Here is a 115,343-nt window from a genome sequence, read left to right on the forward strand (position 1 = left end):
AATAAGTGAAATCGAAAGTGTAATTAATTTTTCAGAATCAGAACGTACTTTGGTCAGTTTGCTTAAAGTTTCACCGCTTCGCTGATCTTCAAATTCGGCATAAGGCAAATCAAGTGATTTTTTAATTCCATCAGTATACATTTGTGCACCGGTTCGCTGAATTACAACATTGGTAAAATAATCCTGAAAATTTTTGGTAATTCTTGAAATCATTGCCGCGCCAAGTGAGAGTCCCAACCAAAAAGACAATGATTTCATAAAACCATTTACATTTCCGTCATATTTATGCAGACCAACACCGCAGTCCTGCATTAATTTACCTGTAATAATAGAGTCTGATAAACTGAAACAAATGTTTATAGTGGCCATAATCAAAGCAAAAAACAAGAGCATTTTGTGTTTGATTATATAGGAGTATAATAATTTCATGATTGATTGTAATTTATGAAGCTGTAAAAATAGTGAATGCTTTTTTGTAAAATAAAAAGGGAGATAAAAAATAAAATTAAAGTTGATAATTTATTTTTTAGTTGTTGATTATTAAAGATTAAAATCTAGAAAATTCAAAAAAATGATTTATTCAGAATTGACCTGCGTAATTATACGGTATTTTAAGATTTAATTAATTTAGAAAGAGGTATTATGTTTTGTATATTTTTGAAATTTAGATAGTTAAAAAAAGGATTGTATGTTGGTTTAGGTTAATGAATATTTTCTGGTTAAAACAGCTAGGATTATGTTGTTAATTATAGTTTATTTGTAGGAAATATTAATAAATCTAATTTATCAAAAATGAAAAAAATTTTATGCTTATTTAGTGCTTTTTCTGTAGTACTTCTTTCTTCATGTTCTAATGATGATAACAATTCAGATGGAGGGTCATCATCAACAGCATTGCCAACAAAAATTACTTTGACAACTGTAGAAGATGGTGATAAAGGGACACTTGATTATACATTTACTTATGATGGGAACAAATTAAAACAAATTTCACTTTCTGATGCTTCCAGATATGCCTATACTTATACTGATAATCTTATTACTAAAGTAGAATTATATAAATCCGGCATTTTGTTCTCAACTGATGTTTATGCATATGATAATAGTGGTAAATTAACTTCCAGAATAACTACCAGAGCTTTTAGTTCTTACAGCAAGGACAAATTAACTTTTTTATATAATGCAAATGGGACTGTAACTGTTAGTGCATCACAAATAGTAGATGGAGAAGAAGGCGAGTACTACGAATCAACAATCTATACTTTTGCAAATGGAAATATTAGTTCGACAGAAGTTATAGGTGATGATGGATATACTGAGAAAATAACAAGTACTTATGATAATAAGAAAACTCCTTTTGTTAATGTAACAGGATTAAAACAGTTGTTAGATTTAGCTTTAGATACTGATCTTAGTTTTGATTTTTATTCTGTTAATAACACATTAACTAGTAAAACAGTTTATACTGGTGAAGAAGTTGAAACTGTAAATACTACTTTTACGAATAAATATAATTCTGATAATTTTTTAACTGAAACATTTTCAGGAGATAATACTGATTCTTTTAAAGTTCAAATTACTTATTAATAATTTAGAATGCTCAAATCTTATTAGCTTTAATAAGTTATTAAGTGTTTAAATAAATAATTTTATTAAGCCAGATACTTTACGTATTTGGCTTTTTTGTTTATAAGAAATAGGCGAAATTTGTTCTTTAAAATAAATGTCATGCAATTCAGAACCCAAATCCCAATTTCAAAAAGGGACAGCCTAATCGATTATAATTCGAGAATACTTTCTGTTGGTTCTTGTTTTGCAGAAAATATGGCGTCGAAATTTGACTATTTTAAATTTCAAAATCAGACCAATCCATTCGGGATTATTTTTAATCCTGTTTCGATTGAAAAATTATTCAGAAGAATTTGTGAACAGAAATTATTTGAAGAAAAAGATGTTTTTTTTCACAACGAACGCTGGCATTGTTTTGACGTACATTCAGATTTAAGCAATTCGGATAGGGAAGAATTACTGGAAACATTAAATAAAACGATTACCGAAACTCATAAATGGTTAAAAGAAACAACACACCTTATTATTACCTACGGAACTTCCTGGGTTTATAAATACATACAAAGTGATCAAATTGTAGCCAATTGCCATAAAGTTCCGCAAAAGCAATTCACAAAAGAATTATTGGATATAGAAATAATTAAAAAGAGCATTCAAAGTACAATAGTACTAATTCAGAATTTAAATCCGGATATAAATTTCATTTTTACCGTTTCTCCGGTGCGCCACATCAAAGATGGTTTTGTAGAAAATCAGTTGAGCAAATCACATTTATTTACAGCTCTTCATAAAACCATCAACTATCAACGATCAGCCATCAGCTATTTTCCTTCTTATGAAATCATGATGGATGAACTTCGTGATTATCGCTTTTATGCCGAAGATATGCTGCATCCTAACCAAATTGCTATTGATTATATCTGGAAGCTTTTCAGCGAAAGCTATATTTCAGAAACCAGTTTTTCTATTATGAAAGAAGTCGATGAAATTCAAAAAAGCCTTCGCCACAGAAGCTTTAATCCAGAGTCAGAGCAACACAAAAAGTTTCTGGAAAAGTTACAACAGAAGATAAAATTGCTGAATAAAAAATCACCGAATATAAGGTTCTAAAATTTCAAAAATTTTAGGTGTCTAATAAAACCATTTCATTGCTGAATCTTTTTTAGGTAAGAAAATTAACTAATTTACAGTGTAATTTTAGAATAATTGACTGTAATTATGTAAATTGTTAAGATTTAAAAATTACAATTTTGTAAACTGTAAAAATACAGTCTTACAATAGTGCAACTTCAATCTTAATGTGTTTTATTGACATATGAATAAAAAAAACATTCATTATTTAAAAAAAACACTACGTATTCTCTTATGGTGCGTGGGTTCTATAGTTGCCCTTTTATTACTTCTTATCATTTTAATCCAGGTTCCGTCAGTCCAGAATTTTGTTAAGGATAAGGCAATTACTTACCTCCATAGTAAAATTAAAACCAAAGTTTCGTTAGATCACATTTCCATAAAATTTCCAAAAGATGTAGTGCTGGAGGGTTTTTATTTTGAAGACCAGAACAAGGATACTTTATTGGCAGGAAAACGTCTGGAAGTTGACGTTGATTTGTTCAAACTGGTGAGCAATGAACTCGAAATCAATTCGGTTTCACTTGAAAATGTAAAAGCCAATATTTCCAGAAATAAGGATGGTGTTTTTAACTTCGATTACATCATTAAAGCTTTTGAATCAAAAGAGCCAAAAGTGGATGATCCGAATGCCAAACCTTTTCAGATATCTGTTGTAAAAGTCAATCTGGATCATGTAAAATTCAACTTTAAAGATGATTTTTCAAAAAATGATATTGCAGTAAACCTTTCACATTTTGACACAAAATTCAATGCCTTCGATTTAGATAAAATGAATTTTGATATTCCCAAAATTAATCTCAATGGATTAAAATTGGTTTTAAATCAGGAAGCGGTTGAAAAAGCGGCTGAAGTTTCGGTGAAGACGGCTGAAACCATTTCCAAACGAAAAGATTTCAAATTAAAATTAGATAAAATCAGTTTGTCCAAAATTGATATTTTATACGATAATAAAGATTCCAGATTAAATTCCGGAATCCGATTAGGAACCTTAAATTTAACAGTTAATGAAATCGATCTTAATAAACAGCTTTTGGATTTTAATACTTTTGAAATTAAAAATCTTAAAGGAAATTTACGACTGGGTGCAAAAGATAAGCAGATTCAGGCACCAAGCCTCGACACAACCGCAATAAAACAAGCAGGGTGGAAAGTAAAACTGGCCGATGTTGATATACAGAATATAGATTTTAAATTTGATGATATGCAGTCAAAACCTGTTCAAAAAGGGATTGATTACAGTCATTTGGATTTGGATAAATTCAATTTGAAAGCTGATGAATTATATTATGCAAACGATACGATTTCAGGAAATATCAAAGCATTGGCCGTTACCGAAAAAAGTGGCTTAACTATTCAGTCTTTAAAAACAGACTTTTTCTACGGTCCAAAAAATGCATCCCTGAATAATTTATACGTAAGAACGCCTCAAACGCTGGTTAAAGATAAAATCAAGGTGACTTATAAATCTATTGCTTCGCTAAAAAAAGACCTTGGAGATCTGTCTGTTGATGCTAATTTAAATCAGTCCAAAATCGGATTTAAGGATATTTTGCTTTTTGCCCCTGATTTGCAGAAGCAAAATCCGTTTAAAAGTAATCCAAATGCAATCTTGTATCTAAACACACGTATAAACGGAAAAATAAAAGACCTGAACATTCCAAAGTTGGAAATGAGCGGAATCGGAACTACTAGAGTTTCTCTTTCGGGGAAAATAAAAGGACTTCCGGATGCTAAGAAATCGTATTATGATCTGGATATTAAAAATCTTTCAAGTACATCAAAAGATATCAATACGTTTGTACCAGCCGGAACAATTCCGAAAAACATTCAGCTGCCATCACAAATTAATTTAAAAGGGAAATTTAAAGGTTCAGTTCAGAATTTTAAAACCAATCTGGCTTTAAACAGCAGTTTCGGTAATGTAAAAGTTGACGGTATATTTGATCAGCGTGTAAAAAACCGAGAGCGATACGATGCTTCTGTAAGCCTTGAAGAATTTGATTTAGGAAGATTAATCAAAAATGATTCAATTGGAAAAATTACGTTTAAAGCGAAAGTAAAAGGAACCGGTTTAGATCCAAAAACAGCAAATGCAGCGATTGATGGTTTAGTACAGAAAGCCGTTTTTAATAGATATACTTACAGGGATTTAAATTTAAAAGGAAATATAGAAAATGGATCTTTTGCTGTGAAATCTGGCATGAAAGATCCAAATCTGAATTTTGATTTAACAGCAAGCGGTGATACAAAACAAAAATACCCAACCATAAAACTAAAACTTAATCTCGATATTGCCGATCTGGAAAAACTGAATCTTCATGCCGGACCAATGAAACTCCGTGGAAATGTGGATGCTGATATTGCCAATAGCAATCCGGATTATCTAAACGGAAAAGTGTTTCTTTCCAATATTCAGATCTTGCAAAAAGAAGAACCAATTGTTCTGGATTCCATCAGAGTTTTGGCTTTTGCCGATAAAGACAGTAATTCGATAAAAATAGCATCCCAGTTTTTAAAAGCCGAAGTAGTAGGGAAATATAAACTGACAACCCTGACCACGGCAATTAAAAAGTCAATTTCTAAATACATTGATCTTAAAAATCCGAAAGTAAATGCAGAATCTGACGAACAACGTCTTGCTTTTACCTTAAAAGTAGATAATGATCCTGTATTATTTAAACTAATTCCGAAACTTACAGGTTTAGAGCCTTTAACGATTACTGGAAACTACAATAACCAAACAGATTCACTTCAGGTTAAAGGGACTATACCGAGAATTGTTTATGCAGAGAATACTATTTCTGGCGGAAAAATAAATATTCAAGCAAAAGAAAATGCTTTAGAATATTCGGTCTCTGTAGCTACGATAGAAAGCGGATCGTTAAAAATTCCGTTTACGAGTTTATCAGGAAAAGTAGAAGAGAATATTCTGGATTATGCACTTGAAGTAAAAGATGCAAAAGACAAACAGCAATATTTTGTTGGAGGTGAATTTAAGGTCGAAAATTCTAAAAACATCTTTAAAATAGATGCTGAAAATTTTGTATTGAATTATGATAAATGGAATATTGATCCGGAAAATGCAATTGAATTTGGAAAAGATCAATTGTATGTTAATAAATTTTTTCTGGAAAATGCCGGAAATGAATTGAAGATTCAATCAGAGGGAACTCAAAATAATGCTCCAATTGAAGTTGATTTTGTGAATTTCAAAATCGAAACCATCATGAATATTGTTAAAAAGGACAAATTACTGATGCAGGGTCTTATTAACGGAAACGCTATTGTCGAAAATGTTATGACAAATCCAATTTTTACTTCTGATCTAAAAATTGATGATTTTACTTTTAAAGGGCAAAAAGTAGGCGATTTAGAAATAAAAGTAAACAATAAAACAGCTAATGTCCTTGCTGCAAATCTACAGTTAAGTGATGAAGACAATGATGTAAATCTTACAGGTGATTATGCCATTAAAGGAGGGACTTTTGATTTTGATGTAGCAATAAACAAACTTAATATAGAGAGTATTCAGGGATTCAGCATGGATAATATTTCTGAAGGGAAAGGATATTTGTCAGGAAATTTTAAGGTTCAGGGTACTACGGCTGCTCCTAAAATTAACGGAGAACTTAGTTTTAACGACGCTGCTTTCCGTGTAACACAGTTGAATTCTTATTTTAAAACCGATCAGGAAAAAATCACTTTTGATAACGGTACCATCACTTTTGATAAATTTACATTTCAGGACGAAAATGATAATGAATTATCGCTGGACGGAACTATCCAATCACCTGATTTCAGGAAATATAATTTTGCATTAAATATTACGGCTAATGATTTCAGAGCTATAAATTCTAAAGCTGCTGACAATAATTTATTTTACGGGGATTTGTTCCTTGATACAAAACTGAATGTAAAAGGGACACTTGAAAACCCTGTAATTGGCGGTACAATCAAAGTAAATAAAGACACGAAGTTTACGGTGGTTTTGCCACAATCAGATCCGTCTATTGCGGATAGAGAAGGTATTGTGGAGTTTGTTGATGAAGACAATCAATATTTGAGACAAACTGCTGAAATGGAACAAAAACTAAATCAGTCAGAATTGCTAGGAATGGATGTTAGTGTTGATATTTCGATTGATAAAGAAGCTGAACTTACCCTTGTTATTGATAAAGGAAACGGTGATTATCTGAATTTAAAAGGCGAAGCGCAATTGACAGGCGGAATTGACCCTTCCGGAAAAACAACTTTAACAGGGAAATATGAATTTACGGATGGTGCGTACGAAATGAATTTCAATATGATCCGTAGAAAATTTAATATTCAAAAAGGAAGTTCTATTATTTGGAACGGTGAGCCTACAATGGCAACTTTAAATATTACGGCAATCTATAAAGTAAATACAGCGCCAATTGATTTGCTCGAAAATCAGTTAGGAGGAGCAAACCAAACCGTTAAAAATACCTACAAACAAAAAATTCCGTTTCAGACTTTATTGAAAATGAAGGGCGAATTATTGAAACCGGAAATCACATTTGACATTATTCTTCCGGATGGGAATTATGATGTGTCAGCTGATATTGTTACAGCTTCGCAGGCAAAACTGGAGCAATTGCGACAAGAACCGGCCGAGTTAAATAAGCAGGTTTTTGCACTCTTATTACTAAATAGATTTATTGGTGAAAATCCGTTTGCAAGTGAAAGTGGTGGTACAAATGCAGAATCATTAGCCAGACAGAGTGTGAGTAAAATCCTTTCGCAGCAATTAAATGATTTTGCCGGAGAATTAATCAGTGGTGTGCAATTGGATTTTGATTTGGAATCTACAGAAGATTACACAACGGGAAGTATGGAAAACAGAACTGACCTGAATGTTGGAGTTTCTAAAAAACTATTAGATGACCGATTGAAAGTTACCGTTGGCAGTAGTTTTGCAGTTGAAGGAAAGGAACGTGCCAACGAAGAAAGTACCAATATTGCCGGAGACGTTGCTTTGGATTATCAGCTTACTAAAGATGGCCGGTATATGCTCAGGGCTTATCGAAAAAACGAATATCAGGTAGCGGTTGAAGGTCAGGTGGTTGAAACGGGAATTGCTTTTATCATTACGATGAGCTACAATAAATTCCGTGAACTTTTTCACAGAAGTGCGAAGGAAAAGGAAATAATCCAGGAAGAAAGAATTCGTAAAGAAAGAAAAAAGCAAAAAGACCAAGAAGCAAAAGAAAAAGAGAATCTGGACGAAGAAAATAAAATTGAAGGGAATGAAATTAAAACATAAAAATGTGCGGAACAGGTATGCGGAATATTTTGTTGTATTGTCCCTGTTTTTTGTTTTTGGATGCAGCAACACCAAATATCTGCCGGAAGGCGAATTGCTGTACACAGGCGGTTCTGTGAAAGTAAAAGATTCTGTTATTAAAAAGAAAGACAGAAAAGCATTAGAAAAGGAATTAGAAGGATTGCTTCGTCCAAAACCCAACAAACAATTGCTGGGCCTTCGACCTAAATTATGGTTCTACAATATTGCAGGAGAACCTAAAAAAGAGAAAGGGTTTAGATATTGGCTTCGAACAAAAGTCGGGGAAGAACCTGTACTTTTTAGTAAAGTAGATTTGGATTACAATGCTTCAGTTTTAAGAAATTTTGCTGAAAATAAAGGCTATTTCAAAACCCGGGTAAGTGCAGATTCTACAGTTCGAAATAAAAGAGCTACTGCAGAATATATTGTAGTCCCCAAAAAAAGATATATAATTAAAAGTGTTACTTTTCCTGATGATTCTTTGCCAATGTCAAGAATCATCGGCAGATCAAGCCGAAGAAGTTTATTGAAAGTTGGGAATCCATATGATCTGGATGTTATAAAAGCAGAAAGAGAAAGAATTGATGCAAGGCTTAAAGAACGAGGATATTATTATTTTAATCCGGATTATATCCTGGCTAAAGTAGACAGCAGTAAAGGAGATCACGAAGTAAAAATTAGATTAGTGATAAAAGATGATGCGCCGCCAAAGGCACTTACTTCTTATAAAATCGATAAGATTTTTGTTTATCCTAATTTTTCTATCTCCAAAGACAGTGTCAAATATAAGTCTGAAGATATCGTGCAGTACAAAGATTTTACAATTATTGATACAGCTCGTACTTTTGAACCGAGGGTTTTTGACCGGACGATATTATTTAAAAAGGGGGATTTGTACAATCGAAAAGATCATAATCTTACTTTAAACCGATTTGTAAATCTGGGAACTTTTAGTTTTGTAAAAAACGAATTTAAAGTTTCGGATAGTTTGCCAAAGACTCTGGACTCTTATTACTATTTAACGCTTTTACCAAAAAAATTCATTCGTGTTGAGGTATTAGGAAAAACAAACTCTGCAAGTTATACCGGAAGTGAAATTAATGTCAATTGGAATAACAGGAATTTATTCAGGGGCGCGGAATTATTGACTGTTTCTGTTTTTGGCGGAGCTGATTTTCAGCTTTCAGGAGCTAATAATGGTAAAAATATATACAGATTAGGAACAGAAACCAGTTTGACCTGGCCAAGATTTATTGTGCCATTCTTTCCTATTCAGGGTTCCAGTGAATATATCCCAAGAACAAAAGCTGCTTTAAGATATGAATATCAAAACAGGACGCAATTATATGCTTTGAATTCATTTAAAGCTTCATTTGGTTATTTATGGAAAGAAAACATCCGTAAAGAACATCAGCTAAATCTGCTTGATGTTACTTATGTAAGTCCAAATCATGTAACACAAGAATATCTGGATGATATCCTGAAAGATGAAGCATTAGGAAGGGTAATTGAAAAGCAATTGATTTTTGGGCCAACATATTCGTATACGTATACCAATACGATGCAAAAACGTAAAAAAAATACTTTTTACTTTAACGGAGAATTAGATTTAGCCGGAAATATAACAGGTTTGCTTTCAGGTGCAAATGCAAAAAAGAACGATACGAAAGAAATTTTTGATGTTCCGTTTAGCCAATATGCGAAGATCAAAACTGATTTCAGGCATTATTTAAAATTGAGTAAAGAAAGCGAATTGGCCAGCCGGGTTCTTGTAGGACTTGGATTGCCATACGGAAACTCAACTATTTTGCCAACCTCAAAACAGTTTGTGGTGGGAGGAACTAATAGTATCAGGGCTTTCAGGGCGAGATCGCTTGGGCCAGGAAGCTATTTGAATACAATAACAACAAATAATTATCTTCCGGACCAGTCAGGAGATTTGAAATTAGAGTTTAGCACAGAATATCGTGCTAAGCTTTTTAGTATTGTGCGAGGAGCCGCATTTGTTGATGCTGGAAATATTTGGCTTGTCAACGCAGATCCAAATAAACCAGGTGCAGAGTTTTCTAAAGATTTTATGAAAGAAATTGCGGTAGGAGCAGGTGTTGGTCTTCGATTTGACGTGTCATTTTTTATTTTAAGAACAGATTTGGCACTTCCATTAAGGAAGCCCTATTTGCCTGAAGGAGAGCGTTGGGTAATTAAAGATATTGATTTTGGAAGCGGCTCATGGAGAAAAGACAATCTAATTTTGAATATTGCTATTGGTTATCCTTTTTAATAAAAATATCGACTATGATCCTTTTACAATTATTTACATTGAAATTTATACAAAGGAATAAACTTTATTATAAAATCTAAAAACTTTTTCTAAAACCTGACTTAATGAAATAATTTTCTTTTAATAAATTTTAAAATTGTAATATTAGTACTATTTTTAGTATTTTTAGAGTATTGTAAACAATATTAAAGTCGAATAAAATGAAAGAAGATTTTCTTCATTATCTCTGGAGGTTTAAAAAATTTGATACCCTGAATTTAAAAACGGTAAACAAGGAAGAAGTTACAATTATCAATACAGGAAATTACTTAGAACTTGCAGGGCCTGATTTTTTTAATGCTCAAATAAAAATAGGAGATCAAAAATGGGCTGGAAATGTTGAAATACATTTAAAAGCTTCTGACTGGTATTTGCATCTTCATGAAAAGGACAAAGCTTATGAAAATGTAATATTGCATGTTGTCTGGGAATATGATGCTGATATTTACAGACAAAATAACGCAGAGATCCCAGTATTAGTTTTAAAGGATTATGTATCTCCGGAAACTATTTTAAATTACAACAAACTAAAATCTCCGAAATCATGGATTTATTGTGAAAAACAAATCGCCCATGTACCGGGATTTGTTTTTAAAAACTGGCAGGAACGCTTGTTTTTTGAACGTCTGGAAAGGAAATCACAAGCTATTTATGATTTGCTTAAAGAAACAAATCAGGATTGGGAAGCGGTATTGTTTTGTTTATTAGCGAAGAATTTTGGTTTGAATACCAATGGAAATGCATTTCTGCAATTAGCTAAATCAATTCCTTTTTCAATTATCCGAAAAGAAAGTTTTGAACTTGAAAATCTTGAAGCTTTATTTTTTGGTACAACTGGTTTGCTGGATATAGATAAAGAAGATGTTTATTTTAAGGATTTGAAATTCAGGTATTTTTATCTGTTGCATAAATATCAAATCGAAAAAGTGTATGTAGAACCGGTTCAGTTTTTTAAGCACAGGCCAGATAATTTCCCTACAATTCGTCTTTCGCAGTTAGCTGCTTTATACCATCAGTACCAAAACTTGTTCTCTAAAATAATAGAGTTGAAATCTATCAATAGTATTTATAAATTATTTGATGTCTCAACCAGTTTGTACTGGAAAAATCATTATCAATTTGATAAAGAAAGTCTGAAGAAAACAAAATCATTATCGAACTCATTTATAGATTTATTGGTCATAAATACCATTGTCCCTTTACAGTTTGCTTATGCTAAAACGTTGAATGAATCGGTAGCAGAAGATTTAATTTCTATTTTGGATGGCATATCTCCTGAGAAAAATTCCATCATCGAAAAATTTAATTCATTTGGCATCACATCTCAAAATGCCTTTGAAACACAATCTTTATTACAGCTAAAAAGTCAATATTGTGATGTTAACGGTTGTATGAAATGTGCTGTCGGTATGGAATTGTTAAAAAGCAATTAGAATTAGAAATATGTCAATTGTAAAATTTTGTATTTTTGCATAACTTATTACTTCAAAAATGTCATTGATTTTAAAACTGAAATTCTTTTTCGAAAAATACGGTTTTCATGTTTCTTCCAGATTAGCGGATAAACTTGGAATGCGTGTTACAAATGTCCGTCTGTTTTTTATTTATATCTCGTTTGTTACAGCTGGTTTGGGCTTTGGGGTTTATCTTACCCTTGCATTCTGGATTAAGCTGAAAGATTTAATTCGGGCAAAAAGAACATCGGTTTTTGATTTATAAACAATCAAATTTATGCTATAAAAAAAGGATTATAAAGCATCGCTTTATAATCCTTTTTTTTATCTGAATAATATTCTTATCCGGGATTATTCAATTTACTGTTTTTCTTACCATATATAAAGTAAACAAGAATTCCTAGTGCCATCCATATGACAAGCCTCGCCCAGCTTTCGTTTGGCAACGAATACATTAAGGCAAAACAAATAACAATACCAGCTATAGGTACAAAAGGAACCCACGGAGTTCTAAAAGCTCTGGGTGCATCAGGCATTTTTTTACGCATAACCATAACACCGATACAAACCAACACGAATGCTAATAAAGTTCCGATACTTACCATATGGCCCAAATCACTAACAGGAACAAGACCTGCAAATAAGCTAACAAATACTAAAAAGAAAAGATTTGTTTTCCATGGAGTACGAAATTTTGAATGGATTTCGCTAAAGAATGGAGGAAGTAAACCGTCTTTACTCATCGTGTAAAAAACACGGCTTTGTCCCATTAACATTACTAACATTACAGAAGTATAACCAGCTAGTATAGCGATAATTAAACCGGTCTGCAAAAAGTCATATCCAGTTACAGCAAAAGCAGTAGCTGCAGGTTTTGCATCACCCGCAAATTTATAATAAGGTACAAGTCCGGTCATAACATGAGAGAATAGTACATATAACAAGGTGCAGATTATTAATGAACCCAAAATACCAATCGGCATCCCTTTTTGAGGATCTTTAGCCTCTTGTGCAGCAGTTGAAACGGCATCAAAACCAATAAATGCAAAGAAAACTGTACCGGCTCCTGCTGCAATTCCTGACCATCCAAATTTTCCGAATACTCCTGTGTTTTCAGGAATGTAAGGAGTATAATTAGTTGTGTCAATAAATTTCCATCCTAAGACTATAAATATAATAACAACTGCAACTTTTACCACAACTAATATATTATTTAAAGTGGCTGATTCTTTTGTTCCTTTAATTAATAATAAAGAAAGTAATGAAACAATAAAAATGGCGGGTAAATTGACAATTCCTCCTTCAATCACTGTACCATTACTTAATGTAAGGGTTTCCCATGGTGAACAAATTAAGTCAGGGGGAAGATGAATGTTAAATTTTGCCAATAGTTCCAGCAGGTATCTCGACCAGCTAACGCCCACGGTTGCCGCTCCTAAAGCGTACTCTAAAACTAAGTCCCACCCAATTATCCAGGCCATAAATTCTCCCATCGTGGCATAAGAATAGGTATAGGCACTACCTGCAACCGGTATCATCGAAGCAAATTCAGCATAACACAATCCTGCAAATGCGCAGCCTATTGCAGCTAAAATAAATGATAATGTTACCGCCGGACCAGCATGGTCTGCAGCTGCAATTCCTGTTAGTGAAAATAGCCCTGCTCCAATAATTGCTCCAACTCCAAGTGCAACAAGCGAACGTGAAGATAAGGTTCTTTTTAATCCTTTTTCAGATTCGGATGCTTCACCAAGCAATACCGAAAGAGGTTTAGTTTTCCAAATTGACATATATAATATTGGTTTATTGTTATTAAGCTTCAAATGTATTGTTTTTTGTAAAAAATAAAAACAATTATGTTCTTTTAAGTTATAAAATATTTAATTTTTAGTTAGAAACTGTAAAAAAAGTTCCTATAAATCTTCAAAGCTTTATATTATTAGCAAATTGATTAATAAAATCTTTTATCACAAAATAAAATAATCGTATTTTTCTTATAAAATTATAAATTATATTTGTTTGATAAAATATTATAAAAAATGAACTTTAGAAGTATTATAAAAGAGTTAAGTTATACAAGCCAACAACGAAAAGGGATTTTTTTTCTTTTTATTTTGATTATTGTTTTACAATTGTTTTACTTTTTTTCTGATTTCAGTCAGCCTCAAAAAGTAAATGCAGAAGAACAGAATTGGCTGGCTTTGCAATCAGAAGTTGATTCATTAAAACAGCTTAAGCAAGGCTATAAACCTAAAATCTATCCTTTTAATCCAAATTTTATTTCAGATTATAAAGGATATAAACTTGGAATGTCATTAGAGGAAATTGACAGGCTTTTAGCTTTTAGAAAACAAAATAAATACGTCAGTTCTGCTGAAGAATTTCAGAAAGTGACTAAAGTTTCAGATTCTTTATTAGGTGCTATTTCGCCTTATTTTAAATTTCCGGATTGGGTGCAGAATAAAAAGACTTTTATAAATTACAGTAAAGAACCTGTATCACAAACATTCTCTAAAAAAGAAAAACTAACTGTTTTGGATATTAATCAGGCAAGTCAGGAAGATTTAATGAAAATTAAGGGAATTGGTGAAGGATTATCACTCCGAATTTTAAAACAAAAAGAAAGCCTGGAAGCTTTTGTTTCTATGGAACAGATAAATGATGTCTGGGGACTTTCTCCAGAAGTTATAACTGAATTAAAAAAGTATTTTAGGGTTTCTTCTTTCCCGCCAATTAAAAAAATCCCTGTAAACGATGCTTCTTTAAAAGAATTAGCTCAATTTCCATACTTTAGATATGCGTTGGCAAAACAGATTGTAACCTACAGGAGCATGAACGGAAATATTAAAAATATTGAGGATTTGATAAATATTAAAGGCTTTCCCATTGAAAAAGCAAATATAATTGGTTTATATTTGGAGTTCTAAAAACAGATCACAAATGAATTTTGATTATAATGAAACGCAATCCATGATTGCGCAGTCTATAAAAGATTTTGCCGAAAAAAACATAAGACCTTATATAATGGAGTGGGACGAAGCACAAGTTTTTCCAGTTCCATTGTTTAAGAAATTAGGAGAAATGGGATTTATGGGAGTTCTGGTTCCTGAAGAATACGGAGGATCTGGTTTAGGATATCATGAATATGTAACCATAGTCGAAGAAATTTCAAAAGTTGATCCTTCAATAGGATTGTCGGTAGCGGCACATAATTCGTTATGTACGAATCATATTTTGACTTTTGGTAATGAAGAGCAAAAGAAAAAATGGCTGCCAAAACTTGCAACAGCAGAACATATTGGTGCATGGGGACTGACAGAACATAATACAGGTTCTGATGCAGGCGGAATGAATACGACAGCTGTTAAAGATGGGGGTTTTTGGATTGTAAACGGAGCAAAAAACTTTATAACTCATGCGATTTCAGGCGATATTGCTGTTGTAGTGGTTCGTACGGGAGAAAAAGGCGATTCAAAAGGAATGACTGCTTTTGTATTTGAAAAAGGTATGCCGGGATTTACTTCAGGGAAAAAAGAAAATAAATTAGGAATGCGTGCCAGCGAAACAGCTGAACTGGTTTTTGATAATTGTAGGGTGCCAGATGCAAATAGATTAGGTGAAGTAGGGCAGGGATTTGTGCAGGCTATGAAAATATTGGACGGAGGAAGGATTTCAATTGGAGCTTTATCACTCGGAATTGCAAAAGGGGCTTACGAAGCCGCTCTTAAATATTCGAAAGAAAGATATCAGTTTGGACAGCCAATTAGTAGTTTTCAGGGAGTTTCATTCAAACTAGCTGATATGGCAACAGAAATTGAAGCTTCTGAACTGTTATTGCACAAAGCAGCTTTCTTAAAACAAGAGCATAAACCGGTTACAACATTAGGTGCAATGGCGAAAATGTATGCATCGGAAGCCTGTGTAAAAATCGCAAATGAAGCTGTTCAGATTCACGGAGGTTATGGTTATACAAAAGATTTTCCTGTAGAGAAGTTTTATCGGGATTCGAAGTTGTGTACCATTGGTGAAGGTACGACTGAGATTCAAAAATTAGTTATTTCCAGAAATTTGTTGAAAGGATAAAGATGATTTAAACTTTTGTCTTTAGCTTTGTTCTTTATTTCTTTTTAAAATAATTTATAATTTATAACTCATAATTAATAATTAATACATACTTTTGCAGCCTTAACGAAAGGAGGTGTCTATATTATGTTAATTATACCAATTAAAGACGGAGAAAATATCGATAGAGCATTAAAGCGCTATAAAAGAAAATTTGATAAAACAGGAACTGTTCGTCAACTAAGAGCACGTACTGCTTTTATTAAGCCTTCTGTTATCAAAAGAGCTCAGATTCAAAAAGCGGCTTACATTCAAAACTTGAAAGATAGTTTAGAGAGTTAGTATATAGCTTTTGTAAAATAATTACCGTTAGTCATCAAAATAAATTAACTTTGATGCTAACGGTTTTTTTTATGCTTAATTTTTTAAGTTATGTAATTGTTTGAAAAAGATATTCTGTTTCTTATGAAGTCAAATAAAGATGCTTTTCGTGATTATCTTCAGCTGGAGAAAAAATATTCGGCACATACTGTTAATGCTTATTTGAATGATATTTTATTTTTTGAGGTGTATAATAAAACTCACTTTGATCAGGATGGTATTGAAGATGTGAATTACAGTCAGATCAGGAGTTGGATTGTTTCTTTAGTGGATGAAGGGGTGTCAAATGTTTCTGTTAATAGAAAAATGGCTTCCTTAAAGTCTTTTTATAAGTTTCTCTTAAAAACAAAACAAATAGAGGTTAGTCCAATGCTGAAGCATAAAGCGCTGAAGACTCCTAAAATTATTCAGATTCCATTTTCTGAAAAAGAATTAACTGATTTGATGCAGGAAGTTGGGGTTCCGGTTGGTTTTGAAGAAGTGAGGGATAAGTTAATTGTGGATCTTTTCTATACAACAGGGATGCGAAGGGCGGAATTGATACATTTAATGATGGTTAATGTAGATTTGTCTTCAAATGTGGTTAAGGTTTTAGGTAAAAGAAATAAAGAGCGTATTATTCCGGTTTTGCCAATCATTGCTGAGCAGTTTAAAATGTACCTTCGTGAGCGTTCTGCTGTTGAGGGAATAGTAGATGGTGATTATTTTTTTATTTCTAAAAAAGGGTTAAAATTAAGCGAATCTTTTGTGTATCGTCTAATAAATTCATACTTTAGTAGGGTCTCTGAAAAGGTAAAAAAGAGTCCACATGTGCTTCGGCATACATTTGCGACTCATTTATTGAATAACGGGGCAGATTTAAATTCAGTTAAAGAATTATTAGGACATTCTAGTTTGGCGTCTACGCAGGTTTATACTCATAATAGTTTAGCAGAGCTTAAAAAAGTATATGCTGGCGCACATCCAAGAAGTAAATAATGGTTCTGAAATGTTTAACCCTAAAATTAGTATTATGAAGGTAGATGTTCATGCCGTTAACTTTACTGTTGACAGAAAGTTGGTAGATTTTATTCAGGAAAGAATGGATAAGTTAGAAAAATATTACGATCGGGTTGTCTCGGCAGACGTTTTTTTAAAAGTTGAAAGAACAAGTGACAAAGAGAATAAAGTTGTTGAGATTAAGATCAATGTTCCTGGAGATGAATTTTTGGTTAAAAAACAATGTAAGACTTTTGAGGAAGCGGTTGAACTTTCGGCAGAATCATTAGAGCGTTTATTGGTAAAAAGGAAAGAAAAGATAAGAGCGCATATATAATTGAAATTTTTTTTCGAAAAATGTTTTGATACAAAGATAAAATAGCTACATTTGCAGTCCGTTAGAAATAGCGGACTTTTTTATTGTATTCGCCGATGTAGCTCAGCTGGCTAGAGCAGCTGATTTGTAATCAGCAGGTCGTGGGTTCGAGTCCCTCTATCGGCTCAGAATATTTCAAATGCGATTTGAAATTAGTTCTTTAGAATAATGAGATTTTAAAAAATTAGGGGAGATACTCAAGCGGCCAACGAGGGCAGACTGTAAATCTGCTGTGTGAACTTCGCAGGTTCGAATCCTGCTCTCCCCACAAATGAATTTTAGATGGTTTTTCAGGTTTTGATTGTAATTAAACAAAATGCTGAAGTGAAACTTTTAAATCAAGGATTCTGCCGGTGTAGCTCAGGGGTAGAGTGCTTCCTTGGTAAGGAAGAGGTCTCGGGTTCAAATCCCGACATTGGCTCAAGTAAGTAGGAAATTGAAAATTAATATATAACTAAGATTAAAAATTAAGTAAAATGGCAAAGGAGAATTTTAATCGTTCCAAACCGCACTTAAACATAGGTACAATTGGACACGTGGATCACGGAAAAACTACATTAACTGCTGCAATTACAAAAGTATTGTCAGATGCTGGTTACTGTCAAGCAAAATCGTTTGATCAAATCGATAACGCTCCAGAGGAGAAAGAAAGAGGTATTACTATTAATACATCACACGTAGAGTATGAAACTGCTAACCGTCACTACGCTCACGTTGACTGTCCAGGTCACGCGGATTACGTAAAGAACATGGTTACTGGTGCTGCTCAGATGGACGGAGCTATCTTAGTAGTTGCTGCTACAGATGGTCCAATGCCACAAACTCGTGAGCACATCCTTTTAGGTCGTCAGGTTGGTATTCCAAGAATCGTTGTTTTCATGAACAAAGTGGATATGGTTGATGATGCTGAGTTATTAGAACTTGTTGAAATGGAAATTAGAGATTTATTATCTTTCTACGAATATGATGGAGATAATGGTCCTGTAGTTCAAGGTTCTGCTTTAGGAGGATTAAACAATGATCCAAACTGGGTACCTAAAATTATCGAATTAATGGAAGCTGTTGATGCTTGGATCGAAGAGCCAGTACGTGACGTTGCTAAACCATTCTTGATGCCAGTTGAGGACGTATTTACAATTACAGGTCGTGGAACTGTTGCTACAGGTCGTATTGAAACTGGAGTTGCTAACACTGGAGATCCTGTTGAAATCATTGGTATGGGAGCTGAAAAATTAACTTCTACAATTACAGGAGTTGAGATGTTCCGTAAAATCCTTGACAGAGGTGAAGCTGGAGATAACGTAGGTTTATTGTTAAGAGGTATTGATAAAGCTGATATCAAAAGAGGTATGGTTATTATTAAGCCAGGTTCAGTAAAACCACACGCTAAATTCAAAGCTGAGGTTTATATCTTGAAAAAAGAAGAAGGTGGACGTCATACTCCATTCCACAATAACTACCGTCCACAGTTTTACGTACGTACAACTGACGTAACAGGAGTTATTTCTTTACCAGCAGGTGTAGAGATGGTAATGCCAGGTGATAACTTAACTATTGAAGTTGCTTTATTAAGCCCAATCGCTATGAACGTAGGTTTACGTTTTGCTATCCGTGAAGGTGGTAGAACAGTTGGTGCTGGACAGGTTACTGAAATCGTAGAGTAATTCTATTAAAATAAAATAAAAAGCCAGTGATTATTTTTTAATCACTGGCTTTAATTACGGGCGTAGTTCAAGGGTAGAATAGCGGTCTCCAAAACCGTTGATGGGGGTTCGAATCCCTCCGCCCGTGCAATAAAAAATATATCAAATGACTAAAGTTACGAATTATTTATCAGAGGCTTTCGAAGAGTTGAAGTCAAATGTTACTTGGCCTGCCTGGGCTGAGGTTCAGAAATTGACAATTGTTGTGGCCGTTTTTTCGATCCTGTTCGCTTTGGCGACTTGGGGAGTAGACGAATTTTTTGCAAAAGCTTTGGCTGGATTTTTTAACTGGTTAAAAGGATAATTTTTTTGTGATGGCAGATAATAATGTGAAAAAATGGTACGTAGTTAGAGCGGTTAGTGGTCAAGAAAATAAAGTAAAAGCTTATATTGAGACTGAGATTGCGAGATTAGGTATGGAGGATTATGTTTCTCAGGTCTTAGTTCCTACTGAAAAAGTAGTTACTGTAAAAGATGGGAAAAAATCATCTAAGGATAAAGTATATTTTCCTGGATATGTTATGATCGAAGCTAACTTGGTTGGTGAGATTCCTCATATTATTAAGTCTATTACTAGTGTTATTGGATTTTTAGGAGAAATTAAAGGAGGAGAACCTGTTCCTTTAAGACTTTCTGAAGTAAACCGTATGTTAGGTAAAGTGGATGAACTGGCTGTAAATACAGATACAAGATCAATTCCATTCAGTTTAGGAGAAACAGTAAAAGTGATCGATGGTCCTTTTAATGGTTTCAATGGTATGGTTGAGAAAATCAATGAAGAAAAGCGTAAACTTGAAGTTATGGTTAAGATTTTCGGAAGAAAAACTCCATTAGAATTGAGCTTTATGCAAGTTGAAAAAGTATAATTTTGTTACATCTATAATATCCACTGTAATCGCTTCCAAATGATTATAGTGTTAAATTTTTAAAAAATGGCTAAAGAAATTAGTAAGGTAGTTAAACTACAAGTTAAGGGAGGTGCTGCGAACCCGTCGCCACCGGTTGGACCTGCTTTAGGAGCTGCTGGGGTTAATATCATGGAGTTTTGTAAGCAGTTTAATGCTAGAACTCAGGATAAACCTGGCAAAATTTGTCCAGTGCAAATCACTGTGTACAAAGACAAATCATTTGATTTTGTTGTTAAGACTCCTCCAGCTGCAGTACAGTTAATGGAAGCAGCAAAGCTAAAGTCTGGATCAGGTGAACCAAATCGTAAAAAAGTAGCTAGTGTTACTTGGGATGTTATCAAAGCAATTGCTGAAGATAAAATGGTAGATTTAAATGCATTCACAATCGAATCAGCAATGAGTATGATTGCAGGAACTGCTAGATCTATGGGTATAACTGTATCAGGAGAAGCTCCTTTTTAATTAAGAGAAAGAAATGGCAAAATTGACAAAAAAGCAAAAAGAGGCTGCTTCAAAAATTGAAAAGAACAAATTGTACTCTTTAAAAGATGCTGCTGCATTAATTAAAGTGGTTGCTTCTGCAAAATTTGATGAGTCTGTTGATATCGCAGTACGTTTGGGTGTAGATCCAAGAAAAGCGAATCAAATGGTAAGAGGTGTAGTTACTTTACCTCACGGTACTGGAAAAGATGTTAAAGTATTAGCATTGGTTACTCCGGATAAAGAAGCTGAGGCTAGAGAAGCTGGAGCGGATCATGTTGGTCTTGATGATTACTTACAAAAAATTAAAGACGGTTGGACAGATGTTGATGTAATCATCACTATGCCAGCTGTTATGGGTAAATTAGGTCCATTAGGTCGTATTTTAGGACCTAGAGGTTTAATGCCAAACCCTAAAACAGGTACTGTAACTATGGATGTTGCAAAAGCTGTTGCAGAGGTAAAAGCTGGTAAAATTGACTTTAAAGTTGATAAAACTGGTATCGTTCACGCAGGAATTGGTAAAGTTTCTTTTGGAGCTGAGCAGATTGTTGACAACGCACACGAAATTATTCAAACATTAATAAAACTTAAACCAACTGCTGCTAAAGGTACATACATTAAAGGTATCCACCTTACAAGCACTATGAGTCCTGCGATTGCATTAGACCCAAAAGCAGTATAATTGGTAGTTAAAAATTTTTAGTATGACTAGAGAAGAAAAATCAATCGCGATTGAAAATTTAACTGCGCAGTTAGCTGGTACAAATATCATTTATGTATCTGATATTTCTGGTTTAAACGCAGAAACAACTTCAAACTTACGTAGAGCTTGTTTTAAAGCAGGTATCAAATTAGAAGTTGTAAAGAACACTTTGCTTGCAAAAGCAATGGAAGCTTCTGCTAATGATTATGGTGATTTACCTACAGTATTGACAGGTAACAGTGCTATATTTATTTCTGATGTTGCTAACGCACCTGGAAAAATTATCAAAGATTTCCGTAAGAAATCTGATAAGCCAGTTTTAAAAGGAGCTTACATCAATTCTGAAATATACATTGGAGATAATCAATTAGATGCATTAGCTACAATTAAATCTAAAGAAGAGTTACTTGGAGAACTTATTGGATTATTACAATCTCCGGCTCAAAGAATTATTTCTGCTTTACAAAACAAATTCGCTGGTAGCGAAGAAGAAGCTGAAGCATAATAATACAAACAGAGAGAATTTAGTTTCTCTGTTGCCTAATTAGCGCACAATAAACAAAATATAATTTTACAAATCATTTTAAACGATAGAAAAAATGGCAGATTTGAAACAATTCGCAGAACAATTAGTTAACCTAACAGTTAAAGAAGTTAACGAATTAGCAACAATATTAAAAGACGAGTATGGTATCGAGCCTGCTGCTGCAGCTGTAGTAGTTGCTGCTGGTGGTGGAGAAGGTGCTGCTGAAGAAGCACAAACTGAATTTACAGTTGTATTGAAAGAAGCTGGTGCTTCTAAATTAGCAGTTGTAAAATTAGTTAAAGAACTTACAGGTTTAGGTCTTAAAGAAGCTAAAGATGTAGTTGATGGTGCTCCAAGTACTGTTAAAGAAGGTGTTTCTAAAGAAGAGGCTGAAGGTCTTAAAAAATCATTAGAAGAAGCTGGAGCTGTAGTTGAATTAAAATAATTCAACTCGGTTTTAAGAACTAGGTTTAGGTCCTGAGTTAACACTCAAAGGCCTAAACCATTTTTCGTATAATAAAATACATTAAATTTTATTATCAAAATAGTTTAATATACGAAAGAGTTTTTGATCAATACGAAGAAAAAAAATTGAACTGAAATTTCAGTTTATTTTTAAAGATGTATTGGTTTTAAAAAGAAAGTATAAACTAAGCAATGTGTTTTACACAAAAAAATTACTTTTTTTTAATCAAAATTTTGTCCATTGATGATAACAAATCAGACTGAAAGATTGAATTTTGCCTCTACAAAAAACATTCCTCAATATCCGGATTTTCTAGATGTTCAGGTAAAATCGTTTAAAGATTTCTTCCAATTGGAAACCAAATCTGACGAAAGAGGCGACGAAGGGTTGTACAATACCTTCATGGAAAATTTCCCAATTACAGATACCAGAAATAACTTTGTATTGGAGTTTCTTGATTATTTTGTAGATCCGCCACGTTATACTATTCAAGAATGTATAGAGAGAGGTCTTACTTATAGTGTGCCTTTAAAAGCTAGGTTGAAACTATATTGTACAGATCCGGAACACGAAGATTTTGAAACAATTGTGCAAGATGTTTATCTTGGAACAATTCCTTACATGACTCCAAGTGGTACTTTTGTAATCAATGGTGCCGAGCGTGTTGTAGTATCTCAATTACACCGTTCTCCAGGGGTTTTCTTTGGACAGTCATTCCACGCAAATGGAACTAAACTTTATTCTGCCAGAGTAATTCCTTTTAAAGGTTCCTGGATAGAATTCTCTACAGATATCAACAGCGTAATGTACGCGTATATCGATAGAAAGAAAAAATTACCTGTAACAACTTTATTCCGTGCAATCGGATTCGAAAGAGATAAAGACATCCTTGAGATCTTCGACTTAGCTGAAGAAATTAAAGTTTCTAAAACTGGTATTAAAAAATATATTGGAAGAAGACTTGCTGCGCGTGTTTTGAACACATGGCATGAGGATTTCGTTGACGAGGATACTGGAGAGGTAGTTTCTATCGAGCGTAACGAAATCATCCTTGATCGTGATACTATTATCGACAAAGATAATGTTGAAGAGATCATCGATTCTAACGTAAAATCTATTTTGTTACACAAAGAGGATAACAACCAAGCAGATTATGCTATTATCCACAATACGTTACAAAAAGATCCAACAAACTCTGAAAAAGAAGCTGTTGAGCACATTTACCGTCAGTTGCGTAACGCTGAACCGCCTGATGAGGAAACTGCTCGTGGTATTATAGATAAATTGTTCTTTTCTGACCAACGTTACAACTTAGGTGAAGTAGGTCGTTACAGAATGAACAAGAAATTGAATTTAGATATCCCTATGGATAAGCAAGTGCTTACCAAAGAAGATATCATTACAATTGTAAAATATTTGATCGAGTTGATCAACTCTAAAGCAGAGATTGATGATATTGATCACTTATCAAACCGTCGTGTTAGAACAGTTGGAGAACAATTGTCACAACAATTCGGTGTTGGTTTAGCACGTATGGCTAGAACTATTCGTGAGAGAATGAACGTTAGAGATAACGAGGTGTTTACACCAATCGATTTGATCAATGCTAAAACATTATCATCGGTTATCAACTCTTTCTTTGGTACTAACCAGTTGTCTCAATTTATGGATCAAACGAATCCATTAGCTGAGATTACACACAAAAGAAGATTATCTGCACTTGGACCAGGTGGACTTTCGAGAGAGAGAGCTGGTTTCGAGGTTCGTGACGTTCACTATACGCACTACGGACGTTTATGTCCGATTGAAACTCCAGAGGGACCAAACATTGGTTTGATTTCATCTCTTGGTGTTTACGCGAAAGTAAACGGAATGGGATTCATCGAAACACCTTACCGTAAAGTTACTAACGGTGTAGTTGATTTAGAAAGTACTCCGGTTTATTTGAGTGCTGAAGAAGAAGAAGGTAAAATGATTGCTCAGGCAAACATTGAAATGGATGAAAATGGTAAAATTACGGCTAGCAATGTTATTGCTCGTGAGGAAGGTGACTTCCCGGTTGTTGAGCCAAATGTAGTTCATTATACAGACGTTGCTCCTAACCAGATCGCTTCGATTTCTGCATCTTTAATTCCTTTCCTGGAGCATGATGATGCGAACCGTGCGTTGATGGGATCTAACATGATGCGTCAGGCGGTTCCTTTGATTCGTCCTGAAGCGCCGATTGTTGGTACAGGTTTAGAGCGTCAGGTAGCTTCAGATTCAAGAGTATTAATCAATGCTGAAGGGCATGGAACTGTTGAATACGTTGATGCTAACATTATTACTATTAAATACGATCGTACAGAAGACGAAAGAATGGTTAGTTTTGATGCTGATGAGAAAACATACAACTTAATTAAATTTAGAAAAACCAATCAGGGTACTAGTATTAACCTGAAACCAATCGTAAGAAAAGGTGACAGAGTTGTTCCTGGACAAGTATTGTCTGAAGGATATGCTACTCAAAATGGTGAATTAGCTTTAGGTAGAAACTTAAAAGTTGCGTTCATGCCATGGAAAGGGTACAACTTCGAGGATGCGATTGTAATTTCTGAAAAAGTAGTTCGTGATGATATTTTTACTTCTATCCACGTTGATGATTATTCATTAGAGGTTAGAGATACTAAGTTAGGAAACGAAGAGTTAACAAACGATATTCCTAACGTTTCTGAAGAAGCTACTAAAGATTTAGATGAAAACGGTATGATCAGAATTGGAGCAGAGGTTAAGCCTGGTGACATTTTGATCGGAAAAATTACACCAAAAGGAGAATCAGATCCAACTCCAGAGGAGAAATTGCTTCGTGCAATCTTCGGGGATAAAGCTGGTGATGTAAAAGATGCTTCATTAAAAGCTTCTCCATCTTTACATGGTGTAGTTCTTGACAAAAAATTATTTGCAAGAGCCGTTAAAGATAAACGTAAACGTACTCAGGATAAAGATGCTTTAGGAGCTCTTGAAATGGAGTTTGAAACTAAATTTGTTGAATTAAAAGACAGATTGGTTGAGAAATTATTCCTGATCGTGAACGGAAAAACATCTCAAGGTGTAATGAACGATTTGGGTGAAGAAGTTTTACCAAAAGGTAAAAAATACACTCAAAAAATGCTTTACGCAGTAGAAGATTTTGCTCACTTAAGCAAAGGTCAATGGGTTGCTGATGATGCTACTAATAAAATGGTTAATGATTTAATTCATAACTATAAAATTAAGCTGAACGACTTACAAGGAGCTTTAAGAAGAGAGAAATTCACTATTACAGTTGGAGATGAATTACCATCTGGTATCTTGAAATTAGCTAAGATTTATATTGCTAAGAAACGTAAGTTGAAAGTAGGGGATAAAATGGCGGGTCGTCACGGTAACAAAGGTATTGTTGCAAGAATCGTTCGTCATGAAGATATGCCTTTCTTAGAAGACGGAACACCAGTAGATATCGTATTGAATCCACTTGGGGTACCTTCACGTATGAATATTGGTCAGATTTATGAGACTGTTCTTGGATGGGCTGGTATGAACTTGGGTAGAAAATTTGCTACTCCAATTTTTGATGGTGCTTCTTTAGATCAAATCAATGCTTTGACAGATGAAGCGAACGTACCACGTTTCGGACATACTTATCTTTATGATGGTGGAACTGGGGAGCGTTTTGCACAAAAAGCAACTGTGGGTGTAATTTACATGCTTAAATTAGGACACATGGTTGATGATAAGATGCACGCACGTTCTATCGGACCATACTCATTGATTACGCAACAGCCACTTGGAGGTAAGGCTCAATTTGGAGGTCAGCGTTTTGGAGAGATGGAGGTTTGGGCACTTGAGGCTTATGGAGCTTCTAGTACACTACGTGAAATCTTAACTGTTAAGTCTGATGACGTTATTGGTAGAGCAAAAACTTACGAGGCTATCGTTAAGGGTGAAACTATGCCAGAACCAGGTTTACCAGAATCATTCAATGTATTAATGCACGAATTGAAAGGTCTTGGATTGGATCTTCGTTTGGAAGAATAAATAAAAGTTTTGTAGTCAGTCTCATTTATTAATGGGACTGATTACTCATTTATATCAGTTTTTAAAGATTTATACCCGTAACCCGTTCCGATTTTTTATAACAATGCAAGCCATTTTATAACTAGCACTTCAAATAACAGTTTGAGGTTTAGAGAAGTAACCCGAGGTAGTAGCGAATGATTAACTCTTTTCTTTTAAAGAGTAGATTATAAATCTAAAATCAATTTTTTAATTGCAATAAATCAATAGTAAAAACTATGATGAATAACAGAAACAATAAAGATAAGAATCCAGTAAAAAGATTTAACAAAATCTCTATTGGATTGGCTTCACCAGAATCTATCTTGAAAGAATCAAGAGGAGAGGTTTTAAAGCCAGAAACTATTAACTATAGAACGCACAAACCAGAGCGTGACGGACTTTTCTGCGAAAGAATCTTCGGACCAGTAAAAGATTTCGAATGTGCTTGTGGTAAGTATAAAAGAATTCGTTACAAAGGTATCATCTGTGACCGTTGTGGTGTTGAAGTTACTGAGAAAAAAGTACGTCGTGACAGAGTAGGACACATCAACCTTGTTGTGCCAATTGCTCACATCTGGTATTTCCGTTCTCTTCCAAACAAAATTGGGTATATCCTTGGTCTTCCATCTAAGAAATTAGATATGATTATTTACTACGAAAGATACGTAGTAATCCAGGCTGGTATTGCTAAAAATGCAGATGGAGAATCTTTACAAAGATTAGATTTCTTAACTGAAGAAGAATACTTAAACATTTTAGATACTCTTCCACAGGAAAACCAATATTTAGATGATTTAGATCCTAATAAATTTGTTGCCAAAATGGGAGCAGAGTGTATTATGGATTTATTAGCTCGTATTGACTTAGATGCTTTATCTTATGAATTAAGACATAGCGCTAACAATGAGACTTCTAAACAAAGAAAAACTGAAGCTTTAAAAAGATTACAAGTTGTGGAGTCTTTCCGTGAGTCTAACTTAAACCGCGAAAACCGTCCAGAATGGATGATTATGAAAGTGGTTCCAGTTATTCCACCAGAATTACGTCCACTTGTGCCACTTGATGGAGGTCGTTTTGCAACTTCAGATTTGAACGATTTATATCGTCGTGTAATCATCCGTAACAACCGTTTGAAAAGATTAATGGAGATTAAAGCTCCAGAAGTTATCTTAAGAAACGAAAAACGTATGCTACAGGAATCTGTAGATTCATTATTCGATAACACACGTAAAGCTTCTGCTGTTAAAACAGAATCAAACAGACCATTAAAATCATTATCTGACTCTTTAAAAGGTAAACAAGGACGTTTCCGTCAAAACCTTTTAGGAAAACGTGTGGATTATTCTGCTCGTTCGGTAATTGTCGTTGGTCCTGAGTTAAAATTATATGAGTGCGGATTGCCAAAAGATATGGCATCTGAGTTATATAAACCTTTCGTTATCCGTAAATTGATTGAAAGAGGTATTGTTAAAACAGTAAAATCTGCTAAGAAAATCATTGACAAAAAAGAGCCAGTAGTTTGGGATATCCTTGAAAACGTAATTAAAGGTCACCCGGTATTACTTAACCGTGCTCCTACTTTGCACAGACTTGGTATTCAGGCATTCCAGCCAAAATTAATTGAAGGAAAAGCGATCCAGTTACACCCATTAGTATGTACGGCTTTCAACGCCGATTTCGATGGTGACCAGATGGCTGTTCACTTACCATTAGGACCAGAGGCTATTTTAGAAGCACAATTATTAATGTTGGCTTCTCACAATATCCTGAACCCTGCAAATGGTGCTCCAATTACTGTACCTTCTCAGGACATGGTCTTGGGTCTATATTACATGACTAAAGAGCGTATTTCTACAGAAGATCACAAAATTTTAGGTCAGGATTTAACTTTCTATTCTGCTGAAGAAGTAAATATTGCATTAAACGAAGGAAGATTAGAATTAAATGCTCGTGTAAAAATCCGTGCAAAAGATTTTAATGAAAACGGAGAGCTAGTGTACAAAATCATCCAAACAACTGCAGGACGTGTATTATTTAACGAAGTAGTACCTGAAGCAGCTGGATATATCAACGACGTATTAACTAAGAAAAACCTTAGAGATATTATTGGACACATTTTAAGTGTGACTGATGTACCTACAACGGCAGCTTTCTTGGATAATATGAAAGATATGGGCTATAAATTCGCATTTAGAGGAGGTTTATCATTCTCTTTAGGTGATATTAGAATCCCAGAACAAAAAACTAAATTGATTGCAGATGCCAGAGAACAAGTTGAAGGTATCTCAACCAACTATAACATGGGTCTTATTACCAATAACGAGCGTTACAACCAGGTTATTGACGTATGGACTTCTGCGAATGCACAGCTTACTGAGTTAGCAATGAAAAATATTAGAGAAGACCAGCAAGGTTTCAACTCTGTATATATGATGCTTGACTCTGGAGCGAGGGGTTCTAAGGAGCAGATTCGTCAGTTAACAGGTATGCGTGGTTTGATGGCTAAGCCTAAAAAATCTACTGCCGGTGGTGGTGAGATTATTGAAAACCCGATTCTTTCTAACTTTAAGGAAGGTCTTTCAATCCTTGAGTACTTCATTTCTACTCACGGTGCTCGTAAAGGTCTTGCGGATACAGCTCTTAAAACAGCCGATGCTGGTTACTTGACAAGAAGACTTCATGACGTTTCTCAAGATGTTATTGTTAACATCGAGGATTGTGGAACTCTTAGAGGTGTTGAAGTATCTGCATTGAAGAAAAATGAGGAAATCGTTGAATCATTAGGAGAGAGAATTTTAGGACGTGTTGCATTACAAGACGTTATTAATCCTCTTACTAACGAAGTAATGGTTAAATCTGGAGAGCAAATCACTGAATCAATCATGAGAACAATAGAAGCTTCTCCAGTTGAAAAAGTAGAGGTTAGATCTCCATTAACTTGTGAAGCTACAAAAGGTATTTGTGCTAAATGTTACGGTAGAAACTTAGCTACTGGTAAGATGACACAAAGAGGTGAAGCTGTCGGAGTTATTGCAGCTCAGTCTATTGGTGAGCCAGGTACACAGTTAACACTTCGTACGTTCCACGTTGGAGGGGTTGCCGGAGGAATTTCTGAAGAATCTAGTATTGTTACAAGATTTAACGGTAGATTAGAAATTGAAGATTTAAAAACAGTAAAAGGAGAAGACAGCGAAGGAAACTCTGTTGATATCGTGGTTTCACGTTCAACTGAATTGAAATTGGTTGACGAGAAAACAGGAATTGTTTTAAATACGCATAACATTCCTTACGGATCTAGTATTTTTGTTAATGATGGAGATACTGTTGCAAAAGGAACTGTAATCTGTAAATGGGATCCATATAATGGTGTAATTGTTTCTGAATTTACTGGTAAGATTGCTTACGAAGATTTAGAGCAAGGACAAACATTCATGGTTGAAATTGATGAGCAGACAGGTTTCCAGGAAAAAGTAATTTCTGAAGCCAGAAACAAAAAATTAATCCCAACTTTATTGGTTTACGGTAAAGAAGGTGAATTGATTCGTTCATACAACTTACCGGTTGGAGCTCACTTGATGGTTGAGAATGGCGAGAAAATTAAGGCTGGTAAAGTCTTGGTTAAAATTCCGCGTCGTTCTTCAAAATCTGGGGATATTACAGGAGGTTTACCAAGAATTACAGAGCTGTTAGAAGCTCGTAATCCTTCTAACCCAGCTGTAGTTTCTGAGATAGATGGTGTTGTTTCTTTTGGAAAAATCAAAAGAGGTAATCGTGAGATCGTTATCGAATCTAAATTTGGTGATGTTAGAAAATATCTTGTAAAATTATCAAGTCAAATCCTTGTTCAGGAAAATGACTTTGTAAGAGCCGGTGTTCCATTGTCTGATGGTGCTATTACTCCGGATGATATCTTAAGAATTCAGGGACCTGCTGCTGTTCAACAGTACTTGGTAAATGAAATTCAGGAAGTTTACCGTTTACAAGGGGTAAAAATCAACGACAAGCACTTTGAAGTTGTTATTCGTCAGATGATGCGTAAAGTAAGGGTTCAGGATCCTGGAGATACTTTATTCTTAGAAGACCAATTGATTCATACTAAAGACTTTATTGTTCAAAATGATAAGTTATATGGAATGAAAGTGGTTGAAGATGCCGGAGATTCTTCTGTATTGAAACCAGGTCAGATTATTACACCTCGTGAATTGCGTGATGAAAATTCATTATTGAAACGAAATGATAGAAATCTTGTAGTAGCAAGAGACGTAATTACAGCAACTGCAACGCCAGTTTTACAAGGTATTACAAGAGCTTCGTTACAAACTAAATCATTTATTTCTGCGGCTTCATTCCAGGAGACAACGAAAGTACTTAACGAAGCTGCAGTAGCTGGTAAAGTAGATGACTTAGAAGGATTAAAAGAAAATGTAATTGTTGGTCACAGAATTCCTGCGGGAACTGGTATGAGAGAATACGATAATACTATTGTAGGATCTAAAGACGATTACAATGAAATGATGGCAAATAAAGAAGAGTATATTTATTAATTCTTATCAATTCCCTCTTTTTCAAAAGAGGGAAATTGAAAAAATATTCAAGTTATGAGTAATCCGAAACAACAAGAGCAAATTAATATTGAGTTAGACGAAACTATTGCAGAAGGAATTTATTCCAACCTTGCAATCATCAATCACTCATCATCTGAATTTGTTTTAGATTTTGTAAATATTATGCCGGGTACTCCTAAAGCAAAAGTAAAGTCAAGAATTGTACTGACGCCACAACATGCTAAAAGATTATTAAGAGCTATTGGTGAAAACATTCATCGCTTTGAAGCAGCTCATGGCGAAATCAAAGAAACTGAACAAGCGCCAATTCCGCTTAATTTTGGTCCGGCAGGACAAGCATAAAGTTTTAAAGCTCCAGAAATGGAGCTTTTTTTATTGATAAATTCATAAAAAGTGTATTTTGTCTGATTTAATTTACTTTCAACGAATATGTTTTAATACATTGTTTTTTAATTCTAATTTTGACTTAACATAAAATAAAGAAAATTAATTTTTCCAATAAAAAGTTAATTTAATACTATTAAAAAAGCGCCAACTTTGAAAAGTTGGCGCTTTTTGATTATATAAGACGATCACATATTTATTCAAATTCAGATGTAAAAAATAATTTTACATTTGGATATTTGCTTTGGGTCATTTGAATTGTAAAGTCAGAATCGGCTAAAAATACTAATTGTCCATATTTGTCATGAGCCAGAAATTTTTGTTTGATTCTTTTAAATTCTTTAAACTCTTCACTTTTAGGATCATTCGGTTTTACCCAACATGCTTTGTGAACAGGGAAATTTTCATAGGTACATTTAGCACCGTATTCATGCTCTAAACGGTATTGGATAACTTCATATTGTAGTGCGCCAACAGTACCGATAATCTTACGATTATTCATTTCTAATGTAAATAATTGCGCTACACCTTCATCCATTAACTGATCAATTCCTTTATCCAATTGTTTTGCTTTCATTGGATCTGCATTGTTGATATATCTAAAGTGTTCAGGAGAGAAGCTTGGAATTCCTTTGAAACTCATTAATTCTCCTTCAGTCAAAGTATCACCAATTTTAAAATTCCCTGTATCATGAAGACCAACAATATCTCCCGGATAAGAAATATCTACGATTTCTTTTTTCTCTGCAAAAAAAGCATTTGGGCTGGAAAATTTTAAATTTTTCTTCTGACGAACATGGTAATATGGTTTGTTTCTTTCGAATGTTCCGGAAACAATTTTAATAAAAGCTAATCGGTCACGGTGTTTTGGATCCATATTTGCATGGATTTTGAAAACAAAACCAGACATTTTTTCTTCAGCAGGATCAACCAAACGGGTTTCAGAATCCTTTGGTCTTGGTGATGGTGCGATTGTAACGAAACAATCCAACAACTCGCGAACTCCAAAATTGTTTAACGCAGAGCCAAAAAATACAGGCTGAATTTTTCCGTCTAAATAATCCTGGCGATCAAATTTTGGATAGACTTCATCAATTAATTCTAATTCTTCACGAAGTTTTTCTGCAGCTTTCTGACCAACAATTTTATCTAGTTCCGGATTGTTTTGTACATCAGAAAAAGCAATTGTTTCTTCAATATTTTTACGGCTGTCCCCACTAAAAAGATTGATGTTTTCTTCCCATAAATTATAAATTCCCTGAAAATCATATCCCATTCCGATAGGGAAACTTAGAGGTGTAACTTTTAATCCTAACTTTTGTTCTACTTCATCCATCAAATCAAAAGCATCTTTACCTTCACGGTCTAATTTGTTGATGAAAACAATCATTGGAATGTTTCTCATTCTACAAACTGCAACCAGTTTTTCAGTTTGTTCCTCGACCCCTTTTGCAACGTCAATTACAACAATGACACTGTCTACAGCTGTTAATGTTCTAAAAGTATCTTCGGCAAAATCCTTGTGTCCAGGCGTATCAAGAATGTTGATTTTTTTGTCTTTATAATTAAAAGCAAGAACAGATGTTGAAACCGAAATACCTCTTTGGCGTTCGATTTCCATGAAATCACTTGTGGCTCCTTTTTTAATTTTATTATTTTTTACGGCGCCTGCTTCCTGGATTGCACCTCCAAAAAGTAATAATTTTTCTGTCAATGTTGTTTTACCGGCATCAGGATGCGAGATAATTCCAAAAGTTCTTCTGCGTTGTATTTCTTTTAAAAAGCTCATATTTTATATAAATAGGTTGCAAAAGTACTATTAATTAATGCTATTTAAAAATAAATGCCATTCAGTTTGGTTTAGATGATTTCGTTTTTTTGTTATTTATATTACTCAAATTAATAAGTTGTTTTAATTTATCAGGGTTGTGTATAATTTTTTGTTAATAGTATAGCAGATAGTTGGATTGTGTAATTGAATTGTTATTTTTGTTCGTTATAAGTTGTGGAAACCAGATGCAGTTTTTTCTATTTCTATAATTTTGAAATATTTATTAATTATTTCAGTTTTAAAGAAAACACTAAATAAAGCCTTACATTCAAATTAAATTTAAAATAATGTTATTAAAAAAATTACAGCTAAAAACTATTGATTGCAGGTTAGTACTGACAATATGTTTTTTACTTTTTTTCAGCTCGATTATTTCTGCTCAGGAAGTTATTAAGGATGTTGTAGCTGAGAAACCGGCTGATAAAGCTTCAATCAACAAACAAAAGGTAGATGGTATTATTGCCACGGTTGGGGATTATATTGTTTTAGACTCAGATATTGATAAAGGGTATCTTGAAATTACTTCTCAGGGCGGTTCGGTAAAGGATATTACCAGATGTCAGATGTTAGGGAAGCTTTTGGAAGATAAATTGTATGCACATCAGGCAATTCAGGACAGTATTATTGTTAGTGATGCCGAAGTAAAAAGCATGATGGATGAAAGGCTTACTTACATGATGAGACAGACTGGTGGGGATATCAATAAAATTGTAGAATTTTACAAAAAGAGTTCAGTTGAGGAATTTAAAACATATTTTGCAGATATATTAAAAGAGCAAAAATTATCTTCTGAAATGCAGAAAAAGATTGTTGATGCAGTTGAAATAACGCCAGAAGAGGTTCGTAATTTCTTTAAAAAGATACCAAAAGATGAATTGCCTACTTTTGGAGCTGAAATGGAGGTAGCCCAAATAGTGGTAGAACCTAAAGTCTCAAAAGAAGACAAGCAAAAAGTGATTGACAGATTGAATTCTATTCGAAAAGATGTTTTAGAAGGTTCAAGTTTTGCTACAAAAGCTGTACTGTATTCTCAGGATCCGGGGTCTTCACCTAATGGAGGTTATTATAAAATGACCAGAAAAACACCTTTTGTCAAGGAATTTAAAGATGTCGCTTTTAGTTTAGCGGAAGGGGAAATTTCAGATCCTTTTGAAACACAATACGGATACCACATTATAATGGTTGATAAAATAAAAGGGCAAGAAGTAGAATTGCGTCATATTTTAATTTCGCCAACAGTTTCAGAAACAGCTTTAAAAGAAGCAAAAGAAAGAATTACAAACATCAGAAATAAGATTGTAAATAAGGAAATTTCTTTTGCAGATGCTGCCAGAACTGAATCTGATCAAAAAGAAACAAGAGCCAACGGAGGTACTTTAGTTAATCCAAATACTCAGGATACGCGTTTTGAACTTACAAAAATGGATGCAACGTTATACAGTCAGGTTTCAAATTTAAAAGACAATGAAGTATCTCAGCCACTTTTGGATACAGATGATAAAGGGAAAAAAACATATAAATTAATTACTGTAACAAACAGAATTGATTCTCACGTTGCAGATTATGCAAAAGATTACACTAAAATCAAAGAATTAGCATTAAAAGAAAAACAAATCAATGCCATTGCAAAATGGTTTGATACAAAAATCAAAGACACCTATATTAAGATTATTGGCGAATACAGAGATTGTACCTTTACTAATAATTGGTTGAAAAAATAATTTTTATTAAATAAAGAAAAGAGTTAGTTTTATGAATTCATAGAGCTAACTCTTTTTAATTTAAAATATATTCATAAATGTCTGACGTAGCAGCAATTCATAATTTAGTTCAAAAAAGAAACGAATTAAAAACCGAGATAGCAAAAATCATTGTAGGGCAGGATGCCGTTGTAGATCAAATTTTACTTTGCATATTTTCAGGAGGACACGCACTTTTAATTGGGGTTCCTGGTTTGGCGAAAACTTTAATGATTAATACTTTGTCTCAGGCTTTGGGGCTGGATTTTAAAAGAATTCAGTTTACACCGGATTTAATGCCTTCGGATATTTTAGGAAGTGAAATTCTGGATGAAAACCGACAGTTTAAGTTTATCAAAGGACCGATTTTTTCCAACATCATTCTAGCTGATGAGATCAACAGAACTCCACCAAAAACTCAGGCTGCATTATTAGAAGCAATGCAGGAACGGTCTGTAACAATTGCTGGGCATAACTATAAATTAGATTTACCTTATTTTGTATTGGCGACCCAAAACCCAATTGAGCAGGAAGGAACATATCCTTTACCGGAAGCTCAGTTAGACCGTTTTATGTTTGCTATAAAATTAGAATATCCAACATTCGAAGAAGAAGTTCAGGTTGTTAAACAAACTACTTCAGATGTGAAAACTAAAATAAATCCGTTGTTTACAGCTCAGGAGATAATAGACTTCCAGCATTTGATCCGTAGAATTCCAGTAGCAGATAATGTCATTGAATATGCAGTGACACTTGTTAGTAAAACACGTCCTGATAATAGCCTGACTAATGATTTTGTTAAAAATTATCTGGATTGGGGAGCAGGCCCAAGAGCTTCTCAAAATTTAATTTTAGCAGCCAAAGCACATGCTGCTTTTAACGGCAAATTTTCACCCGATATTGAAGATGTAAAAGCAGTGGCAACCGGAATCTTACGTCACAGGATTATCAAAAATTATAAAGCAGATGCAGAAGGAATTACAGAAGAAGTAATTATCCAGAAGTTGATGTAAGTAAGATTTAGATTGCATTACTAGCCATGCTGACCAAATCAGTTTGGCTTTTTTGTATGTGAAAATTTCGGATTTTAAATAAGTAGTTTTACTTATAAGAAGAAGCTGGTGATTAAAACTATAACGTTATAAATACTTATTTAGAAGATTTCTTCTTTAAAATAGAAGTGAAAACTGATTTTCTTTATAACATTAAATTTTTACTTTGTTAAAGAAAAGTTTTTAAATTATTGATAATTTATTTTTCGATCCGAAAAATGATTTTTTATCAGTTTTTAAGGCTGATAATTGTTTTTTTGCAATAATAATTTTTAAAAAAGCGCCATACATTATATTTTTTTTAATTCTCAGCTTTAATTCCTAAATTTGCGTGCAAAAAAAATAAAAATACCTATTTATAAAGACTTCTATTATGAATATTTACAAGGATTACATTCAAGAGATTGAAGAAAGAAAAGCCCAGGGTCTTCATCCGAAGCCTATTGATGGTGCGGAATTACTAAGCGAAATCATTGCGCAAATTAAAGATTTAAATAATGAACACAGAGAGGACTCTCTTAAGTTTTTTATTTACAACACTTTGCCTGGGACCACCAGTGCAGCAGGTGAGAAAGCTAAGTTTTTAAAAGAAATCATTCTTGGTGAATCTGAAGTAAAAGAAATTACACCTGCTTTTGCCTTCGAATTATTGTCACATATGAAAGGGGGACCTTCTATTGAAGTACTTCTTGATTTAGCTTTAGGTAGTGATACTGTAATTGCTAAACAAGCGGCTGAAGTTTTAAAAACTCAGGTTTATTTATATGATGCTGATACAGCTCGCTTAGCACAAGCTTACAGCGCTGGTAACACAATTGCAAAAGAAATTTTAGAAAGCTACGCAAAAGCTGAATTTTTTACAAAATTACCAGAAGTTGCTGAAGAAATTAAAGTGGTTACTTACATCGCTGCAGAAGGGGATATCTCTACTGATTTATTATCTCCAGGTAACCAGGCACACTCTCGTTCTGACCGTGAATTACATGGAAAATGTATGATCACTCCTGAAGCTCAGGCAGAAATTAAAGCATTGCAGGCACAGTATCCAGATGCTTCGGTTATGTTAATCGCTGAAAAAGGAACAATGGGAGTTGGATCTTCTCGTATGTCAGGTGTGAACAACGTGGCATTATGGACAGGTAAACAAGCATCTCCGTACATTCCTTTCGTGAACATTGCTCCAATCGTAGCAGGTACTAACGGAATTTCACCAATCTTCTTAACTACTGTTGACGTGACGGGTGGTATCGGTATCGACTTACAAAACTGGGTAAAGAAAACAGATGCAGAAGGAAACGTAGTTCGTAACGAAGCTGGTGATCCTGTTTTAGAAGAAGTTTATTCTGTAGCTACTGGAACTGTATTGACAATCAATACAAAAACTAAAAAATTATACAACGGTGAGAAAGAATTAAAAGATATTTCTAAATCTTTCACTCCTCAAAAATTAGAGTTTATCAAAGCGGGTGGATCTTATGCTATCGTTTTTGGTAAAAAAATCCAAACATTTGCTGCGCAAGCTTTAGGAGTTACTGCTCCAACAGTATTTGCACCAGCTAAAGAAGTTTCTATAGAAGGTCAGGGATTAACTGCTGTTGAAAAAATCTTCAACAAAAATGCAGTTGGTGTAACTCCAGGTAAAACATTACATGCAGGATCAGACGTACGTGTGAAAGTTAATATCGTAGGTTCCCAGGATACTACAGGTTTGATGACTGCTCAGGAATTAGAGTCGATGGCTGCTACAGTTATTTCTCCAATTGTTGATGGTGCTTACCAGTCAGGATGTCACACGGCTTCAGTTTGGGACAAAAAAGCGCAAGCTAATATTCCTAAATTAATGAAGTTCATGAATGATTTCGGTGTTATTACAGCTAGAGATCCTAAAGGGGAATATCATTCAATGACGGACGTTATTCATAAAGTGTTAAATGATATTACAATTGATGAGTGGGCAATTATCATCGGTGGAGATTCACATACACGTATGTCTAAAGGGGTTGCTTTCGGTGCCGATTCAGGAACTGTAGCTTTAGCTTTAGCAACAGGTGAAGCTTCTATGCCAATTCCGGAATCTGTAAAAGTTACTTTTAAAGGAGAGATGAAACAACACATGGATTTCCGTGATGTAGTTCATGCGACGCAATCTCAAATGTTGAAGCAATTTGATGGTGAGAACGTTTTCCAGGGACGTATTATTGAGGTTCATATCGGAACTTTATTAGCTGACCAGGCGTTTACATTTACAGACTGGACAGCAGAAATGAAAGCGAAAGCTTCTATCTGTATTTCTCAGGACCAAACATTAATTCAATCCTTAGAAATTGCTAAGTCTCGTATCCAAATCATGATTGATAAAGGTATGGACAACAAAAACCAGGTTTTACAAGGTTTAATTGATAAAGCAAACAAGCGTATCGAGGAAATTAAAACAGGTGCTAAACCAGCATTAACTCCGGATGATAATGCAAAATACTATGCTGAAGTTGTTATCGATTTAGATTTAATCGAAGAACCAATGATTGCTGACCCAGACGTTAACAATGTTGATGTTTCTAAACGTTATACACACGATACCATTCGCGAATTATCTTTCTATGGAACAGATAAAAAAGTAGATTTAGGTTTCGTAGGTTCTTGTATGGTTCATAAAGACGATTTAAAAATTGTTTCTCAAATGTTACGTAATGTAGAAAAACAAAATGGGGAAGTTAAATTCAACGCACCTTTAGTAGTTGCAGCTCCTACATATAACATCATCGACGAATTAAAAGCTGAAGGTGATTGGGAAATGTTACAAAAATATTCAGGTTTCGAATTCTCAGATGCCTTACCTAAATCTACAGCACGTACAGAATACGAAAACATTATGTATTTAGAGCGTCCTGGTTGTAACTTATGTATGGGTAACCAGGAAAAAGCTGAAAAAGGAGATACTGTATTAGCTACTTCAACTCGTTTGTTCCAGGGACGTGTAGTAGAGGATAGAGAGGGTAAAAAAGGAGAATCTTTATTAGCATCAACACCAGTAGTTGTACTTTCTGCAATTTTAGGAAGAATGCCATCTATCGGAGAGTATAAAGCTGCTGTTGAAGGTATCAACTTAACAAAATTCAAACCAATCTCTACTAAATTATAATAGTAGCAACTTCATAATTTTTAAACGAGGCAATCTAGTAATAGGTTGCCTTTTTTTTTGTTATATTTTGGACTGGTTATTTGCGTGTAATATTCATTCTTTCTTCACTGCGGGTTAAACGCTTGTTATCACTGCTTGATTACCGTTGGATTACTGTTGGATGATTTTTTAAATCAAATTTTTAAGTTGGAGGTGTCAATTATAATAGGTTATTCTAAAAGCTAAATAATTATATTAGATTGATTTTCAATTTATTCCCTTTCAATAAAAATAGAATAGTTTTAAATAATAGTATTAACAATTATTTTAGCATAAACCATAATAAAATCCTTAAATTTAAGCTGATTTACACTAACATAATTAATATATAACTATGGCTTTTGATATTGAAATGATTAAAAAAGTGTATGACAACATGCCTGCCCGTGTTGATGCAGCACGTCAGATTGTTGGTCGTCCACTTACTTTAACAGAGAAAATTTTGTATAACCACCTTTGGGATGGAAATCCAACCAAAGCTTTTGGAAGAGGAGTTGATTATGTTGACTTCGCACCGGATCGAGTAGCCTGTCAGGATGCAACGGCACAAATGGCCTTATTGCAGTTTATGCATGCTGGTAAATCAAAAGTTGCAGTTCCTACAACGGTTCACTGTGATCACCTGATTCAGGCAAAAGTAGATGCTGCTACCGATTTGGCCAGGGCAAAAACACAAAGTAATGAAGTTTTCGATTTCCTATCGTCAGTTTCTAATAAATACGGAATCGGTTTCTGGAAACCCGGAGCCGGAATCATTCATCAGGTAGTACTTGAAAATTATGCGTTCCCGGGCGGAATGATGATTGGTACCGATTCTCATACTGTAAATGCTGGAGGTTTAGGAATGGTAGCGATTGGTGTCGGCGGTGCTGATGCTGTAGATGTTATGTCTGGAATGGCGTGGGAATTGAAATTTCCTAAATTAATTGGAGTTAAACTAACCGGTAAGTTATCAGGCTGGACAGCTCCAAAAGATGTGATTCTTAAAGTTGCCGGTATTCTGACTGTAAAAGGAGGAACAGGTGCTATCGTAGAATATTTTGGCGAAGGCGCAACAGCTATGTCTTGCACCGGTAAAGGTACCATTTGTAACATGGGAGCTGAAATTGGAGCTACAACTTCAACTTTTGGTTACGATGATTCTATGAGCCGTTATCTGCGTTCTACAAACAGAGCAGATGTTGCTGATGCTGCAGATAAAATAGCTTCTTACTTAACAGGGGATCCGGAAGTTTACGCTAATCCTGAAAAATATTTTGATCAGGTTATCGAAATCAATTTATCAGAATTAGAGCCGCACTTAAACGGTCCTTTTACTCCTGATTTAGCGACTCCAATTTCTAAGATGAAAGAAGAGGCCATCAAAAATAATTGGCCATTGCAAATACAGGTTGGTTTAATTGGTTCTTGTACCAACTCATCCTATGAAGATATTTCCCGTGCAGCTTCTTTAGCCAGACAGGTTGCTGAGAAAAACTTAAAAACAAAAGCAGAATTTACAATCACTCCGGGGTCTGAAGTCGTCCGTTCTACAATCGAAAGAGACGGATTTATTGATACTTTTCATAAAATTGGAGCAACAGTTTTTGCCAACGCTTGTGGACCATGTATCGGTATGTGGGACAGGGAAGGAGCAGAGAAAGAAGAAAGAAATACAATCGTTCATTCTTTCAACCGTAACTTCTCAAAACGTGCAGACGGTAATCCGAATACTTTGGCTTTCGTAGGTTCTCCTGAATTGGTAACGGCTTTGGCTATTGCCGGTGATTTAGGTTTCAATCCATTAACAGATAAATTAATCAACGAAGAAGGTGAAGAAGTAATGCTTGATGAGCCAACTGGAGACGAATTGCCGGAAAAAGGTTTCTATGCCGAAGACCCAGGATTCCAGGCTCCGGCTGAAGACGGTTCTGCAGTTCAGGTTGTAGTGAGCCCTACTTCAGAACGTTTGCAATTGTTAGCTCCTTTTGATGCCTGGGATGGTCAAAATATTACTGGTGCTAAATTACTAATCAAAGCATTCGGAAAGTGTACAACAGACCACATTTCTATGGCCGGACCGTGGTTGCGTTTCCGTGGACACTTAGATAATATCTCAAACAACATGCTGATTGGTGCTGTAAATGCATTCAACCAAAAAACAAACTCAGTTAAAAATCAATTGACAGGGCAATATGATGCCGTTCCAGCGGTTGCCCGTGCCTACAAAGCAGCAGGAGTTCCGTCTATCGTTGTGGGAGATCACAATTATGGAGAAGGTTCTTCTCGTGAACATGCGGCAATGGAACCTCGTTTTTTAGGTGTCAAAGCGGTATTGGTGAAATCTTTTGCCCGTATCCACGAAACTAACCTTAAAAAACAAGGCCTTTTAGGATTAACTTTCGCTAACGAAGAAGATTACGATAAAATTCAGGAAAACGATACAATCAATTTTACTGATTTAACGGAATTCGCTCCGGGAAAACCATTAACATTGGAATTTGTTCATGCTGATGGTTCAAAAGATATAATTTTAGCAAACCATACGTACAATGAAGGTCAGATTGGGTGGTTCGTTGCTGGTTCTGCATTAAACTTAATTGCTGCCGGAAAAGCTTAATCTTAAAATTTGATATTAGTTAAGGACGCTCTGTGAACAGGGCGTTTTTTATTTGTAGCTATTCCGGCTGTACGTTTTATCTTTTGTCCCGATAGTTATCGGGACAAAAGGATGCTCCTTCCATCCGGGCTAGAGTTCCCATTTTCACTACAATTTTTATTTAAATTTTATGATTTTACTAAAAAGGGTAACTCACACAAAAACTTTGAATTAGATTCAAAAATATTTTCAGGTTTCTAATTTAAAATAAATTTGTTGTTAAAAAAGGTGTGTTTTTTACTTTAAAAAGTTAAATTCGCATTTTTGGTAATAAAACTTTCTTTTTTGAGTTTAAAATTAAGAAGGGATAGTAGTATAGAAAATTAAAATTCCCCAAATAATGATTTTCAGATTTGTCTTTATATTTTTGCTTTTTTCAGTAAGTGCTTTTTCTCAGGATAATTACATCAGGCATACCATTTCAAAAGGTGATAACCTTTACAATATTGCTAAAAAATACGGTGTTAAGCCAAAAGATATCGCAAACGCCAATCCCGATGCGCCGAAAATTTTAAAATTAAATTCGGTTTTAGTAATTCCCAATTCTAATTCATCTCAGGAAATAAAATCCAATCAAGACGTTGCTCAGACAAATCCCGGTACTCATGAGGTTTTGGCAAAAGAAACACTTTGGGGAATATCAAAAAAATATAAAGTCTCTGTTGAAGATCTGAAAAAAGCCAATCCTTCATTAGAAACGGAAGGGCTTAAAATTGGAAAACAGATTGTCATTCCTTCCAACGGGAATTCAGTAGTGCAGCAGCCGATTGAAAATGCTCCATCAGAATTGGTTGAAGTTTCAAGGGAAGTTATGCCAAAAGAAACAAAATACGCCATCGCGAGGGAATTCGGAATCACCGTAGCTGAATTAGAAAGGCAAAACCCTGAAATCAAAAATAAACTACCTATTGGTTATCAGCTAAAAATTCTTGCTTCCAAAGAAAAAGCAAATAACCTGCAGGCTTCAAAGACTAGTCAGGAAACAACAAACACTGTAAACTCTTCAGTTGTTGCAACAAATGATACATCTGTTAAGAAAGATTCCTCTACAGTAATAAAAGTTAGTAATTATCCAGAGTTAGTTGATCAGCTGATCGTAAGTGCTACTGAAAACATTGGTACGCGTTATCGCTCAGGAGGTACTACAAAAGCAGGTTTTGATTGCTCAGGACTAATGTATTGTACTTTTGGTAATTTTGATATTAAGCTGCCGAGAAGCTCTATAGAACAATCCAGAGTTGGTACAAAAGTCAATCCCGAAGAAGCCCAAAAAGGGGATTTAATTTTCTTTAAGACCAACGGAAGAAGCCGAATCAATCATGTTGGAATGGTTGTAGAAGTTGTTGATGAAGAAATTAAATTCGTTCATTCCTCAACTCATGGAGGGGTTATCATTTCTTCAACCAAAGAGCCTTATTACGAAAGAACTTTTTCGCAGGTAAACCGTGTTTTGGAATAAGTCTTTCAATTTTATAATTACAATAAGCCACTTCAAAATTTTTACCCTTCACAAAACTGGTTTTCGTCAAAACTTAAGCCTTAAATTGTCACTACTTAAAAAAAATATAAGCGAATTGCTTTTGTTTAATTCTTTTTATTCTCTTGTGAATTTAAATGTAATTTGTCCTTTGTTTTTTACCTTAACAATCTAAACTGTCTTATTAAAAGGTTTCTAAAAAAAGTATATCTTTAACCAACCAAAAACCAAAAAAATGCAGGAAAACAACCAGGAAAATTTTAAAAGAGAACTCGGATTATTAGACGGAACCATGCTTGTGGTAGGTTCTATGATCGGCTCCGGAATATTTATTGTGAGTGCTGACATTGCCAGACAAGTAGGTTCAGCAGGATGGCTGACATTAATCTGGTTAATTTCAGGATTAATTACCATTATTGCCGCTGTAAGTTATGGTGAGCTTAGTGCCATGTTCCCAAAAGCCGGAGGACAATATGTGTATCTGAAAGAAGCATATAATAAATTAATCGCCTTTTTGTACGGATGGAGCTTTTTTGCCGTGATTCAGACCGGTACAATTGCTGCTGTTGGTGTCGCTTTCTCAAAATTTGCGGCTTATCTTTATGAACCTCTAAGTGATGAAAATATATTATTTGAATTAGGCGATTTTAAACTCAATGCGGCGCAAATCGTATCTATTGTTACTATAGTTTTGCTAACATATATTAATAGTAGAGGTGTAAAAAACGGAAAAGTTCTTCAGACTGTTCTTACTATTATTAAGATACTATCCTTACTCGGTTTAATCGTTTTCGGATTAACGCTTGCCGCAAAAGCTTCTGTTTGGGATGCTAATTGGGCGGATGCCTGGACACCTCATACTTATGATGCAGAAAAAGGTTCATGGCTTCCTATTAGTGGAGAAGCTTTGATTACAGGTATTTCTGCAGCAATGGTAGGCTCGTTATTTTCAAGCGATGCCTGGGTGGGTGTAACTTTTATTGCAGGAGAAATTAAAAATCCGAAACGTAACGTAGGCTTGAGTTTGTTTCTGGGAACATTTATCGTTACTATTATTTACGTGTTGACAAACCTGATGTATCTTGCGGTAGTTCCGATGAATGAAATCGCAACAGCAAAATCAGACAGGGTAGCAGTAGTGGCTTCTCAGTATATTTTTGGTGATATTGGAACTTTAGTTATTGCCATTATGATTATGATTTCAACTTTTGCCTGTAACAACGGATTGATTATGGCGGGTGCCAGAGTGTATTATACGATGGCAAAGGATGGTTTGTTCTTTAAAAAAGCGGCTGTACTAAATGAATTTAGTGTTCCTTCATGGGCACTTTGGGCGCAGTGTATCTGGGCTTCTGCTTTATGTCTTACCGGAAAATACGGGGCTTTGCTGGACTTTGTAATTATTATCGTTTTGATTTTTTACATCCTGACAATCTACGGTATTTTTATATTACGCAAAAAAATGCCGGATGCTGACAGACCATACAAAGCATTTGGATATCCGTTTTTACCATTGCTTTACATCGTTTTGGCATCGGCGATCAGTGTTTCTTTACTGATTACAAAATTTTCAACTTGTGGTTGGGGAATTTTAATTATGCTGATTGGTATTCCTGTTTATTATTTGACAAAACCAAAAGAATAGAACTTTTCAAAATTCAAAAAAAATGCCTTGCTAAAAACAAGGCATTTTTTAAAGTATATATTTGAAGTTTAAAATACTTTAACGAAACCTAACCCATATTGCTGGCCATTATAAAAAGGCATGATTATCGATGTCGATTTGTTTTCAGAAGAGGATTTAAAAAGTTTTTTAGTGATATATGGATTAATCCAGTACGCAATTTTTGTACTCAGAATTCCAATTCCCGCTCCGGCAGCCACATCTGTCAGCCAATGGCGATTGTTGTAAATTCTAAAAAGGCCTGTTCCTGTTGCTACGGCATAACCTGCAATTCCGTACCAAATGGATTTGTCTTTGTATTCCTGCCATAAAAATTCAGCTCCGGCAAAAGCAGTAGCCGTATGCCCGGAAGGAAAAGAATTGTTCGAACTTCCGTCTGGTCTTTCTTCATGAACAATCGACTTTAAGCTTAAAACAGTTGTGGCCATGATTGCGTAGGACGTCACAAATATTACGGAACGATCCCGCATATTATTTTTTCCTTTTACGCCAAAAGCATTCAACGCGTAGACGGAAGCTGCAGGTGCGTATAGTGAGAAATCGTCAATAGTGATTTTCTCGTCAATATCTTCGGTCACTTCTTTTTTGATTTGCGAATTAAAACTCAAAAGCTGATCACTTTCTAAACCAATTACGCCATAACCAATTAACACAGATGGAATAATTAATTGCTTGTAATTGAATTTTAAATGTGAAGAAGTGCTGTCAATTTTTGTAATAGAATCATTTTGCTGTGCATTTGCAGAAAATAATCCGAATAGAAATACCAGAGAAATAGTTTTATAAAACATTTTCGTTGTCATTATATATTGCAAAGATAACGAGCGATTTACCAAACTATTTTTGACTTAATTCAACCTTAAGAGAATATTAATTGATTCAATATCAATATCAATAACAAAAATCAATATCAATTAAAAAAGACAGCAATTCTTGGTTATACTTTAAGCGTAAACCAAAACGTACTTCCTAATCCCAAATTACTCTCAACACCAACACTTCCATTCTGCGCTTCAATAAATTCTTTGCTAATCGCTAAACCCAATCCCGTTCCAGATTTTGGACTCCCCGGAATCTGAAAATATTTATCGAAAACTTTGTCTTTGTATCTGGCATCAATTCCTTTTCCGGTATCAATTACCTGAAAAACGATCTGATTGTTTTCTTCTTTTAATTTAATCAGAATAGTACTTTTTTCAGATGAATAACGAATTGCATTTGATAAATAATTAATCAAAACCCAGCCTGTTTTTTCATTGTCGGCTTTAACGTCTTTTAGGTTTTCATCAGCATCAATAATTAACTGAATCTGCTTTTGATCTGCCTGAACTTTTACGGCTTCAACGGCATAATTCACAATTGCATATGGATTACTTTTTTCAATATTCAGCTGAATATTTCCCGTTTCTAATTGTGATAAATTCAGTAATTCGCCCGTGATTTTCAGTAATCGCTGACTATCATCTTTAATACTTTCAACCAGTTGTTTTTGGTCGTCGTTCATTTCGCCCGTTTTAGTATTTTCAAGCAATTGCAGACTTAATTTTATAGAGGCTATAGGCGTTTTTAATTCGTGCGAAACTGTGGCGATAAAATTGGTTTTGGCAAAATCAAGTTCTTTAAAAAGCGTGATATTTCGCAGGATAATCACATCGCCAATGTTGATTTCTTTTTCTTCGCCTGTTGGAGTTATGGTGATACTGTGAATCTCCTTTTCGAAATAACTTTCTTTTCCGTGAGCAAAAATTTTGAGAGGCTGTTTTTTCGGGGTTTCATCTTCTTTTAGAATTAAAGAACGAATTAAATCATTCGAAACCGCCAATTCAGATGTTAGTTTTCCAATAATATCTTCTGATTTCAAACCGACAATTTTCAGCGCTTCATCATTCGCAAACAAAACAATTCCTTCGTTGTCCAAACCAATAATTGGATCGTTCATATTATTGATAAGCGTTTCCAAACGTTTTTTCTCAAAAAGAAGTTTATACACATTGCTGTCATGATATTCTTCCAGTTTTTGCGCCATGGTATTAAACGATTTGGCAAGATCCCCAAATTCACTGTGACTGGTAAAATGAACACGCTCTGAATAATTTTTATTAGCAATTTCCTTAATGCTAAAAGTTAATTCCTTAATCGGATTCGCAATGTTATTTGGAAGATTAACCAATAAATTAAAAGCAATCAAAAAGCACAAAGTCCCGACAATTGCAATAGAGAAATTGGATGTTTCTGCCGTTTTTTTAGCAATGTCACTTTTCTGTTTGATGGCATCCAGATTGATCTTCATAATCGAAAAAATGTCCTGACGAATCTGAGCCTTTGCGGTTTCATCAGTATTATTTTTAGCTAAAAGGGCAAAACTTTTTTTCAGTTTTTCGGTCGCTTGTTTTTCGCCTGGCTCCGTAATATTTTGAGTTTGCTTCTCTAGATTTTTTTCAAAATTCTGAATTGTCTGTTTCGAACCTAATTTAATTTCATCCAAAGCAGAAATCATATTTCGTGAATATTCCAGCGTATTGTAATTGGATTTCAGAATATTCTCGGTATCCTGCTTAATTAAGAAAACAGAATAAGCACTCAATAACGAGAGAATGATGATCATTAAAAATAATAATCCAACACCCAGATTCAATTTGGTTTTAATTCTCATTTTATAAAAACATTTAATTTTTTTTGAACCACATAAGTTATATAAGGAAATATTAGTTTTTTTAACCGCGAAGAGCGCAAAGGTTTACGCAAAGTTCGCTAGGTCGCAAAGTTTTTTAATCTTAGCGTGCTTTGCGAAATCTTAGCGTCTTTGCGGTTAAACTTCAAGATTCTAATTTAAATGAACTTATATAACTTATATGGTTTAAAACTTTTTAAGACAGTATGACAAGATCAACGTTTGATAAAGAAAGTTTGTTTAGCAGGCGCCTGAAAATTGTTGTAGACAAAATTACTTTAAATAAATTCAAATGCGGTTTTCCGATGCAGACAGTTGTAATTTTTTTTTCTTCTACAGTTGTCAGGATTGCATTAGCAATATTTTCGTTTTCTAATTTTATCACTTCGGCGCCCAATTGTACAGCGAGTTTAAAGTTATTAATTAAATGCCGTTGTTTGTCGAGTGCAATTCTAGTTGTGCTTTCTTTGGGCGTTTCCACATATAATACATACCAGATTCCGTTGTAATAACTCGCCAGACGCGCTGCTTTTCTGATTACAATTTTAGCCGTTTTATCATTACTACTAATACAGGCTAAAAGTTTTTCATGTCGTAAAACATGAAGCTGAGGTACTTCATTTTCTACTTTCCGCACCACCTGACTTGCAACTTCCTTCAATGCCAATTCCCGCAATTGTAGAATTTGTTCCGATTTAAAGAAATTTGCTAAAGCGGTCTGAATTTTATCGGCTGTATAAATTTTACCTTCCTTTAAACGTGCAATCAAATCTTCCGAAGTCAAATCGATATTCACGACTTCATCCGCCAGACGCAAAACATTATCCGGAATTCTTTCCTGAACATCAATTCCTGTAATTCGTTTTACATCTTCGTTTAAACTCTCAATATGTTGAATATTCACAGCCGAAATAACATTAATTCCAGCTTCGAGAATTTCCAGAACATCCTGCCAGCGCTTTTCGTTTTTGCTACCTTCAATATTGGTATGCGCCAGTTCATCGACAATAACCACTTCCGGACGCAGATTGATAATGGCCTGAACGTCGAGTTCTTCAAGTTCCTTGCCTTTATAAAAAATGGTTCGCCTCGGAATAATCGGCAGACCAGTTAATAATTCATGCGTTTCTTTCCGATTATGCGTTTCGATATAACCAATTTTCACATCGATTCCGTTTCGCAATAACGAATGCGCTTCCTGTAGCATACGGAAAGTTTTGCCCACACCGGCACTCATCCCAATGTAGATTTTAAATTTTCCCTTTCGTGATTTCTGAATCAAATCGAGAAAGTGCTGTGCGTTATTTTCGTTTTCCATGTTTTGAGGGTAAGAAGTTTTCTGTAAAATGTGAAATGTATTCGACCATTTTGCATTTTACAGAAATCATTTTACATATTAAAAACTAATCGCCAAAGAAGTCGTTACAAATGTATTCGAGTCTGTTGGCTGATTGTTTTTTGTGAAAATTTCATCTTTACTCGAAAGATTTCTGGCTTCGATTCTAAACATAACATTATCAGAAACTAAGTAATCAAAGTTAGCTGAAAATCCGTACGTTTTAAATCCGTTTGGAGTTTCTGTTGCGATGATAACATCTTTTTCGTCGCTGTAATATTCGCCACGCATAGCAAGCTGAATTTTATCTGTCGGCTTGTATTGCAAAATCACAATTGGCGAAAACCAAATATCGTATTTATTACTGTCTTTAGCCGATTGCTGTGAGCCAATATCAAAACCAGCCGTAATATTTGTTTTCTCGTTCAACTTAAATTGCCCGTAAAAATCATTAAAATAACGCCATTTTTTATCGATATCTGGTTGTTCGTTTCCAGCATACGTACTCCAGTTCAAAGTCACTTTATCCGAAGGTTTAAAAGTAACCTGCGTTCCAAAAGCCGGAGTCTGATTGCCTTCTACTTTCTGAATTCTCTGCCAGCCATTCAAATACATTCCGGCCAAATACCATTTTCCAGATTCAGAAGTGTAGCCAATTTTTACGCCCGCTTCATAATAAGGTGAATTTTCGGCAAGAATACTACGCGTAAGCGTTGCACAATCTTTTCCAATCGCACTTTCAAAACCAATATGCGAAGGCATAATTCCGGCGTCAATCCATAAATTATGATTTTTCGAAATCTTTACACCAACATTTGCTTCATAAATATTTTTCAATAAATCCTGTTCTGCCGACATATTATACTCGGCATAAGTTCCTGCCATCAAGGCAAAATTCCCGCGGATATTGTCTTTAGCATAATTCACTTTTGCCATTCCAAGGTTGAGGTTGACCTCATTACTTTTATTATAACTATACAAAAATCCCGGACGCGTATGATTTTCAGGTTTTGCAAAATCATAACTGTAATAAACATCAACATATCCCGAAAACGTAAATGGACTTTTAGATGCTGACTGTGCGTGTAAATTGCTAAAACCAAAAGCGATTAAAGCAGTAAGTATTATTTTTTTCATATGTCATTGCGAGGAACGAAGCAATCTCATCCTCTTAATTAAATTAATATTTAGTAGATTTTTTAGGAGCTAATCCCGCTATCCGTTTCAATCTTTTGGGCGGAACCCCCGCCCAAAAGGATTTCCACTACTATCGGGGCTAGGGCATTTGGGGTAAAAAGGCGTTCTAGTTCCCGCAAGGTTTCCAAAACCTTGTAGGTATTATTTTAAATTGCAGTTTCGATTCAATTTCGTTTTGTTTGTCATTTCGACGAAGGAGAAATCGCACTAGTCTGTCACTAAAGATTGTCAAGTTTCGAGTGCGATTTCTCCTTCGTCGAAATGACAAAAATGTGTGTAAAGCTTCGTCAAACCCGACAGGTTTTAGAAACCTGTCGGGTTTAAAAACGTATTACTTTAACTGATCCAAAGCAATATTCAACTCCAAAACATTAACAGTTTCAGGGCCAACAACCGCAGTATTAATTTTAGATTCTACCAAAGTTTTTACTTTAGCTTCATCCAATTTTCTTTCCTTAGCAATACGTTTTACCTGAATCAAAGCGCTTTGAGGAGAAATATTCGGATCCAATCCGCTTCCTGAAGCTGTTACCATATCAGCTGGAATTTCAGATTTCTTCAAATACGGATGAACGACTAAAAAAGTATCAATTCGTTTCTGAACCAAAGCCAGATATTCAGCGTTGCTCGGGCCTTTGTTGCTTCCGGCACTTCCCGCCGCATTGTAATCAACAGCCGAAGGTCTTCCCCAGAAATAATTAGATTTATCGAACTTCTGTCCGATTTTTTGATAACCAACGACTTTTCCGTTAACAGAAATCGTTTCGCCTTTTCCTTGATTTGGAGCCAATTGTGCAACTCCATAAATAGATAAGGGATAAATAACCGCAAACAGAATTAAAGTCACTACGGTAAGTTTTAGTATAGAAAATATATTTTTCATTTTTTGTTTATGTAAAATGTTAGAAGTGAAATGTTAGATGTAAAAAGTGATTTGTAAATTGTTGTCTGTGTTTTTTGATTTCGTCATTTTACATTTTACAAATCACATTTCACTAAATAAAAAGCGCTACAACTAAATCAATCAATTTAATTCCGATAAAAGGAACAATCAAACCGCCAAGTCCATAAATCAAAAGATTTCGTTTTAAAATCGCACTCGCTCCAATCGGACGATATTCGACACCTTTCAGCGCAAGCGGAATCAAAATCGGAATGATAATCGCATTAAAAATCACCGCCGATAAAATCGCACTTTCCGGACTATGTAAATGCATAATATTTAAACCTTGAAGTGCTGGAATTGCAGTGATGAAAAGTGCCGGAACAATCGCAAAATACTTAGCAACGTCATTCGCGATGGAGAAAGTAGTTAAGGTTCCGCGTGTCATTAAAAGCTGTTTTCCAATTTCGACAATCTCAATAAGTTTTGTTGGATCATTATCTAAATCGACCATGTTTCCGGCTTCTTTGGCCGCCTGCGTTCCGCTGTTCATGGCAACACCAACATTGGCTTGGGCAAGGGCAGGAGCGTCATTTGTTCCGTCACCCATCATAGCAACGAGACGTCCTTCAGCTTGTTCTTTGCGGATGTAATTCATTTTATCTTCCGGTTTTGCTTCGGCAATAAAATCATCAACACCAGCTTTCTCGGCAATAAATTTCGCAGTTAACGGATTATCTCCCGTAACCATAACCGTTTTGATTCCCATTCGGCGTAATCGCTCAAAACGCTCTTTCATTCCGGTTTTAATAATATCCTGCAATTCGATAACACCTTGAATTTGATTGTTTTTAAGAACAACCAATGGCGTTCCTCCGTTAGACGAAATGGTAATAACTTGTTGCGCTGTATCTTCAGGAAAATGATTTCCGGCTTGTTCTGCGATTTTCTTCGCAGCATCTTGCGCACCTTTACGAATGTTGGTTCCGTCTTTTAAAATCACACCCGAAGTTCTGGTTTCAGCAGTAAATTTTATAGTTTGTGAAATGTTTTCTGTAAATTGTGAAATGTCTGATTCCATTTTACTATTCACATCTAACATCTTACTTAGTTCCAAAATACTTTTTCCTTCCGGCGTATCATCAGCAAGTGAACTTAAAACAGCTGATTTCACAAAATCGTCAAAAGCAATTCCTTTTGTCGGATAAAAATTGGTTGCTTTTCTGTTTCCAATTGTGATAGTCCCGGTTTTATCCAAAAGCAAAACATCAATATCTCCGGCAGTTTCAACTGCTTTTCCTGATTTGGTAATTACGTTGGCACGCAAAGCTCTGTCCATTCCCGCAATTCCGATAGCAGAAAGTAATCCGCCGATTGTAGTCGGAATCAAACAAACGAAAAGAGAGATAAAAGCAGCAATTGTAATGGGCGCATTTGCATAATCAGCAAACGGTTTCAATGTCACGCAGACTATGATAAAGATTAACGTAAATGCCGCTAAAAGAATCGTTAGCGCAATTTCGTTTGGCGTTTTCTGACGGCTAGCACCTTCAACCAAAGCAATCATTTTATCCAAAAAACTTTCTCCAGGTTCTGAAGTTACTTTTACTTTGATTTTATCCGATAAGACTTTTGTTCCTCCTGTTACAGAAGATTTGTCTCCTCCTGCTTCACGAATTACAGGAGCACTTTCTCCTGTAATGGCACTTTCGTCAATCGTTGCCAAACCTTCTATAATTTCACCATCGGCAGCAATTAAATCACCCGCTTCGCAAATGAAAATATCGTCTTTTTTAAGTTGGGAAGAACTGATACTTTTGATTTCTCCGTTTGGCAGAATCTGTCTTGCCGGAGTTTCTTCACGTGTTTTTCTTAAACTGTCGGCTTGTGCTTTTCCGCGTGCTTCTGCAATGGCTTCTGCGAAATTGGCAAACAAAAGCGTTGCGAGTAAGATTAAGAAAACAATTAAATTGTAAATAAAACTGCCCTGATCGTTTGCGCCCATCAGGATGGAAACACAAACCGCAAACATAATCGCAGTCCCGATTTCTACGGTAAACATTACCGGATTTTTAATCATCATTTTTGGATTCAGTTTCACAAAAGACTGCAGTAAAGCTTCTTTTACCTGCTGACTTTCAAACAATGATGTGGATTTATTAGTTGTCATTTTTTTCTTTATGTAAAATGTTAGATGTAAAACGTGAAAATTCCTACTTTTGTAAATAATTATTTACTTGAAAATATGAAACCACACAAAAATTGAATTCATGGATTAAAAGTTTCGAATTCGTTAAAGAAATTTATTTAGCTACAAAACAATTTCCTGCGGAGGAAAAATTTGGAATCACATCCCAAATCAGAAGAGCTTCAGTTTCTGTACCTGTAAACATAGCTGAAGGAGCAGCAAGAAAAGGAACAAAAGAATTTATCCATTTTTTACATATTTCACTAGGTTCTCTATCAGAACTTGATACTTTAATCTTGTTAAGTAAAGAGTTAGATTTTCTTAATGAAAAAGAATCCGAGCAATTAATTGGAAAATTAGATGTCATAGGAAAACTTATTTATGGATTAATTAAAAGTCTTGAAAACCGCTTGTAACTTTAGTGTAAGATTTAAAATGTGAGATGTAAAATGTAGAATTTATTTTTTTTGGATTTTAGGTTACTTTTCACATCTCACATTTTACATTTTTCACAATGTGAAATACTCTGCCAATGGGCCTAATGCCAATGCGGGAAAGAATGATAAAGCAGCAATAATCGCGATCACAGCAAAAATCATAATTCCGAAAATGGATGTGTCGGTTTTTAAAGTTCCTGCACTTTCTGGAATGTATTTTTTATTGGCCAATAAACCTGCAATTGCCAAAGGTCCGATGATCGGAATGAAACGGCTTAACAATAAAACAATTCCCGTAGTAATATTCCAAAACGGATTATTATCGCCTAAACCTTCAAAACCAGAACCGTTGTTGGCAGCGCTCGAAGTATATTCATATAACATTTCAGAGAATCCGTGGTTTCCGGGATTGTTAAGCCAACCCGTTGCATTTCCACTAAACCAGTAACCCATTGCAGTATCATTCGCAGCAAAATAAGAAGCCAAAGCTGTTCCTGCTAAAATCAATAAAGGATGAAGGATGGCAATAAAAGCTGCAATTTTGACTTCCCGAGCTTCGATTTTCTTTCCTAAAAATTCAGGAGTTCGTCCTACCATTAATCCAGAAATAAAGACTGCCAAAATAATGAAAATGTAAAAGTTGAGGTAACCAACACCGCATCCGCCATAGAAAGCATTAACCATCATCGCCAATAATTGCATAGCTCCCGAAATTGGCATCGCGCTATCGTGCATACTGTTTACAGAACCTGTAGAAATTACCGTTGTTGCAATACTCCAGAAACCTGAAATTGCGGGACCAAAACGAACTTCTTTTCCTTCCATTGCTCCGGTTGTCTGAGCAATTCCCATTTTTGTAATGGCTGGGTTTCCGTTAAGTTCTGATGAAATTGTTGGAATTACCAAGAGTAAAAATCCAACAGTCATTACACCAAAAATGATGTAAGAGAATTTCTTTTTGTTTAAGAAAAATCCAAGCGCAAAAATCATTGCAAATGGTACAATAAGTTGTGCCCAAAGTTCAACCGCATTTGTAAAATAAGTTGGATTTTCTAACGGATGCGTTGAGTTGGCACCAAAGAAACCACCGCCGTTTGTACCAATATGTTTAATTCCGATGAAAGCAGCAGCAGGTCCGCGGGAAACTTCTATCTGGTCGCCTTGTAAAGTGGTAATTGTATCTTTACCTTCAAAAGTCATTGGCGTTCCGCTGAAAACCAAAACAATAGCTACGATTGCAGAAAGCGGTAATAAAATACGAGTACAGCTTTTTACAAAATAGTTATAGAAATTGCCTAGTTTTTCTGTGGCTCTTTCTCGCATAGCGGTAAAAACCATTGCCGCCGCTGCGATTCCGACTCCGGCTGAAACGAATTGTAAAAACATTAAAACCAGTTGTGACAAGTAAGAAAGTCCACTTTCACCTGAATAATGCTGGAGATTACAGTTCACTAAAAACGAAATGGCCGTATTAAAAGCCAAATCAGGCGACATATTAGGGTTATTATCCGGATTTAAGAATAATGATCCTTGAAATAGTAACACAAAAAAGCAAAGAAAAAACCAAAGCATATTGATGCTTAAGAGTGCTTTTAGATGTTGTTTCCAGTTCATTTCCTCAGCTGGATTGATTCCGCTTATTTTAAAAATAAATTTTTCAAGCGGATTGAAAATCGGGTCGAGAAGTGTTTTATTTCCCAAGAAAACTTTAGCGATATATTTCCCGAAAGGAATTGCTAAAACTATTGTCAGGATAAAAATTCCAATGACTCCTATTAATTCTGTATTCATAATTTTGAGATTATTTTTTAAGATGTGAATGGATTTGAGAATCTGAACTTCTCAAATCAGAATTTTTCAGGTTTGATTAGTACGTAAACCAAATACAAGAAAACGGCGATGGAAACAATAAAGAGTGCTGTCATGATTTAGATGTTTTCAAAAAGTTCAATTGATTTAAAACAAATCGCAAAGAGTAGAACTGCCAGTGCGAGTAAAAGAAATGTGACCATAATTATTTTAGAATTTAGATTTCAGATTGTTGCAGAAAACGATTAAACGATTAAACTTTTATACTCCTGAAGTATTAACTTGTTTGATGTATTCTGCTTTGAGTGTCTGCGGAAAAAGATGCGAAATATTGCAGTGGCGCATTTCCATAAAAGACGAAACTGAGAAAATGTACACGTTTGAAATCGCATTTTTTGTTTCGATACTTCCGCTAACAAATAGGCGTTCAGCAAGAGCTAAACATTTTTTAGCCCGAACGATATTACCAGATATAATAGATTTTTTGGTAATTTCTGCGAACCGCTCAGCTTGTTTGTAGATCTTATTAACTTGATTTTTCATGAGAAGGAATTTTTATGTTCTTCCTCCTTATGCCAAAAGATGTTCCGAAAAAGTCAAGAGTTGTCTAAAGTGTTGTAGAATAAGAGATTATTGTTTTGTGCCAAGAATGAAGTACAAAAAAAGCCTATCAAAATGATAAGCTTTTTATTAAAACGATAAGGTTTTTATTCCTGCAAGGTTTTCAAAACCTTGTAGGTATCTATGTAAAAATTTAAATATTTTGATATTAATTAAACCTACAAGGTTTTGGAAACCTTGCAGGATGTAATCTATAGGTTGTACTCTTCAATTTTTCGATACAACGTCGCAATACCAATTTCTAATAATCTAGCCGTCTCCGCTTTATTCCCTTTGGTGTAATTTAAAACCTTCTGAATATGCAGTTTTTCAATACTCTGTATAGAAAAAGCCGACATAGATTTATTACTTTTTTCTTGTTGATGTTGCATTTCATAAGGCAAAACATCAGAAGTCAGTGTTTCGCTGTTACTTAAAATAACCGATCTTTCAATAATATTTTTGAGTTCACGGATATTTCCCGGCCAGGAATAATTTTCTAATTTCTGAATAAAATCATCTGAAATAGATAAAGTCTTTTTGTTTGTCTTTTCAGAAAATTGTTTGACGAAAAAATGAACCAAAAGCGGAATATCTTTTACTCTTTCTTTTAATGAAGGCAATTTTATTTCGAAAATATTCAGACGAAAATACAAGTCAGAACGGAAACGATGCGCTTCGCTTTCTTCTTTTAAATCTCTGTTTGTTGCTGCAATTAACCGGAAATTCGATTTTTTTGAAGTCGTATCACCAACCGGAATGTATTCGCTGGTTTCTAAAACGCGTAATAATTTTGCCTGAAGATCAATTGGCATTTCTCCAATTTCATCTAAGAATAAAGTCCCGCCATTTGCTTCTTCAATAAAACCTTTTTTATCTTTTAAAGCTCCCGTAAAAGCTCCTTGTTTGTGACCAAAAAGTTCGCTTTCCAGAATTTCCTTGCTGAAAGTACTGCAATTTAAGGCCACAAAAGATTTTCCTGCGCGATTGCTGTTTTCATGAATCGCCTGCGCAAAAACTTCTTTTCCGGTCCCGGTTTCTCCGGTTAATAAAACAGTCGAATCAGTTTTAGCAACTTTTTTAGCTAAATCTATAACTTGTTCAATTCCTTTTGATTTTCCGATAATGGTATCAAAAGAATATTTGTCACTGATACGTTTTTCAAGCTGTTGTACTTTTTTCTGTAGCTGAACTTTATCAACGGCTTTGTACAAAAGCGGAATAATTTTATCATTATCGTCGCCTTTGACGATATAATCAAAAGCCCCGTTTTTCATCGCCTGTACACCGTCAGGAATATTTCCGAAAGCAGTCAATAAAATAACTTCCGTTAAAGGAAAACTTCCTTTTATATTTTGAAGAAAATCAACACCGTTTCCATCAGGCAATTTCACATCACACAAAACGACATCAATATCCGTTTGTTCCAATTTCTTAAAACCTGATTTTAAATCTTTGGCTTCAAAAACTTCAAATCCTTCCGATTTTATAATTCGTGCCAAAAGACTTCTCAGTTTTTCTTCGTCGTCTATAATTAATATTTTGTGTGTCATTTATGGAAGTTGCTAAAATCAAATATTATTTTAGAAGTACAAATTTAGTTTTTAAATCATTTGCCTTTAGAATTCAAAATATAAATTTGGTTTCAAACATTATAAATCTATTAACACCGAAGAATTTAGCATTCGTAACAAATAAATTAATTTTGCAAAAAGATATTTATTTTACATGAAAAATCCAATTTCACTCTCCATATTAGAACTTGCTATTATCAATAATAACAGTAATGCAGCTGAAACATTAAATAAAACAAAAGAAATTGCCCAACTAACAGATCGTTTAGGTTATAAAAGGTTCTGGCTTGCTGAACACCACAATATGGCACATGTCGCCAGTACGGCAACAGTTGTCTTAATCGGTTATGTTGCCAGTCAGACACAAAATATCCGTGTTGGTTCTGGTGGAATTATGCTGCCGAATCATTCGCCATTAATCGTTGCAGAGCAATTTGGAACACTGGAAACTTTATATCCAGGCAGAATCGACTTAGGCTTGGGGAGAGCGCCAGGAACGGATCAGCCAACTGCAGAAGCTATTCGAAAAGATTTCTTCGAACAGGCTCAGCGTTTTCCACAAAACGTTTCTAAACTTCAGGAGTATTTTTCAGAGGAAAATGCGACGGCAAAAGTTCGTGCTTTTCCTGCCGAAGGAACAAAAGTACCAATCTGGATTTTAGGTTCTAGTATGGAAAGTGCTTCCTTAGCGGCTTCTTACGGGTTTCCGTATGCTTTTGCAGGGCATTTTGCACCTCGTCAGATGCTACAGGCTTTTGAGTTTTATCGCGACAATTTTCAGCCTTCAAAATTTCTGGATAAACCCAAAACCATGGCCTGCGTGAATATTATTGCTGCCGATACAGATGAAGAAGCCGAAAAATTATCGACAAGTTTGTACCAGATGTTTCTGAATTTAATTCGAAATGACCGAAAAGGGCTTCAGCCACCTGTTGATTCCCTTGATGATATTATGAGCGAAGAAGAACGTTTTCATGTCAATCAGATGACGGCATGTTCATTCGTGGGAGGTAAAAAGCAACTGGCAATAGATTTGAAAAAATTCATCGATTATTCCCGAATTGACGAGCTGATGATTACCAGTCCAATTTTCGACCATCAGGCGAAATTGAAAAGTCTGCAACTGACTAAAGAAGTACTTGATGAATTGAATTCTAATAGATAATGCTAGATTTAAATGCATAAAAAAGTGACTCAATCGAGTCACTTTTTTTATAGCTTTAATTTTCCTTCAACACCTATATCTGTGGTGTTTCCAAACAATGCTGATCCTGCCATTTTAAGCAATGAAATAACTTTTCCGTCTTTTGTGTCCCAGTAATAAGCATCCGATGGAGTCACTTTTATAACTGTAACGTTTGGGTCATTTTTGCCTTCTTCAAACCAGGCTTTGGCAACAGGCGTCCATAATTCGTCAATTATAGCCTGATCTTTGTATATCGACGCTGCACCGTATATCGAAATATATTGTGAGCTTGCATTGTTAGCAAAAAACAATTGAACCTGATTGTCTTTTAAAATTTCAAAATTCTTATTACTGTTTGCAGAACTAATAAACCACAAATTTCCTTCATCATCAATATCCTGAATATTCATTGGTCGTGATTGAAGAGGTGTTTTTGTTAATTCAGTTACAAAAATTCCTGTTTTAATTTCTTTTACTAATGAAATTATTTTTTCTACTGCTTCTTTATTATCTAAATCTTTATGCATAATATCTTTATTTATAGTTTAATCCAAGTCAATTTTTTCTGATGTCCAGTCTACGGCCAGCATATAATCTTCTTTTTTAAATCCTTTGAATTCTCCCGGCATAATTGTATTGAAAACTTTAGTGAAATTAATCATTCTCTGACAGTCTGTTACAATAGCAGCTCTTGTCCATTTTGTAATGTTTTTAAAACTTAGCAAAGATTCATGAAGCCACGCACCCAAAGCAAAATCAGTTGGAGAGTTGTCAAAAAATAATAAATAGTTTAGTTTTTGTGCTTCATCGATTAAAAGACGTACTTCTGATTTCACAAAATCAACATCGCCTTTCACTACGTGACCAGCTGTTTTAAAACCAATCATATTTTCTGGTAATTCCTTAATTTTTTCAATCATAACATTTAAATTTTGCAGGTTAAATTCATTTTTACAAAAATACCTGACTAGTGGGTTTCTGGGTTTATGTAAAAAGCTGATTATCTTACATAATTTCAATGTGAGGCGAAATTGGTTTATCAAAAATCCCTTTTAAAATGATAAGGAATTCTACTTAAAAAAGTATTAAATTAGCTTTCATTATAAAATGTAAATTCAAGTTATGCTTAAGAGAATAGTAGTTGTTTCCGGAATTGTACTTGCCGTTATTTTGGCTTTCAGATATTGTGAATTCAAAAAAAATGATGATGACGGAATTGAGTATAATACAAATCTCATTCAGCAGCAAATCTTAAATGTTGGCAAATTAGTTGTTACTGAGGGGCATTTTTCTGAAGTCATCACTTATAAAAACCAGCAGAAATATTTCATGAATATGATTTCGTTTGAGAAGAAAGCACTTGTTGTCGTAAACGCAAATGTTACAGTTGCCTACGATTTACATAAAATGAAATATGATATTGATGAAAAAAATAAAACGATTACCATTCTTACTATTCCGAAAGAAGAAATTACCATCAATCCCGATATTCAGTTTTATGATGTGGAACAAAGTAAACTAAACCCTTTTACAGGAGATGATTACAATAAAATCAACAAGTCAGTGAAGGCGAATCTGGCTAAGAAAATCGATAAATCAACACTTAAAACAAACGCACAAAACCGATTAATAAGTGAATTATCCAAGATTTTGATTATGACCAATTCTATGGGATGGAAACTTCAGTATAATGGAAAAACGATTGAATCTGAGAGTGAGTTGAATCAGGATTTGAAGTTGTAAAGAAAAAATCTCGCAAAGTCGCAAAGTCGCAAAGTTTCTAAATGTATTTGCTTTGCGACTTTGAGAGATTAAAAAATCTTCGTGTAATATTTTAAACCGTTTCCTTATCAAAAATCAAATCCAAACCACCGGAAATTAAATGCGCCACTTCAGGACGTTTTATTTTCAATTGTTCTAAATGATTTAATACTTCCTGTAAAAGCTGTTTTTCATCAGAATCTTTCAAAAGTTCTGTAATTTCAACAGCAAGCAGCCAGTCGTTTGGATGATTATTTTTTAATTTTTCAAAAACCGATCGTAGTTCAGATTTAGAACCTTTATTATCGCGAATGTTCCGAACAGTCGAATATAAAAATTCCAAATCATCGCGTTCATCTGTATGTTTTGCTTTGATGGTTTTAGAAGCCGGAACAATATTAACCAGATCGAAGCTATTTACATCGGCCGGACCGGAAAATGCCGAAACTACTTTTTTGCCAATAGCCATATCATAATTGCCCCATTCCGGCTGGAACAGAATCGTTTCGCCATGTGTTACGGTACAATTTTTAAAACTAATTAAGATAATTTCTCCATGCAGATTTCTTGAACCTGTAATGATGTCGCCTTCTACAACAATATTACCTTCAAATTCCAATTTTACAGTTTCGCTTTCAACAATGCTGTACGCCTGTAAATCTTTCGGACTCATATCTTCAATAGCCAGATTAAAGCCTTTCAGTTTTCCAATTGGGCTTCCAAATCCTTGTGGGTGTGTCAAAGTTCCGTGACCGACTAATTCTTTCTCACGGTACGATAAGGCGGTTTTTCCGGTTGTCTGAATGTAAACCGGTTTTCCTTCTTCTTCGATAACATTAGTGAAAATACCTGAAATTTGTAAACCGGTACTCAGCTCAATCGTTCCCAAAGCATTTGATTGGATTAGCTTCTGAATTCCGGAAAGGCCTCCGGTTCGTAAAGCCATTTTATTAGCAAATTCTTCTAAAATCAGACTCAGGTGCGAAAATGTAGGCGTTACATACAACTGAGGCTGTAACTGTGTGATATCAAAATTCTGATTTGCAGCAGAAATGTCATAAGGGATTTTCTTCACATTATCGGTCATACAATGAGCACTTTCACCAATTGAAGAAAGCAGTCCAGCACCATAAATTTTAGGGTTTTCTATCGTTCCAATTAAGCCATATTCTACTGTCCACCAGTGTAGGTTTCGAATTTGGGCCATTTCAGACAATTCGCCCATGTTTTTTTGTAAATCGGCAACTGCTTTTTCAGCTTCCTCGATTTTTTCTTGTGATGTATCTTCGGCTTCTTTTAAAATCGAAAGCAGTCGGATCGCTTCATACATCTGATAATCTTTATAGGATGAGATTGCTTTACATCCAATTTCTCCAAAGCGTCTTAAATATTCAGCATATTCCGGATTCGCAATGATAGGGGCGTGACCGGCACCTTCATGAATAATATCCGGTGCAGGAGTATATTCAATATGCTCTAATTGTCTGATATCAGAAGCAATAACCAAAACATTATACGCCTGAAATTCCATGAAAGCATTGGGTGGAATAAACCCGTCAACAGCAACGGCAGCCCAGCCAATCTCGGTCAGGATTCGGTTCATGCCGTACATGCTCGGAATAGAATCAATTTCGATTCCGGTTTTTTTCAAACCATCCAGATAAGAATGATGTGCTACTTTTGATAAATAATCTACATTTTTACGCATTACGTAACGCCAAACCGCCTGATTAATGGGCGTATAATCGCTGTAATCCTGAGGTTTGATGAATTGCTTTAAATGTTTGGGCAATCTTTCTAATAACGGATTTGTTTCAATATTTGGATTCATTTGGAAAAACTGTAGGTTGAAATGTAAAATTACAAATTTGAGGTATTGAAAATGACTTTTATACTATTTAATTTAAATAAAAAGCGTCTTTTGTTAGTGAATTGTTAGTTTTTGTCACTCGCATGGTTTAGAATATTTCTTCAATACGTATTATTTTATGAGGGGTAAATTAGAACTGAAAAAATAACAATAAAATACTTAGTTTTACAAAAAGTATATTTAAGGTATTCATAAGTATGAAAGTTTTGTTGATCATTTTAATAATAGCTGTGTTCGCCTTTTTAGGTATAAGGTATTTTTTATTCCGAATAGGAGATCATGTAAATAATAAAGTCTCCGATTCGTATTTTTATCATTACAGAAAAAATTTGATTGTGCATTCTCCAATGGGCAATTGGTTTGAATTGGGATATTTTGAATCTGATGCTGATGTTGAATCTTTTCAGCCCATAAACAGGGATTTTGGAAAAGATAAAAAGGATGTTTTCTGGAAAGGAAGAAAGCAAGCTGTTGATTATGCAACTTTTCAGGTAGATGCTTCCGGAATTATTAAGGATAAAAACCATGTTTATACTACGAACGGAAAAGAATATAATTTTTTAGGAATTATAGAAGGAGCAGATCCTAAAAGTTATCAACTGCTGGATTCCTCACTTCCGGATTATAAGCGGATTAGCTGGTTCAGGGATGCTAATGCAATTTTCTACAGGGGTAAAAAAACAGAAGGAGATCCGTTAACTTTTAAACCTTTGAACGATGCAATTGCTATAGACGCAAATTACATTTATTCGATTATTCATCAAAGAGGAGACGGTTTGTATGCTTTTGAAGTTGATGAAGTAATCCGAAAACATAAAAGAGTTGAAGGTGAAATCAAGGTTGTTAACGAATCATACGTCCAAATCGGAAATGCTGTAGTTTCTGCTTTTACCAAAGATGAATTTACGCTGCATACTTTCGAAACTATTAAAACTACCAAAGCAATTGATTATTATACAATAGTGATTAACGATACCTTGATTTACAAAGGAATAGTATATCCAGAAATTGATATTCAATCTTTTGAGCCATTAGATTATGGCTACTGCAAAGACAGGAAAAATGTGTATTATTCAGGCAAAAAAATAACCGGTGCTGCTATTTCAGCTTTTGAAATCCTCTCGCCGGATTATGCCAAAGACAGTAAAAACGTATTTTACAAAAATAGTATTGTTGAAAAAGCAGATCCAAAAACATTTAAAAGGACTTCTGAAAATGATATTTGGGAGGACGGAACAAATAATTTCAGAAATGGAAAAATTCTTGATAGAAAATTGAAATAAATTTAGAGTTATGAAAATAACGACTGTTCTAACAATCGTTATTTTCATAATTTATTTTCTCCATTTTATCCTCGTAAGTTTCAGTTTCTTTTTTGGTCATACGCACTTCCTTCAAGGTTACTTTTAATTGTTTTTTACTGTCAGGACTGATCCATAATCCATTAAAATTTGTTCCTTCCTTCTTTAAAATCATAACTCCTGAAAATCCATGTTCGACTAATATAAGTTGGTTTTCATTCTTTTTATTTTGAGTAATGTCTAATTGTATCCAGCTGCCGGATTTGTCATAGCGGTACATTGATGTGTACATTAAATCTGCGGTACAAGGATTTTCTTCTTCTTTTATATAAAATGTTACGGCTATTTTTCCGTCAATAGTGCCTTTGTAAAGCATACTTTTGGCAGATTGTGCCTTTGTGGTGACAGCAAAGAAGATACAAAGAAGAAGAATTAGTTTTTTCATATTTTAAGTAAATTGTTATTTTAAAATTATTGCAATTTATTGATTTGCCTGATTTCTGAAATATTCAATTTTATAATTGAACATATAAGCCATATTGGCAGCACGCAATTTAGCTTCTTCTGCTAATTTTCCAAAAAATAAAGAATCAACAGTTTCGGTGAAAATTTCCATCCAGCGGTCAAAATGAGATTGATTTACAGGTAATTGTTTGTGTGGCGGAAAAGGGCTTCCGGAATAGGTATGCTCTTCTAAAAGTAATGTCTGCCAGAAGCGGTACATTTTCTCTAGATGCTCCGGCCATCTTCCTATCATTTTTTGATTAAAAATAGGTCCGATCAAATCGTCGTTTTGTACTTTTTCGTAAAATGTATTGACTAAAAGTTTTATGTCTTCTATGTTTGAAATATCCTGGAGTGCCATGTTTTTTAATTAAATTTTTGAGTTGCAAAAATACGATATAGCGCCTTTTTTATTTGCTGATATTTATCATAGCGGTATATTTTTTACTTCTCGCGCTAACAAGCAGTTTGGAACTAAATTAAGTACATCATTCGGGTTTGCCAAATCTTCCAAATGCAAAACCAACTTCAAATTAAGTATAAAACCCAAACTGCTTTTAGCGTGTTTTATGTGCAGTTGCTATATTCGTTTTGCTTCCCTTTTTGTATATGTAATCCAAGATTTATCAAATCCCAAAGCATTTAAAACTTCTTGCTTATTAAGAATTTCGGGTTTCTTTATCTTTATGATTAAGGCTTTCTCCGGAACATTTTCTGTAATTGTAAATTGAGAACCATGAGGTTGCCATGTGAAGGTTTGCTCATTAGTTTTTTTATTTATTCCAATTAAATTACCTCTTACATTCCATTCCCAATTATAAAGTTCATGGTCGTATCGAATAGTGTCAAATTCAAATACTACAACTTCTGATAAGTCATTTGACTTAATCAAGATGATTGTTCTTAAATGTTTGTATTTTTCTCGTATTGAAGAAACTCTTTCGTTCCAAATTTCGAGTACTAACTCGCCAATTAATTTTGGGTCAGCTTTTCTGTCACTTCTTTCTCCAAAAGAATAATTAGGAGAATTACGACCAGATATTAACCTGATTTTTTTGACTGAAGATGGATTGGTCGCCTTTACAGATTTTGCACCCCAAGCAGTATTTCCCATAACTACGTCGTCCAATCCAACGTTTGATGGTTTCCAATGAGCACCAATACATTCCGCAAACATACTTTCCCAATCTGAACCCTCAAGTTCAGGTTTTCCTTTTGATGCCAGTAAATAAATAATTTCTTTTCCAAGTAATAATGGAAAATCTTTTGGAAATTCATTAAGCGGAAACGCAGGCACAGATTTATTTACCGTTCTTAATTTTGGAGTTCTGTTATTTTCCATAGTTAACTTCTTCGTAGTCTCTTAAAACGGAGGTCATATCCATAGTTGTTGCAACATATGGAAGTAATTTTAAAATTACAGCTTTTACTAAATTGACAGGAACGGCATTCCCTGCTTGTCTTTTCGCTTGCCCATCAGAAACAACAATTTTGTAATTATCAGGAAATCCTTGTAAACGAAACATTTCTCTCGGTGTTAACCTTCTTTCCCCATTTACAAGTAAATAATTATGGGAAGCTCCAGAACGTAAAGCGCAGGAATACGGATAAGAGCAAATATTTCCCGATTTGTTTTCATGCCAAATAGAAAGATTATATGCTGACTTATGCTTATTTTTTCTTTTTTCTAATATCATTTCAGATGCATAATATTTGGCATCTACTTTTCTTTCTAAAATTTCACTTAATGGTTTGAAAGGTCTAATTGGTGAGGGAAAATTAAATAAAATAGGGTCTTTATGTCCTACTATTATTATTCTTTCTCTTTTTTGAGGAAGTCCAAAATCAAGTGCATTTAGCACAGCAAATCTAACGCTGTAACCTAACTCTTTTTCGAGAACATTTACAATAGTTTTTAATGTATTTCCACCATCATGCCCAAAGAGTTGTTTAACATTTTCCAAAACAAATGCTTTTGGTTTTTTGTGCTTTAAAATTCTAGCAATATCAAAAAACAAAGTTCCTCTAACATCGTCGAATCCTTTCATTTTGCCTATTATGCTAAATGATTGGCAAGGAAAACCCGCGAATAAAATATCATGGTCAGGTATATCTTTCTCGTCAATTTTTGTAATATCTCCAAACGGTCTTTCTCCAAAATTGGCTTCATAGCTATCTTGACAAAAACTATCAATATCGGATGAAAAAACGCACTCAGGAATTAAGTCGTTTTCAATACACGCTTGATTCATTGCAGTCCTAAATCCACCAATTCCACAAAATAAATCAATAAATTTTATTTTTTCCATTTTCCTAAACTTTAGTTCAAAAATAACATTTTAACTCTTAATAAAAATGTAAGACTTGTTTATTTGTTGACATCTTTTCAACCTAGTATTTTCTCGTTAAAGGCAATTTTACATAACTAACCAATTAACTGGGTAAATAAATTGGGATTATCATTCAGATATTGAAATTCAAATCCGTTTTGGATCATATTCAGTTTAATATTCAGTATGTCTTTTTTGTTTTTTAATTCTAGTCCAACGACAACAGAACCCATTTCACGACTCGTTTTCTTAGCAAACTGAAAATAAGTAATATCATCATCAGGGCCTAAAATGTTGTTCACGAATTCTTTTAAAGCACCTGGACGCTGTGGAAACTGAATCATAAAATAATGCATTAACCCTTCATAAAGCAAAGAACGTTCTTTTATTTCGGCTGTTCTTTCAATATCATTATTGCTTCCGCTCACGACGCAAACAACTGTTTTTCCTTTAATTTTGTCTTTGTAAAAATCTAAAGCAGCAATTGTCAAAGCACCTGCCGGCTCAACTACCATAGCTTCTTCATTGTACAATCGTAAAATAGTGGTACAGACTTTTCCTTCGGGAACCAGGATAATATCTTCCAGATTATAACGACAGATTTCAAAAGTTTTGTCTCCCACTTGTTTTACAGCGGCACCATCCACAAATTTATCGATTGTTTTTAAGGCTGTATTTTTATTTTCTTCAATCGAAGTTTTCATAGAAGGAGCGCCTTTTGGCTCAACACCAATTATTTTGGTATTCGGACTTAAATGTTTAAAAACCTCAGATAAACCAGAAGCCAGTCCGCCGCCGCCAATTGGAACAAAAACATAATCAATAGGCTCTTTGTGATTTTCGAGTATTTCTAAACCAACCGTTCCCTGACCTGCAATTACTTTTTCATCATCAAAAGGATGAATGAATATTTTATGATTTTTGATGGCATCTGCAGTGGCAGAAGCGTAAGCATCATCAAAAGTATCTCCTGTCAGTACAATTTCAACGAACGATTTCCCGAACAATTGTACTTGTTTAACTTTTTGTTTGGGAGTAGTTTTTGGCATATAAATTTTGCCTTTTATCTGCAGTAAATTACAGGAATAAGCAACACCCTGGGCATGATTTCCGGCACTGGCGCAAATCACTCCAATTTGTTTTTCAGCATCAGTCAACGAAGAAATTTTGTTGTAAGCCCCTCTGATTTTATACGAACGGACAATTTGCAGATCTTCTCTTTTTAATAAAATAGTTGCTTTAAATTCGTCTGAAAGATTTAGGTTTTGTGTCAGCGGTGTTGCAGCAACTACGTTTTCGAGCTGCTTTTTGGCATGTAATACTTCGTTGAATAGATCCATTTGTTTGTTTTTTTTGCCACGAATTACAGAAATTGCACTAATTTTTAATTGTAGTAAGGAAAAATAATTCTTGCAATTCGTATAATTTGTGGTTAACTTTTTTAATTGTTTAAATAAAAAAACCTCCCGGTTCTGGGAGGTTTCATAAATTGTATTGTTTACTTTTTAATATAACACCTCGCCATTACTGCTGAATTGCAATAATGCTGATAATAGTGATAATGATGTTATTAAAGTTTGTCATTTACTGTTGTCTGAAGAGCAAATGTATAATTATTTTTTTACCTGAGGAGGATACTGCGCTAAAATTTTATTTACAAATTCAGCAATTCTTTCATCTTTTTTATCGATGTTTCGGGTTAAAACCCCAATTCCTTCTCCCTGCCAGATCATTTCTTTCTTTTTGGCATCAATCAGATCGATGTATAAAGTACCTTCGGTAGAAGTTGATACGGTAGTTTGGTTTCCTCCATACATCATCCATGGATTCCATCCCCATCCCCATCCATAACCCCATCCGGCGTTAAATTGGTTTACATCAACCTGCTCTCTTGATTTTGTAAAAATGTTCACCAGCAAATCAGGTTTTTCACTTTTTGTGAAACCTTTAGACTGCATTTCTGTATCAATTGCATGAAGGATACGTCTTTTATCCAAATCAGAAATCTCGACTTTATCAATTCCGGGTTTGAAGAAGGCATAGGTTTTGTAAGGCGTAAAATCGACATTTTTATCGTAATCAGAATAAACAGTAATACTGCTGCATGAACTAAGGATCAATAACAGCAAAATCGGAACTAATTTGAATGTTTTCATAATTTTATAGAATTAAATGTTTTGTTTATAGTAAGCTTTCGTCAACCATGTTGGGTAAAGTTACTTTCAATAACGGCTGAACTTTCATGGCACGTTTTATTGCAAAAACGGCACCTTCGTTTCGGGCCCAGCTTCGTCTTGAAATGCCGTTGTTTACATCCCAGAATAGCATTGAAGCTAAACGTTTTGAAGCCTCTGTAGAACCATCAAGAACCATACCAAATCCGCCATTTATAACCTCTCCCCAGCCAACGCCGCCACCGTTATGAATCGATACCCATGTTGCTCCCCTGAAGCTGTCTCCAATTACATTATGAATCGCCATATCGGCCGTAAAACGGGATCCGTCATAAATATTTGAAGTCTCTCTGTATGGCGAATCGGTTCCCGAAACGTCATGATGATCACGGCCTAAAACCACTGCACCAATTTCACCTTTTGCAATTGCCTGATTAAAAGCTTCTGCAATTTTGATTCTACCTTCGGCATCAGCATATAAAATTCGTGCCTGAGAACCTACAACGAGTTTGTTTTCCTGTGCACCTTTGATCCATTTGATGTTATCCTGCATTTGCTGCTGAATTTCATCTGGAGCCGTTTTTGCCATTTCTTCTAAAACCTGCGAAGCGATTGCATCGGTTTTTAATAAATCTTCCCGTTTTCCAGAAGTACAAACCCAGCGGAAAGGTCCAAATCCGTAATCGAAACACATTGGTCCCATAATATCCTGAACATAACTTGGATATTTAAAATCGATATTGTTTTCTGCCATAACATCTGCACCAGCGCGGGAAGCTTCTAATAAAAAGGCATTTCCGTAATCGAAAAAGTACGTTCCTTTTGCTGTATGTTTGTTGATGGCATCCGCATGACGACGCAAACTTTCCTGAACTTTTTCTTTGAATAAATCCGGATTTTCAGCCATCATTTTGTTAGCATCTTCAAATGAAATTCCAACCGGATAATAACCGCCGGCCCATGGATTGTGAAGAGAAGTCTGGTCTGAACCTAAATCAATTTTGATATTTTCCTGATCGAATCGTTCCCAAACGTCAACCACATTTCCTAAATAGGCGATCGAAACTGTTTCTTTTTTGGCTTTCGCCGAAGCTACTCTGGCAACCAATTCTTCAGTTGAGGTCACAACTTCATTTATCCATCCCTGCTCGTGACGGATTTTAGTAATCTTCGGATTTACTTCGGCGCAGACCGTAATACAACCGGCAATATTTCCTGCTTTTGGCTGTGCGCCAGACATTCCGCCAAGACCCGAAGTTACGAATAAACTACCTTCAGGATTTTGTTTTATTTTTCTAAAACCATTCAGAACCGTAATCGTGGTTCCGTGTACAATCCCTTGCGGGCCAATATACATATAACTTCCAGCCGTCATTTGTCCGTATTGCGAAACTCCAAGAGCATTCATTTTTTCCCAATCATCAGGTTTAGAATAATTCGGGATTACCATTCCATTTGTCACAACAACTCTTGGCGCTTCTTTATGCGAAGGAAATAATCCCATTGGATGACCGGAATACATTGTTAAAGTCTGCTCATCTGTCATTTCAGACAAATACTGCATCGTCAGTAAATATTGTGCCCAGTTTTGAAAAACGGCTCCGTTTCCGCCATACGTTATCAATTCATGCGGATGTTGTGCAACAGCATAATCCAAATTGTTCTGAATCATGTGCATAATCGCTTTTGCCTGTAATGATTTTCCCGGATATTCATCAATTGGTCTTGCGTACATTTTATATTCCGGACGAAGACGATACATATAAATACGACCGTAAGTTTCTAATTCTTCTGAAAATTCCGGAAGTAATTCGGTGTGATGTTTTGGATCAAAATAACGCAAAGCATTTTTCAATGCCAGCTTTTTTTCTTCAGCCGAAAGAATTTCTTTTCGTTTCGGAGCATGATTAATAGCCGGATCGTATGCCTGTTTTGGAGGTAATATAGAAGGTATTCCTTGTTGTATTTGTTCTTTGAAAGTCATTTTTTAAGGTACTGAGTTGCTAAGGTATTTTAGTTAAATTAACAACAGATTAATTTTTTGTCCTAATTTTCAAATATGCTGCTCCGTGGAATTTGGAATTTTAAAAAATTGGAATTTATTTTAATTATCTAATTTTCAAATTACCACATTTTCTAATTTAAGAATATACTTCCTCATTTACACAAAACGGCATTTTTTTATTCTCAAAAAGTGCAATTATATTTTGTGCAGCGCAAACTGCCATTCCGTTTCTCGCTTCGTAAGTTGCAGAACCAATATGGGGTAAAACACAACAATTTGGAAGCGACAATAGCGGATTGTCAGATTTCATAGGTTCCGGATTCGTAACGTCAAGTCCTGCTCCCCAAATTATATTATTCGTTAAGGCATTAAACAAATCGTTTTCATTTTGAAATTTCCCTCTCGCTGTATTAATGAAAATCGCATTAGATTTCATCTTAGCAAAAGTGTTTTTATTGAAAAGTTCATTGTTTTCAGCACTGTAATTAGAATGAATGCTTAAAACATCACTTTCGGAAAGTAAAGTTTCAAAATCTACATATTTTGCATCTAATTCTTTTTCAGCTTCTTCATTGTGAGAACGATTATGGTAAATGATATTCATTCCGAATGCGGCTTTACATTTTTTAGCCATTTCAAAACCAATTCTGCCTAAACCGAAAATCCCAAGCGTTTTGCCATAAAGTTCTTGTCCTAAATTGGCTAACGGATCAAAACTTGCCCAGTTATCATTTAGAATTCTTTTGTGATTGAAAAATGATTTCCTGGCCACGCTTTGCATCAATAAAAAAGCAACATCTGAAGTTGCTCTGCTCAAAACATCAGGCGTATTTCCAACAGGAATTTTTCTGCTGTTTGCCGAAGTTATATCAACAGCATCAAATCCAACAGAAAATAAAGCAATACCTTTTAAATTTGGACACTGCTCAAAAAAATCTTCGTCTAAATTATTGGTTCCAACATTCAGCAGCGCATCATGTTCTTGACAGATTTTTATAAACGCTGCTCTTGATAAAACACTTTCTGTTGGATTTATCGTTAAGTTGATGCCTTTTTCCTGAAGCATTTTAATGCCGGTTTCGGGTATATTTTTATTTATAAAAACGTTCATCTTGCGGTCATCTAATTTTTATTTATTCTGCCTGTTTTTTTATCATACCCGTAAGGACAATGACGACAGCCGCTTTTGCAGCAGTAACCACGTTTTAAATGGTGTTTTTCAGTAAAGCACTTATAACCTTCGGGCGTATAGTAAAAATCTTCGCCTTCGATTAATTTATTTTCATTACTTTGCTCTTTCATAAACTATTTTGTGTCAATTGGCGTTTCATTTAAATTGAAAAAACAATTAATCGATTGTGATTTTATTGAAATCGAACAATTTTATAACTACAAATTTATAAATTTTACAGCCAATGTTTCTGATTGTTGCTAAATATTTAATTCCGAAAGGATATCGTGGAATGGCTGTTTTTCCCTTCATTTTAGTCAAATATTATAAAGATCAGGTAAATGCTGTTTTTGTAAATCACGAAAAAATACATTTAAGACAGCAAATAGAAATGTTGATTCTACCTTTTTTTATCTGGTATATTTTAGAATTTTTTATTCGTTTGATTCAATACAAAAACACAGATTTAGCTTATAGGAATATTAGTTTTGAAAGAGAGGCATACGAAAATGAAACTAATTTTAACTATCTGAAAAACCGCTCTTTTTTTCAGTTCTTGCAATACATAAAATTAAATGAACCCCGTTTTTAATCAGCCCATAAATATTGAGTTTTCAAAAGACATCTCTTTGATCATAAAGCGTGAAGATATGATTCATCCTTTTGTATCAGGAAATAAGTTCAGAAAACTGAAATACAATTTGCTTCAGGCGAAAACCGAAAACAAAACGACTTTATTGACTTTTGGCGGTGCTTTTTCAAATCACATTGCAGCGGTGGCTTATGCCGGAAAAGAGCAGGGATTTAAAACAATCGGAGTCATTCGCGGAGACGAACTTGAAGATAAAATTGAAGAAAATCCAACCCTCAAATTCGCTCATGAAAACGGAATGGAATTTGAATTTGTGTCAAGAGAAAATTATCGTTTAAAAAGTGAAGCATCTTATATCGAAAATTTAAAATCGAAATTTGGAGATTTTTATTTGGTTCCCGAAGGCGGTACAAACGAACTGGCCGTGAAAGGCTGTGAAGAGATTTTGACTGATGAGGATTCGGTTTTTGATTATGTTTGCTGCGCAGTTGGAACGGGTGGTACGATTTCCGGATTAATAAATAGCGCGTTGCCCAATCAGAAAATTTTAGGTTTTCCGGCGTTAAAAGGTGATTTTTTAAAAGATGAAATTCGTATTTTTGCAAAAAAAGATAACTGGAATTTAATTTCTGACTATCATTTTGGAGGTTATGGCAAGATAAATTTAGAATTAATTGAATTTATCAATGCTTTTTTTGAAGAAAATAAAGTGCCCTTAGATCCAATTTATACTGGAAAGATGGTTTTTGGCGTTATAGATTTAATCCATAAAAACTATTTTCCTGCACATTCAAAAATTTTACTCATTCATACCGGTGGATTACAGGGAATTAATGGAATGAATTTAAAATTGAAGCAGAAAAAATTACCAATACTCAAAATTGATGCTTAAAAAAATAATTACACTCTTCGTAGTCGCAGTATTGGCAAGCTGTTCTTCCAGCAAGCCTACTATCGCAACCACTAAAAAACAGGCAGCGGCTCAAAGACCCAGAACAGCTTCAACTAAAAAGGGAGTTACTTCCAGACCAACTGCAAAATATCCTTCTACAAATAACACAACTGAGGTTATTCAATCGACTTCAAAAACTGTCGTTACAAGCAGTTTAATAACCGATTATGTTTTGCAATACAAAGATATTGCCATGGGAAACATGAAAACATACGGTATTCCGGCAAGTATTATTCTGGCTCAGGGAATCCTGGAGTCGGGAGCAGGTCGAGGAGATCTGGCGTTATCAGCAAATAATCATTTCGGAATAAAATGCCACAATGACTGGCTTGGGGAAAGTATTCGCCATGACGATGATTCGTCTCAGGAATGTTTTAGAAAATATAAAGAACCATCAGAATCCTACCGGGATCATGCTTTATTTTTGGTTGGTAAAAACCGATATGCCGTTTTGTTTACTTACGAAAAAGACGATTATAAAGCCTGGTCAAAAGGGCTGAGGGCTTGTGGGTATGCGACAGATCCCAATTATCCTGACAAGTTGATTAGTTATATTGAACGTTATAATCTGCATCAGTACGACTGTCAGGTTACAGGGAAAAGCTACACGGCAATTAATAAGTCAGCACCGGTAAAGAGTTCGTCTTCGTCTTCAGTTTCAAATTCAGACGATCCGAGTTTATACGAAGTCCAGAAAGGAGATACTTTGTATTCGATATCCAAAAAATTCAACATATTGGTTGATGATCTGAAACAAAAAAATAATTTGACTGATAATGCACTATCGATAGGGCAAAAGCTCAAAGTGAAATAATTTAATTGTAATTATAATGAAAAAGAAAATCGTAATTGGAGTTTTTATTCTTGCAATAGGAATAATAATTCGATTTTTTTCCGGAGTTTACCAGCATGATGAATTTGGAGAAAATCATTTTTTTATAAAACATAGACCAATTTGGAAATGGTATTTTTACTCTCCTCAGGGAATGTCTGATTTAAAATTTGAAAATCTTTCAAAAGAAAAACAAACCGAACAAAAATATTTTAATGAATATATAAAAGACAGAAGTCTTAGTTTGTAATATTAAAATTTAATAATCTAAGAAGTCTAAAGATCTAATAATCTAAAAAAAATGATTTATAAAAGAAGTAGTCAGCTTTTTGCTGAAGCAGAAAAAGTAATTCCGGGAGGCGTAAATTCACCAGTAAGAGCCTTTAAAGCCGTTGGTGGAACCCCTGTTTTTGTAAAAAGTGCCAAAGGAGCATATTTATATGATGAAGACGGAAATAAATTAATTGATTATATCAACTCCTGGGGACCAATGGTTTTGGGGCACGCTTATCAGCCGGTTGTGGATGCGGTAATCGAAAAAGCTAAACTAGGAACTTCATTTGGAATGCCAACTGAACTGGAAACAGAAATTGCTGCTTTAGCGGTTTCAATGGTTCCGAATATTGATAAAATCCGTTTTGTGAATTCAGGTACAGAAGCTTGTATGAGTGCGATTCGTCTGGCTCGAGGCTTTACAAAGAGAGATAAAATCATCAAATTTGCAGGCTGCTACCATGGTCATTCTGATTCCTTTTTGATTCAGGCAGGCAGCGGAGCCGTAACTTTTGGTTCACCAAACAGTCCCGGAGTTACAGAAGGAACCGCAAAAGATACTTTATTGGCGAAATACAATGATTTAGAGAATGTAAAAACGCTAATTGAAGCTAATAAAAATGAAATTGCAGCGATCATTATTGAACCCGTTGCCGGAAATATGGGCTGTATTCCACCTCAAAAAGGTTTCTTGCAAGGCTTAAGAGAATTGTGCACAGCAAACGGAATTTTACTGATTTTTGATGAGGTAATGACAGGTTTCCGTTTGGCAAAAGGAGGAGTTCAGGAATTGTATAATATCAACGCTGATATTGTGACTTTCGGAAAAGTAATCGGTGGCGGTTTGCCAGTAGGAGCATTTGCAGCACGTGAAGAAATCATGAATTATTTAGCACCGCTCGGACCGGTTTATCAGGCTGGAACATTATCCGGAAATCCGTTGGCAATGGCTGCCGGATTAGCAATGTTACAGGCTTTAAATAATGATTCGTCAATTTTTACCCGTTTAGAAGAAAAAACAGCTTATCTGGAAGCAGGAATTGACAGGGTTTTAAAAGCAAATAATGTTGTTTTCACAATCAACAGAGTTGGCTCTATGATTTCGGTACACTTTGATGTCAATCCGGTTACTGATTTTCAATCAGCTGCAAAAGGAGACAACGAAACGTTTAAGAAATTCTTCCACGGTTTATTGCAGGAAGGGGTTTATATTGCGCCATCGGCATATGAAACCTGGTTTATCACAGATGCTTTGACATATGAAGATTTAGATTTTACGATCAATGCAATTGATAAGGTTTCTAAAACTTTCTGATAAAAAGATTAGGCCTTAAGTGCGAACTGTCTGTACATATCCTTTATTATATTGATAAAAGAACAGATTAGTTATCCCAATTTTAAAAAACAAGCGATTGAGAACATAATTTAGTATTCTCAATCGCTTGTTTACTTATACGGTTTTCATGCAATTAGCAAGGAATTTAGAAGTGGTATGTCTTAAATGACTTGCATCATGTTACTATTTCTGGCGATTGTCAATTTTATCCTTTTAAAATAATAAAGGCTATCTTTTGGACAGCCTTTAAAAACTAATTAAAAATAAAAAAATCAATAAGAATTACAAATCAGGAACTGACTTATAAAAATTCTTATTTTGCTTTCATAAGTACCTGTACATTGTTAGATTTTTTTAAAGAGCTAACGATGAAATCTTTGAGGTCTTTTGCAGTTAGGGTGCTTAAAGTATTTTTTAGAGTTTCTGTATCTTGAGGTTCTTCGTTATTTCGAACATAAGAAGTCAAAACATTCAGCCAGTAATTATTTTGTTTGATTTGTTCCTGATGATTTTTCAGAATAGACTGCTTGATGTCTTCCAGCATATTTGCAGGAATATTTTCAGTCTGAACTCTTGCAAGCTCGGCATGAATAATTTTCACTAAAGCATCTGCTTTATCAGGGTTACAATCGAAATTAATTTCTAAAGAAAATAATGGAGAAGGAGTCTGAGACAAACTGGTTCCAACCTGAACCCCGTAACTACCGCCTTCTTCTTCACGGATAGTTTCTAAATAACGCTTTTTAAGCCATTCAGATAACATATAACTTAAGATTTTGTTCTTTTTATTATACACAACATCTTTATTTTCCAGATGAAGATAAACCGTAGTTTTTGGCGTATCCATCGTTCTTATAATCGTTTTTTCTACTTTTCCGTCTTTCATAAAAAATTTATGATCCACATATTTTTCTGTTTTTTCGTTTGCCGCAATATTTCCTAAATAGGTGTTAATTAAAGGAATGTCTTGCTCTGAAATGTTTCCTATGAATAAAAAGGTAAAATCTCCTGCATTTGAGAAACGTTCTGTGTAGAGTTTTTTAGCTTTATTTAAATCGAGTGCATTGATGAAATCTTGTGTTAATAGCCAGTTACGTTTGCTGTAATTAGTATTTAAATTTGAAATCGTATCATTTAAAGCCTTGTCGTTACTGTTTGGGGCATTATTCAATTTATTTTCATACTGTTCTTTTATTTTATCGAAAGTACTGTTGTCAAATCTCGGATGCTGGAAATACAAGTAAGTAAGCTGTAACAAAGTCGTAAGCGATTCTTTGTTACTGGTTCCGTTAAAGCCTTCATACAAACCACCAATATACGGACTCACAGTGGCAGTTTTACCCGTTAGTTTCTTTTTTAAATCGGTAAATTTGTAATCTCCTAAACCAGAAAATGTCGCCAGGCTGGCTGCAATTTGAGCCGAAGGAAGGTCTTTCCAGTCAGCCAGAGAATTTCCTCCAGCGCTGTAAGCAGTAAACAAAATTTGATCTTTACTCAAATCAGTAGGATAAATAATCACTTTTGCACCGTTTGCCAAAGTGTATTTTTTTGCATTCGTGAAAGCCTTAATATCTTCTGTTTTTACAATTGGTTTTTCTGTCAATTGCTCTTTTACCAGCGAAGCCGTTAATTCTTCTTCTTTGTACGGTTCTAATTTTGTGTTAGAAATAGTTTTGATAGCATTCCAGTATTCATTTGCTTCTGGGAATTTTGTTGCTGCATCTTCCGGAGCAGAAACCGATAACACTAAATTATCTTTTGGATTTAGCGATTTAAAAGCACTATTTACCTCAGCTAAAGTAACATTGTCTAAGAAAGCATTAATCCATTCGTGTTCAGCTTCAACAGAAAAAACCGGATTGGCTTCTAAAAAATATAACTGTAATTGTTCTGCCCAGTAACTGTTCCCAATTTTATCTTTATTTGTTAAACGATTGTCGTAGCTGGTGCGCATTTTAGTTTTCAAACGGTCTAATTCCGTCTGAGTGAACCCATTTTGAATAGCTCTTTCAAATTCTCTGTAGGCTTCGGAAAAAGCTTCTGTGAATTTTCCTTTTTTCGGATTAACGATCAGTGAAAATTTGCTGTCTAATCTCGAAAGATTATCATTTGAAACTCCAAATGCCAAACCTGCTGTTTCATTATTTATGATGTATTCGTTAAAACGAGTATTCATCATCTGCAGTGCCAGATTTTCCTGCATGCTTTTGATCATTTCTGCCTGATCCTGAACTAAAGGTTTCGATTTGTTGTATGAAAGAGAAATTCCAGAACGCTGTAATTCTTTGTCAGTAGCCAAAACGTAACGATTTTCTTTCTGTACCGGAATTGTTTCGTATTCTCTTTTATTGATTTTTTTTGGAGTCGGTATCGAACTGAAAATCTCTTTAACACGTTTTTCAATTAAAGCGACGTCAATATCTCCTACTATTACGACAGCCTGATTTTGAGGCTGGTACCATTTTTTGTAATAATCCCTTAATACCTGATACTTGAAATTATTGATCACATTTAAATCTCCAATTACATTTCGTTTCGCATATTTTGAACCTTCAAATACAACTTTATTAATTTTTTCTCCCGTCCTGTAATCTGCATTTCTTCTGGTACGCCATTCTTCACGAATTACACCTCTTTCTGCATCAATTTCGTTATTGGCAAGCAGGAGAGAACCCGACCAGTCGTGCAGTACGTACATGCAGGAATCTAATAAAGTTTTGTTTCCTGAAGGAACATTGCTGATGTTGTAAACCGTTTCGTCGTAAGCCGTGTAAGCGTTGATATCTTTTCCAAAAGAAACACCTTGTTTTTCTAACATATTGATGATTCCTTTTCCTTTAAAATGCTCAGTTCCGTTAAAAGCCATATGTTCTAAGAAATGTGCTAATCCATCCTGATCATCATTTTCCAGAATAGCTCCAACGTTTTGAACAAAATAGAAATCAGCCCTGTCTTTAGGCCATTCATTGTGCATGATAAAATATTGCATTCCGTTTCGAAGCGTTCCGTGTGCAACTTCTTTTGGCAGCGGAAAAGTAGTTTTAAACTGCGCTGAAACCTGAGATAGCCCCAGAATCAGGAAATACGCCAGAATTAATTTTGTTTTCATTTGATAATTATTGTTCTTTTTTGATTGAATTTTGATTTGAAAAAAGTATAAGAAGTACATGCTGTTGATTTGAAGGTCTCATAAGAAACCTTCAAATAACAGTTTTACTGAACGCAAATTTGTAAAATCTGCGTTTAAATAATTGAGTATTTTAGAAAAATTTACATCCAGTCCGGGCGTGAAGCACCTTTTAAATAGAAATCAAAATACTGCTGCATTTTTTGTGTCCAGTCTTTTTTATTGGCAGCATCTTCTAAAGTATGTCCTTCTTTTTTATAATTAAGCAATAAAGCCGGTTTGCCTAAACGGCGAAGCGCAAAAAACAAAGATTGTCCTTCCTGATAAGGCACTGCTCGGTCATTATCATTGTGAAAAATAAGGATTGGGGTTTTGATGTCTTTAGCCGAAAAAATAGGCGAATTTTTGATGTATCCGTCCAGATTTTCGTGCATTGCACTTCCCATACGATATTGATCGACTTCGTATTTAAACATCGTCGAAATACCATTAGATCGCATCACAGGATAATTGGCAGTAAAGTTGCTTACTCCGGAGCCAACAATTGCACAGCTGAACAAATCTGTTTTTGTAGTTAAGAAAGAAGTTTCATAACCCCCAAAACTATGTCCCTGAATTCCAATTTTGCCTTTCTCGGTAATGCCATTTGAAATTAAATATTCAACGCCACTGATGACGTCATTGTAAACGCTGTTTCCAACATCACCATAAGTGTAATGCACATCTGGCTGAAAAACAATATAACCCTGACTTACGAAAGTTGGAATATCAACATTAGAAGTACTCAATTCAGGTAGATGATACTGATTAAATGCTTCGGTATGTTTTTCATAAAAATGAACAATTACAGGATATGTTTTTTTGCTGTCATAGTTCTCCGGAAGGTATAGGTTTCCCTGGTTTTCTTTTCCGCTAAAACTTTTCCATGTAAGCAATTTTGCAGTTCCCCACGCATAATCTTTCTGCTGTGGATTAATGTCGGTAATTCTTTGCTGTGATTTTAAATTTTCTGTTCCCCACCATAAATCCGGAAAAATAGTATAGCTTTTTTTAGAAAATAAAACACTTGAATTATCTCCTGAAACGGCTTCAATATGTACGGTGTATTCTGAATTAGCAAATAATTTGGTAACAGCGTTCGCATCAACTAATTTGTAAACACCTGTGGATTTATATTTTGTATCGAAACCACTTAAAGTAATGGATTTTCTGTTGTCTAAATTTCCAATAAAACCTTGTTCTCCATATCGCAGTTCAGTTTTGTTATTTCTGCCATACTGCTGTGTTATCGAATATGCCTTTTTTTGATTGGTCAGGTCAATGGCCCACATATCAAACTGATCGTATAAAACGACTGTGTTTCCGTTATTTAACCAGCCTGCGATTCCGTAAGCAGTATTCGCCGATTTCATATCTACGTTATCATCTGAAACTGGAAAAGGAATTTGAGAACTAATATCTTTGAATTGCATAGAATTGCTGTCAAAAACCGTCCATACTTTTTCTTTTTCATCATAAAAAACAGCAAAACTTCCCTGTGAGTTCCAGATTGGAGTTCCAAAAACGCCTGTCAGTACTTTTGTAGATTTTCCTGTTTCGGCATCAACCCAGTAAATATCATTACGTTCGTTAAAAGTCCAGTCCACTTCTACAGTATAAGGTTTCTTATCTATACCAAAAACACCTTTATAGTTACCGGATTCTGATATTGAGACCTGATCAAATTCGCCAGTTGATGCAACTTTAATTACTTTTTTGTTTTGGATATCATATAGAAATTTCTGCTCGCTTGGAAGTGTTTTTGAGTTTCGCAACAATTCTTGTCTGCGCTCCATAGTGCCCTGATCTGATTTCCAGATTTCGACTCCGGATTTTTTTGCTATCTGCTTATTTTCCGGACGCTTATTAGAATTTACTGATAATGTGATAAAACGACTGTTTTCATTCAACCCGTATGCTGTTTTTGAAACCGAATAGCCAGGGTCACTTAATTTAATGTCATCATAATTGAATACGGCTTTTGTTGCGTTATTATTCAGGTTAAAATAATAAACCAGATTAAAATCGGCACTATTATTTCCTTTTAAGGTAAAGGTTCCGCCGTTTTCTTTATCGTTTAATTGAAAATCCCCAAACTCAGAAGCTTTACCGCTGTAGATGGTTTCTTGTTTACCGCCTGGGATTCCATGTTTTAACGATATCTGATCTTTGTCAATCTGGGTATACACAAATGAATTGTTTTTCAAAAAGCGGGATGATTTGATGTTCTTTACAGCAATACTGTCATTGCTTTCTAAATTGTAACAAACCAGACGCTGCAAAAAAAACGGTCCTTTTTCAGCTTCTGGACGAGTATAATATAAGAAATCAGTTCCTTCAAGAGCATTGGTGGAATGCTTGTTTTTCCAAAGTCTTTTTACTCCTGTTTTTAAATTCTGAAGCAATGTACTATCGTTTTTAGTGTACTGTATCCAGTCTTTTTTTCCGATGAATTTCAGATCATTGGTATTATCAAAAACCAAACGTTTTCCTTTTGGAGCCTGTTGAACAATAACCTGCTTTTTGTTTTCTTTTCCTTCATCCTGAAATACGGTATTATAGGATATCCACTTTCCATTATAGGATAAAGATTTACTGTCAATTCTCTCCCATGACTGATAAGCCGATTCGTCAACTGTTTTTTTCTGTGCAAATAAACTATATACACTCAAAGCGAATGTACATAGTAAGAATATTTTTTTCATATAATTAAATTTCAGAATGCGAATTTATTCGTTTTTCAAAGCGTTGATCACTGCTGTAAGTTCATCAATCAATTGTCCCGGATTTCCGGAATAACCTTCAGAAGTAAAACGAATTTTACCATTTTTGATCACTACTTTTCTAGGGATACCGCTTGATTTGAAAATTTTTGCATATTTCGAAAAAGATTCAGTGTTTGTAACACCACCTTTTGGCATTAAATCAAAGTAAGTATCTATTTTGAGTCCTTTTTCTTTTAAATAAGCAACAGCCGCTTTTTTGTATCCTTCATGATTTTCCTGTGTGCTTATAAAGTACACTTCAATCTGTTTGTCTTCTTTGAAGTTGGTAACCAATTGCTGCATCGCCGGAAAAGCCTTTTTACAAGGACCGCACCAGGTTGCCCAAAAATCAATTACGATAATTTTACCGCTATTTAAATCTAATTGTTTTGTTTTTCCGTTAGTTCCCTGAACTTTGATAGCAGGAGCAGGGATATCAATTAAAACGATTTTTTCTTCAGAATTGTTTTCTTTTTTCAATTGCTCTAAATAAGCAGGGAAATCAGTTTCTTTTTTACCTTGTTTTAAAAAGGCTTCTTTCAGTTTAGCAGTCATTCCTTCTGATAAAGTGTTTCTTCTGGCTGCATTTTTTAAGACCTCAATAATCGGTTTATTTAATGCTTCTAAAGCTCTCACATGAATGTCATTGACACCTGCTTTTTCATAACGCATTTCGAATGGCAGTTTTTCGAATGTTTCTAAAACTTCTTTGTACTTTTTAAGCATATCATACATACGGATCTGGATGACCAATTCGGTATTCAGTTGATTTTTTGCATTTTCAGTTGCCTGATTTGGTGACCAGTAAATTCCCTGTATGTAAGACATATCATTTATTTTTTGTTCCATTGATGTGATCATAGGAACAGCTATTGTTTCTAAAACCTCAGGTGTAACGGTTTTTAAATACAAAGCTTTGCCTACATTCTGATGGTAAGCATCTTTCAATGAAGCAAATCTCATAGTTGGAATTAAATCCAGAATACTTTTGTAATCTTTGGCCTGGAAAAAATATTCGAATTTAGTTTTTGCAATATTATCATACAGATACTTCTGTTCAGCCGGCACTTCATCGCTGTATGGAAATTCTGCTAAAAACTTTTCTGCTGCTTTGTTTCTCTCCGTTAAATCAGGGATTCGGCTAAATACCTGGTAGGCTTTGAATCTCAAATAAGTACTTTTTGGAAACTGTTTCTGAATTACATTTTCCAGAGAGTCTGCTTTTGCCGTGTTTTTTAAATCAGACAAATAAATACTGCGAAGTTTAACAAAAACTTCTTCTGGCATTCCTTTAGTATTTTTTGAAAAATCTGCTAAAAGTTTAGGCGCAATTTCGTCAAATTTTTCAGGTTTTTGTTTTTTCAGGATTTTGAAATAGGTATCAAAAAATTCAGGAAATCTGTCCGGATGGTCTTTAACTTCTTTCTTTAACCAATATTCAGTCGCATCTGCATCAATAGAGAAATCTTTGAAATAGCTGTTAAATTCTGAGTTAAAGTCTTTGTTTCTAAAAGTTGCCCAGGCTAAATCTGCACCAGGCATTTTTACTTTAGGTTCCTTAAAAGCAACCAGCATATAACCTTTGTCTTGTCCGGTATCGGTAACAATTCCATTTTCGGCATTACCATAGAATTTGAAAGCCATAAAAGCGCAGTTTTTTGGAACTGTAAAATCGGCGCTGTAAACAGCGCCATTTTTTTTCATTTTAATATCTTCGATTTCCCATTTGTAATCATTGAAAACATAAGCATAGCCGTTGATATTTTTGACGTTTTCTAAAGGCCCTCCTTTTGGATCATACGTCATATTTAAAGTTGATCCGGGAATAGGGATATCTACCATTCCTTGTAATCTGGATGTAACTTCCTGAGCCGTAATTTGTGAGGTAAGTGCGTAAAACGCTAGTACCAAAAACTTGATATTTAATTTTTTTAGCATTGTAATTTGTTTTATTTGCCTAATTCTGGGTTTAAATCGATGTAATTTTGGTTGATTGGGAACACATATCCATCGCTGTTTGGTTCTAAAGTATAAGTTACTCCTTTAAAAACCCTGCTATATGTTTTTTGATAAAGCGGATCAAGGTTTAACCTTCTCTGGTCAAACCAACGGAAGCCTCTTCCTATGAACTCTTTTTGTCTTTCTTCCAAAACAAGGTTTAGGGCTTCAGTACTTGTTGCAGCACTTATCTGATATGCGGAGTTGGCTTTAAATCTTTTTGCCCTAAGAATATTAAGATAATCTATAGCTTTTTGAGTTTGTCCTGCTCTGGCATAACATTCAGCAGCAATTAAATACATCTCTGGGACCGAAACGCCTACGTTAATTCCGTTTGTATTGCTGTAGGTTGCAATTCCAAAACCTCTTCCTGTGTAAGTTGGAGAAACACCAATGTTACCGGGAATTGTGTAATAATCATAACGTAAATCATTAGCTCCAAAACTGCTTAATAAATCATTAGAAAGAGGGGCTCTGTTATAAGCCAGCAGTAATGTTTTAGAAAATATAACTTCAGGATTCTGAATCAAAACCGGATAACTGTAACCAGTGGCAAATGTTTTTAAATCAATCAATCCATTCTGCATTTGTAAAGCTTTTTCAGCATTTTCAAGACTCAATTCATATTGGCCCATGTATAGATACGTTCTTGCCAATAATGCATAGACGGCTTTTTTAGATGGAAGCACATTAAATGGAGGTGTATCCTGAATATCATTTGCCAAAGCACTTTTTAAGTCAGAAATGATTTGATCATAAACTTGTTGAACTGTATTTCTGTCCAATGAAGAAAATAATTCAGGTTTTAATAACAACGGAACTGCTTTTTCTGAATTAGCAGAAGCCGGATCAAACTGAGGGCCATAAGTATTTACTAGCTGTAGATAAGCAAATGCTCTATGAACAAAGGCTTCAGCATAGATTTCTTTTTTCTCGGCATCTGTTCCTTTTTGGCTGCTCATAACGCCATCCAGAAGAACATTACTATAATAAACGGCTTTATATAACCCTATATAGTCTGAATCTCCCTGAGATGGATCGTAGATTTTTTCCTGCCATGTATAACTATTGGCCCAAATTGTATTTACAAGATTTTGATACGTAGTAGGAAATTCTACATCGGCATTGGCTAATAAATAAATACCTCCAGAACCGCTAATGTCGCTATAGGCATTAGCAATAGCTCTGTAATCTGTAGTGTATTTTAATATTCTGTTGTTTCCAACTTGCTCTACTTCAATATAATCTCTACAAGAGTTGAGCAGAAGTGCAGGCAGGATATATAGTGTGAACTTAAGAAATTTCATAAATCTGTTTTTTAAAATTAAAAACCGCAGTTAAATTGTAAAGTGTATGTACGCTGTGGAGGAAGTGTGTTGTAGTTGTTGTTTGACAAATACTGAGGGTCAATTCCTAAATCGTTTTTAACCCATAACAATCCTAAATTTCTTGCTGCAAAATTAAAGCTCAATGATTTTATAAAAGTTTTTTCTATCCACTCGTTTGGTACATTATAACCTAATGAAACTTGCTGTAATCTCACATTATCTGCCGGAAGAACATTAATGTCAGCTATTTGGTAGCGGTTTAAACTATTAAAACTGATATTGGTTAAACCAGGAACATTAGTATTCGCTTCATCTCCGGGCTGTCTCCAACGATCTGTAACAAGTGCGTCTTTAGCAACAGCTCCGTATTGTACTCCTGTGTAAGAAGGATAATTTTGTAAAACAGTATTTCTGAATACATGTCCTGCATAATACGTGATTTGAACTCCTAATTTGAAGTTTTTAAAAGAGAAATCATTCATGAAGCCACCAGAATAAGGAGCGAATGTGGTTCCCATGTATTTTAAATCTTCAGGTTTTAAAGTATTTATACCCTTAGAAGAATCGATTATACTTCCATCATTTGCATAAATAGTAGATTGTCCATTTGCATCTAATCCTGCCCATTTGTAAGCATATAAGTAACCTATTGGATTTCCATTAATAGGATTGCTTCCTAAATATTGATTTACAGTCGTTGCGTTAAACCTTGAGTCTGTAACTTCATTTGTATTGTATCCTATATTTAGGGTACTATTCCATTTAAAAGCAGTATTTATAATAGTTCCTGACAGAGATAAATCAATACCATGCCCTTTTAAAGTAGCTGTATTGTATTTTACAAAAGACCAGCCGTAGGTTGGATTAAATGGAAGGTTTACTAAAATATCATTTGTCTTTTTATAATATAAATCGACACTTCCTCGTAGGCGATTGTTGAAAAAGCCATAATCCAGGGCATAATTTGCTGTTCTGGTCTTTTCCCATCTAATTTCAGGATTTTCCGGAGTAGTGATAGTTCCAGTTGGTAATTGAGTATAAAAATCTACAGATCCAATACTAATTTCAGGGCTTTTGCTTCCAAAACCACCAGGAGGCGAAATTGCAGCTATACCATAAGTAGCCCTAAAAGATAAAGTACTTAACCAGTTAACATCTCTTAAGAAAAATTCTTTATTGATGTCCCATTTGCCTCCAACAGACCATAGAGGTATAGCTCTGTTTTTTTTGGAAACTCCTAATAGATTAGTATCATCAAAACGAACACTTCCTGAAACATGATAGCGGTTCATAAAATCGTAAGAACCCAAACCATAGTATGATACATAGCGGTTTCTGGTTTTACCAATACCATTATCTGAACTTCCAATTATATTTTGCCATCCATAAACAGTGGTGTAATAAGCTGTAGGATTTACAGCTTGTCCTGAGTTCGTGTCAGTATTGTAGCCATAGTATCTTTGGCTGGAACTTTCTCTTCGTTCTTCTCTGACTTCTGCACCTGCTAAAAAGTGTAAGCTGTTATTTTCGTCAAAATTCTTATTGATATTCATCTGAAAACGCATGCTCTGAGTATCATTGCTAGTGTTAGTGGTATATAAATAACCTCCTAATGGTATTCCATATACTAACTTTCCAGCTGAGTTAACAGAGGTTGCCTGATTGATCATGTTTCGGGAAAAATAACTATCTAATTCATTTAAAGATTTGATTTTACTTGTAATCGATGTATACATTCCCGATGCTTCAAAATTTAACCAATTAGTAACTGTTGCTGTTAAACTTGCATTTAATCTTATATTAGCTCCTTTGGTTATTACATTAGAATAATTTAGTTCATCTAAATAATTGTAAGACCATGGTAAATAACCTTTTGCCTCGAATGCTTTTGAAACTTCTGGCCTGAAAAGAAAATAACCGTCAATTCCATTTCCATTTTCATCGGCAATCATATCATATGGGCGCAAAGCAGTAGCCGATACATTGGACAACGCTTCGTTTGCAACAGTATTAGTCTGGTATGTTGTTGGGACATAGTTGATTCCGGTATTCAGTTTTAAGAAACTTTTGAGCTGAAAAGAGTTGTTTAATGTGATAGTATAAGATTTCGAATCATTTCCCCGCATGGCCGCATTATCTTTATTATAACCTAAAGACAAATAGTAGGTACTTTTTTCGTTTCCGCCATTTATAGATAAATCGTATTGTGTGGTAAGTGAGTTTCTTAGTAAGTATCTGTCTATCTGTCCTAAATTATTATTTTGTCCCAGCTGGTTTAACAGAAGGTCTCTTTGGTCTATAGAAATTTCGCCTCTTTTTTGTCTAAACATGATTTCCTGCGCTGCACTAGGGTTAAGAGCTTGCCAGTTCGAAATATTGTCAGCAACGAAACCGCCATTTACAAGGTCTTTTTCGTAATCAATATATTCAGCCGTATTCATGACACGTAGTTTTCCCAAATCTATTTTTTCTCCAATGCTTGTAGTGGTGTTAAAACTTATAGTTGGTTCCCCTTTTTTACCTTTTTTGGTTGTAATCACAATAACACCATTAGCAGCTGCAGATCCCCAGATCGCAGCAGCAGCAGCATCTTTTAAAACTGAAATGCTTTCTACATCATCCGGATTAAGAAAACTTAAAATAGAAGAGCCCGGCACACCTCTTTTAGAGAAAGCAAAATCTTCTCTTGATTGTGGAAAACCATCGATTACTATTAACGGCTGTCCCGTTCCTGAATAACTATTAGTTCCCCTAACACTAATAGCACCTGTTCTTGGATCGACATTGACACCGGCAATTTTTCCTTCGAGTCTTGATTGGATATCTACTGTAGGAACTTCTGCCAGCTCTTTTGCGTTAATAAAACCAATAGATCCTGTCACTCTTTCTTTAGGAATTTCGGTATAACCGTTAGAAACAGTAATCTCTACTGAATGAAGTTCCATCACATCCGGAACAAGCACAGCATCAATTATCCTTTTATTATTGACAGGTACTGTTACCGTTTTAAACCCTAAAGAACTGAAGACAATAGTATCATTTGGAGAAACTTTCATTCGGTAATCACCCTCTTTTCTGGTAATATCCCAAGTTTGTTTTCCTTTTAAAACTACATTCACTCCAAGTAACGGCGCACCTTTTTTATCGGTTACCCTTCCTGTAAGTTCGTATTCTGATTGTTCAGGTCTTTTTTTATTTTTCTTCACAACAACCTGCTTATCAATAATGTCATAGCTTAAATTGTTGTTTTTTAATGCACTGTTCAAAATTTCTTCAAAAGTAGCATCTTTCTCTAATGTTATCGTATTGGCTGTGCTGAGCACTTCATCATTGTAAAAAAATACGTAATCCGTCTGCTTCTCTAGAGTAGCAAAAAAGTCTATTAACGGAGTGTTCTTAAAACGGGCATGCAATTTATTTTGTCCAAGGGAAGGGCTGGCATATAAACTACACATACTGATCCAAATAAATGCAGTCACAGATCTCATAAGCAGCAGATATAAGTAATACTGATATCGTTCAGAAAAGAATTTTTCTGAATTATGTTTTTTATTCATAATTTTGTTTTGAATTTAAGATGTAGTCAATATTTATTAACTACAGTTCTACAATGCCAAAAGATGCGCCAACATCTTTTGGTTTTTTTTTGGTTAGTTAAACAAATAAGAGGCTAATATGATTTTAATGGTCTTATTTCATAGGCTTTAGTGGTTTTGGTTGATTTTTTTATTATTTAATTGTAATAGTTCTTTGGTTAGTATTTACCTGACAAGTATTGTTTGTAATACTTGACAACGCATCAGCCAGTGAATTAAGGTTTTCATTTAAAGCAAATGATCCTGAGTAACTGGTGTTTAAGTTTAAATTGGCTCCTTTTATGAATTCAATTTTATAATATTTTGAAAGTTTGTTTAAAATGGTTCCCAAAGACTCACTTTTAAAGCTGAAGTAACCCTCACGCCAGGATAATACCGACGAAACATCTCTTCCAATTTCTACTTTCAGGTTTTTCTTCTCTTTATTGATTGTACCAATCATTCCCGGAGTTAGATCCTGCTGAAGTTCCTGGTTTTTTAAAATTCCTTTTTTGGTGTAAGTAATTCTTACTTTTCCTTTCAATAATGCAGTTTGAATAGTCTCGTCTTCAGGATAAGAGCTCAGATTAAAAACCGTTCCGAGAACTCTCACATTACAGTCTTTTGTTTTTACAAAAAATGGTTTTGTTTTGTCATGTGAAACATCAAATGCAGCTTCTCCAGTTAAATAAACCTCACGAATTGAGCCAGCAAATTGAGTTGGATATATTAACGAAGAACCAGAATTTAACCATACTGTTGTACCGTCAGCCAATACAATCTGAGTTCTTTTTCCGTAAGGAACATTAACAGTATTGAAAGAAGCCGTATTGCTTGTATTTGTGTTTATGGCTTTTTTTCCAATGAGAACCTGTTCGCCATTCTTGCCGTAGCTTATTACGGAACGCTCATTTACAGCAATAGCTTGCTTATCCTGTAAAACAAGTGAAATGTTTTCTGAATCAAAATTTATCTCCGTTTTTTCCGCACTTGCTGCAAAACGTTCTAAATCGGTTAAAGGTTTTTCGTCAGTTGAAGGGTTTATATATAGTCCGGCTAAGAGAATAATGCTTGCTGCAGCAAAATAAGCCAGCAGTTTTTTTCTTCTTTTCCTTCCGGATTCTTTCTTTTCAAGTTGAACTAATCGATGACGAATCTGTTCCTTTAAGGATTCCTTTTCATCATTCGGTATATTGTTAAAATTAATTTGCAAAACGATTATTTTTGGGTGTATATCTTTAAAGAGAATGATTCTTTAAAAACATAGACAAAAAAAATAACCTTTTTTTAAAGTTTTTTTCGAAGTTCTTTCAAGCATCTGTATATGAGTGTTCTACAAGATTCGATTGAGATTTCCAAAATAGAAGCAATTTCTTCATAAGGTTTGTCTTCGTTAAATCTGTAGAATAATGCTTTACGCTGTTTTTCGGTAAGTTCCTGCATGGCAAAAGCCAGTTTTGAATTTAGTTCAAGAGTGTTTTCCTGATCTATTAAAGCATCTTCAAATGATGCTTCTTTGGGCGTAATATAATCGTATTCAGTATTTAAGTGGAATATTTTCTGAGAGGCCTGATTTTTTTTTAGAATATTTCGCTGGGTGATTTTAAAAAGATAAGACTTTACATTTACACTTTCAGCCAAACCGCTTCTGTATTTGTAAATATCCAGAAAAACATCATGAATAGCATCTTTTGCAATTGTAGTATCCTTAGTATACTGTAAAGCAAAGGTTAACAAAACATCAGCATAAATATCATATAGCGTTTCAAAAGCGGGAATATCGCCTTTTTTAATTTGTTGCCATAAATATATATCTGTGGTGTTATTCTCCATTTATAGGATGAATTGTTTTTGGTATTCACTGGCAAATCTAATAACTTTTATCAGTTAAACGGAGGATGTTTCAAATATTTCGCATGATTTTCTTTGTTTTGATTAAAATAATAAAGATTATTTTGTTAAAATCAATTGTTTTTTTGATTACAATGATTTTGATGTGATGGCATACGTACTGTAAATACGTTTTTTGAAGTAAACTTTAAATTTTAAACAAGCGATTGTTACAAGATTTTTATTGCCAGAATACTCTAAAGCTTTAATTTGTCTAAGCTTTTTTTAGAAGAAAGGTGAAAAAATACAGTTACAAAATTATATAGTTAAAAACATCTGAAACTAAAAACCCATATAAATCGTCCTGTTTGAAACGAGATATATGGGAAATTTAATATATGATTTTAACTGTTATTTTAAACCTGACATGAGAAGTGCTTATCTGCAGGAACCAGTTCAGTTAACCGGGAAGGTATTAAATAAATTATTAGTTGTCTCTTCTTTCTTTTATTCTGTCCTTAATTTTATCTTTATTTTCCTCCTGATTTTTTTTCCATTTGGTATATTGATCGGCAGTTAGAATCCCTTTCATTTTAGCATCATTTGCATCTGCTTCAGCTGTCATTTCTTTTTTGAGAGCTTCTCTTTGCTCAGCAGTTAGTTTTGTGCCTTTTTCCCTTTGTTCTTTTCTGGCTTCTCTCAGTTTTTCAGCTTTAGCACTTCTTTCAGCAATCAGTTGTTTTACCTGTTCCTGCTGTTTTGCGTCTAAGGCTAAGTCAGCGGTTAATTTTTTCAGTTGTCTTTCATTGCGTTGTTCCGGTGTCATTCGCTCTCTTTGTTCACGCATTGGTCTTTGATCCATATCACCGCCATCTCCATCTTGTGCGAAACTTGCTATTCCAACGAATAGTAAAGCCGCCATAAATAATTTTTTCATAATTTGTTTTTTTTAATTGTTTACAGATGTAAGACAATAAACAAAATAAAAGGTTTAATTATTTAACATAATTTTATTTTTTTATTTAGCTGAAGGCTGGTTAAATTGGTTTTTTGATTAGAATATTCTCTGTTTGTAAGTGATCCGATAAATACTCCTTTTTAGTATTTTTAAATGCAAAGCTTCTTAAGTTTAACAAATCCACCTTTGTTTTCCTGTCGATCTAAAGATTGCGAAACAATTAAACTTCCAATAATAATCATATTTAATAATTCGTAAAAAGGCACACTAATCTGTTGCGTTCTTTCAATCTGCTCCATTTCATTTTTCCATTTTAAAAGCTGTTCTTTCGCATTTTGCAAATCACTATCAGACCTTACGATTCCTGCGTTTTGCCGCATCAAATACTGAAGTTTTGTTTTTAATTCGGCCAGATATTCAGAATCAGTTTCAGGTTTATCTGTTTTTTCTTTTCCTGCAATTTTATAATCAGTTGTTTTTATTTCTAAATCAGGATTAGCTAAGTATTCATAAATTCTGCCGGAATAAACTAAAGCTTCCAGTAATGAATTTGATGCTAACCGATTTGCTCCATGCAAACCGGTCTGAGAACATTCGCCACAGGCAAATAAGTTGTGAACAGACGTTTTACCTTCAGTATCAACTACAATTCCGCCACAGAGATAATGCTGGGCAGGCACTACCGGAATCCAGTTTTTTTCTATGTCAATTCCGGCTGTTAAACAGTGCTTGTAAATCATCGGAAAATGATTTTTAAAAGCTTCCAGATCAAGATGGGTACAATCTAAATAAACACAATCATCGCCGGATTTTTTTAGTTCCAAATCAATACTTTGTGATACAATATCTCTTGAAGCCAATTCTTGCCTTGAATCATAATCCATCATGAAACGATGTCCTTGCCTGATACGCAGATAAGCCCCGAAACCGCGAACTGCCTCAGAAATCAAAAATTTAGAACCGCTAGAATCTTCATAAAAAGCGGTAGGGTGAAATTGTATAAATTCCATTTCCTTAATAGTTGCTCCGGCACGATAAGCCATGGCAATTCCGTCACCCGTTGCGATTACAGGGTTAGTCGTATGTCCGTAAAGATGACCGATTCCGCCAGTGGCTAATATTGTAAAGTCTGATTTGTAAGTTTGCAGCAGTTTTGTTTTTTCATCTAAAACAATAATTCCCAGACAGCAGTTTTCTTCGGTAATTAAATCTACAGCAAAATGATGATCGCAAACGGTAATATTCTCTTTTTGGAATACCTGCTTCAAAATAGCGCGTTCAATTTCATAGCCTGTCTGGTCTTTGTGATGCACGACGCGATTTTCAGAATGGCCGCCTTCTTTACCTAAGTTAAGATTGCCATCGGGATCTTTGTCGAATTTTGCACCCCATTCAATCAGTTCTTTTAACCGTTTTGGTCCTTCGGTAATAACCATTTTTACAACGGCTTCATCACACAAACCATCTCCGCAAATAATCGTATCGCTGATATGTTTTTGATACGAATCTTCGTTTTTATCAATCACGATGGCAATACCGCCCTGAGCGTATTTCGTATTGGATTCGTCAGCGTTTGATTTAGTAACAATAGTGATGTTTTTTTTCGGAAATTTTTCTGCCAGGCGAAGGGCAAGTGTCAGTCCCGCAACACCGGAGCCAATAATTAAGTAATTTGTATTTATCATCATTTGGATAACTCAAGCATTCTTTCAATCGGAATTAACGCTTTTTGGATAATAGCTTCGGGTACGGTAATTTCAGGGCTTTCGGTTAACAGACAGTCGTATACTTTTTGAAGCGTATTCATTTTCATATAACCACATTCGCTGCAGGCACAGGTGTTGTCTTCTTTCGCAGGAGCGGGAATTAAGGTTTTTTCTGGGACTTCTTCCTGCATTTTATGTAAAATTCCAAATTCGGTAGCGACAATAAATTTATTGCCAGAATCTGTTTTTACATAATCAATCATTCCGGAAGTGGAGCCAATATAGCTGGCAGCAGCCAAAATAGGAGTCTCAGATTCGGGATGTGCAATGATTTTGGCATCCGGATGCTCTTTATACAACTCAAGTAACTTATCTAATGAAAATGCTTCATGAACGACACAGGAACCATCCCACAAAACCATATCCCTTCCTGTTTTGCTCATCACATATTTTCCCAGATTTTTGTCGGGGGCAAAAATAATAGGCGTTTGTTTGGGAATCGATTCTACAATTTTTACGGCATTGGCAGAAGTCACTACAATATCTGTCAGGGCTTTGACCTCTGCAGAACAATTCACATACGTAATCACAAGATGGTCAGGATGCTGATCCGTAAATTTTTTGAATAAATCAGGAGGACATGACTCTGCCAATGAACATCCGGCATTTGCATCCGGCAGAATTACTTTTTTGGAAGGATTTAAAATTTTTGCTGTTTCTGCCATAAAATGAACTCCGGCAAAAAGAATAATATCGGCATCGGCTTTTGCAGCTTCCTGAGATAATCCCAGGCTGTCGCCAACATAATCTGCGATTTCCTGAATTTCGGTCCGCTGGTAATAATGTGCTAAAAGGACAGCGTTTTTTTCTTTTTTGAGTTTTATAATCTGCTCTTTTAAATTTTGTATTTCGATTGTATCCATTTTTAAAAAATATTTGTCTAATGATTAGAAACCTCCAAACCGAATAAACGAACCAAAAATCAGCATTACAATACCGATTGTCGTAACTGATACGATATGAAAAGTCATTTCGGGTAATTTACGCGGATTGGTTTTCAGTTGAGGCAAAACCCGAAATTGGGCGCTTAAGGCAAAAACTACAGTGGTGAGCAATAAAATTAATTTTGATGAAACGACACTCTCAATTGGTGTGGCGAACTGAAACCAATAGTTTATAGTTACGCCATATTTATAAGCCATTAAAATACCTGTTACGACCAGTAAAAATAAGGAAGTCATGCCTACAGGTTCGTATTTCTTTTCGTAATTCAGAATAATGTTTGGGTCTTTTTCTTTTAGTGCTTTAGGCAGATAGGCCACAGAAAGCAGTATGTGCCCGCCAACCCAAATGGCGGCACATAAAAGATGAATGATTAAGAGAAAATGGTGGTTCATAGTTTTTTTACAAATTATCCTCTTAAACAAACTTTGATTTTGGCAGAGGAAAGTTTTTGACTGTCTAATTTTTGATGCGAATGACCTAATGGCTTTAAAGTTGAAACACCGTTTAGAAAATGTTGGAGGTAATAATTGCCGCTGTAATTTTTGCTTTCTAAATAGGCAACCATTTTCAGAATGTCTTTTTCAGGAATCAGTTCTGAATGTACGGTGGTACGGACTTCAAACGGAACCTGGCTTTCGAGTAATAAATGCAAAGAGGCTTCAAACTTGTCGAAAAGTTCTGACTGGGTTATGTGTTTAAAATTTTCCTGCAAGGCTTTAAAATCCAACGCTACGTAATCAATCAGGCGATTTTCAATCAGTGTTTTTATGACATTTGGTTTAGAGCCGTTGGTATCGATTTTAATATGGAAGCCCATTTTTTTTATTTCCATAATGAGTTCTAAAATGTTTTTGTGCAGCAGACATTCGCCTCCGCTGAAAACAACTGCATCAAGTAAATTTTTTCGGCTATGAAGAAAAGAAATCACTTTAGAAAATGAGATGGTTCCTTTGCCCAGTACAATCTCCGGATTGTAGCAATACAAACAGCGCATATTGCAGCCTGCAAACCAAAGAATACAGGCTGACTTATGCGCATAATCCAATAAAGTAAACGGAGTTATGCTGTAAATAGGATTACTGGCATTTTCCTTCATTGAAATGGGTGCGTTGTTTGTGTTCTCCTTTTTTACCGATGTTAAAACTCTCTACCGGACGATGATAACCCATTACTCTCGTGTACACAAGACATCTAGTTCTTAAATGCTGTTTTTCTTCTAAAATTGCTGTGACTGTTTTCATATGAATTATAAATTATAGTTTATTGATGATGAACTAATTTTGTTTCTTCGGTAATAATGTTTTCATCACATTTGGGACAATATTCGTGTTCTCCGTTCAGATAACCGTGTGTGGGACATACACTAAAAACTGGGGTTACAGTAATATAAGGCAGTTTAAAATTCGATAAAACCTTTTTTATGAATTGTTTGCAGGCTTCAGGAGAACTGATTTTTTCGCTCATGTATAAATGCAGGACGGTTCCTCCGGTGTATTTGCATTGCAGTTCATCCTGTAAAAACAAGGCTTCAAAAGGATCTTCGGTATGATCTACAGGAATTTGCGAACTGTTGGTGTAATAGATGTTTTCCTGCTGTCCTGCCTGATAAATATCCGGAAATCGTTTTTTATCTTCTTTCGCAAAACGATACGTTGTTCCTTCGGCAGGAGTGGCTTCGAGGTTGTAGAGGTTTCCGGTTTCTTCCTGAAATTCTTTCATCCGGTTTCTGATATGTTCTAATATTTCAGATGCAAATGCAATTCCGATTGCTGAAGTTATGGTATCCTGACTTTCTGTGAAATTTACAATCAATTCGTTCATTCCATTTACACCAATGGTAGAAAAATGATTTCTAAAATGCTGTAAATAACGTTTTGTGTACGGATACAAACCGCGATCGTACATTTCCTGCACAAAAGCTCTTTTTTTCTCCAGAGTCGATTTAGAAATGTATAGTAACTGATCTAATTCTTTAAATAATTGCGTTTTATTTCCTTTATGTAAATAGCCCAAACGCGCCATATTTAGGGTAACGACACCAATACTTCCGGTCATTTCGGCGCTTCCAAAAAGACCGTTACCGCGTCTTAGCAATTCACGTAAATCCAGCTGCAGACGACAGCACATACTGCGGACAGCGTTGGGTTTATATGCATTTGGGTTTTCGGATTTATTTCCGTTTTCATCCAAAATATACTGGCTTCCCATAAAATTCTGAAAATAGGAAGAACCTATTTTGGCTGTATTTTCAAAAAGTAAGTCGGTATTTTCTCCGTTCCATTCAAACTCTTCGGTGATATTTACTGTCGGAATAGGAAAGGTGAAGGGCTGACCATTGGCATCGCCCTCTGTCATTACTGTATAATAAGCTTTGTTGATGAGGTTCATTTCCGTTTGAAAATGCTCGTAACGCAAATCAGTTAGTTTCGAAACACCTCTTTCCTGAGCCCGAACCAAAAGGTCATGACTAAAGTTTCCTTCAAAAAAGTGTAAGTCATTTTTAGTCGGTATCTGAGTTTTTAAATCTTCGGGAACGACCCAGTCCAGTGTAATATTCGTAAAAGGCGATTGACCCCAGCGAGCCGGAACATTAAGGTTGTAGACAAAACTTCGTACAGCTTTCAAAACTTCATCAAAACTCAAATGATCTTTAAAAACATACGGGGCCAGATAAGTATCAAAGGAACTAAAAGCCTGTGCACCTGCCCATTCGCTTTGGAGAATTCCGAGAAAATTAGCCATTTGCCCGAGAGCTTCCCTGAAATGTGATGGCGCTTTGCTCTCAACACGTCCGCGAACTCCATTGAAGCCTTCGTTTAATAACGCACGCAAACTCCAGCCGGCGCAATATCCTGTCAGGCAATCCAGATCATGAATATGAATGTCGCCATTGCGGTGTGCATAACCTTCTTCTTTGCTGTACACTTTATCCAGCCAGTAATTGGCAATGATTTTTCCGGCTACATTATTCACAAGACCGGCGTTAGAGTAGGAGGTATTGGCATTGGCATTAATACGCCAGTCGGTTTGCTCTATATATTCTTCAATGGTTTGTGTACTGTCTATATACGTTGTATCCCGATTTAAACCCTGAATATGCTCACGCTGCATTTTGCGGGTATGGCGGAATAACATAAACGAACGCATCACATCAAAATACTTTTTTTCGAAAAGGTTTTTCTCAATTAAATCCTGAATTTCTTCAACAGCCCAGGTTTCCTTTTTTTGTAAATCGCTAATCACTTTTGTAAAAACCGATTGATCAGTAGGTATAGAAACGCTCCGAAAACTTTTTTCGATAGCATCTTTAATTTTAAAAGATTCAAAAGGTTTGAATTGACCGTTTCTTTTGATAACATATTTTTCCATATGATGGCGATTTATTTGGTTTGTTTTTTCGGGATTAAAAAGCAGGCTATTTTGTATTAAAGATATTTTTGTCTTTAATTATTTTGCTCTTTTTTTAATTTTTCAACTATCTGTATTTGTAATGTTTAGGTGAATTATGAAAAGCTTTTTTTGGGAATGTAATTTTATAATTTAAAAAAAAAAGAAGAAATGATTTTTATCATGTTTTACTGGTTTAAAATGGTATTATTTTGCTGTAATCAAATAAAAGATAAAAAAGTCTTTTATTGATGAGTTACGATAGATTTAACACCAGACAATTATGAAACCTAAACTACAATTAAAAAGAAGCATTAGAATTGCTGCAGCTTTTGTACTGATTTTTGGTATGTTTTCCTGTGCCAAAAATGAAACGAAGGATGCTCAGTATTATCAGAATATTGAAACAAGTGGGCAAAAAGAAGCAGAACTTACTGCACCGCCATTGGTTCCCAAACCAGTTGGGGACCGTGCGGCAACAAACCTGATTGTCAATATGGAGATCAAAGAACAAGAAGGCGAAATGGTAGACGGGGTAAAATACACCTACTGGACTTTCGGAGGCTCTGTTCCGGGCAGTTTTATCAGGACCAGAGTGGGCGACGAGGTAGAATTTCACTTAAAAAACCATCCGGATAATAAAATGCCACACAATATTGATTTACATGCGGTAACCGGACCGGGAGGCGGGGCAACTTCTTCATTAGTAGCTCCGGGACACGAAAAAGTCTTCAAATTCAAAACAATCAATCCCGGACTATATGTGTATCACTGTGCCACAGCACCGGTAGGAATGCACATAGCAAACGGAATGTACGGTTTGATTTTGGTAGAACCAGAAGGAGGATTGCCGCCAGTTGATAAAGAATACTACATTATGCAGGGTGATTTTTATACAAAAGGAAGCTACGGAGAACCCGGAAAACAGCCTTTTGATATGAACAAGGCCGTCAAAGAAGAACCGGATTACGTGGTCTTTAACGGAAAAGTAGGTGCTGTAACAGGTGATAAATCAATAACGGCAAAAGTAGGTGAAACGGTACGTATTTTTATGGGTAATGGCGGTCCAAACTTGGTTTCGTCTTTCCATGTCATTGGTGAAATTTTCGATAAAGTACACATTGAAGGAGGGGATATGATTAACAAAAATGTTCAAACCACACTGATTCCCGCAGGAGGATCTGCAATAGTTGAATTTAAAGTTGAGGTTCCAGGAACTTTTATTCTGGTAGATCACTCCATTTTCAGGGCATTCAATAAAGGAGCTCTCGGAATGCTGAAAGTGGAAGGCGAAGAAAATAAAAAAATATACTCAGGAACCACTCAGGAAGGTATTTATCTGCCTGAAGGCGGAACTATTCAAAATATGCCAAAAGAAAAAGGAGCAGTGAAAACTGTAGTGGCTAAAACGGTTCCGGAACAGCTTAAATCAGGAAAAGAACTCTACGGAAGAACCTGTTTTGCCTGCCATCAGCCAAGCGGAGAAGGGATTCCGAATGCTTTTCCTCCTTTAGCCAAATCAGATTTCCTGAATGCAAATCCGGACAGAGCCATTGGTGCGGTATTGCATGGATTGAGCGGAGAGATTACGGTAAACGGTAAAAAGTTTAATAACGTGATGACCAGTCAGCATTTAACCGACGAAGAAGTTGCTGATGTTTTGACCTACGTGTATAACAGCTGGGGCAATAATAAAACCGTGATCAATCCGGCAAGAGTAAAAGCGGTGAGAGCAAAGCCTGCTCCTAAGGTAACAGCAGAACATTAATACTAACTGAATATTAAATTTTAAAAAACAGAAAATGAAAAAATATGTTTTTACAATCGTAATGATGGGTTTAACCTGTTATGGATTTAGCCAGAATACGGTTAAGGGAAAAGGGGTTTATGATAAGGTTTGCATTACCTGCCATCAGTCAACAGGCTTGGGAATACCGGGAGCTTTTCCGCCATTAGCAAAGTCTGACTATCTGAATAAAGATGTGAACAGGGCAATAAAAGGAGTTGTAAAAGGCTTAAATGGGGCAATTACCGTAAATGGCAAAAAGTTCAATGGAGTCATGCCAGCTCAGTCTTTAAGCGATCAGCAGCTGGCAGATGTTCTGACTTATGTTTATGCAAGCTGGGGAAATAGTAAAAAAGTAGTAACTCCAGAAATGGTGAAAGCTCAAAGAAAATGATGCATTAAAGTAAAGCAGCAACAATGTTTACGCAAAAAACAAGAATAATTTTCTTTTTATTATTTCTGAGTACACTTTGTGCTCAGGAGGTTCATATGGCGGCTATAAATGGGGGGACTTTTGTTCCCCTTTATGGCGCTGTTGATAAAAAGCCGATTAAAGTGGAATCATTCAAATTGGATGTATATCCTGTTACAAATGCACAATTTTTAGCTTTTGTAAAAAAATATCCTGAATACAGTCCTTCTAAAATCAAACGTCTTTTTGCAGATAAGAGTTATTTGTCGCAATGGGAAAGTGATTTTAATTACGGGAAAAACAATTTAAGTAATGCTCCGGTAACCAATGTTTCCTGGTTTGCAGCCAAAAAATACTGCGAGTGTCAGGGGAAAAGACTCCCAACAATGGACGAATGGGAATTTGTAGCAATGGCCGACGAAAAACGTACAGATGCCCGAACAAAAGAGGAATTCAATACATATATTATGTCCTGGTATGAAAAACCAAACACTTATGCAAATCCAATTGGAAAGACCTTCAAAAATTACTGGGGAGTTTATGATATGCATGGGTTGGTCTGGGAATGGACAGCCGACTTCAATAGTATTTTTCTTTCGGGCGAATTCAGAAAAGATAAAGATACTGATAAGAGTCTCTTTTGCGGAAGCGGATCTGTAAATGCAACCGACCTGATGAACTATGCAGCTTTTATGCGCTATGCTTTTCGTGGAAGTCTTAAAGCGAAATATACGACTAAGAATCTTGGATTCCGTTGTGCCAGCAACGAAAAAAATGGGTTAACTACCACTAAAAAACAAGACAATGGAAACAAAAAAAACATACCGAAAAATAAAAAATAGAAGTTACAGCTTCCTTTTCTCAATACTACTGGTGATGACAGCAACATTACAATCCTGTAACCAAAAAGAAAAGCCAGCGGAAATAGAAAAACCGGTTTCTGATTTATCGATTTACAATCTTCCTTCAAAATGGACAACACAAAACAATCAGGATATAGAATTGAAAGACCTGAAAGGAAATGTTCTGGTAATGGTTATGATCTATACTTCATGCAAAGCAGCCTGCCCGCGTTTGGTGGCAGATATGCGGAATATTGAAGCCCGTTTGCCAGAAGACGTTAAGAAAAATGTCAAACTGGTTTTGGTAAGTATTGATCCGGAAACCGATACGCCAAAACGCTTAAAAGCTTTTTCCATAGAAAATAAAATGGAAGGTGACCAGTGGCTTTTTTTACGTTCAACGGAAGAAAATACGAGGGAGTTCGCGGCAGTTTTAGCTGTTAATTATAAAAAAATATCCCCAATGGATTTTTCCCATTCTAATATCATTAGTGTTTTTAATGCTGATGGAGAATTAGCTTATCAGCAGGAAGGTTTGGGAGTCAATTCTGATGAAACAATCAAAAAAATAACAGAGGAAGCTCAAAAACTAAATTAAGATGAAAGCCTTAAAAATAGCCTGCTTAGTCCTACTAACAATGGCAAGTTTTGAAACGTATGCCCAGGAACTGGATGCTAATTTGCAGCTTAGACCTCGATATGAATACCGAAACGGATACAAAAGCCTGATGCCAAACGGAGAGAGTGCGAGTTCATTTGTATCACAGCGTTCCCGTCTGAATTTCAATTTCAAACAGGAAAAATTAAAATTAAAACTGACTTTGCAGAATAGCCGAACCTGGGGCGATGTGGCAACTACATCAACAGCTGATAAAAACGGAGTAGCTGTTTTTGAAGCCTGGGGAGAGTATCAATTCACTCAGAATTGGACAGCAAGATTAGGGCGTCAGGTAATTTTGTATGACAATCAGCGTGTTTTTGGGGAAATTGACTGGGCGCAGCAGGGACAAAGCCATGATGCTGCTGTGTTTTCTTTTCATCCTAAAAACCATCAACTGGACTTAGGTGTTGCCTTAAATGCGAATGCTGAAAATTTACTCGAACCCAAAATACCTTATATCACTAATTATAAATCCATGCAATATGTCTGGTACCATACGAAATGGGATAAAATAAATACCAGTTTTTTAGTGTTGAATACCGGTTATGAATTCGAAAAGGCGATAGGGAATTTAGAAGTTGATTATAAGCAGACTTTTGGAACTTACCTTACTTTTAAAGAGAAAAAGTGGGATATTGATTTAGGGGTATACGGACAGACAGGTAAAAGTACCGATAAAAAAGTCAGTGCCTGGTATGCAGGAGCGAATTTGGGTTATGCTTTTTCAGATACCTTTAAAGCTTTTTTGGGGTATGAATTTCTTTCGGGAAAAGATCAGGATGATGCAAGTCCGGTAATAAAATCATTCAGCCCTATTTTTGGAACGAATCACGCTTTTAACGGTCTGATGGATTATTTTTATGTCGGGAATCATCAAAATAGTGTAGGGTTGCAAGATGCCTATCTCAAATTAAATTATTCAGTTAAAAAATGGCAGTTTAGTTTAGTACCCCATGTTTTCAATGCACCGAATATAGTTTTAGATGCTTCGAATAAAAAAATGGATTCTTATTTAGGGACAGAGTTCGATTTTACGTTAGGTTACACAGTTCAAAAAGACGTTATGATTTCTTCAGGCTATTCACAACTATTCGCTTCCAAAACCTTAGAAAGGCTAAAGAATGTTAATGATGCTTCTAATACCCATAATTGGGCTTGGGTAATGGTATCATTCAATCCCCGAATATTTACTTTAAAACAATAAACTATTCCATTTAATAGATCTTTCTTGTTTAAAATGAAGTTTATAATGAAATGGTAAATTACTTTTAAACTCTTTTTTGCTGTAAAAAGAACATGTTATCTTTATAATTTTGAAGAATATCTTGTTTTAAAGTTTGTTTCTTTTGTGCTTTAAACGTAGTTTAGTTATTCACTATGTAAAATATTATTGATACTTAAATTCGTCGTTTCTTTTCTATTGATTTGCTAGGCTATGAGTTATATTAAGCATTTGCCGAAAAAGGATTAAAAAAGGATAGATAATAAATCAAATTTTAAAACAGTAATTATGAGCGTAAATTCTATTTATAATAAAAAAAAGATTGCTTTTTTCTCGACTCAGCCGTATGATAAAACGTTCTTCAATAAGTATAATGATGAATTTAGTTATGAATTGGATTATTTTGAAACACAGCTGAATCCTCAAACCGTAATCCTGATCGAAAACGCAGCAATTGTATGTGTTTTTGTAAATGATATTGTCAATGAAGAAGTGATAAAGCAGCTGGCAGAAAAGAACGTAAAAATTATTGCTCTGCGCTGTGCCGGTTTTAACAACGTCGATTTAGAAGCCGCAAAAAGATACCATATAAAAGTCTGTCGTGTGCCGGCTTATTCACCTCAGGCGGTTGCCGAACATGCTATGGCGATGATTTTAACTTTAAACCGAAAAACACATAAAGCGTATAATCGCGTTCGAGAACAAAATTTTGCTTTAAACGGTTTATTAGGTTTTGATTTATTCGGAAAAACAATCGGAATTATCGGAACCGGGAATATAGGGAAAGCTTTCACTAAAATAGCCTTAGGATTTGGTTGTAAAGTCCTGGCGTATGATATTGCCGAGAATGATGAAATGATTAAAGATGGCGTTTCTTTTGTAAGTTTAAATGAGGTATTCCAATCAAGTGATATTATTTCGCTGCATTGTCCGCTCAATGATCAGACCAGGCATATCATCAGTAGAGATTCTATAGCCTTAATGAAAGAAAATGTCATGATAATCAACACCAGTCGTGGCGGATTAATCGAAACAGGCTGTGTTATTGAAGGCTTGAAACAGGGAAAAATAGGGTATCTCGGAATCGACGTTTACGAACAGGAAGAAAAACTGTTTTTCAGGGATTTGTCGGATGATATTATTCAGGATGATGCAATCCAGCGATTAATGAGTTTTCCGAATGTTTTGGTCACGGCGCATCAGGCGTTTTTTACCAATGAAGCTTTGACTCAGATTGCATTGGTCACTTTCAATAATATAAAATCACTTTTGGCGCAAAATTATATTGAAAATAAAGCGGCGTTATTGGTTTAAAATAATGTACGGTAGAAACCTAACAGGTTTTCAAAACCTGTTAGGTTTAGCATTTCGGATATTTTTTGTATCTTAATTACTTAAAATACAAATTATGAAGCGTATAATTCTAATTTTAACCGGGATTTCAATATTATATTCCTGTCGAAACAAAGAAGCAGAATCCAAAAATATAATTAAAGCCATTGTTCAGGATACTTTGTCTAAAACACTCGGCGGTACAGCAGATGTAAGTGATGATGCACGAAATGATCAGAAAGCGGTCGAATTGATTCGTAAACAACTGCAGATTTTATTAAAGAATGATCTTCCGGCAATGACAAAAGAAGACCGCTACTTTTACTACGAAGCTTTTGATTTGAATAACGATCAGAAAAATGAATATTTGGTGGGCTTCTCAAACTCCTATTTCTGCGGAAGCGGAGGCTGCTCAGGTTATATTTTGGATCATGACGGAAGCCTGATTAATTTTTTTACCGTAACTGATTTCCCAATTTATGTCACAACAACGCCAGCTGAAAAGTTTTATGATTTGATTATGGAAAGCAGCGGAAAGTTTCATCATATAAAATTCAAAAACGGAAAATATCCATCAAATCCATCTGTCCAGCCCGAACATAAAGGAGATTTTCCGAAAGGAGGTTCAAAGGTTTTGGATATTCAGGGAAAGAAATTGGAGAGGTATTCGTTTTAGAATATGTTAAAGTAATTCCTAATTATATGTTTAGGGTGTAAATAAAGTATATATTTGCATAATATTTACAAATAAAACCTTTAAGTGATGTTGTTAAACTTTAGAGTCTCAAATTTTCGCTCAATTAATGAAATGGTTGAATTGTCTATGATACCTAGCGATTTAAAAAATCCAGTAAACGTAATCAAGAAGACAAATCCCGAGGCTACAAAAAATAAAGATTATTATGCATTGACTTCAGCAGCTATTTATGGGCCTAATGCGAGTGGGAAAAGTAATATTATTAGAGCGTTGTATGCTTTTAGAGCATTTATAGAGATGTCTACAGATAATAAACCGAATGGTAATATTTTTTTGCATGATCCATTTAAATTAAGTAATGAAAATTTAACAAAAGGTTCTTACTTTTCTATTGATTTGTTAATTGATGAAGTTTTACATGTTTATTCTGTTGAAGTATCAGCGAATGAAATTTTAAATGAAACTTTAATGATCTATCCAAAAGGAGTGCAGGTAAAAGTTTTTGAAAGGAATCGTCAAAAAATCGTTAAAGGAAATGGATATGAAGGAATTTTTGAAACGATAAAACAACGTACAACTGAGAATCAATTATTTTTAGGTAAAGCTGCGCTTGAAAACGTTGAAATTGCCAAAAAAGTTTATGAGGAGATTACTCTTATTGTAGTTTTTACAACTGATGGCTTCCATTCCAATAAATTTAATGATACTTTTAGCAAAATAATGTTTCAAGACTTGCAAGTATGGGGGGATCTCTTAAAATTATCAAAATCCCTAATTCAAAAAATAGATACTCAAGTAGTTGATTTTGAAGAAATTGATGGGAGAATTAAAACATTTCACTTGAATGATAAAAATGAAAAAATAGAGTTTGAGTTTATAGATGAATCGTCTGGAACACAGAGGGTTATTGCATTTAGTCCTATCGTTTTAAATAGATTGAGAGGTGGAAGTGTTTTAGTTGTAGATGAATTTGAAAGAAGCTTACATCCAGAGATTGCACAATATATTTTAGGTTTATTTAATGATCCAGAAGTTAATAAATATGGTGCTCAGTTTATATTTGCTACACATGATACAACCTTATTGAGCCTTGAGAACAAATTAAGAAGAGATCAAATCAATTTAGTAGAGAAAAATTCAAAAGGAGAAACTGAACTGTATACTGTCTCTGATATTAAAGGAATCAGAGAGGGTAATTTTGAAAAATGGTATACAGAAGGAAGGTTAGGAGGAGTACCCAATATTGCAAAGGAAACTTTTAGACATGAATTAATTGAATTTATAAATTCATAATTATGGCTAAAAGACCAAAGAATAATTTTAAAACAAGAAGTTTCAATTCCAAAGTTTTGATTCTTTGTGAAGGACTAACGGAGAAAAATTATTTTAATGCAATGAAAGAGGATTTAGGGTTGCCTAAAACCATTGCTGTAAATGTAATTGATTGTAAAGGGGATGTAACTGATATTTTAAAAAATGCTAAGAAAGATGGTTTTGAAAAAATATTTGTAGTTTTTGATCATGATAATTTTCCAAAGCGAGGAGATGTTTTCAAACTTGCTTCTCAAAAAAGTGCAGATGTTATTTTTTCAAGTAAATTCGACTAGAATTTTTACTTCGCAAGCCGAGTTGGAAAAGGAATTGAAAAAATGTGCAGGAATGGAGAACTATGAAAAAAACAACTTCAAGCACTATTCAATTCTAAAAGACAAAATACACACAGCAAAATCTCATGCTGAAAAAAGCAGGTTAAATGTAATTGAAAATAATGATGGGGTTGAAATTTTTAATTTAAATCCTTTTACTAATGTAGATGAATTAGTTATTTATTTAGAAAATCAAAAAAATAAGTAAAAAAAAAGAGCTTCCAACGAAGCTCTTTTTTTTGCGCATGAGAAGGGATTCGAACCCTTAACTTTGAGCCATCCATTCGACATTTTGTAATAAAAATTGTGCTCACGCGGTCAAAGTTTTAAACACGCCGTTTTTTATTTTTTCCATAAGCTTTGAGTTATTAAAAAAGTAACAAGTTATACAATCATACAAAATGCCTAAACCCAATTTTACGTACAAGGTAATGTCATAACCTGTTATCAATGTTATTATCAAACAGATTAAATGAATATCTTATATATTTTAATTCTCCACCAATTCCACAAATTTAAACTCTCCCTCCACAGCCACTTTCGTTAAACCGTGTTTAGATAAGTTTTTCATCGAAGCGTCCCATTTTTTACCGCTTAAATTGGCTGTAACTTTTAATTGCTGAAGATCCATTTTATTATCATTTCCTTTCAATAAATCAACGATAAATTTCTCTTCATCAGAAAGTTCAATTGTTTGTTTTTTCTCCGGACGCATTTGCGGGAACAATAAAACCTCCTGAATAGAAGCATTATTTGTCAAATACATAATCAAACGGTCCATTCCTATTCCCATTCCGGATGTTGGAGGCATTCCGTATTCTAAAGCTCTTAAGAAGTCTTCATCGATAATTCCGTTTGCTTCATCATCCCCTTTTGCAGCCAGACGCATTTGGTCTTCAAAACGCTCTCTTTGGTCAATTGGATCATTCAATTCAGAGTACGCATTTGCGATTTCTTTTCCGCAAACCATTAATTCAAAACGTTCCGTCAAGTCTGGATTATCGCGGTGCTCTTTACAAAGCGGAGACATTTCTTTTGGATAATCTGTAATGAAAGTTGGCTGAATATAATTTCCTTCACATTTCGCTCCAAAAATCTCATCAATTAATTTTCCTTTACCCATTGTTTCGTCAACCTCGATTCCCATTCCGCGAGCTGCTTCAAACAATTCTTGTTCTGTTTTACCAGAAATATCAAAACCAGTAAAGTGTTTAATAGAATCAGTCATGGTAACACGTGCATAAGGCGCTTTAAAGTTGATTTTGTGCTCACCAAAAGTAACTTCACTAGTTCCATTTACAGCAATCGCACAATGCTCCAATAAGCCTTCAGCAAATTCCATCATCCAGTTGTAGTCTTTGTAAGCTACATATATTTCCATTGCAGTAAATTCAGGATTATGCGTTCTGTCCATACCTTCGTTACGGAAGTTTCTGGAGAACTCATAAACACCTTCAAATCCACCAACAATCAATCTTTTCAAATACAATTCGTTTGCAATACGCATGTAAAGCGGAATATCAAGCGAATTATGGTGCGTAATAAATGGTCTTGCCGAAGCACCACCCGGAATAGATTGTAAAACCGGAGTATCAACTTCCAAATATCCAGCATCGTTAAAATAACTACGCATTGCAGTAAATAACTTGGTACGTTTAATAAACGTTTCTTTAACCTGTGGATTCACTGTTAAATCTACATAACGCATTCTGTAACGCAATTCAGCATCGTTAAACGCATCGTGTACATTTCCTTCTTCATCCACTTTTGGCAACGGAAGCGGGCGCAACGTTTTACTCAAAAAAGTAAAACCGCTCACACGAATACATTTTGCACCAACCTGAGTCGTAAACAATTCTCCTTCAATACCAATAAAATCCCCTAAATCGGTTAATTTTTTGAAAACCTGATTGTACAAAGTTTTATCGTCACCTTCACACAAAACATCACGGTTTACGTACAATTGAATACGTCCTTCGCTATCCTGTAACTCAGCAAAACAAGCTTTACCCTGATCACGAACACTCATCAAACGTCCTGCAACGATAACCTTCTTACCTTCTTCAAAAGTTTCCTTTATCTGCTTAGATGTATGATTTACAGGAAAAAGATTTGCCGGATAAGGATTGATTCCTAAGTTGCGTAAGTTTTGAAGTTTTTCTCTTCTGATGATTTCTTGTTCTGATAATGCCATTTTGTGCTCTTTTTTTAAGTCTGCAAAGATAAAATTTTTGTTTCAAGTTTCAACTCAAAGTGTTAAGGTTTTTTGCAGCAGAAGTTTGAGGTTTTTTCATGAACTTTTGTCCCGCTATCCATTACAATCTTTTATGCCGAACCCCGGCACAAAAGGATTTCCATTTCTATCGGGGCTAAATTAGAAATTTTGGTTTTCAAAAGACATTTTAGTTGGAGGTGTTACTAATAGTATTGAACTGGCTGTAAAAACTTAGCAACTTAAAATCCCACGACCTTAGTAGCTTAAAAAAGTTTGTATCTTTGATAAAAAATGTACTACGATGAAATTATACAAACTACTTAGTTTTTCTTTTTTACTGGCAACACTTACAAGCTGTACTTTTACTGAAAACATTACAATCAACGATAACGGAACCGGAAAATTCTCTGTAGATATGGACGGTTCCTCATTAATGGCTATGGCAGGAGACCAGATGACCCAGCAAATGGGAGCCGAAGCAAAAAAAGATATTGACTCTTCTTTTACCTTCAAACAAATATTCGAAGCGAAAAAAGACAGTATAGCAAAACTTTCGCCGGAAGTTCAGAAAGAGCTGAAAAAATTAGAAAATTTTGTGGTGAACACTAAAATGAGTTCTGAAAAGAAAGAGTTTTTAATGACACTTTCAAGCGATTTTAAAAATGTAAACGAAATGCAGGATATTCTGCAGACTTTAAGTGTTTTACAACAATTAGAAAAAGGCGGAAATGCATCATCGCCTTTTGGGAGTAATTTTGGCAATAACAACAGTAAATTAAGTTATAATTATGACGGAAAGAAGTTTAGCAGAAAAGCAGTTATCGATACCAAAAAACTGGCTGAAAAAGCAAAAGATTCTGCTCCTGATATGTCAAAAATGATCTTTGCATCGTCTAATTATATTTTAAAGTATCATTTTCCTAAAAAAATAAAGAAAGTTTCGAATCCGAATGCTTTGTTCAGCGAAGACAGAAAAACAATTACAATTCAATACCCTTTTACGGATTATATGGAGAATCCGGACAAACTTAACTTTGATGTTGAGTTTGAAAAATAATTAGGAGAATTTTTTTAAAACTGCAAATTCGCAAATTTTGTTTCTTGCTTTAAAAATATAATTTGTGAATTTGCGGTAAAATGTTATGTAGGTTGTGCCTTTAAGATCTTACATATTGAATCACAATATTTAATTGTATTTTTGCACTTCAAAATAATACAATGAACAAAATCATCCAGCTAAAAGACCTCGGAGCTAAAGATTACAAAACGACCTGGGAATACCAGGAAGAATTATTCAAAGGAATAGTCGATTTGAAAATCCAGAACAGAAGGGAAGAAACTGAAATTCCTACTCCAAATTACTTATTATTTGTAGAGCATCCGCATGTTTATACTTTAGGAAAAAGCGGTGATCTTGAAAACTTGTTATTAAACGAAAAACAGCTCGAAGCAAAAGGAGCGACTTTTTATAAAATCAATCGTGGCGGTGATATTACCTATCACGGTCCCGGGCAAATTGTAGGGTATCCGATTCTGGATCTGGAAAATTTCTTTACCGATATTCACAAATACCTGCGTTTACTTGAAGAATCAATTATCCTAACGTTGGCTGAATACGGATTAGAATCGGGCAGGAGCGAAGGAGAAACAGGTGTATGGCTAGGTGTTGGAACTCCGTTTGCCCGCAAAATCTGCGCAATGGGCGTTCGTGCATCCCGCTGGGTTACCATGCATGGATTTGCCTTAAACGTGAATGTTGATTTAGGGTATTTCGATAATATCATTCCATGTGGAATCCGTGGGAAAGGCGTTACTACTTTAAATGTCGAACTTGGTGTTGAAAAAGTGGATGAAGAAGAAGTAAAGTCTAAAATCATAAAACATTTAGCTCGGTTATTTGAAGCTGAATTTATGTAAACTATTCAAAAATGATTTCGGTTTTAAATTCTTTAGTGTTTTCGGAAAAAAAGTAGTGATGTTTCCGGTAGCTGACACTCCATGGCATGATGGAAATCCTCCTAAAATAGTAATAACACCTAAGAAAGCAGTTTCTGAAATGCTAAAAGGAATCAGAAGCAACCAAAATAAAATCAGGGTTTCGAAAGTGAAGCTACTGTATTTTATTTACAGATTAGCGCCCAAATTTGCTTTCAAAAAAAGAAATAGTGTTAGCCAATTTTTATGGATACAGGATTTAAAAGTTAATTTACTGATTTGTTGCAATTCTTCCCGGTATTTTTGGTAAATTTGAGATTATTCATTCTTATAATCTTCTATCAATCAAACTTGTCTGACTTATGAGAAAAATTTACTTTATCTGTTTACTTTTTATTTGTAATGGGATTTTGGCTCAAAAAAAGGATAAATTATATCCGGTTACGATGTATGAAAAGATATGGCAGGAGCGTAACAGCGATGCAAGATTAAAAATAATAAAAATAATCTGGCTCGAAGACAGTACTTTTGAAGATCCTTCAGCTTCAGTAAAAGGTATTACTGCATTTAATAATGTGATTAATGAATTTTATAAAAAATATCCGGATGCTGTATTGACCTCAGGGCCAAAAATTGTAAAAGACAATTATGTAAGCTGGGACTGGAAAATCCAGGATTCTAAAAATAAACTGATAATGGGAGGCCGTGAGTTTGCCCGATTAAACGGAAAAGGACAAATCAGTAAAATTATTAGTTTCTGGAACAAAGATGCAACCTTATCAGAGGATGATGTTTTAAAGAATCTGGAAGCTGATAATTTGAAAGTAGTTGAAAAATATTTTGAAAGCCTTTTTAAAACTAAAGATATCAATGCGATAGCTTCTTTAATCGAAGACGGAGCAGTTTACAATCAGGCAACAGGACTTCCATACGGCGGAACGTATAAAGGTTTTGAGGAATGGACTAAAATGTTTGCAAAATCAGCTGAATTCTTTGATTATCAGATAGAAAAAGAACCTGTTTATTTTAGTGATACTTCCAAAAATGAAGTAATTGTTTATTTTACCATCAACTGCAAGGCAAAAAAATCAGGTAAGGCACTTTCGATGCCAGTCTCCGAACATTTTGATTTGAAAAACGGAAAAATTATGGGGATCACGCCTTTTTATTTTGACACCAAACAATTTGCTGAATTCCTGAAGAGCAAAAAATAATGGATACTTAAATTTAAAAGATAATCAGTATTCCGTAGAATAAAAAAGGTGTCATTTTGATTAAAAAACTCAGTAAGTATTTTTTATAGCTCAAAAAAATCCAGTTCCAATTGCTCCGGCAAGAGCCTGAAGCTCATTCGGTGGTATTTTGTAGTTCCGTATTTTTTTATGGCTTCGCGATGTTCTTTGGTTGGATAACCTTTGTTTTGTTTCCAGTTGTACATCGGGAATTCTTTGTGAATTTCGTTCATAAATTCATCACGATATGTTTTTGCGAGAACGGAAGCTGCAGCGATGCTTAAAAACTTTGAATCACCTTTTATAATGCTTTGATTTGGAATTGATTTTAGTAACTCAATTTCAGTAGCAGAAAACTGTCTTCCAAAAGTATTTTTCAGGCCTAGTTTTGCATTCAGTGAACGATTGCCGTCAACAATGATAAACTCGGGTGTTTGTTTTAATTTCAAAATGCATTCCTGCATTCCTTTCATTGAAGCATTCAGGATATTAATTTCGTCAATTTCATCCGGATGTAAATGCGTTACGGCGAAACAAACTGCTTTTTCTTCGATAATCGGTTTTAAGGACTCCCTTATTTTTTCAGATAACTGCTTACTGTCATTTAAAAATGAGTGCTCAAAATCGGCTGGTAAAATCACAGCGGCAGCAGTAACCGGACCAGCCAGGCAACCGCGTCCGGCTTCATCGGTGCCAGTTTCGAAGACATATCCTGAAAAATTTTTCTGAAGCATTCTGATGCGTTTTAAAACACAAAGATTGTAAAATTTTCTGTAAAAATATACGTTCTCATTGTGTTTACTGAAGCGATGGTATAAATTCATGTGTTTTTTTATTTATACATATTTATAATTTACCTTTGCTTTAGCAATCATATCCAAAAATCATTATACATACGCTATAAAATGAGAATACTTTTTTTTCTATATCTGTTAGTTCTGCCTTCTTTATTGTTTTCCCAGGAAGTAACTCCTAAAAAGAATTTAGATATGAATTCGCAATATTCAAGTATTACGGATACTGTAAAAAAGAAAAAAGCGCTTGTAGCTAAAATTGACCAATATCAAATTGTCACGATAGAACATGATACGACTATTGTAGATACTTCTTTAACCATAAAGAGTGCCTATAGACAAAATTACCTTAGAAGAGATAATTTTGGACTTTTGCCTTTTTCTAATATTGGGCAAACCTACAATGTATTGCAATACAGCCTGACTGATTTTTCTCCTTATCCTGATATGGGTTTTCAGGGAAAGCATTTTAATTTTATGAGTGCCAGTGATATTCGTTACTACCATGTAGCAACACCACTGACAGAATTGTTCTTTAATACCTCAATCGGTAAGGGACAAAATGTAGATTCTTTCATTACGCTGAATACTTCAAAAAATCTCAATTTTTTTGCTGCTTACAGAGGTTTGCGATCAGAAGGGAAATATATTAACCAGTTAACCAGTATTGGAAATTTCAGGATTGGGGCAAGTTATAATACAACGGATAAACGTTATGTTTTATATACCCATTATACCTATCAGGATGTTTTAAATGAAGAAAATGGCGGAATTACAACGGCTGAAGATTTTGAAAGCGGGGATCCAACTTTTACAAATCGTCAGCGACTGGAGGTTTATCTTACTGATGCCGAATCTTTCTTAAAAGGAAAAAGGCTGTTTTTTGATCATGCATTCAGGATAAATCCTAAACAAGCGAGCAATAATTTATATGTTACGCACCAGTTTAATTTTGAAAATAAATTTTTTGAATACAAACAACCTACAGTTTTATCAACAGTAGAAAATACTTTTGTAGAGCGATTTGGGGAATCTTATGTGACAAGTAACATTAAAGATCAAACCCGTTTTGAAAAACTGTATAATAAAGCAGGATTGACTTATGAAAATGTGCTGCTTGGAAAATTTAATTTTTTCATTGACGATTACCGTTCAAATTATAAATATTACCGTATTATTCTTAATAATGACGGGAATGGAGTTGCTGTTAATGACAATTTATACAGGCAGGTTAATAATATTGGAGGGCAGTATGAATATCAGAAAAACAAATGGAACGGAAGGTTTTTATTGACAAGATCCATTACAAAAGAAACCATTTCAGATTTAGATGCTAAGCTGAGGTATAATTTAAACGAAAAAATTCAGTTTGATTTTCGTTACCAAAACATAAGCAAACTTCCAAATAACAATTATGAACTTTACCAAAGCAGTTATGTACAGTATAATTGGGGGAAAGATTTTAAAAATGAAAAAATCAATTCGTTTAGCGGAAAAATTTATACACCATGGCTAAATGGCGAGGTTCAGTATTCTGTATTGAACGATCATTTGTATTTTGAAGATGTTTCAACTACGGAACAAAAAGCAAACAGAACTCAAATCGTAAATCCGGCGCAATATGGGAACATAATCAACTATATATCGGTAAAAGCAAACCGGGAATTTAAATTTGGAGATTTTGGTTTCGATAACACCTTTTTATATCAGAAGGTAACACAATCAGAACTGATTTTAAATGTCCCGGATTTTGTAACCAGAAATACTTTTTATTATTCGGCCTATTTCTTTGATAAGGCACTTTTTCTTCAAACCGGAATTATTTTTAATTACTTTACAAAATACTATGCAAATGATTACAATCCTGTAGTGGCGGAAATGTTTGTTCAGAATACTAAAAAGATAGGAGGTTATCCAACTTTTGATTTTTTCCTGAATGCAAAAATTCGCCAGACCAGAATTTATTTAAAAGCAGAGCATTTTAATTCGACTTTTGGCGAAAGCAATTATTATTCAGCTCCAAATAACCCATATCGCGATTTTACTATCCGCTTTGGTTTGGTTTGGAATTTCTTTCAATAAAAAACGGAATTTGTTTTTTTATATTAAAGCAAAATTAAACAGATACAGATATGGACTTTTCAAATAATATTTTAGGAACCATTGGCAATACACCATTAGTCAAACTTAATAAAGTTGTTGACGGGATTGATGCTTTGGTATTGGCAAAAGTCGAAACTTTTAATCCGGGAAATTCTGTGAAAGACAGAATGGCCGTGAAAATGGTTGAGGATGCTGAAGCAGATGGACGTTTGAAACCGGGCGGAACGATAATTGAAGGAACTTCAGGGAATACCGGGATGGGACTGGCGCTTGTGGCAATCATAAAAGGGTATAAGCTGATTTGTGTGATATCAGACAAACAATCTAAAGAAAAAATGGATATTTTGCGCGCTGTGGGTGCCAAAGTAGTTGTTTGTCCTACCAACGTAGAACCAACGGATCCAAGATCTTATTATTCGGTTTCAAAGCGACTGGCAGAAGAAACACCCAATTCATGGTATGTAAACCAATACGATAATTTATCAAATTCCCTTGCGCATTATGAACAGACAGGACCTGAAATCTGGAAACAGACAGATGGAAAAATTACCCATTTTGTAGTAGGGGTAGGAACCGGTGGAACTATTTCAGGAGTGGGGAAATATTTAAAAGAAAAAAATCCAAACATCAAAATTTGGGGCATCGATACCTACGGTTCTGTATTTAAGAAATACCATGAAACAGGCATTTTTGATGAAAATGAAATCTATTCTTATATCACTGAAGGGATTGGAGAAGATATATTGCCTAAGAATGTTGACTTTTCACTAATT

91 protein-coding genes, 4 tRNA genes and 1 pseudogene (2 of these 96 cut by a window edge) are annotated in these 115,343 nt (G+C 34.7%); 55 read left to right on the forward strand and 41 right to left on the reverse strand.

What is annotated here, in order from left to right:
- A protein-coding gene (locus tag OZP09_RS17190; RefSeq protein WP_269234924.1) for an ABC transporter ATP-binding protein crosses the window boundary here: on the reverse strand, positions 1-429 show its start. The gene continues 1,317 nt to the left of window position 1, outside the view; the window shows 429 of its 1,746 coding nt (coding positions 1-429); the start codon lies at positions 427-429; its stop codon lies beyond the left edge, outside the window.
- A 363-nt stretch (positions 430-792) separates the two neighbouring features.
- On the opposite strand from OZP09_RS17190, the gene OZP09_RS17195 reads away from it, so the two are divergent.
- From OZP09_RS17195 to OZP09_RS17220, 6 genes are all read left to right on the forward strand, one after another.
- Positions 793-1,587 (forward strand): hypothetical protein, encoded by a 795-nt coding sequence (locus OZP09_RS17195; RefSeq protein ID WP_269234925.1) that lies wholly within the window; start codon positions 793-795, stop codon positions 1,585-1,587.
- Positions 1,588-1,728: 141 nt separating this feature from the next.
- A complete protein-coding gene (locus OZP09_RS17200) occupies positions 1,729-2,679 on the forward strand; it encodes a GSCFA domain-containing protein (RefSeq protein WP_281309725.1) in 951 nt (316 codons plus the stop codon).
- Between the two features lie 205 nt (positions 2,680-2,884).
- Positions 2,885-7,987, forward strand: coding sequence for a translocation/assembly module TamB domain-containing protein (locus OZP09_RS17205; protein ID WP_269234926.1), 5,103 nt, complete (start codon positions 2,885-2,887; stop codon positions 7,985-7,987).
- Entirely contained in the window at positions 7,971-10,289 is a 2,319-nt protein-coding gene (gene tamL / locus OZP09_RS17210; protein ID WP_281309726.1) for a translocation and assembly module lipoprotein TamL, read from the forward strand. The genes OZP09_RS17205 and tamL overlap by 17 nt, the downstream gene beginning before the upstream one ends.
- Before the next feature lie 200 nt (positions 10,290-10,489).
- On the forward strand, positions 10,490-11,761 hold the full coding sequence (locus tag OZP09_RS17215; protein ID WP_269234927.1) for a DUF2851 family protein: 1,272 nt from the start codon (positions 10,490-10,492) through the stop codon (positions 11,759-11,761).
- Positions 11,762-11,819: 58 nt separating this feature from the next.
- Complete coding sequence (locus OZP09_RS17220) at positions 11,820-12,047, forward strand: PspC family transcriptional regulator (protein WP_025571258.1); 228 nt, start codon at positions 11,820-11,822, stop codon at positions 12,045-12,047.
- A 76-nt stretch (positions 12,048-12,123) separates the two neighbouring features.
- Here OZP09_RS17220 and OZP09_RS17225 read toward each other — a convergent pair whose 3' ends face one another.
- Positions 12,124-13,572 carry an amino acid permease gene (locus OZP09_RS17225; protein ID WP_269234928.1) on the reverse strand — a complete coding sequence of 483 codons (1,449 nt, stop codon included), beginning with the start codon at positions 13,570-13,572 and terminating at the stop codon, positions 12,124-12,126.
- Positions 13,573-13,821: 249 nt separating this feature from the next.
- Between OZP09_RS17225 and OZP09_RS17230 the strand changes: the two genes are divergently transcribed.
- The 19 genes from OZP09_RS17230 (at position 13,822) to OZP09_RS17320 (ending at position 31,352) form a co-directional block, all read left to right on the forward strand.
- Complete coding sequence (locus tag OZP09_RS17230; RefSeq protein ID WP_281309727.1) at positions 13,822-14,709, forward strand: ComEA family DNA-binding protein; 888 nt, start codon at positions 13,822-13,824, stop codon at positions 14,707-14,709.
- 13 nt (positions 14,710-14,722) lie between these two features.
- Positions 14,723-15,865: an acyl-CoA dehydrogenase family protein gene (locus OZP09_RS17235; RefSeq protein WP_269234930.1), complete on the forward strand. Its 1,143-nt coding sequence runs from the start codon at positions 14,723-14,725 to the stop codon at positions 15,863-15,865.
- A gap of 126 nt (positions 15,866-15,991) precedes the next feature.
- Complete coding sequence (gene rpsU, locus OZP09_RS17240) at positions 15,992-16,186, forward strand: 30S ribosomal protein S21 (RefSeq protein ID WP_025571153.1); 195 nt, start codon at positions 15,992-15,994, stop codon at positions 16,184-16,186.
- Positions 16,187-16,309: 123 nt separating this feature from the next.
- Positions 16,310-17,203: a tyrosine-type recombinase/integrase gene (locus tag OZP09_RS17245; protein WP_269234931.1), complete on the forward strand. Its 894-nt coding sequence runs from the start codon at positions 16,310-16,312 to the stop codon at positions 17,201-17,203.
- A 34-nt stretch (positions 17,204-17,237) separates the two neighbouring features.
- On the forward strand, positions 17,238-17,540 hold the full coding sequence (gene hpf / locus OZP09_RS17250) for a ribosome hibernation-promoting factor, HPF/YfiA family (protein WP_025571150.1): 303 nt from the start codon (positions 17,238-17,240) through the stop codon (positions 17,538-17,540).
- A 91-nt stretch (positions 17,541-17,631) separates the two neighbouring features.
- Positions 17,632-17,705, forward strand: a tRNA-Thr gene (locus OZP09_RS17255).
- A 61-nt stretch (positions 17,706-17,766) separates the two neighbouring features.
- Positions 17,767-17,847, forward strand: a tRNA-Tyr gene (locus tag OZP09_RS17260).
- Positions 17,848-17,928: 81 nt separating this feature from the next.
- A tRNA-Thr gene (locus OZP09_RS17265) sits at positions 17,929-18,000 on the forward strand.
- A 55-nt stretch (positions 18,001-18,055) separates the two neighbouring features.
- Positions 18,056-19,243: an elongation factor Tu gene (tuf, locus tag OZP09_RS17270; RefSeq protein ID WP_026730432.1), complete on the forward strand. Its 1,188-nt coding sequence runs from the start codon at positions 18,056-18,058 to the stop codon at positions 19,241-19,243.
- A gap of 56 nt (positions 19,244-19,299) precedes the next feature.
- Positions 19,300-19,370, forward strand: a tRNA-Trp gene (locus tag OZP09_RS17275).
- Positions 19,371-19,388: 18 nt separating this feature from the next.
- Positions 19,389-19,586, forward strand: a complete 198-nt coding sequence (gene secE, locus OZP09_RS17280; protein ID WP_008466927.1) for a preprotein translocase subunit SecE — start codon at positions 19,389-19,391, stop codon at positions 19,584-19,586.
- A 10-nt stretch (positions 19,587-19,596) separates the two neighbouring features.
- Positions 19,597-20,148: a transcription termination/antitermination protein NusG gene (gene nusG, locus OZP09_RS17285; RefSeq protein ID WP_269234932.1), complete on the forward strand. Its 552-nt coding sequence runs from the start codon at positions 19,597-19,599 to the stop codon at positions 20,146-20,148.
- Between the two features lie 66 nt (positions 20,149-20,214).
- Positions 20,215-20,652, forward strand: coding sequence for a 50S ribosomal protein L11 (gene rplK / locus OZP09_RS17290; protein ID WP_025572417.1), 438 nt, complete (start codon positions 20,215-20,217; stop codon positions 20,650-20,652).
- A gap of 13 nt (positions 20,653-20,665) precedes the next feature.
- Positions 20,666-21,355 (forward strand): 50S ribosomal protein L1, encoded by a 690-nt coding sequence (gene rplA, locus OZP09_RS17295; protein WP_269234933.1) that lies wholly within the window; start codon positions 20,666-20,668, stop codon positions 21,353-21,355.
- Positions 21,356-21,377: 22 nt separating this feature from the next.
- Positions 21,378-21,881, forward strand: coding sequence for a 50S ribosomal protein L10 (gene rplJ / locus OZP09_RS17300; RefSeq protein WP_281309728.1), 504 nt, complete (start codon positions 21,378-21,380; stop codon positions 21,879-21,881).
- Positions 21,882-21,975: 94 nt separating this feature from the next.
- The gene (gene rplL / locus OZP09_RS17305) at positions 21,976-22,347 is read left to right on the forward strand and encodes a 50S ribosomal protein L7/L12 (protein ID WP_025572412.1); all 372 of its coding nucleotides are present in this window, start codon (positions 21,976-21,978) and stop codon (positions 22,345-22,347) included.
- A gap of 264 nt (positions 22,348-22,611) precedes the next feature.
- On the forward strand, positions 22,612-26,424 hold the full coding sequence (rpoB, locus tag OZP09_RS17310; protein ID WP_281310769.1) for a DNA-directed RNA polymerase subunit beta: 3,813 nt from the start codon (positions 22,612-22,614) through the stop codon (positions 26,422-26,424).
- Between the two features lie 257 nt (positions 26,425-26,681).
- Positions 26,682-30,989 (forward strand): DNA-directed RNA polymerase subunit beta', encoded by a 4,308-nt coding sequence (gene rpoC / locus OZP09_RS17315; RefSeq protein WP_269234935.1) that lies wholly within the window; start codon positions 26,682-26,684, stop codon positions 30,987-30,989.
- A 54-nt stretch (positions 30,990-31,043) separates the two neighbouring features.
- Positions 31,044-31,352 (forward strand): DUF3467 domain-containing protein, encoded by a 309-nt coding sequence (locus OZP09_RS17320; RefSeq protein WP_025572408.1) that lies wholly within the window; start codon positions 31,044-31,046, stop codon positions 31,350-31,352.
- Between the two features lie 238 nt (positions 31,353-31,590).
- Here OZP09_RS17320 and OZP09_RS17325 read toward each other — a convergent pair whose 3' ends face one another.
- Positions 31,591-33,183 carry a peptide chain release factor 3 gene (locus OZP09_RS17325; RefSeq protein WP_269234936.1) on the reverse strand — a complete coding sequence of 531 codons (1,593 nt, stop codon included), beginning with the start codon at positions 33,181-33,183 and terminating at the stop codon, positions 31,591-31,593.
- A gap of 329 nt (positions 33,184-33,512) precedes the next feature.
- Here OZP09_RS17325 and OZP09_RS17330 point away from each other — a divergent pair, with 329 nt between their 5' ends.
- The 6 genes from OZP09_RS17330 to OZP09_RS17355 all read left to right on the forward strand — a co-directional run bounded on the left by OZP09_RS17330 (position 33,513) and on the right by OZP09_RS17355 (position 44,954).
- Positions 33,513-34,946 (forward strand): peptidylprolyl isomerase, encoded by a 1,434-nt coding sequence (locus OZP09_RS17330; RefSeq protein ID WP_269234937.1) that lies wholly within the window; start codon positions 33,513-33,515, stop codon positions 34,944-34,946.
- 77 nt (positions 34,947-35,023) lie between these two features.
- Entirely contained in the window at positions 35,024-35,977 is a 954-nt protein-coding gene (locus OZP09_RS17335; protein ID WP_269234938.1) for an AAA family ATPase, read from the forward strand.
- Positions 35,978-36,389: 412 nt separating this feature from the next.
- The gene (locus OZP09_RS17340) at positions 36,390-39,155 is read left to right on the forward strand and encodes a bifunctional aconitate hydratase 2/2-methylisocitrate dehydratase (RefSeq protein WP_269234939.1); all 2,766 of its coding nucleotides are present in this window, start codon (positions 36,390-36,392) and stop codon (positions 39,153-39,155) included.
- A 373-nt stretch (positions 39,156-39,528) separates the two neighbouring features.
- Complete coding sequence (locus tag OZP09_RS17345) at positions 39,529-41,793, forward strand: aconitate hydratase (RefSeq protein WP_281309729.1); 2,265 nt, start codon at positions 39,529-39,531, stop codon at positions 41,791-41,793.
- A 379-nt stretch (positions 41,794-42,172) separates the two neighbouring features.
- Positions 42,173-43,291, forward strand: coding sequence for a C40 family peptidase (locus OZP09_RS17350; RefSeq protein ID WP_269234940.1), 1,119 nt, complete (start codon positions 42,173-42,175; stop codon positions 43,289-43,291).
- A 253-nt stretch (positions 43,292-43,544) separates the two neighbouring features.
- Complete coding sequence (locus OZP09_RS17355) at positions 43,545-44,954, forward strand: APC family permease (protein ID WP_281309730.1); 1,410 nt, start codon at positions 43,545-43,547, stop codon at positions 44,952-44,954.
- 68 nt (positions 44,955-45,022) lie between these two features.
- Here OZP09_RS17355 and OZP09_RS17360 read toward each other — a convergent pair whose 3' ends face one another.
- From OZP09_RS17360 to kdpB, 6 genes are all read right to left on the reverse strand, one after another.
- On the reverse strand, positions 45,023-45,784 hold the full coding sequence (locus OZP09_RS17360; RefSeq protein ID WP_269234941.1) for a phosphatase PAP2 family protein: 762 nt from the start codon (positions 45,782-45,784) through the stop codon (positions 45,023-45,025).
- 146 nt (positions 45,785-45,930) lie between these two features.
- Positions 45,931-47,646, reverse strand: a complete 1,716-nt coding sequence (locus tag OZP09_RS17365; protein ID WP_281309731.1) for a sensor histidine kinase — start codon at positions 47,644-47,646, stop codon at positions 45,931-45,933.
- A 214-nt stretch (positions 47,647-47,860) separates the two neighbouring features.
- On the reverse strand, positions 47,861-48,982 hold the full coding sequence (locus tag OZP09_RS17370) for a sensor protein KdpD (protein ID WP_281309732.1): 1,122 nt from the start codon (positions 48,980-48,982) through the stop codon (positions 47,861-47,863).
- Between the two features lie 78 nt (positions 48,983-49,060).
- The gene (locus tag OZP09_RS17375) at positions 49,061-50,137 is read right to left on the reverse strand and encodes a porin (RefSeq protein ID WP_269234942.1); all 1,077 of its coding nucleotides are present in this window, start codon (positions 50,135-50,137) and stop codon (positions 49,061-49,063) included.
- Between the two features lie 391 nt (positions 50,138-50,528).
- A complete protein-coding gene (locus OZP09_RS17380; RefSeq protein WP_269234943.1) occupies positions 50,529-51,080 on the reverse strand; it encodes a K(+)-transporting ATPase subunit C in 552 nt (183 codons plus the stop codon).
- A 112-nt stretch (positions 51,081-51,192) separates the two neighbouring features.
- Positions 51,193-53,250, reverse strand: coding sequence for a potassium-transporting ATPase subunit KdpB (kdpB, locus tag OZP09_RS17385; RefSeq protein ID WP_269234944.1), 2,058 nt, complete (start codon positions 53,248-53,250; stop codon positions 51,193-51,195).
- A gap of 92 nt (positions 53,251-53,342) precedes the next feature.
- Here kdpB and OZP09_RS17390 point away from each other — a divergent pair, with 92 nt between their 5' ends.
- A complete protein-coding gene (locus OZP09_RS17390) occupies positions 53,343-53,684 on the forward strand; it encodes a four helix bundle protein (RefSeq protein WP_269234945.1) in 342 nt (113 codons plus the stop codon).
- 93 nt (positions 53,685-53,777) lie between these two features.
- Here the strand turns inward: OZP09_RS17390 and kdpA are convergent, their stop codons facing one another.
- The 4 genes from kdpA to OZP09_RS17410 all read right to left on the reverse strand — a co-directional run bounded on the left by kdpA (position 53,778) and on the right by OZP09_RS17410 (position 57,667).
- Positions 53,778-55,496 (reverse strand): potassium-transporting ATPase subunit KdpA, encoded by a 1,719-nt coding sequence (gene kdpA, locus OZP09_RS17395; RefSeq protein WP_269234946.1) that lies wholly within the window; start codon positions 55,494-55,496, stop codon positions 53,778-53,780.
- Between the two features lie 56 nt (positions 55,497-55,552).
- A complete protein-coding gene (gene kdpF, locus OZP09_RS17400; protein ID WP_269237904.1) occupies positions 55,553-55,630 on the reverse strand; it encodes a K(+)-transporting ATPase subunit F in 78 nt (25 codons plus the stop codon).
- Between the two features lie 145 nt (positions 55,631-55,775).
- Positions 55,776-56,057 carry a DUF7674 family protein gene (locus tag OZP09_RS17405; protein ID WP_281309733.1) on the reverse strand — a complete coding sequence of 94 codons (282 nt, stop codon included), beginning with the start codon at positions 56,055-56,057 and terminating at the stop codon, positions 55,776-55,778.
- Positions 56,058-56,326: 269 nt separating this feature from the next.
- The gene (locus OZP09_RS17410) at positions 56,327-57,667 is read right to left on the reverse strand and encodes a sigma-54-dependent transcriptional regulator (RefSeq protein WP_269234947.1); all 1,341 of its coding nucleotides are present in this window, start codon (positions 57,665-57,667) and stop codon (positions 56,327-56,329) included.
- A gap of 175 nt (positions 57,668-57,842) precedes the next feature.
- Here OZP09_RS17410 and OZP09_RS17415 point away from each other — a divergent pair, with 175 nt between their 5' ends.
- Complete coding sequence (locus tag OZP09_RS17415) at positions 57,843-58,853, forward strand: LLM class flavin-dependent oxidoreductase (protein WP_269234948.1); 1,011 nt, start codon at positions 57,843-57,845, stop codon at positions 58,851-58,853.
- A 47-nt stretch (positions 58,854-58,900) separates the two neighbouring features.
- On the opposite strand, the gene OZP09_RS17420 is transcribed toward OZP09_RS17415, so the two are convergent.
- Positions 58,901-59,401 carry a pyridoxamine 5'-phosphate oxidase family protein gene (locus tag OZP09_RS17420; RefSeq protein ID WP_269234949.1) on the reverse strand — a complete coding sequence of 167 codons (501 nt, stop codon included), beginning with the start codon at positions 59,399-59,401 and terminating at the stop codon, positions 58,901-58,903.
- 18 nt (positions 59,402-59,419) lie between these two features.
- On the reverse strand, positions 59,420-59,794 hold the full coding sequence (locus OZP09_RS17425; RefSeq protein ID WP_025571934.1) for a SpoIIAA family protein: 375 nt from the start codon (positions 59,792-59,794) through the stop codon (positions 59,420-59,422).
- A gap of 202 nt (positions 59,795-59,996) precedes the next feature.
- Between OZP09_RS17425 and OZP09_RS17430 the strand changes: the two genes are divergently transcribed.
- Positions 59,997-60,617, forward strand: coding sequence for a DUF4230 domain-containing protein (locus tag OZP09_RS17430; RefSeq protein WP_281309734.1), 621 nt, complete (start codon positions 59,997-59,999; stop codon positions 60,615-60,617).
- A gap of 91 nt (positions 60,618-60,708) precedes the next feature.
- On the opposite strand, the gene OZP09_RS17435 is transcribed toward OZP09_RS17430, so the two are convergent.
- Entirely contained in the window at positions 60,709-62,466 is a 1,758-nt protein-coding gene (locus OZP09_RS17435) for an aromatic amino acid hydroxylase (RefSeq protein ID WP_269234950.1), read from the reverse strand.
- 236 nt (positions 62,467-62,702) lie between these two features.
- Between OZP09_RS17435 and OZP09_RS17440 the strand changes: the two genes are divergently transcribed.
- The gene (locus tag OZP09_RS17440; protein WP_432419438.1) at positions 62,703-63,788 is read left to right on the forward strand and encodes a DKNYY domain-containing protein; all 1,086 of its coding nucleotides are present in this window, start codon (positions 62,703-62,705) and stop codon (positions 63,786-63,788) included.
- A 28-nt stretch (positions 63,789-63,816) separates the two neighbouring features.
- On the opposite strand, the gene OZP09_RS17445 is transcribed toward OZP09_RS17440, so the two are convergent.
- From OZP09_RS17445 to OZP09_RS17485, 9 genes are all read right to left on the reverse strand, one after another.
- Positions 63,817-64,251 (reverse strand): hypothetical protein, encoded by a 435-nt coding sequence (locus OZP09_RS17445; protein WP_269234952.1) that lies wholly within the window; start codon positions 64,249-64,251, stop codon positions 63,817-63,819.
- 36 nt (positions 64,252-64,287) lie between these two features.
- Positions 64,288-64,671 (reverse strand): group III truncated hemoglobin, encoded by a 384-nt coding sequence (locus OZP09_RS17450; protein ID WP_269234953.1) that lies wholly within the window; start codon positions 64,669-64,671, stop codon positions 64,288-64,290.
- A gap of 219 nt (positions 64,672-64,890) precedes the next feature.
- Positions 64,891-65,652 carry a hypothetical protein gene (locus tag OZP09_RS17455; protein WP_269234954.1) on the reverse strand — a complete coding sequence of 254 codons (762 nt, stop codon included), beginning with the start codon at positions 65,650-65,652 and terminating at the stop codon, positions 64,891-64,893.
- Positions 65,642-66,619 (reverse strand): DNA (cytosine-5-)-methyltransferase, encoded by a 978-nt coding sequence (gene dcm, locus OZP09_RS17460; RefSeq protein ID WP_269234955.1) that lies wholly within the window; start codon positions 66,617-66,619, stop codon positions 65,642-65,644. Before dcm ends, OZP09_RS17455 begins: the two co-directional genes overlap by 11 nt.
- Before the next feature lie 116 nt (positions 66,620-66,735).
- Positions 66,736-67,980: a threonine ammonia-lyase IlvA gene (gene ilvA, locus OZP09_RS17465; protein WP_269234956.1), complete on the reverse strand. Its 1,245-nt coding sequence runs from the start codon at positions 67,978-67,980 to the stop codon at positions 66,736-66,738.
- A 273-nt stretch (positions 67,981-68,253) separates the two neighbouring features.
- Positions 68,254-68,796, reverse strand: coding sequence for a DUF4136 domain-containing protein (locus tag OZP09_RS17470; RefSeq protein ID WP_269234957.1), 543 nt, complete (start codon positions 68,794-68,796; stop codon positions 68,254-68,256).
- Positions 68,797-68,821: 25 nt separating this feature from the next.
- A complete protein-coding gene (gene hutU, locus OZP09_RS17475) occupies positions 68,822-70,798 on the reverse strand; it encodes a urocanate hydratase (RefSeq protein WP_269234958.1) in 1,977 nt (658 codons plus the stop codon).
- A gap of 157 nt (positions 70,799-70,955) precedes the next feature.
- Positions 70,956-71,930, reverse strand: coding sequence for a 2-hydroxyacid dehydrogenase (locus tag OZP09_RS17480; protein WP_269234959.1), 975 nt, complete (start codon positions 71,928-71,930; stop codon positions 70,956-70,958).
- 11 nt (positions 71,931-71,941) lie between these two features.
- A complete protein-coding gene (locus OZP09_RS17485) occupies positions 71,942-72,121 on the reverse strand; it encodes a C1orf53 family protein (RefSeq protein ID WP_095928730.1) in 180 nt (59 codons plus the stop codon).
- Positions 72,122-72,234: 113 nt separating this feature from the next.
- On the opposite strand from OZP09_RS17485, the gene OZP09_RS17490 reads away from it, so the two are divergent.
- The 5 genes from OZP09_RS17490 to hemL are packed head-to-tail and all read left to right on the forward strand — an operon-like array spanning position 72,235 to position 75,954.
- A complete protein-coding gene (locus OZP09_RS17490; protein ID WP_269234960.1) occupies positions 72,235-72,582 on the forward strand; it encodes a hypothetical protein in 348 nt (115 codons plus the stop codon).
- The gene (locus tag OZP09_RS17495; protein ID WP_269234961.1) at positions 72,566-73,474 is read left to right on the forward strand and encodes a 1-aminocyclopropane-1-carboxylate deaminase/D-cysteine desulfhydrase; all 909 of its coding nucleotides are present in this window, start codon (positions 72,566-72,568) and stop codon (positions 73,472-73,474) included. The genes OZP09_RS17490 and OZP09_RS17495 overlap by 17 nt, the downstream gene beginning before the upstream one ends.
- Complete coding sequence (locus tag OZP09_RS17500) at positions 73,467-74,348, forward strand: glucosaminidase domain-containing protein (RefSeq protein WP_269234962.1); 882 nt, start codon at positions 73,467-73,469, stop codon at positions 74,346-74,348. Before OZP09_RS17495 ends, OZP09_RS17500 begins: the two co-directional genes overlap by 8 nt.
- A 16-nt stretch (positions 74,349-74,364) precedes the next feature.
- Entirely contained in the window at positions 74,365-74,616 is a 252-nt protein-coding gene (locus OZP09_RS17505) for a hypothetical protein (protein WP_269234963.1), read from the forward strand.
- 51 nt (positions 74,617-74,667) lie between these two features.
- The gene (gene hemL, locus OZP09_RS17510) at positions 74,668-75,954 is read left to right on the forward strand and encodes a glutamate-1-semialdehyde 2,1-aminomutase (RefSeq protein ID WP_269234964.1); all 1,287 of its coding nucleotides are present in this window, start codon (positions 74,668-74,670) and stop codon (positions 75,952-75,954) included.
- A 334-nt stretch (positions 75,955-76,288) separates the two neighbouring features.
- Here hemL and OZP09_RS17515 read toward each other — a convergent pair whose 3' ends face one another.
- The 14 genes from OZP09_RS17515 to OZP09_RS17580 all read right to left on the reverse strand — a co-directional run bounded on the left by OZP09_RS17515 (position 76,289) and on the right by OZP09_RS17580 (position 97,675).
- The gene (locus OZP09_RS17515) at positions 76,289-79,084 is read right to left on the reverse strand and encodes a M16 family metallopeptidase (RefSeq protein WP_269234965.1); all 2,796 of its coding nucleotides are present in this window, start codon (positions 79,082-79,084) and stop codon (positions 76,289-76,291) included.
- A 161-nt stretch (positions 79,085-79,245) separates the two neighbouring features.
- Positions 79,246-81,846 carry an alpha/beta hydrolase family protein gene (locus tag OZP09_RS17520; protein ID WP_281309735.1) on the reverse strand — a complete coding sequence of 867 codons (2,601 nt, stop codon included), beginning with the start codon at positions 81,844-81,846 and terminating at the stop codon, positions 79,246-79,248.
- Between the two features lie 24 nt (positions 81,847-81,870).
- Entirely contained in the window at positions 81,871-83,844 is a 1,974-nt protein-coding gene (locus OZP09_RS17525; protein ID WP_281309736.1) for a TlpA family protein disulfide reductase, read from the reverse strand.
- Between the two features lie 11 nt (positions 83,845-83,855).
- Positions 83,856-85,211 carry a RagB/SusD family nutrient uptake outer membrane protein gene (locus OZP09_RS17530; protein WP_269234970.1) on the reverse strand — a complete coding sequence of 452 codons (1,356 nt, stop codon included), beginning with the start codon at positions 85,209-85,211 and terminating at the stop codon, positions 83,856-83,858.
- Positions 85,212-85,228: 17 nt separating this feature from the next.
- Complete coding sequence (locus tag OZP09_RS17535) at positions 85,229-88,789, reverse strand: SusC/RagA family TonB-linked outer membrane protein (RefSeq protein WP_269234971.1); 3,561 nt, start codon at positions 88,787-88,789, stop codon at positions 85,229-85,231.
- A 172-nt stretch (positions 88,790-88,961) separates the two neighbouring features.
- Entirely contained in the window at positions 88,962-90,020 is a 1,059-nt protein-coding gene (locus OZP09_RS17540) for a FecR family protein (protein WP_281309737.1), read from the reverse strand.
- Positions 90,021-90,094: 74 nt separating this feature from the next.
- The gene (locus tag OZP09_RS17545) at positions 90,095-90,640 is read right to left on the reverse strand and encodes an RNA polymerase sigma factor (protein ID WP_281309738.1); all 546 of its coding nucleotides are present in this window, start codon (positions 90,638-90,640) and stop codon (positions 90,095-90,097) included.
- A gap of 484 nt (positions 90,641-91,124) precedes the next feature.
- Complete coding sequence (locus OZP09_RS17550; RefSeq protein ID WP_269234973.1) at positions 91,125-91,574, reverse strand: DUF4890 domain-containing protein; 450 nt, start codon at positions 91,572-91,574, stop codon at positions 91,125-91,127.
- Between the two features lie 170 nt (positions 91,575-91,744).
- Complete coding sequence (nadB, locus tag OZP09_RS17555) at positions 91,745-93,283, reverse strand: L-aspartate oxidase (RefSeq protein ID WP_349293607.1); 1,539 nt, start codon at positions 93,281-93,283, stop codon at positions 91,745-91,747.
- The gene (nadA, locus tag OZP09_RS17560) at positions 93,280-94,224 is read right to left on the reverse strand and encodes a quinolinate synthase NadA (protein WP_269234974.1); all 945 of its coding nucleotides are present in this window, start codon (positions 94,222-94,224) and stop codon (positions 93,280-93,282) included. Before nadA ends, nadB begins: the two co-directional genes overlap by 4 nt.
- A 24-nt stretch (positions 94,225-94,248) precedes the next feature.
- Positions 94,249-94,698, reverse strand: a complete 450-nt coding sequence (locus OZP09_RS17565) for a CopD family protein (RefSeq protein WP_269234975.1) — start codon at positions 94,696-94,698, stop codon at positions 94,249-94,251.
- 14 nt (positions 94,699-94,712) lie between these two features.
- A complete protein-coding gene (locus tag OZP09_RS17570; protein WP_281309739.1) occupies positions 94,713-95,402 on the reverse strand; it encodes an anaerobic ribonucleoside-triphosphate reductase activating protein in 690 nt (229 codons plus the stop codon).
- On the reverse strand, positions 95,383-95,547 hold the full coding sequence (gene nrdD / locus OZP09_RS17575) for an anaerobic ribonucleoside-triphosphate reductase (RefSeq protein ID WP_269234978.1): 165 nt from the start codon (positions 95,545-95,547) through the stop codon (positions 95,383-95,385). The genes OZP09_RS17570 and nrdD overlap by 20 nt, the downstream gene beginning before the upstream one ends.
- Before the next feature lie 19 nt (positions 95,548-95,566).
- On the reverse strand, positions 95,567-97,675 hold the full coding sequence (locus OZP09_RS17580; RefSeq protein ID WP_281309740.1) for a ribonucleoside triphosphate reductase: 2,109 nt from the start codon (positions 97,673-97,675) through the stop codon (positions 95,567-95,569).
- A gap of 301 nt (positions 97,676-97,976) precedes the next feature.
- Here OZP09_RS17580 and nirK point away from each other — a divergent pair, with 301 nt between their 5' ends.
- The 10 genes and pseudogenes from nirK (at position 97,977) to OZP09_RS17630 (ending at position 106,499) form a co-directional block, all read left to right on the forward strand.
- The gene (gene nirK, locus OZP09_RS17585; protein ID WP_281309741.1) at positions 97,977-99,461 is read left to right on the forward strand and encodes a copper-containing nitrite reductase; all 1,485 of its coding nucleotides are present in this window, start codon (positions 97,977-97,979) and stop codon (positions 99,459-99,461) included.
- 88 nt (positions 99,462-99,549) lie between these two features.
- Positions 99,550-99,873 (forward strand): annotated as a pseudogene (locus OZP09_RS17590) (c-type cytochrome); the annotation flags it as partial.
- 23 nt (positions 99,874-99,896) lie between these two features.
- On the forward strand, positions 99,897-100,733 hold the full coding sequence (locus OZP09_RS17595) for a formylglycine-generating enzyme family protein (protein WP_281309742.1): 837 nt from the start codon (positions 99,897-99,899) through the stop codon (positions 100,731-100,733).
- On the forward strand, positions 100,696-101,331 hold the full coding sequence (locus OZP09_RS17600) for an SCO family protein (RefSeq protein ID WP_432419439.1): 636 nt from the start codon (positions 100,696-100,698) through the stop codon (positions 101,329-101,331). Before OZP09_RS17595 ends, OZP09_RS17600 begins: the two co-directional genes overlap by 38 nt.
- Position 101,332: 1 nt before the next feature.
- Positions 101,333-102,598, forward strand: coding sequence for an alginate export family protein (locus tag OZP09_RS17605; protein WP_269234980.1), 1,266 nt, complete (start codon positions 101,333-101,335; stop codon positions 102,596-102,598).
- 306 nt (positions 102,599-102,904) lie between these two features.
- Complete coding sequence (locus tag OZP09_RS17610) at positions 102,905-103,930, forward strand: 2-hydroxyacid dehydrogenase (RefSeq protein WP_281309743.1); 1,026 nt, start codon at positions 102,905-102,907, stop codon at positions 103,928-103,930.
- A 94-nt stretch (positions 103,931-104,024) separates the two neighbouring features.
- The gene (locus tag OZP09_RS17615) at positions 104,025-104,624 is read left to right on the forward strand and encodes a hypothetical protein (RefSeq protein ID WP_269234981.1); all 600 of its coding nucleotides are present in this window, start codon (positions 104,025-104,027) and stop codon (positions 104,622-104,624) included.
- 147 nt (positions 104,625-104,771) lie between these two features.
- Positions 104,772-105,938, forward strand: coding sequence for an AAA family ATPase (locus OZP09_RS17620; protein ID WP_269234982.1), 1,167 nt, complete (start codon positions 104,772-104,774; stop codon positions 105,936-105,938).
- A gap of 2 nt (positions 105,939-105,940) precedes the next feature.
- Complete coding sequence (locus tag OZP09_RS17625) at positions 105,941-106,252, forward strand: RloB domain-containing protein (RefSeq protein ID WP_269234983.1); 312 nt, start codon at positions 105,941-105,943, stop codon at positions 106,250-106,252.
- A gap of 52 nt (positions 106,253-106,304) precedes the next feature.
- Positions 106,305-106,499: a hypothetical protein gene (locus OZP09_RS17630; protein ID WP_269234984.1), complete on the forward strand. Its 195-nt coding sequence runs from the start codon at positions 106,305-106,307 to the stop codon at positions 106,497-106,499.
- Between the two features lie 282 nt (positions 106,500-106,781).
- On the opposite strand, the gene lysS is transcribed toward OZP09_RS17630, so the two are convergent.
- Positions 106,782-108,485, reverse strand: a complete 1,704-nt coding sequence (lysS, locus tag OZP09_RS17635; protein ID WP_269234985.1) for a lysine--tRNA ligase — start codon at positions 108,483-108,485, stop codon at positions 106,782-106,784.
- 322 nt (positions 108,486-108,807) lie between these two features.
- Here lysS and OZP09_RS17640 point away from each other — a divergent pair, with 322 nt between their 5' ends.
- From OZP09_RS17640 to OZP09_RS17650, 3 genes are all read left to right on the forward strand, one after another.
- The gene (locus OZP09_RS17640) at positions 108,808-109,563 is read left to right on the forward strand and encodes a hypothetical protein (RefSeq protein WP_269234986.1); all 756 of its coding nucleotides are present in this window, start codon (positions 108,808-108,810) and stop codon (positions 109,561-109,563) included.
- 161 nt (positions 109,564-109,724) lie between these two features.
- A complete protein-coding gene (gene lipB / locus OZP09_RS17645; RefSeq protein WP_281309744.1) occupies positions 109,725-110,423 on the forward strand; it encodes a lipoyl(octanoyl) transferase LipB in 699 nt (232 codons plus the stop codon).
- A 380-nt stretch (positions 110,424-110,803) separates the two neighbouring features.
- Complete coding sequence (locus tag OZP09_RS17650) at positions 110,804-111,655, forward strand: nuclear transport factor 2 family protein (RefSeq protein ID WP_269234987.1); 852 nt, start codon at positions 110,804-110,806, stop codon at positions 111,653-111,655.
- 83 nt (positions 111,656-111,738) lie between these two features.
- Here OZP09_RS17650 and rnhB read toward each other — a convergent pair whose 3' ends face one another.
- On the reverse strand, positions 111,739-112,407 hold the full coding sequence (gene rnhB, locus OZP09_RS17655) for a ribonuclease HII (protein WP_278008929.1): 669 nt from the start codon (positions 112,405-112,407) through the stop codon (positions 111,739-111,741).
- Positions 112,408-112,578: 171 nt separating this feature from the next.
- On the opposite strand from rnhB, the gene OZP09_RS17660 reads away from it, so the two are divergent.
- Together OZP09_RS17660 and OZP09_RS17665 are read left to right on the forward strand one after the other, a co-directional pair.
- A complete protein-coding gene (locus OZP09_RS17660) occupies positions 112,579-114,549 on the forward strand; it encodes a putative porin (protein WP_281309745.1) in 1,971 nt (656 codons plus the stop codon).
- A 50-nt stretch (positions 114,550-114,599) separates the two neighbouring features.
- A protein-coding gene (locus OZP09_RS17665; protein WP_281309746.1) for a pyridoxal-phosphate dependent enzyme crosses the window boundary here: on the forward strand, positions 114,600-115,343 show its 5' portion. It continues 618 nt past the right edge of the window; 744 of the gene's 1,362 nt are visible here — the first part of the coding sequence; it begins with the start codon at positions 114,600-114,602; its stop codon lies off the right edge, out of view.

This window comes from Flavobacterium flavigenum, assembly GCF_027111255.2.
Classification (GTDB): domain Bacteria; phylum Bacteroidota; class Bacteroidia; order Flavobacteriales; family Flavobacteriaceae; genus Flavobacterium; species Flavobacterium flavigenum.

Bases quoted from the DNA above. Each gene is read 5' to 3' on its own strand.
- OZP09_RS17410 (WP_269234947.1), bottom strand. From the start codon at position 57,667: ATGACACACAAAATATTAATTATAGACGACGAAGAAAAACTGAGAAGT.
- OZP09_RS17535 (WP_269234971.1), bottom strand. From the start codon at position 88,789: ATGAATAAAAAACATAATTCAGAAAAATTCTTTTCTGAACGATATCAG.
- OZP09_RS17435 (WP_269234950.1), bottom strand. From the start codon at position 62,466: ATGAATCCAAATATTGAAACAAATCCGTTATTAGAAAGATTGCCCAAA.
- OZP09_RS17600 (WP_432419439.1), top strand. From the start codon at position 100,696: ATGGAAACAAAAAAAACATACCGAAAAATAAAAAATAGAAGTTACAGC.
- secE (WP_008466927.1), top strand. From the start codon at position 19,389: ATGACTAAAGTTACGAATTATTTATCAGAGGCTTTCGAAGAGTTGAAG.
- OZP09_RS17430 (WP_281309734.1), top strand. From the start codon at position 59,997: ATGCTTAAGAGAATAGTAGTTGTTTCCGGAATTGTACTTGCCGTTATT.
- hpf (WP_025571150.1), top strand. From the start codon at position 17,238: ATGAAGGTAGATGTTCATGCCGTTAACTTTACTGTTGACAGAAAGTTG.
- OZP09_RS17245 (WP_269234931.1), top strand. From the start codon at position 16,310: ATGAAGTCAAATAAAGATGCTTTTCGTGATTATCTTCAGCTGGAGAAA.
- OZP09_RS17365 (WP_281309731.1), bottom strand. From the start codon at position 47,646: ATGAGAATTAAAACCAAATTGAATCTGGGTGTTGGATTATTATTTTTA.
- OZP09_RS17625 (WP_269234983.1), top strand. From the start codon at position 105,941: ATGGCTAAAAGACCAAAGAATAATTTTAAAACAAGAAGTTTCAATTCC.
- nrdD (WP_269234978.1), bottom strand. From the start codon at position 95,547: ATGAAAACAGTCACAGCAATTTTAGAAGAAAAACAGCATTTAAGAACT.
- OZP09_RS17595 (WP_281309742.1), top strand. From the start codon at position 99,897: ATGTTTACGCAAAAAACAAGAATAATTTTCTTTTTATTATTTCTGAGT.
- OZP09_RS17580 (WP_281309740.1), bottom strand. From the start codon at position 97,675: ATGGAAAAATATGTTATCAAAAGAAACGGTCAATTCAAACCTTTTGAA.
- OZP09_RS17235 (WP_269234930.1), top strand. From the start codon at position 14,723: ATGAATTTTGATTATAATGAAACGCAATCCATGATTGCGCAGTCTATA.
- OZP09_RS17355 (WP_281309730.1), top strand. From the start codon at position 43,545: ATGCAGGAAAACAACCAGGAAAATTTTAAAAGAGAACTCGGATTATTA.
- OZP09_RS17545 (WP_281309738.1), bottom strand. From the start codon at position 90,640: ATGGAGAATAACACCACAGATATATATTTATGGCAACAAATTAAAAAA.
- rplA (WP_269234933.1), top strand. From the start codon at position 20,666: ATGGCAAAATTGACAAAAAAGCAAAAAGAGGCTGCTTCAAAAATTGAA.
- kdpB (WP_269234944.1), bottom strand. From the start codon at position 53,250: ATGACAACTAATAAATCCACATCATTGTTTGAAAGTCAGCAGGTAAAA.
- OZP09_RS17500 (WP_269234962.1), top strand. From the start codon at position 73,467: ATGCTTAAAAAAATAATTACACTCTTCGTAGTCGCAGTATTGGCAAGC.
- OZP09_RS17605 (WP_269234980.1), top strand. From the start codon at position 101,333: ATGAAAGCCTTAAAAATAGCCTGCTTAGTCCTACTAACAATGGCAAGT.
- OZP09_RS17455 (WP_269234954.1), bottom strand. From the start codon at position 65,652: ATGGAAAATAACAGAACTCCAAAATTAAGAACGGTAAATAAATCTGTG.
- OZP09_RS17370 (WP_281309732.1), bottom strand. From the start codon at position 48,982: ATGGAAAACGAAAATAACGCACAGCACTTTCTCGATTTGATTCAGAAA.
- dcm (WP_269234955.1), bottom strand. From the start codon at position 66,619: ATGGAAAAAATAAAATTTATTGATTTATTTTGTGGAATTGGTGGATTT.
- nadB (WP_349293607.1), bottom strand. From the start codon at position 93,283: ATGATGATAAATACAAATTACTTAATTATTGGCTCCGGTGTTGCGGGA.
- OZP09_RS17615 (WP_269234981.1), top strand. From the start codon at position 104,025: ATGAAGCGTATAATTCTAATTTTAACCGGGATTTCAATATTATATTCC.
- tuf (WP_026730432.1), top strand. From the start codon at position 18,056: ATGGCAAAGGAGAATTTTAATCGTTCCAAACCGCACTTAAACATAGGT.
- OZP09_RS17405 (WP_281309733.1), bottom strand. From the start codon at position 56,057: ATGAAAAATCAAGTTAATAAGATCTACAAACAAGCTGAGCGGTTCGCA.
- rnhB (WP_278008929.1), bottom strand. From the start codon at position 112,407: ATGCTTCAGAAAAATTTTTCAGGATATGTCTTCGAAACTGGCACCGAT.
- OZP09_RS17220 (WP_025571258.1), top strand. From the start codon at position 11,820: ATGTCATTGATTTTAAAACTGAAATTCTTTTTCGAAAAATACGGTTTT.
- OZP09_RS17570 (WP_281309739.1), bottom strand. From the start codon at position 95,402: ATGAAGGAAAATGCCAGTAATCCTATTTACAGCATAACTCCGTTTACT.
- OZP09_RS17230 (WP_281309727.1), top strand. From the start codon at position 13,822: ATGAACTTTAGAAGTATTATAAAAGAGTTAAGTTATACAAGCCAACAA.
- lysS (WP_269234985.1), bottom strand. From the start codon at position 108,485: ATGGCATTATCAGAACAAGAAATCATCAGAAGAGAAAAACTTCAAAAC.
- OZP09_RS17440 (WP_432419438.1), top strand. From the start codon at position 62,703: ATGAAAGTTTTGTTGATCATTTTAATAATAGCTGTGTTCGCCTTTTTA.
- OZP09_RS17490 (WP_269234960.1), top strand. From the start codon at position 72,235: ATGTTTCTGATTGTTGCTAAATATTTAATTCCGAAAGGATATCGTGGA.
- OZP09_RS17550 (WP_269234973.1), bottom strand. From the start codon at position 91,574: ATGAAAAAATTATTTATGGCGGCTTTACTATTCGTTGGAATAGCAAGT.
- OZP09_RS17415 (WP_269234948.1), top strand. From the start codon at position 57,843: ATGAAAAATCCAATTTCACTCTCCATATTAGAACTTGCTATTATCAAT.
- rplK (WP_025572417.1), top strand. From the start codon at position 20,215: ATGGCTAAAGAAATTAGTAAGGTAGTTAAACTACAAGTTAAGGGAGGT.
- OZP09_RS17380 (WP_269234943.1), bottom strand. From the start codon at position 51,080: ATGAAAAATATATTTTCTATACTAAAACTTACCGTAGTGACTTTAATT.
- OZP09_RS17515 (WP_269234965.1), bottom strand. From the start codon at position 79,084: ATGAAAACAAAATTAATTCTGGCGTATTTCCTGATTCTGGGGCTATCT.
- OZP09_RS17530 (WP_269234970.1), bottom strand. From the start codon at position 85,211: ATGAAATTTCTTAAGTTCACACTATATATCCTGCCTGCACTTCTGCTC.
- rplL (WP_025572412.1), top strand. From the start codon at position 21,976: ATGGCAGATTTGAAACAATTCGCAGAACAATTAGTTAACCTAACAGTT.
- hemL (WP_269234964.1), top strand. From the start codon at position 74,668: ATGATTTATAAAAGAAGTAGTCAGCTTTTTGCTGAAGCAGAAAAAGTA.
- OZP09_RS17565 (WP_269234975.1), bottom strand. From the start codon at position 94,698: ATGAACCACCATTTTCTCTTAATCATTCATCTTTTATGTGCCGCCATT.
- OZP09_RS17525 (WP_281309736.1), bottom strand. From the start codon at position 83,844: ATGCTAAAAAAATTAAATATCAAGTTTTTGGTACTAGCGTTTTACGCA.
- kdpA (WP_269234946.1), bottom strand. From the start codon at position 55,496: ATGAATACAGAATTAATAGGAGTCATTGGAATTTTTATCCTGACAATA.
- OZP09_RS17335 (WP_269234938.1), top strand. From the start codon at position 35,024: ATGTCTGACGTAGCAGCAATTCATAATTTAGTTCAAAAAAGAAACGAA.
- nirK (WP_281309741.1), top strand. From the start codon at position 97,977: ATGAAACCTAAACTACAATTAAAAAGAAGCATTAGAATTGCTGCAGCT.
- OZP09_RS17205 (WP_269234926.1), top strand. From the start codon at position 2,885: ATGAATAAAAAAAACATTCATTATTTAAAAAAAACACTACGTATTCTC.
- OZP09_RS17420 (WP_269234949.1), bottom strand. From the start codon at position 59,401: ATGCATAAAGATTTAGATAATAAAGAAGCAGTAGAAAAAATAATTTCA.
- OZP09_RS17215 (WP_269234927.1), top strand. From the start codon at position 10,490: ATGAAAGAAGATTTTCTTCATTATCTCTGGAGGTTTAAAAAATTTGAT.
- OZP09_RS17445 (WP_269234952.1), bottom strand. From the start codon at position 64,251: ATGAAAAAACTAATTCTTCTTCTTTGTATCTTCTTTGCTGTCACCACA.
- hutU (WP_269234958.1), bottom strand. From the start codon at position 70,798: ATGACTTTCAAAGAACAAATACAACAAGGAATACCTTCTATATTACCT.
- rpoC (WP_269234935.1), top strand. From the start codon at position 26,682: ATGATGAATAACAGAAACAATAAAGATAAGAATCCAGTAAAAAGATTT.
- OZP09_RS17610 (WP_281309743.1), top strand. From the start codon at position 102,905: ATGAGCGTAAATTCTATTTATAATAAAAAAAAGATTGCTTTTTTCTCG.
- OZP09_RS17470 (WP_269234957.1), bottom strand. From the start codon at position 68,796: ATGAAAACATTCAAATTAGTTCCGATTTTGCTGTTATTGATCCTTAGT.
- OZP09_RS17330 (WP_269234937.1), top strand. From the start codon at position 33,513: ATGTTATTAAAAAAATTACAGCTAAAAACTATTGATTGCAGGTTAGTA.
- rpoB (WP_281310769.1), top strand. From the start codon at position 22,612: ATGATAACAAATCAGACTGAAAGATTGAATTTTGCCTCTACAAAAAAC.
- OZP09_RS17620 (WP_269234982.1), top strand. From the start codon at position 104,772: ATGATACCTAGCGATTTAAAAAATCCAGTAAACGTAATCAAGAAGACA.
- nusG (WP_269234932.1), top strand. From the start codon at position 19,597: ATGGCAGATAATAATGTGAAAAAATGGTACGTAGTTAGAGCGGTTAGT.
- nadA (WP_269234974.1), bottom strand. From the start codon at position 94,224: ATGGATACAATCGAAATACAAAATTTAAAAGAGCAGATTATAAAACTC.
- OZP09_RS17640 (WP_269234986.1), top strand. From the start codon at position 108,808: ATGAAATTATACAAACTACTTAGTTTTTCTTTTTTACTGGCAACACTT.
- OZP09_RS17360 (WP_269234941.1), bottom strand. From the start codon at position 45,784: ATGTTTTATAAAACTATTTCTCTGGTATTTCTATTCGGATTATTTTCT.
- OZP09_RS17425 (WP_025571934.1), bottom strand. From the start codon at position 59,794: ATGATTGAAAAAATTAAGGAATTACCAGAAAATATGATTGGTTTTAAA.
- OZP09_RS17375 (WP_269234942.1), bottom strand. From the start codon at position 50,137: ATGAAAAAAATAATACTTACTGCTTTAATCGCTTTTGGTTTTAGCAAT.
- OZP09_RS17495 (WP_269234961.1), top strand. From the start codon at position 72,566: ATGAACCCCGTTTTTAATCAGCCCATAAATATTGAGTTTTCAAAAGAC.
- OZP09_RS17480 (WP_269234959.1), bottom strand. From the start codon at position 71,930: ATGAACGTTTTTATAAATAAAAATATACCCGAAACCGGCATTAAAATG.
- OZP09_RS17650 (WP_269234987.1), top strand. From the start codon at position 110,804: ATGAGAAAAATTTACTTTATCTGTTTACTTTTTATTTGTAATGGGATT.
- OZP09_RS17340 (WP_269234939.1), top strand. From the start codon at position 36,390: ATGAATATTTACAAGGATTACATTCAAGAGATTGAAGAAAGAAAAGCC.
- OZP09_RS17195 (WP_269234925.1), top strand. From the start codon at position 793: ATGAAAAAAATTTTATGCTTATTTAGTGCTTTTTCTGTAGTACTTCTT.
- OZP09_RS17320 (WP_025572408.1), top strand. From the start codon at position 31,044: ATGAGTAATCCGAAACAACAAGAGCAAATTAATATTGAGTTAGACGAA.
- OZP09_RS17345 (WP_281309729.1), top strand. From the start codon at position 39,529: ATGGCTTTTGATATTGAAATGATTAAAAAAGTGTATGACAACATGCCT.
- OZP09_RS17505 (WP_269234963.1), top strand. From the start codon at position 74,365: ATGAAAAAGAAAATCGTAATTGGAGTTTTTATTCTTGCAATAGGAATA.
- kdpF (WP_269237904.1), bottom strand. From the start codon at position 55,630: ATGACAGCACTCTTTATTGTTTCCATCGCCGTTTTCTTGTATTTGGTT.
- OZP09_RS17660 (WP_281309745.1), top strand. From the start codon at position 112,579: ATGAGAATACTTTTTTTTCTATATCTGTTAGTTCTGCCTTCTTTATTG.
- OZP09_RS17450 (WP_269234953.1), bottom strand. From the start codon at position 64,671: ATGGCACTCCAGGATATTTCAAACATAGAAGACATAAAACTTTTAGTC.
- OZP09_RS17325 (WP_269234936.1), bottom strand. From the start codon at position 33,183: ATGAGCTTTTTAAAAGAAATACAACGCAGAAGAACTTTTGGAATTATC.
- OZP09_RS17200 (WP_281309725.1), top strand. From the start codon at position 1,729: ATGCAATTCAGAACCCAAATCCCAATTTCAAAAAGGGACAGCCTAATC.
- lipB (WP_281309744.1), top strand. From the start codon at position 109,725: ATGAACAAAATCATCCAGCTAAAAGACCTCGGAGCTAAAGATTACAAA.
- tamL (WP_281309726.1), top strand. From the start codon at position 7,971: ATGAAATTAAAACATAAAAATGTGCGGAACAGGTATGCGGAATATTTT.
- ilvA (WP_269234956.1), bottom strand. From the start codon at position 67,980: ATGGATCTATTCAACGAAGTATTACATGCCAAAAAGCAGCTCGAAAAC.
- rplJ (WP_281309728.1), top strand. From the start codon at position 21,378: ATGACTAGAGAAGAAAAATCAATCGCGATTGAAAATTTAACTGCGCAG.
- OZP09_RS17350 (WP_269234940.1), top strand. From the start codon at position 42,173: ATGATTTTCAGATTTGTCTTTATATTTTTGCTTTTTTCAGTAAGTGCT.
- OZP09_RS17485 (WP_095928730.1), bottom strand. From the start codon at position 72,121: ATGAAAGAGCAAAGTAATGAAAATAAATTAATCGAAGGCGAAGATTTT.
- OZP09_RS17520 (WP_281309735.1), bottom strand. From the start codon at position 81,846: ATGAAAAAAATATTCTTACTATGTACATTCGCTTTGAGTGTATATAGT.
- OZP09_RS17630 (WP_269234984.1), top strand. From the start codon at position 106,305: ATGGAGAACTATGAAAAAAACAACTTCAAGCACTATTCAATTCTAAAA.
- rpsU (WP_025571153.1), top strand. From the start codon at position 15,992: ATGTTAATTATACCAATTAAAGACGGAGAAAATATCGATAGAGCATTA.
- OZP09_RS17225 (WP_269234928.1), bottom strand. From the start codon at position 13,572: ATGTCAATTTGGAAAACTAAACCTCTTTCGGTATTGCTTGGTGAAGCA.